Genomic DNA, 112,942 nt, shown 5'->3' with positions numbered 1-112,942 from the left:
CTTCGACACCCCGCAGAACGTCTCGGCGATCAAGCGGTACATCGACTTCATGGCCGCCGACAAGATCACCAACCCCAGCAACGCGGAGTACGCGCAGAACCAGTCGGTCTCCGACTTCGCCAACGGCAAGGCCGCCATGCTGCTGTGGCAGTCCGCCGGCTCGAACCTCAAGACGCAGAACATGGCCGCCGACGCGTACGGGGTGGCCCCGGTGCCGTTCCTGGCCAGCCCGCCGGCCGGCGGCAAGAAGGTCAACAGCATGGTCGCCGGCATCAACATGGCGGTCTTCAAGCACACCAAGAACAAGGACGGCGCGCTGAGCTTCGTCAAGTTCATGACCAGCGACGAGGAGCAGACGATCCTCAACAAGACGTACGGCTCGCTGCCGGCGGTCAAGACCGCGGGCTCCGACCCGGCGTTCAGCGCGACCGAGCAGAAGACCATCCAGGAGACCCTGGTCACCACCGCGGCCCCGCTGCCGCAGGTGCCCGAGGAGAGCACCTTCGAGACCCTGGTCGGCACCGCGATGAAGGAGCTGTTCGCGGACGCGGCAAGCGGCAAGCCGGTCACCGAGGCCTCGGTGAAGGCGAAGCTGACCGACGCGCAGCAGAAGATGCGCTGACCCAGGCGGCACCGGTGGCCGTGGTCAGGCGCTGAGCCTGGCCACGGCCACCGCCTCCGAGAGGACCCCGATGGCAACCAGCACCACCGCGCCGGACGCCGACCGGCGCGAACCCCGGGCCGGTTCACCGGCCCGGAAGCCGGCCCGCCGGCCCCGCGGCCCCCGCCGCTCCCTCCTGCCGTATCTGCTGCTCGCCCCGGCCATCGTGCTGGAACTCGCCATCCACGTCATCCCGATGGTGGTCGGGGTCTGGATGAGCCTGCTGGAGCTGACCCAGTTCCACATCCGCGACTGGTCCACCGCACCCTTCATCGGGTTCGAGAACTACCGGGCGACGCTCAACCTGAACAGCGCGGCCGGCAAGGAACTGCTGCACTCGTTCTGGATCACCCTGGCCTACAGCCTGCTCTCGGTCGGGTTCGCCTGGCTGCTCGGCATCGCGGCGGCTGTCGTGTTGCAGAAGCCGTTTCGCGGACGGGCGATCCTGCGCGCGCTCTTCCTCACCCCGTACGCCCTGCCGGTCTACGCCGCGGTGATCACCTGGAGCTTCCTGCTGCAACGCGACACCGGCCTGGTCAACCACGTCCTGGTCGACCAGCTCGGGCTGCTCAACGAGCGGCCGTTCTGGCTGATCGGTGACAACAGCTTCTGGTCGCTGCTCGTGGTGTCGGTGTGGCGCAACTGGCCGTTCGCGTTCCTCTGCCTGATGGCCGGCCTGCAGAACGTGCCCGGTGAGCTGTACGAGGCCGCCGCGATCGACGGCGCCGGGTTCTGGCGTCGGCTGCGCTCGGTCACCCTGCCGATGCTGCGGCCGGTGAACCTGGTGCTGCTGCTGGTGCTGTTCCTGTGGACCTTCAACGACTTCAACACCCCGTTCGTGCTCTTCGGCGGCTCCGCCCCCGAACAGGCCGACCTCATCTCCATCCACATCTACCGCAGTTCCTTCAAGACCTGGGACTTCGGCTCCGGCTCGGCCATGTCGGTGGCGCTGCTGCTGTTCCTGATGATCGTCTCGGCCGCGTACCTGCTGATCACCAACCGTCGGAGGGACGACCATGCGTGAGACCGCCGGTGAGCGCTGGGGCCGGCGCATCGTGCTGACCCTGCTCACCCTCTTCGTCGTCATCCCGCTCTACGTGATGGTCACCTCCGCGGCGAAGCCGTTGCAGGACGTGCAGAACGGCTTCACCTGGTGGCCCAGCCGGCCCACGCTGCAACCGTTCATCGACATGTGGAGCACCGTGCCGCTGGCCCGGTACCTGGTGAACAGCCTGGTGGTGTCCAGCATCGCGGCGATCTGCTCGGTGGTGGTGGCCATCTTCGCGGCGTTCGCGGTCAGCCGGTACCGCTTCCGCGGCCGGGGCGTCTTCACGGTGACGGTGCTGTCCACCCAGATGTTCCCCGGCATCCTGTTCCTGTTGCCGCTGTTCCTCATCTACGTGAACCTGGGCAACGCCACCGGCATCGAGTTGTACGCCAGCCGCACCGGCCTGGTGATCACGTACCTGACCTTCTCGCTGCCGTTCTCGATCTGGATGCTTGTCGGCTACTTCGACTCGATCCCGCGAGGGCTGGACGAGGCGGCGCAGGTCGACGGGGCCGGGCCGCTGCGCACCCTGTTCCAGGTGATCCTGCCGGCCGCCGTGCCCGGCGTCGTCGCGGTCACCGTGTACGCGTTCATGACCGCCTGGGGCGAGGTGCTCTTCGCGTCGGTGATGACCGACGAGGGCAGCCGCACCCTGGCCGTGGGCCTCCAGGGCTACTCCACCCAGTTCAACGTCTACTGGAACCAGATCATGGCCGCCTCGCTCGTGGTCAGCGTCCCGGTCGTCGTCGGGTTCCTGGCCCTGCAGCGGTACTTCGTCGCCGGCCTCACCGCCGGCGCGGTCAAGTGAGTACGTCAATCCCAGAGGAGACCCGTCCCGTGCCCGACCTGTCCAAGCTGCCACCCGACTTCCTCTGGGGTGTCGCCACGGCGGCGTACCAGATCGAGGGGGCCGTCGACGTCGACGGCCGGGCGCCGTCCATCTGGGACACCTTCTCGGCGATCCCCGGCAACGTCGACAACGGCGACACCGGCGCGGTGGCCTGCGACCACTACCACAGGTGGCCGGAGGACCTGGCGCTGCTGCGCCGGCTCGGCGTGGACGCGTACCGTTTCTCGGTGGCCTGGCCGCGGGTGATGCCGGACGGCGTCGGTCGGGTCAACCCCGCCGGGTTGGACTTCTACGACCGGCTCGTCGACACGTTGCTCGCCGACGGGATCCGGCCGTTCGTCACGCTCTACCACTGGGATCTGCCGCAGGCGTTGCAGGACGCCGGTGGTTGGCCGGAGCGCGCCACCGCCGAAGCGTTCGCCGCCTACGCGGCGGTGGTGGCCGCCCGCCTCGGTGACCGGGTCGCCGACTGGTGCACCGTCAACGAGCCGCTCTGCGTGTGCTGGATCGGGCACCTCGATGGCACCATGGCCCCCGGCGAGCGGGACCTCACCCGCGCGGTGCACGCCTCGCACCACGTGCTGCTCGGGCACGGGCTGGCCACCCAGGCGATCCGCGCCAACGCGGCCCGCCCGGCCTCGGTGGGTCTGGTGGTCAACCTCAGCCCGATCGAGGCGGCCACCGACCGACCCGAGGACGTGGCGGCGGCCCGCCGGGCGGACGGGCACGTCAACAGGTGGTGGCTGGACCCGATCCACGGGCGCGGCTATCCCGCCGACATGATCGCCACCTACGGCGTCGATCCACCGGTACGCGGTGACGACCTGACCGTGATCGCCACGCCCACCGACTTCCTCGGGGTCAACTACTACTTCCGTCAACTGGTTGTCGACGACCCGACCGGCCCGGCCCCGTACGCGCGGCAGGTGCCGGTGCCCGGCTCGGTCGAGACCGCGATGGGTTGGGAGATGTACCCGGCGGGCCTGGAGCGGCTGCTCGTCGACGTGCACGAGGAGTACCGGCCGGGCCGGATCATCGTCACCGAGAGTGGCTCGGCCTGGCCGGACGAGGTCACCGGGGACGGCACGGTGGAGGACAAGGAGCGCACCGACCACCTGGAGCAGCACCTGGCGGCGTGCGCGTCGGCGGTGGCCCGGGGGGTTCCGCTGGACGGCTACTTCGTCTGGTCGCTGCTCGACAACTTCGAGTGGGCGTACGGCTACGACAAGCGTTTCGGGCTGGTGCACGTCGACTACGCGACGCAAGCCCGGACGCTGAAGGCGAGCGGTCTGCGCTACGCCGAGCTGATCCGCGCCCACCAGCGTCTCGCCGGGGCCACCGGCACCGCGACACCGGTGGCCTGAGAACGGGGGTACGGCCGCCCGGGGGGTGTCGACACCCCGGGCGGCCGTTCGGCGCCGCTCAGCGGCCGGGCAGGTCGGCCGGGGTGTCCACGTCGACCGGGGAGCCGACGTCGTCACAGGGCACCTCGACCACCAGGTCCGGCCGCTCGCGCAGCAGGTCGCGGGCACCCCGGTCACCGACGGCGTACCCGCCCAGCAGCGGCCAGGTCCGCCGATCCAGCAGGATCGGGTGCCCGGGGCGGCTGGCGTAGGTGGCGACCGCGACGACCGCGCCGCCGGCGTACGCCGCGCGTACCCGGCGAACCGCCACCGGGCTGAGCAGCGGCTGGTCGACGAGGACCACGACGGCGGCCGGCACGTCGGCCGGTAGCGAGGCCAGGCCCCGCAGCAGCGACGAGCCCAGCCCGTCGGGCCAGCGGTCGTGCCGGACCGGCACCGCGCCGGGCAGGTCGGGCATCTGGTCGGCGCCCGCGCCGAGCACCACGTGCACCGGTGCGCAGCCGCCGTCGCCGAGCAGCCGGATCGCGCGCCGCACCAGCGGCTCGCCGTCCAGCTCGACAAGCGCCTTCGGCCGGCCGTAGCGCCGCCCGGCACCGGCGGCCAGCAGCAGTCCGGCGGTCACCGTCGTCACCTCCCGCACGAAGTGCTTTGCGTTATTCGCCCTGAGATATACCGACAAAGCTAGTCTGGGCCGGTGCAGGGCGGACCGGAGAACGCAACGACGATCAACGAGCGCCACTCCTCCCGGGTGACGGTCGAGATCAACGGCGCGTCCCACGAGGTGACCCTGGACAACCGCACCACCCTGCTCGACGCGCTGCGCGAGCACCTCGACCTGACCGGGGCGAAGAAGGGCTGCGACCACGGCCAGTGCGGCTCCTGCACGGTGCTGCTCGACGGCCGACGGGTGAAGAGCTGCCTGGTCTTCGCGGTCACCGTGGACGGCCGGTCGGTGGTGACCGTCGAAGGGCTGGCCGGGCCGGACGAGCTGTCCCCGTTGCAGGCCGCCTTCATCGCGCACGACGCGTTCCAGTGCGGCTACTGCACCCCCGGGCAGCTCTGCTCCGCCCGCGGCATGCTCGACGAGGTCGCCCGGGGTTGGCCCAGCGCGGTCACCGACGACCTGAACACGCCCGCCGAGCTGACCGACGCGGAGATCCGCGAGCGGATGGCCGGCAACCTGTGCCGCTGCGCCGCGTACCCGCACATCGTCGCGGCCGTGCGCGAGACGGCGACGTCGTCGTGAAGGCGTTCCGCTACCACCGCCCCGCCGACGTGGCCGACGCGGTCGCCGTGCTCGACGCCGAACCGCACGCCGCGTACCTGGGCGGCGGCACCAACCTGGTGGACCTGATGAAACTCGGGGTGCAGCGCCCCGACGTGCTGGTGGACGTGACCGGGCTCCCGTTGGACACCGTCGAGGAGCTGCCCGACGGTGGGCTGCGGATCGGCGCGACCGTCCGCAACAGCGACCTCGCGGCCCACCCGGTGGTCCGCCGGGACTACCCGGTGCTGGCCCGCGCCCTGCTCGCCGCCGCCTCCGGACAGCTGCGCAACATGGCCACCACCGGCGGCAACCTGTTGCAGCGCACCCGCTGCGTCTACTTCCAGGACACCGGCAAGGCGTGCAACAAGCGGGAGCCGGGCAGCGGTTGCGCCGCGCTGCACGGCCAGAACCGCGACCTGGCGGTGCTGGACTGGTCCGAGCAGTGCGTGGCCACCCACCCGTCCGACCTGGCCGTGGCGCTCACCGCACTCGACACGGTGGTGCAGGTGCACGAGACCGACGGCCCCCGCGACATCCCCATCGCCGCCCTGTACCGCTCCCCCGGCACGCACCCGGAACGGGAGACCACCCTGGCCCGGGGCGCGCTGATCACCGCCGTCCGGTTGCCACCGCTGCCGGCCGCGCGCCGCTCGACGTACCTCAAGGTGCGCGACCGGGCCTCGTTCGCCTTCGCCGCCGGCTCGGTGGCCGCGGTGCTGGACCTCGACGGCGACGTGGTCCGTGACGTCCGGCTGGCGTACGGGGCGGTGGCGCACCGACCGTGGCGGGCGTACCGGGCCGAGGAGGAGATGCGCGGTCGACAGTTCAGCCCGGAGCTGGCCGCGCGGGCCGCCGACGCGGAGCTGGCCGAGGCCCGCCCGTTGCGGCACAACGGCTTCAAGGTGCCGCTGACCCGGGCCATCACCGTGCGGGCGCTCAGCGAGCTGGCGTCGTCGTGACCACCGGCGCCGTCGGCCGCGCGTACCCCCGGCTGGAGGGCCGCGCAAAGGTCACCGGCGCGGCCCGGTACGCGGTGGAGTACCAGGTGGACGGGGTCACCTACGGCTGGGCGGTGCCGTCGGCCGTGGTCCGGGGCCGGATCACCCGGGTCGACACCACCGATGCGCTCGCGTCGCCCGGCGTGCTGGCCGTGCTGCACCACGGCAACGCGCCCCGCCTCGCGCCCGGCCCCCAGCCGGAGCTGTGGCTGTTGCAGGAGCCGGCGGTGCACTACCGGGGGCAGTACGTCGCCGTGGTGGTGGCCACCAGCCTGGAGGCGGCCCGGGAGGGCGCCCGGCTGGTCCGCATCGCCTACGACGCCGGCCCGCACAGCACCGTGCTCACCGACGAGCACCCCGGCCTGTACCGGCCGGACCACGTCAACCCCAGCTATCCGACCGACACCGCCGAGGGCGACTTCGACGCCGGGTACGCGGCCGCACCGGTGCGGGTGGACGCCACGTACCGCACCCCGGCGTACCACAACAACCCGATGGAGCCACACGCCACAACAGCACAGTGGCGCGACGGCCGACTGCTGGTGCACGACTCCACCCAGGGCGCGTCGCCGGTGCGGGCCACCCTCGCCGAGCTGTTCGGGCTGCCCCCGGAGTCGATCCGGGTGGTCGCCGAGCACGTCGGCGGCGGCTTCGGCAGCAAGGGGTACGCCAAGGCGTCGGTGGTGCTGGCCGCCCTCGCGGCCCGGCACGTGGACCGACCGGTGAAGCTGGCGCTGACCCGTCAGCAGATCTTCGGGCCGGTCGGTTACCGCACACCCACCATCCAGCGGGTCCGCCTCGCCGCGGACGCCGACGGGCGGCTCACCGCGATCTGCCACGACGCGATCAGCCAGACCTCGACCATCCGGGAGTTCGCCGAGCAGACCGCCGTCTACACCCGCAGCATGTACGCCGCGCCCCACCGCCGCACCACGCACCGGCTGGTCCGCCTCGACGTGCCCACGCCGTTCTGGATGCGCGCGCCCGGCGAGTGCCCCGGCGCGTACGCCCTGGAGTCGGCGATGGACGAGCTGGCCATCGCCGCCGGCATCGACCCGGTGGAGCTGCGCATCCGCAACGACACGGCGGTCGACCCGGACCAGGGGCGACCGTTCACCAGCCGCAACCTGGTGGCCTGCCTGCGCGAGGGCGCGCAGCGGTTCGGCTGGACCGACCGGGACCCGACGCCCCGCGCCCGGCACGACGGGCGCTGGCTGATCGGCACGGGGATGGCCGGGTCGAGCTACCCGGCTCGGGCCAGGCCGTCGTCGGCCACGGCCACCGCCCGGCCGGACGGGACCTTCGCGGTCCGGATCAACGCCACCGACATCGGCACCGGCGCCCGCACGGCGATCTGGCAGGTGGCCGCCGACGCCCTCGGGGTGTCGCCGGAGCGGGTGGAGATCCACATCGGTGACACCGCCCTGCCGAGCGCGCCGCTGGCCGGGGGCTCGATGGGCACCGCCAGTTGGAGCTGGGCGGTGATCCGGGCCGCGCAGGCGCTGCGCGAGAAGCTACGCGAGGGCGTACCGCCGACCGCCGAGGTGACCGCCGAGGCCGACACCGCCGACGAGGTGGGCGGGCAGCCCGCCCTGCCCCGCTACGCGTACGGGGCGCAGTTCGTCGAGGTGCGGGTGGACGCGGACACCGGCGAGGTACGGCTGAACCGGATGCTCGGGGTGTTCGCGGCCGGGCGGGTGGTGAACCCGACGACGGCCCGCAGCCAGCTCATCGGCGGCATGACGATGGGACTGTCGATGGCCCTGCACGAGGAGGGCCTGCTCGACGAGCGGTACGGCGACTGGGTCAACCACGATCTGGCGACCTACCACATCACCGGCTGCGCGGACGTGGAGTCCGTCGAGGCGTACTGGCTGGACGAGCGCGACGACGAGCTGAACCCCGCCGGGGTGAAGGGCATCGGCGAGATCGGCATCGTCGGCGCGGCGGCGGCGGTCGCCAACGCGGTGCACCACGCCACCGGCGTACGGATCCGGGACCTGCCGATCCGGCTGGACAAGCTGATTGGTTCATCACGCTTGGCTTAAATAAGCTACTGCTGATATAACTGTGTCGTGCACGCCTTCGACGTGCTGGGCGATCCGGTCCGGCGCCGCATCCTGGAGCTGCTCGCCACCGGCGAGCAGACCGCCGGCGCGGTCAGCGCGGTGATCCGCGACGAGTTCGGCATCTCCCAGCCCGCCGTGTCCCAGCACCTCAAGGTGTTACGGGACAACGGTTTCGCCACCGTGCGGCCGGAGGGCGCCCGGCGGCTGTACGCGGTCGACCCCCGGCCGCTGCGTGAGGTCGACGGCTGGCTGGAGCACTTCCGCCGTTTCTGGGCCCCACCCCTGGCGGCACTCGCCACCGAGCTGGCCCGGGGCCGACGCGAACGTCGGCTACGCGAGCCGGCCGACCCACCCGACGAGAGGACCACCTGATGTTCGACGCCACCGAGCAGATCAACGCCGTACGGCGCACGGTCGGCAGCCGCACCCTGGAGGCCGGCGAGGCCCGGGTGACCACGATCAGCCAGACCTACCAGGCGACGGCCGAGGATCTCTGGGACGCCTGCACCAACGCCGAGCGCATCCCCCGCTGGTTCCTGCCGATCTCCGGCGACCTGCGACTGCACGGCAAGTACGAGCTCCAGGGCAACGCCCACGGCGTCGTCGAGAGCTGCGACCCGCCGCACCGCTTCACCGCCACCTGGGAAATGGGCGGCGAGGTGAGCTGGATCGAGGTGCGGATCACCGGAGTCGACGACGAGCGGGCACGCCTAGACCTGGACCACATCGCGCACGTCGACCAGGACCGGTGGGCCCAGTTCGGGCCGGGCGCCGTCGGCGTCGGCTGGGACCTCGGGCTCCTCGGTCTCGCCGCCCACCTGGCCGGCGACGGCAGCGGGATCACCCCGGAGCAGGCCGCCGAGTGGAGCGCATCGCCCGAGGGCCGACGGGCCGTGGAGCTGAGCAGCCGACTGTGGGGTGCGGCGAGCATCGCCGCCGGCACCGATCCCGACGAGGCGAACGCCGCCGCCGCGCGTACCACCGCCTTCTACACCGGCGCCCCGGAAGCCTGAGCGACAGCAGCGCCGGGCACCCTGCCCGGCGAGGTGACGGCGGGCGGCCTGCGCGGCGATCGGAGTAACGTGCTGCGGCATGACCGGCATGCCGTACTCGCACTGTTCCTTCTGCGGCGCGGCCTACCCGGCGGCGGCCGGGTGGCCGCGCGTCTGCGCGGCGTGCGGCGAGACCGTCTGGCGTAACCCGCTGCCGGTGGCGGTCGCGGTGCTGCCGGTCCGCACGGCCCACGGCCTGGGCATCGTGGTGGTCCGCCGGGACATCGAGCCAGCCCGCGGGCTGCTCGCGCTGCCCGGCGGCTTCGTCGAGTACGGCGAGGAGTGGTCCGAAGCGCTCGTTCGTGAGCTGCGGGAGGAGACCGGCCTGGTCGCGGCCGTCGAGGACGTCCGCCTGTTCGCGGTGCACGGCGCCCCGGCGGGCGGCACGATGATGGTCTTCGGGGTGCTGCCCGAGCGCGTCGCCGAGGACCTGCCACCGTCCGCGCCGACGGAGGAGGCGACCGAGTGGTTGGTGCTCACCGACCCGGTCGAGCTGGCGTTCTCCACCCACACCCGGGTCCTCGCCGACTTCCTCACCCTCAGCTGGCCCACCTGACCTGAACCCGCCCCGCCCCGCCCGGCCCGGCCCGGCCCGGCCCGGCGATCTTGCACTTTCTGTCCCGACAAAAAGTGCATCCAGCGCATATCGGCGACCGAAAGTGCAAGATCGGCGCGGCGGACGCGCGGCGGACGCGCGGCGGACGCGGCGGACGCGCGGCGGACGCGGCGGACGCGCGGCGGACGCGGCGGACGCGCGGCGGACGCGGCGGACGCGGCGGACGCGCGTTCACTGAATCTCGTTGACGGGCACCTCCGGTGCGCCCTCCGTCATCGGCAACAGCACCCGGAACGTGGTCCGTCCGGGCTCGGTCTCCACCCGGATGTCGCCGTGGTGTTTGTGCACCACGATCCGGTAGGAGATGTCCAGCCCCAGACCGGTGCCCGCACCGACCGGTTTGGTGGTGAAGAACGGCTCGAAGATGCGCGGACGCACCTCGGGCGGGATACCCGGGCCGGTGTCGGTGACCTCCACCGCCAGCAGGTCACCGATCCGTCCGGTGTGGATGGTCAGCACCCCCTTTTCCCCCATCGCGCCCAACGCGTTGTCGATCAGGTTGGTCCACACCTGGTTCAGCTCGGCCGCGTACGCCGGCACTGGCGGGATGCCGCGGTCGTACTCGCGGACCAGCTTCACCTCGGCGGGGATCTTGCCCTTGAACATCACGAGCGTGGCGTCGAGCAGGTCGTGCACGTCCACCACCCGGTGCGGCGCGCGGTCCAGCTGCGAGTACTGCTTGGCGGCATCCACCAGACCGGAGATCCGGGTGACCGCGTCGCCGATCTCGCGCATCAGCAGCTCGGTGTCGACGGTGTAGGTGAGCCAGCGCACCGCCGCCTCCAGGTCCGCCGCGCCGACCGCGGCCTTCACCTGCGCCAACCAGGCCGCGTCGAGACCGCCACCCACCAGGATCGGCGCCAGGTCCCAGGCGCCGCCGACCCCGTGCTCCTCCAGCCAGTCGGTGAGGGTGTCCTCGGCGTCGGCGGTGGCCATCGGGGTCAACTTCGGCGCGGTGGCGACCCGGGCGACGGCCTCCTCCTGCAACGAGACGAGCCCGTGCAGCGCCCTGCCGTCGAGCCGGCCGTCGGCGACCATCGCGAGCTTGTGCCGCATCCCGGCGACCCGGTCCCGCAGCACCGAGGTCGCGCGCACCGCCGCCGCGGCCGGATTGTTCAGCTCGTGGGTCAGCCCCGCCGACAGCGAACCGAGCGCCAACAGCCGCTCCCGTTCGCCGACGATGACCTGACTGTTCCGCAGGCCGAGGAACAGCCCCTCCAACAGGTGCATGGGCATCGGGAACCAGGACCGCAGGGCGTACGCGAAGTCCTCCGCCGGCAGCACGAAGAAGTCCGAGTCGACCACCGCCCGCATGCTGTTGCGGTAGATCTGGTCGACCTGGTCACCCAGGTAAGCCTGGACCGCCCCGCCGTACACGCCGCGCTGGTCGGTACGGCTGACCTCGACGTCGTCGCCGCGCACCTGGCGACTGAGCGCCACCGCGCCGCGCACCAGCACGAAGAAGCAGGTCCCGGGCTCCCCCTCGGCGTACACGAGGGTTCCCCCGGCACGCTGCTCGACCCGGCCGCGTTCGGCCAGCCACTCGAGTTGCCCCTCGTCGAGGGACTCGAACAGGAACAGGGTGCGCAACTGCGCCGGCGTCAACCGGTCAGACTCGCTGGTCATTGGGCCTCCTTCGTTCGCGACTGCGGGGCTCGCAAACCCGGCTCGCTCCTCGCGCTCACTGGGCCTCCAGGTAGCGGTGCACGAGTGAGACGGCCATCGCGCCCTCGCCGACGGCCGAGGCGACCCGTTTGACCGACTCGGCCCGCACGTCACCGGCCGCGAACACCCCCGGCACGCTCGTCTCCAGGTGGTACGGGTCGCGGGACAGCGACCAGCCCGCCGGCCGACGCCCGCCGGCCAGCAGGTCCGGGCCGGTGACGATGAAGCCGCGCCCGTCCCGGACCAGCACACCGTCCAGCCAGTCGGTGCGGGGCTCCGCGCCGATGAAGATGAACAACCAGGACGTGTCGACCGAGCGGGCCTCCCCGGTACGGGTGTCGCAGAGGGTGAGCCGTTCCAGGTGATCGTCCCCGGTCCCGCCGACCACCGCCGTGTGCGGGTGCACGGTGATCCGGTCGATCCGCTCCAACTGGTCGATCAGGTAACGCGACATCGAGGCGGTCAGGTCCGCGCCCCGGATCAGCAGGTGCACCCTCGACGCGTACCGGGAGAAGTGCACCGCCGCCTGGCCGGCGGAGTTGGCCCCGCCGACGATGTAGACGTCCTGCTCGACGCAGCTCGGCGCCTCGGTGGCGGCGGCACCGTAGAACACCCCCCGACCGGTGAAGTCGGCCAGCCCGGGAGCGTCGAGCACCCGGTACGACACACCGGTGGCCAGCACCACCGTGTGCGCGGCGATCTCGGAGCCGTCGCCGAAGCGCAACAGCCGGGCGCCGCCGGCCTCACTGAGACCGACCACCTCCCGGGCGCTGAGCAGCTCGGCGCCGAACTTGACCGCCTGCCGGCGGGCCCGATCGGTCAACTGCGCGCCGGAGACGCCGTCGGGGAAGCCCAGGTAGTTCTCGATCCGGCTGCTCTGCCCGGCCTGCCCGCCGGTCGCCCGCCGCTCCACGAGCACGGTGCGCAGCCCCTCCGACGCGCCGTACACCGCCGAGCCGAGGCCGGCCGGGCCGCCGCCGATCACCACCAGGTCGTAGAAGTCACACGCCGGCACGACCGTCAGCCCGGCGAGCGCGGCCAACTCGGCCTCGCTCGGGGCGACCAGCGCCTTGCCGTCGGCGGTCACCACAAGCGGTACGTCCGCCTCGGTGGCCCCGGCCGCGTCGAGCAGGCGGATGCCCTCCGGGTCGTCGGAGAGCATCCACCGGTACGGCACCAGGTTGCGCGCCAGGAAGTCACGGACCTTGAACGACGGCGCCGACCAGCGGTGCCCGACGACGCGGATCTCCGCGCTCGCCGCGTCCGGGGTGACCGACCACGCCTCCAGCAGCCCGTCCACCACCGGGTACAGCTTCTCCTCCGGCGGATGCCAGGGCTTGAGCAGGTAGTGGTCCAGGTCGACGACGTTTATCGCCTCGATCGCGGCGTCGGTGTCGGCGTACGCGGTGAGCAGCACCCGGCGGGCGGCCGGGAAGATGTCCATCGCCGCTTCCAGGAACTCCACGCCCGTCATCTCCGGCATCCGGTGGTCGGCCAGCAGCAGCGCCACCTGTTCGCCGCGCAGTTTGACCTCCCGCAGCGCGTCCAGCGCCTCCGGTCCGGAGGAGGCCCGCAGCACCCGGTAGCGGTCGCCGTAGCGGCGGCGGATGTCCCGGGCCACCGCACGGGACACCACGGGGTCGTCGTCGACGGTCAGGATCACCGGGTTCGCCATGGCGCCATGAAACCACCTGTTGACGGTCGGCCGCACCATGGCCCGGGTGGCCGGCACGGTTGACCGGGTTCGGGATGGGTAAGCCGGGGAGCCGCGTGGGTGGTCGTACGTCGACGACGCTCGGCTGCCGCGCACACCTCGGGGGGCCCATGGCGGACGTGTCGCCGACCGGACCGACCACGTCGGGCGGGATCGTGGAACTGCGGGTGCACGGTGTCTCCGGCGCGGGAGCGGACCAGGTGCTGGACCGGCCGCACGTGCAGCAGGTCGCCGGGGACCGCAGCGGCGGGTTCTACCGACCGCGCCCCGGCTACCCGGACTCGACCGGGACGGACGGGGTGACGCTCGAGGCGTACCGGTGGAGTGACCTGCCGTCCGGCACGGCGGTCCGGACGCTGTCGTTGGTGTTCCTGTTGCCGTTCATGCTCTGCAACGTGGCGCTCTGGATGCGCCCGTCGAACACCGCTTCGAAGCTGGGCTTCATGGCGCTGTGCCGGGTGCTCGCCCTCACCCTCACCATGCTCTACGTGCTCTCCATCGTCGGCGTGGCGTTGGACCTGGTCGCCTGGCGCTGCATGGACACCCCGTCGTGCCTGGCCGGGCGGAGTTGGCTGTCCTGGCTCGGCGGACGTCCGCCCGGGCTGCGCCTGGGCGTGCTGGCGTTGGTGCCGGTCGCCGCCATCGGGCTGGTCTGGTGGCTGGGCGCCCGCCCGGGCCACTCGTTCGACGCGTTCCGCACCCCGTCGACCCGGACCTCGAAGCACCAACTGAGCGCGGTCGGCCAGTGGGACGGCGAGCCACTCGTGGGTCGGCTGCGCTCGGTCCACGTCGCGGCGGGATTCGCCACCCTCGACGGCAGCCTGCTGGCCGCCCGGGCCAGCCAGCACCGCTCGTGGGTGATGGTGATCCTGCTGGCGGCCACCGGGGCGGTGCTGCTGACCTGCCTGGTCCTGATCACGGTGGTGCCGAGCATCGACCGGACCGACCCGGCGCCGCGGGTGGACGCCCTCTTCCGAGGGCTGCGCACGATCGCCTGCGGCCTGACGATGCTGGTGATCGTGCACATCGTCATCAGTCCGGCCCCGTGGCCGCGCGGCGGCGCGCTGCCGGGCTACGGCGCGATGGTGGCCTGGCTGTTCGTCAGCCAGATGATGTTGGTGACCGCTCTCGCCGCGCTGGTGCTCTGGCGGCGGGGCGGCCGGCACCGTGGGGGGCCGCTGCGCGCGTTGGGGGCACCTGTCTTCGTCACGATCGCGGCCGGCCTCGCCGTGGCGTTCTCCGCCGAGTTGGTCTACCGGGTGGCGGACCTGCTCGATCGCCAGGGGACGACCGCGGACGGCCTGGAGACCAGCCCTCCGCTGCCGTACAAGTGGGCGATCTTCGGGTTTTTCCTGGCGGTGGTGACCGCCCTGCTGGTGGCCGCCGTGGTCACCAGGCTGACCCGGCGCGGGCGGCGGCGGGCCGCCCGGGCGATCGTGGCCGCCGACTTCCCGCACGCGCCACCGGCGGCGGCGGACCGGCTGCGCCGGGTCGAGCGGGCGATCGCCCGCGCCCGGTTCACCGAGCGACTGGAACCGCTCTCCGTGGTGTACGCCGGGCTGGCGGCGCTCGGCCTCTCCACAAGCGTGCTCGGCCTGCTCCAACTCCTGCCAGGCGAACTGGCGCAGCGCTACGTCGGAGTGCCGGACAGCTTGGTCAACTTCCTGATCGGGTCGGGCAGCTACGCGATCGCCGTGATCCTGCTCGGCCTGGTGGTGGGCGGCATCTTCGCTTACCGGACGGCACAGTTCCGTCGCTACGTGGGTGTGCTGTGGGACCTGGGCACGTTCTGGCCCCGGGCGGCACACCCGTTCGCGCCGCCCTGCTACGCCGAGCGGGCCGTGCCGGAGTTGGCCAAGCGGATCACCTACCTGGTGGAGCAGGGACAGGGCGTGCTGCTGGCCGGGCACAGTCACGGCTCGGTGCTGCTCGCCGCCACGGTGCTGCAACTGCCCACCCGGATCACCGACCGGGTCGCCCTGCTGACCTACGGATCGCCACTGGGCCGGTTGTACGCGCGGCTGTTCCCGGCCTACGCCGACGAGCCGGCGCTGCGGGAGATCGGCGAGCGGGTCGGCTGGCGCTGGATCAACCTGTGGCGCGACACCGACCCGATCGGCGGTTGGATCTTCTCCTCCCAGCGGCCCGGGGAGCCCGAGACGCTGACCGGGCCGGCGGCGACGGTGGACCGCCGGTTGGTCGATCCGCAGGATGTGGTGCCGGCGCCCAGCGACAGCGTCCCCCCACCGATCCTCGGGCACTGGCCGTGTGAGTCGCAGGATGAGTTCGCCGACGCGGTGCGGGAACTGGCCGGGCGGCTGAGCCCGGGGCGGCGGGCGACCGGCGGAGCCGGCCGGCCCGGCTGAGGCAGCGGCCGGATATCGTCGCGGGGTGAGCCCGTCCAAGCAGCCCGAACGCCGGTTGATCGCCTCGAACAAGAAGGCCCGGCACGAGTACACCGTGCTGCGCACGTACGAGGCGGGCATCGTGCTCGTCGGCACCGAGGTGAAGTCGCTGCGCGAGGGGCGGGCCTCGCTGGTGGACGCGTTCGCCCACGAACGCGACGGTGAGATCGTGCTGTACGGGCTGCACATCGCCGAGTACGCCTACGGCACCTGGACCAACCACGCCCCGCGCCGCAACCGCAAGCTGCTGCTGCACCGGGCCGAGATCGACCGGATCCTGGACAAGGTCCGCGAGGGCGGGGTGACCCTGGTCCCGCTGTCGATGTACTTCGAGAACGGCTACGCCAAGGTCGAGTTGGCGCTGGCCAAGGGCAAGCGTTCCTACGACAAGCGGCAGACGATGGCCGAGCGGGACGCCAACCGGGAGATCGCCCGCGAGCTGGGCCGGCACCTCAAGGGTCACCCCCGCAGGCCCTGACCTGCCTTGGTTCCGGATCGCAGTTCTTTCGCGCGGCGCGCCGTGGGTGGCGGCGCGGCGCGCCGGTGGGTCGTTGACGTCTCTCGGATGACGTGGTCTGCTCGGTCTACGCCGTTATTGAAAACGGTAATCATTAGCTGATGCGGAGGAGAACCATGTCGCTCACCGTCCCGCCCGCCCTGCTCGACGCCGCCGAACGCGGCCCGATCGACGACGAGGCCTTCATCGCCTGCGTCCGTGACTCACTCCCGTACGCCTGGGCCACCGTCAGCCGGGTGGTGGCCGAGTTGGAGGCCGGCGACGACGATTTGGCCGACAACGTCGTCCCGCCGCCCACCGACGCCGACCGGGGACAACTGCTGCGCGCGCTGGCCAGCGACGCCATCCGCGCCGGCCTGGAACGGCATTTCGGCGTACGCCTGGCCTTCCAGAACTGCCACCGCGTCGCCGCGTTCCGCCCGTCGGCCGTCGACGGGGAGCGCTACCGCCGCTTCGTGTCGACACGCGGCCAACTGCTCAACCAGTCACCGGAGCTGCGCAACTGCTGAGGGTGGGCTCGGGGCGGGCGGGCCCCGGCGGCCCGCCCTCCCCCTGGGGCCCTGCCGCCGACCCGCGCGCGGGCACGCCCCGCACGCAGCGCCACAACATCCCCGATGTTGCGCGGATCTTGACGACGGGCACCACGCTCGGCCAGGTGGCGCAACTACGGCCAGAGAACGCCACGGGAGTACGCAGACACGGCCCGATCCGGCCTTCCATGCCCGCAGGTGCGGCAGCTAGGGTGAGCCGGTGACGATGTTCCGGATCGGTGCGGCGGCCGACCTGCTCGGTGTCAGCAGCGACACGATTCGCCGCTGGGTCGATGCCGGGCGGCTGACGGCCGGGCGCGACGAGCACGGCCAGCGGGTGATCGACGGGGTCGACCTGGCCGCGTTCGCCCGCGCCCAGGCCGCCGACCCGGACGCGGGCGCGGAGTTCTCCTCGGCTCGCAACCGGCTGCGCGGCATCGTCGTGGACGTCCGCAAGGACACGGTGATGGCCCAGGTCGACATCCAGGCCGGCCCGTTCCGCGTCGTGTCGCTGATGAGCCGGGAGGCGGTCGACGAGCTGGATCTGCGAGTCGGGTCGATGGCCGTCGCGGTGATCAAGTCGACCACGGTGGTGGTGGAACGGGCCGCGCCCGCCCCGAGCCGGGGAAGGTCGGGCGGATGAGCGCGCGGGCGACGCGTACGGCGATGGCCGTCGTCCTGGCGCTGACGGTCGCCGGCTGCGGCGCGGGCGACGACCGGGCCTCGGACGACCGGGGCACCGGCGCGGTGACGGTGTTCGCGGCCGCCTCGCTTACCGAGACGTTCCGCCGGATCGGCAAGGACTTCGAGGCCGCCAACCCCGGCAGCACCGTGACCCTCAACCTCGCGGGCAGCTCAGCCCTGGCCAACCAGATCAACCAGGGTGCGCCGGCGGACGTGTTCGCCTCCGCCGCCCCGGCGAACATGGCCACTGTCACCGAGGCGGGCAACGCCGACGGCACACCGGGCGTCTTCGCCCGCAACCAGTTGGTCATCGCGGTGCCAAGGGGCAACCCGGCGGGCGTGACCGGCCTGGCCGACCTGAGCCGGTCCGGCGTGAAGGTGGCGCTCTGCGCGACTCAGGTGCCCTGCGGCGCGGCGGCCCGCACCGCCCTGGACGCGGCCGGCATCGCGCTGACGCCGGTCACCCTGGAGCAGGACGTCAAGGGCGCGCTCGCCAAGGTGAAGCTCGGTGAGGTCGACGCGGCCCTGGTCTACCGCACCGACGCGCGAGCGGCGAGCGGCGACGTGACCGCTGTGGAGTTTCCCGAGTCGGCGCGGGCAATCAACGACTACCCGATCGTCGCGCTGAAGGACGCGCCGAATCCGGCCGGAGCGCGGGCCTTCGTCGCGTACGTCCGCTCGGCGCCGGCGCAGGCGGTCCTCGCCGAGGCCGGTTTCCAGACCCCATGAGTCGGATCCTCGAGCACGCCGCGCCCCGACGGCGAGGGCGGGTGCCGGCGGCGCTGTTGATCCCCGCCGGGTTGGGGCTGCTCTTCCTCGTCCTGCCGTTGGCCGGGCTGGTGATCCGGGCGCCGTGGACCACGCTGCCGCAGCGGCTCACCGAGCCGGGCGCGCTGACCGCGCTGCGGCTGTCGGTGCAGACCGCGACCCTGGCCACCGTGCTCTGCCTGCTGCTCGGGGTGCCGCTCGCCTGGGTGCTGGCCCGGGTCGAGTTTCCCGGCCGCCGACTGGTGCGCGCGCTGGTCACCGTGCCACTGGTGCTGCCGCCGGTGGTCGGCGGGGTGGCGCTGTTGCTGGTCTTCGGCCGGCGTGGGCTGCTCGGCGGCTGGTTGGACGCCACGTTCGGTGTCACCCTGCCGTTCACCACCGCGGGTGTCGTGTTGGCCGAGTCGTTCGTGGCCATGCCGTTCCTGGTCATCGCCGTGGAGGGAGCGCTGCGCGCCGCGGACCACCGCTACGAGGAGGCCGCCGCCACGCTGGGCGCCGGCCGGTGGACCACCTTCACCCACGTCACGGTGCCGCTTGTGGCACCCGGGCTGGCCGCCGGGGCGGTGCTCTGCTGGGCGCGGGCGTTGGGCGAGTTCGGTGCCACCATCACCTTCGCCGGCAACTATCCCGGTCGGACACAGACCATGCCGCTCGCCGTCTACCTGGCCCTGGAGACCGACCTGGAGTCCGCGATCGTGCTCAGTCTCGTGCTGCTCGTCGTGTCGGTGGGCATCCTGGTGGCGCTGCGGGACCGCTGGATGACAAGCGCATGAGCGATGCGCTGCTGGACGCCCGGCTCGTCGTCGACCGGGGCGCCTTCCGGCTCGACGTGCCGCTGCGGGTGGCGCCCGGCGAGGTGGTCGCGCTGCTCGGGCCGAACGGCGCCGGCAAGACCACCGCGCTGCGCGCGCTGGCCGGGCTGCACCCGCTCACCGCCGGCCAGGTGACGCTCGACGACGTCGACCTGGACCGCCCGGCGACGCGCGGCTGGGTGCCCACCGAGCGTCGGCCGATAGGTGTGGTCTTCCAGGACTACCTGCTCTTTCCGCACCTCAACGCCCTGGACAACGTGGCCTTCGGGCCGCGCCGGCACGGCGTGGACCGGAAGACGGCCCGTGCCACGGCCCGGGAGTGGCTCGACCGGGTGGGGCTGGACGCCCAGGCGCACCGCCGCCCCCGGCAGCTCTCCGGTGGTCAGGCGCAGCGGGTGGCGTTGGCTCGCGCGCTGGCCGTCGCGCCGTCGCTGCTGCTGCTGGACGAGCCGCTCGCCGCGCTGGACGCCCGCACCCGACTGGACACCCGCGCGGAGCTGCACCGCCACCTGTCCGCGCACCCGGGCGCGACGGTCCTGGTCACCCACGACCCGCTGGACGCCCTCGCGCTCGCCGACCGGCTTGTCATCGTCGAGGGTGGCCGGGTGGTGCAGGAGGGTGACGGGCCGAGCGTCACCGCCCGCCCGCGCACCGACTACGTCGCCCGGCTGGTCGGGCTCAACCTCTATCGGGGCAGAGCCGAAGGGCATGGGGTACGCGTCGCGCCGGAGCTGACCCTCACCGTCGCCGACCGGTTGGACTGCGAGGCCTTCGTGGCGTTCCGTCCGGCGGCGGTGGCCCTGCACCCGTCGCGGCCGGAGGGCAGCCCGCGCAACACCTGGGCGGGGACGGTGGCCGGCGTCCAGCGGCACGGCGACAACCTCCGGGTGCAGGTGGACGGGCCGGTCGGGGTGGCCGCCGACGTCACGCCGACCGCCGCCGCCCAACTGCGACTGGTTCCCGGTCAGCGGGTCTGGGTGGCGGTCAAGGCGGCCGAGACGCACGCCTACCCGGCCACCGGCTGACCGCTGCGCCGCCGGCAACCCCGGTCGGCACCGGCTGCGTGCGGGCGGTCAGCCGGCGAGCAGGTCGTTGTGCGCCGCGCGCAGCCGGGCCACCGTGGGGTCGCTGCCCGGGACGACCCGGCGGTCCAGCTCGGCCCACGCCTCGGCCAGCGCGGAGCGGATCGCCGCCAGCTCGGCGGCGTGCCGCTGGGTGCTGCGTCGGTGTTGCTCGTCGAGGCGGCGGGCCCAGCCGGCGGTGACGGTGGAGAGCCGGTCGGCGTCGGCGCGGGCCTGGGCGCCACTGCGGGCGGCCGCGGCGGGGACGATCGCGGCGACCGGGCGGGGATCGCCGTCGCGGGTGACGACGGTGACCGTGTCGGTCAGCTCGGCGAGCGCGACAAGCTGACCGAACCGGGTGCGCGCCTCACGCAGCGGCACGGAACGCGGCGGGTCGGGGTGGGGGGTGAGCGCGGGGACGGCCATGGATGCATGGTGCCGCCGGGGTACGACAAAACACGCGGTCGTCAGTGGACGGTCGTCGGCGTCGTACCCGGTCCGGCCAGCCACTCGTCGGCCAGGACCGACCAGACCTCAAGGTCGATGCGGCCGTGCGGGCCCGGGCTGACCTGGCGGAGGGTGCCGTCGAGGCGCAGGCCGAGCCGTCGGGCGAGGGCCCTGCTGCGGGTGTTGTCGGCGGTGGTACGCCACTCGACCCGGTGGATGCCGCGCTCACGTACGGCCCAGTCGACGATCCGGCGGATCGCCGGGGCGACGAATCCCCTGCCCTGCGCGGCCGGCTCCACCCAGCAACCCGCCTCGCAGACGCCCCGGGTCACGTCGAACGACACGAACATGACGCCGCCGACGAGCGTGCCGCGCCACCACAGCCCCCAGATGCCGCCGGTGTCGCTGGCCCACCGGTCGGCGTACCGCTGCAACACCGCGCGGGCCGACGGCAGGTCGGTGGCGACGAACGACGGCGACACCCAGGGCTGGATGTGCTCCCGCGCCCGATCCAGGTGGGCGAGGAACTCCTCGGCCAGCCACGGGTTCAGCGGACGCAGCTCGACCTCCTCGGTCAGTGGCAGGGCGAACACCGGGCCTCCAGTCAGATGCGGGGAAACAGCCTCGCACAGGCCTGTCGTGTGCGCCCGCACCGGGCAACGGCCCCGTCAGATGATCATGTGGGTCCAGTAGGTGAGCCAGAGCACGAACAGCGTGCCCTGCGCGACGGCGAGCGTCGCGGTCAGCCACACGTCGACGCCGGCGTGGCGCGCCCACCGAGCCAGCACGAGGGCCACCGGGAACGCGGCCAGCAGATACCGCAGCAGGCTCCGGTACACCGCCGGGCCCATCGACAGCGGCACCACCACCATGAGTACGCCGTACACCAGGTAGGCCAGCTCCCGGCGGCGGAACCCGGCGACCAGCACGGCCAGCACGGCCACGGCGAAGAGGACCCGGCCGGCGTCGCGGGGCTCCCCGGCGAGCAGCACCGGCACCGGGTTCTGCACCTCGATGCCCCACCCGACCTGCTGGGCGTGCTGGTAGGCGAACCAGTCCCCGCCCCGCCACCGGCAGAACGCCATGAAGGTGAACCAGCCGGCGGGCAGCAGCAGCAACGGCCAGCCGATTCGTAGGTAGCCGAGCAGGGCGCGGGGGCCGAGCCGCCAGTCGTGCTGGCGCAGCAGGACCAGGGCCAGCGGCAGCGCGACGAGCAGACCAACGGAGCGGCTCATCGCCAGGAAGTAGCCGAGCACACCGACAAGCAGCCACTGGCGTCGCTCGGCGTGGTAGAACGCGGCCAACGCGAGACAGACGAAGAGCGACTCGGTCAACGCGGCCTGGAACAGGAACGCGGTGGGCAGCAGCACGAGGTACCTGGTGAAGCGGCGGGCCGCGGGCACGTCGCCGAGCAGCACCTCGGCCAGCCGGTAGCCGTACCAGAGCGCGAGCAGGAACGCGACGTTGCTGATCACCAGCAGGGCCAGCGCGTTGTCCCCGCCGAGCAGCGCGCCGACCGGCCGGGCCAGGAACGGGTAGAGCAGCGGGAAGCCGAAGTCCCGCCACGGCCCGGTCAGGGGCAGCTCGCTCAGCCGCAGGTAGAGCAGCCCGTCCCAGGCGAACCAGAAGGAGATCCACCGGTGCCCGGAGATTTCGCGCTGCTGCGCCCACATCAGCGCCTCGTCGGGCGGCGGCGCTCCGGGCACCCCGTCCCAGGCGTGCAGGACCAGCAGCCCGAGCAGGGTCAGCAGCAGCTTCGCGCCGAGGAACAGGCCGATGACGTACGGCCAGGGCGCCGGCACCCGACGGGCCACGCGCGCTCCGGCGCGGCCGGCCGCGTCCAGTCGGACGGCAAGCGCCGCCGCGCCGCTTCGCCACCGGTGCATCCGCCCCCGCCCCCCGGTTCGTCGGCCCACCCGCCGCACAGGAGTGTGGTCCAACCCGTTGTACGCCGCCAGACGCCACTCCGGAGTGGAATCGATCGTTGACCGGGAGTGACATTCGGCGTGGATCGGGTAGATCCGGCGCCTCCGACGATGGCGAAGAGCAGGACGATGGCGCAGAGCAGGGAGTGCGGCAGCATGGGCGAGCAGCACGGCACGGTGGTCATCGGCGCGGGGCCCGCGGGGCTCACGGCGGCGTACGAGCTGCTCCGGCACGGTCGGACCGTCCGGGTCTTCGAGGCCGACGAGGTGGTCGGGGGGATCAGCCGGACCGTGGAGCGCGACGGGTGGCGGTTCGACATCGGCGGGCACCGGTTCTTCACGAAAGTGCCTCGCGTGGAGGCGTTCTGGCACGAGATCCTGCCGGACGAGGACTTCCTGACGCGGCCCCGGATGAGCCGGATCTTCTACCGGGGAGCGCTGTTCAACTACCCGCTCAGCCCCGTCAACGCGTTGCGCAACCTGGGGTTGTCGGAGGCGGCCCGCTGCCTCGGCTCGTACGCCCACGCCCGGTTGCGGCCGCCACGGGACCAGACGCACTTCGAGGGCTGGGTGTCGGCCCGCTTCGGCTGGCGGCTTTATTCGATCTTCTTCAAGACGTACACCGAGAAGGTCTGGGGGATGCCCGCGGACCGGCTGCAGGCGGACTGGGCCGCGCAGCGGATCAAGAACCTGTCACTGGCCACGGCGATCCGCAACGCGCTGCTGCCCAAGCGGTACCGCACGGACGTGACAAGCCTGATCGAACAGTTCCAGTACCCGAAGTACGGGCCGGGGATGATGTGGGAACGCTGCGCTGAGCAGGTGTGCCGCCGGGGCGGGCAGGTGTCGACGGGCGCCTGGGTCACCGCGGTGCACCGCGACCCGACGCGGCGGCGGGCGATAAGCGTGACTGTCAACGGGGCGGGCGGGCAGCGTACCGAGCCGGCCGACCACGTGATCTCGTCGATGCCGATCTCGGAGCTGGTGTCCGTCCTGCGTCCGGCGGCGCCACCGGAGGTGCTGGCCTGCGCCGCCGACCTGCGCTACCGCGACTTCCTGACGGTGGCGCTCGTGGTGCCCGCGGAGTTCTCGTTCCCGGACAACTGGATCTACGTGCACGATCCGGGGGTACGGGTGGGCCGGATCCAGAACTTCGGCTCCTGGTCGCCGTACCTCGTCAAGGACGGCCGCACCTGCCTGGGCCTGGAGTACTTCGTCTTCGAGGACGACGAGATGTGGCGTACCCCGGATGCCGACCTCGTGGCCCTGGCCACCGCGGAGCTGGAGCGGCTGGGGTTGGCGCGGCCCGGTGTGGTGGAGGCCGGCCACGTCGTGCGGATGCCGAAGGCCTACCCGGTGTACGACGAGCGCTACCAGCACAACGTGGACGTGATCCGGGCGTGGCTGGCCGAGGCGGTGCCGAACGTGCACCCGGTGGGCCGCAACGGCATGCACCGCTACAACAACCAGGACCATTCGATGCTGACCGCGATGCTCACCGTCGAGAACATCGCCACCGGCAGTACGCACGACGTCTGGACGGTGAACGTCGAGCAGGACTACCACGAGCAGTCTGCCGGCGGCGACCGGCGCGGCACGGGCCGGGACGCGCCGGTGCTGCCCAGCCGGATCGTCGCCGCCCCGATCGCCGCTCCCGTCGGAGTCCACCCCGGGGGCGACGGCGACCGGGCCGCGCAGGTGCCGGCCCCGGTGGATTAGGAGACGCCGACTGCGTCCGCTATCCGCGCCCACCGCCGGCCCGTTGGCGTGCCGCCTCGTACAGGACGACGGATCCGGCGGTGGCGGCGTTCAGGGAGCTGGCGGCGCCCACCATGGGGATCCGGATCAGATGGTCGCAGGCATCGCGCCACGCCGAGCTGAGCCCGGACGTCTCGTTTCCGACCACCAGCAGGGTCGGCTGGGTGAAGTCGTACTCGGTCGCCTCGACCGCCCCGCTCTCGTCGGTGCCCACCACCTGCACCTCGACGCCGTCGGCGCGGACGGCCGCGACCCAGTCGAGCACCGGCCGGTGTCCGGGCACACGCACGACGGGCACCGAGAACAGCGAACCCGTACTGGCGCGTACCGCCTTGGGGTCGTAGACGTCGGCGGCATGGCCGGTGATGACGACGCCGCTCGCGCCGAAGGCGTCCGCCGACCGGATCAGCGTCCCGATGTTGCCGGGGCTGGTCGGCCGGTCGAAGACGACCGGGAGCAGGCCGGGGCCCGTCGGGATGCGACCGAGGTCGTCGTCGGGCAACGCCACCACGGCGAGCAGTTCCGGGGTGACGTCCCCCTTCCCGCCCAGCTCGACCATCAACTCACCGGCGACGGCAACCTGTGTCGCGCGGGTGGCGTCGAGGGTCTCGTGCGCCCAGGTCGACAGGCGTGCGTCCGCGTTGTACAGAAGCTGGCGGACCTGCCACCTGAGTTGGATCGCCAGCGTGATGGGTCGGACGCCCTGAACGAGGAACTCGCCGCTGCGCTGGCGCTTCGTGCGATTGCCCAACAGCGCCTCCCACTGTTGGAACCGTGCATTGCGAGTCGTCACCCGTAGGACCGCCACCAACCCCGCCTCCATCGCGTCTGCCCGTTCGCTGTTCGGCACGCCGTGCGGCCAGCCGCGACGCACCAAAACCTCCCGAGCTTACGTGGGTGGGCACCGCGCCCGGCGCGCGCTCCGCGACGAGTCGGCCCGGTGACGGTCCTGCCCAGCTCCCCCGACGGAGGCAGGGTGTTCCCCTTCGGCGGTGAGGAGGGGCCGGCCGGCGCCAGCGAGGATCGGTCCATGATCCGCTGGACAGAACGACCCCGGCGCACGACCGCCGACTGTAGACGGGTCCGCTGCGCGGCTGACCGTCAGCGCGACAGGTGCGTGCAGTACGCCACCGTGGCGTCGTCCGGGGGCTGCGCGTCGGGGCCGCCGCCGGCCTCGGCCTGCCGGACGCGGCGGACGACCTCGGACGGGCCGTGGGTGGCGAGCACGTCCCGCACGCCGGGCCAGTCGGTCAGACCGTACGGGCTGACGATGCGGCTGGCGCCGTTGCTGAGCAACGCGACGCCGTTCAGGTCGGCAAGGGATCGGCTGCCGGTCACCGCCTCCCACGCCGCGCGCGGATCGTCCTTGGCGATCCAGTAACCGCCCGGCCGGTTCCGCCGGGCACGCAGCACCCGGGCACAGGAGGCGCGCACACGGTCGTACTCAGGTGTGCCCCGGGCGACACCGGCAAGCGGAGCGGAGCAGTCGCGCCGGGCGGTCACCTCGCGCTCGTCGGTGATCACCCGCGGGCCACCGTGGGCTTGGTCGAGGACGAGGAAGGAGTCCGCGAGCAGCAGATAGTCCAGGCGACCCCGGTGGGCGCGGGCCAGCACGACTGTCGCCTGCGGGCTGCTGGGGTCCGCGATGTCGCAGGTGTCGCGGTGCGCGGCGGCGATTTCGTCGATGGCGGTGGCGAGGACGGCCGCGAGGTCCCGGCCGTCGTCGGCCGACAGGTGGCCGAGCAGCGCGCCACCGAGACGGTGGGTGTACCAGGCGACCCCGTGGCGGCACAGCGACTCCGCTCCCGGGATGCCAGCGCCGTCCAGTAGGACGACAGCACCGGGCACCGCACCGACGAAGTCCTCGTTGCGCCGGTCGGCCCTACCGACGCTGGTCACCAGGCTGACGTGCACTCTCGAACTCCTGACTTGCTGGGCAGCGCTCGAGGATCGGTGGCGTTGCGCCCGTCGGGGGTTGCCGAGGTGCGTGGTTCACCGGTCGTTGTCGAGTCACCGCCGTCGTGGCTCGTGGTCCGAGTTGCCGTCAGCACAGATGCAGCTGATCCCCACCACGCCGTTGCATCCGTCGCAAACCTGCGCCCAAAATACGGCGCGTGACTGGCCCGTGTCGCCCGCCGGTAACTCTCGGTCGGCAGACCAGCCGCACTCCCGGCAGACGGAGTGCCCGTGCGGCAACTGACTTCCACAGAGTCCACAATGATCCATGCCAGCGCCTCCTATCGATGGTGGTCGGCACCGGGTAGGAGAAGTCTGCTGAGCGCGACCTCGACCCACGGGGCCCGGCGCAGCGCCCGGACACGAACCAGTTGCACCGACACGATCCACAGCGCCTCGAAGACGAACGCCAACGCGGCGAGAGACGCCGCCGCCCAACGCCAACCACTCTGCATCGCACCGTCGCCACCGGCGGTCGGCAGGAGGACTACCAGTAAGGCGGCGAACATGGTCTGGAGCGCCATCCGGTAGAAGAGTTTGGAGCGCCGCGCCCAACCTTCGTACACGTGGCCGTAGGCAACCTGTTCGCGACGGACCTGCTCCTGGCGCGTCGTGCTGTCGAAGTCGTCAAACCATGCGGCGGCTTCGCCCCTCGACACGAGATATTGCCGCGCCCAGAACCCACACTGCAGGCACATGACGAAGAGAATCGCGGTGAGCAACAGCAACAACAGCGCGACTCCCGGCCAGCGGAAGTTCGCGGGCGCCTGCGCGACAACACCGAGAAGCGCGATGGAGAAGCCCGCGAGGACCGGAGCCGCGATTGTGCTGATCATGTCCACGGCGGCGGGCTCGCCGTACAGCGCGGGACGCCACCAGAATCGTCGCGGCACGGCCGGTCGACGCTCCTGGGCGCCCTGTTGGCGCCCCTCACCCCCAGTCGCAGCGGTCAACGCCGGTCCCCGCTCATACGATCAGCATGCCACCCCGGCCCAGTGAGTCGACAGTGCCAACACGGCGGCCCTCGCCTACGACGGGCGAGCGGCGACTTCACCATGCCGGCCGACAAACATGAGAGACGCTCCGGCACCAGGATCGACCGGGGGCGATATTGTTTGACGTCGACATGTGGTCTGCTGTCGATGACGGGTCGTGTGGTTGTCGACACTGCGGGAGGTGCGGGCGGTGGGCACATGGTTCAACCGCAGCCGTAAGCGCGATGACGAGCCGCCGCGCGAATCGAAACCGTCCGGCCCGATCGTCGAGATCACCGTCACCCAGGGCGGCCGCTCGACCACCAAGACGGTCGGTGGTCCGGTGGCCTTCGGGCTGCAATACCACGCCTACCACGAGCAGTACGGCGCGACCGACCCGCGGACGTTGGAGGCGGGGTCCCGCTACGCGCAGGAGTTGGTGCGCGGCCACGACATCGACGAAGCCGTGGCTGTCTATCAGGAGATCGTCGGGTTGCGCAGCTCCGCGCTGGGGCCGGAGCATCCGGACACCCTGCGCAGCAAGCACAGCCTGGCCTTCGCGCTCTGGCAGCGCGGCGTCCACGCCGAGGCCGAACGGGTGCAACGAGACGTCTACCAGGCGCGGCGTCGGGTGCTCGGCGACTCCGACGCCGAGACGTTGCGCAGCGGCAACAACCTGGGCTGGTTGCTGATCGAGCTGCGTCGGATGGACGAGGCCGAACCGCTGCTGCGGCAGGTCGCCGACGGCATGGCGCGGACGCTGGGCCGCGACGACGCGGACACCCTGACCTGCCAGATGAAGTTGGCCGGGCTCCAGCACCTGCAGGGCCGCAGCCAGCAGGCCGAGCGGGCCCTGCGGGACGTGGTCAAGCGGCTGAGCCGGACGGTGGGCCCCACCAACCCGGTGACGCTGCAGGCCCGCAGCAACCTGCTCGTCGTCCTGCTCGACAACGGCCGGGCGGCCGAGGCGGTCGACGCGGCCCGGTCGCTGGCGGAGGACGCCGGGCAAGCCCTGAGCAACACCGACGGTGTACGCCTGCACGCCCGGCACTCCCTGGCCAGAGCGCTGGCCGGGGTAAACCGGCGGGCCGAGGCGATCGGGTTGCTGGCCGACACGCTGCCGGACAGTGAACGGGGCCGAGGCGTCGACCATCCCGCGACCCTGGAGATGCGGACGCTCTTCGCCCAACTGCTGGTCGAGGCCGGTGACCGGCGGGCCGGCCAGGAGGCGCGGGCCGCGCTGGCCGGCTGCGAACGCGTGCACGGCCCGGGTCATCCCGATACGGAGAGGGCCCGGGCGCTGGTCCGGGTCACCCGCTGACACCGACCGGCGTTGGCCGGTCAGCCGCCGGTGTGGATGTGCGCTGCCCACAGCGTCGGTGCCAGCGGGTAGCGGTCCCGCAGCCCCCGCACGGCCGCGTGCAGCGCGTACGCCGCCGCCCCGGTCGCGTCGGCGTGCTCGTAGAAGGCGGTGGTCAGGGCGAGGGAGACCGCGTCGTCGACCTCCCACAGGGTGCCGATGACGTGCCGGAACCCGGCGAGCTGGAAGGCGCCGGTGATGTGCAGCGCCTCGTCGACAAGGGTCGGCGGGGCCTGGGCGGTCGCACAGGCCGACAGGAAGGCGAACTCCGCGTCCAGGTCGAGCCGGGACACGTCGGCCACGGTGAGCGGGCTGTCCTGGTGGTCGTGCACGAGCAGCCGGCCCTGCGCCGGGTCGTGCGGATCGGCCACCGCGTGGCACGCGAAGTGCGCGTAGGCCGAGTCGGCCAACCGCTCCAGGACCTGTTCCCGGGTGGCGCTCGCGTCCAGCCCGAGCCACGCTCCGGGCAGCGCCCGCGCCGCCGACACGGCCTCGCGTTCGGCGCTGGGCAGCGCTCCCGGGCCGCCGGGGGTGGCGCGCATCGCCACGACGCAGGACCGGGCGTCGGGCCGGGACGTGCGCGGCCCGGTGCGCTTGCGGGCGAGCGCGGTAACGGTCGGGGTGTAGGAGGAGACCACCCGGTCGAGGGCGGACCGGCCGGCGCCGTCCTGGGCGGCGTGCAGGGGAAAGAACGCCAGCGGGCCGACCGGGCACCACCAGACGCGCGGCAGGTCGCCGGTAGCCCCGGTCCCGTCGATCCGGTCCAGCACCGGCCCCACGAGGGCAGACCACAACCATTCCAGTACGCCGGTGAGCACCGACTGGGCACGCAGCCGGCTCCGCGCGTCCGCCGCCGGGTCGTACGCCGTGGTGGTGGCCTCCTGCAGCAGCCGCAGCCGCGTCACGGCGTCGGGCAGCGACAGATCCGGCAGCGGCAGCACCGTCACGCGGTGCTGCCGCAGGATGAGCGCGTCGCAGCGCAACTCGCTCGCGATCGGCACGATCACGGTCCCGTCGACCTGGTCGAGCACCTGCCCGGCGCTGGGCGGGCGCAGGAAGTCGCCCAGGCCGGGCAGCTCCCGGATCGTTGCCAGCAGCACGTTCCACTCGGTTTCCCGGTCCCGCCCGAAGGTGGTGGGTCGGGACGCTTCGGGGACGGGCGCTTCGAAGTCCCGGCGCATCCGCTGGAAGTCGGCGGCCAGGCGTCCGTCGGCGCGTTGGAGCGCCGCCCACTCGCCATCGGCGGTCAACCGCTGGTGCAGCAGCAGGCCCCGGCCACGCTCCAGCAGTTCCAGGGCCCGCTCGGGCTGCCCGGCGCCGATCGCGCAGGAGGCGGCCGTCGCCGCCAACCCGGCCGTCGAGCCGAGGCCGGCGTACTGGTCGTGTCGGGTACGTCCCCGGGAGGCCAGCCGTGGCAGCAGCGTGATGGCCTCGTCGAAGGCCTCCGTCGCCTCCTCCCACCGGCCCAGCGCGGTCAGCGTGTAGGCCGCCTTGTCGAAGGCCTGGATCCGGACCGGCACGGCGCCGGAGTCGATGCGGCCGGCGACGCGGGCCCGCTCGGCGGCCTCGGTGAGCAGGGCCGTCTCACCGGTACGCAGGTAGGTCGCCCGCAACGCCTGGGCGATGGACAACCCGGTTTCGACGCGCTGCGGATCACGCGCGGGCAGGGCGTCCAGCGCCTTCCGCAGCAGGACGAGCGCCTCCTCCAGGTAGGCGGGCTCCCCGGTGGCGTCGTAGAGCAACCGGAGGCTGTAGCCCAACTGGTCCAGGTACAACGCGTGGTTGGCCTCGCCGCGTACGGAGAGCGCGAGCGCCCGGCGCAGCAGGCCGATCGCCGTCTCCAGCGGGGAGATGTCGCCGGTCAGCTGGTGCGTCTTCATGCCGACGCCGGAGAGGCTGGCGAGCGCCGCCCGGTGGTCCGGATGCCGCTCGGAAACGGTGTTCAGCGCGGCCAGGAACTCCTCCCACGCCTGGCCGAGCAACTCGACGCGGCCGGTGCGGTCGACCAGGGTGAGCAACGTCTGCCCGGCCAGGAAACGCGGGGCGTTGCCCTGCGGGGTGTGTGCCCGCAGCAGCGCGACGGCCCGTTCGGCATCGGCGGTGTGGGTGGTCCCGGCGGCCCTGGCCAGCAGGCACCGGGCTCGCAGCATGACGATCTGGTCCTGGCTGGGCCCGGTCGTGTCCACCGAGGACACCAGCTCCAACGCCTCGTCGACGTAGTCTTCCACCCCGGTGAGCTGGTAGGCACGCAGCAGCGCCTCGGCGTGGATGCCGCGCAGCGTGGGCCGGTGCTCCTCGCTGATCCACCGCTCGGCCATCTCGGCCTGGAACGTCACCCGGTAGAGCGTGTCGACCGAGCCGTCGAAGGTGTGCCGGGCCCGATAGACCTGAGCGGTCTTGAGCATCAGCACCGCGCTGTTGCCGAGGTCGGCGGAGGAGTCCTCGGCGAACTGCAGATATTGCTCGGCGATGTCCAGCAGTTGCGGGTCACTCTCGACCTGGGCTCTGGCGAGCAGCACATCGGTGTACGTGGCCAACGCGCGGACACCGTGCGCGGTCCCCAACTCCTCGGCCAGAAAGGAGTCGGCCATCGTACGGATCGCGGCCTCCAGCACGACGGTGGCCTCGATCAGGTCCTCCCGCGCGTGGTCCTCCGCGTACCTGTCGAGCAGCGCGGCCCCCAGCTCCACCTGGGCCTGGGTCCACCGCCGGTCGCCGTGCGGCTGCCTGGCCGCGGCACGACGCCAGTGGTCGACGACGTCCCTCGCGTAGCGACCCACCGGCGCACCTCCCCGTCGCGGTTGCCCCCCAGCCTGCCAGCCGCGCGCCCACATCGACAGGAGATAATCAGCCGATGAGTCAATCGGCGCCGGACAGGCGACTCGACGACGACCGGGCGGCCCGGCTGGCCCGGATCTGCGCCGACATCGCGCAGGTGGGCGACCTGCTCGGGCCGGCACCGGCCCAGGCCCTGGCGCGGCTGCGGGACCCGTCGCTGTCCGACGAGGGCATGGACGCGGTGTTGGCCGAGGTGACCGAGTTGATGCGTCGCGGCGGGTTGGTCGGTGGTGACACGACGGTCCGAGGAGAGCGCTACCTGCCCCTGGCCGGCATCCACGGCCGCCGCCCGGAAGTCGTCCAGGTGTGCCCCGGTGACCTGTGCGACCGGGTGGAGATCCCCCGGCCGGACGCCGACCCGCCGCCGAGCTGCGCCGTGTGGGACTGCCCGCTGCCGGCGTTTCGGATGGACCGGTGAACGCGGTCATCGCCTCGCTCGGCGGGAAGCTGGCCGAGCGGTGGCTCGCCGGGCTGGCGCTGCCCGGTGTGGTGTTCGTGGCGGTGTGCGCCGCGGCGGTGCGGCTCGGCCACGCCCACTGGTGGGACCTGGGGCTGCTGCGGCAGGAGGTGGACCGGCTCGCCCTCGGGTCACCGGCCCGGAGCACCGGCTCCGCGCTGCTGATCGTCCTCGGTGTCGTGCTGGCCAGCGTCGTCGCCGCGACTGTCGCCCAGAGCCTGGAACGCCTGGTCGTGGCCCTCTGGACGCAGGGCTGGGGCCGGGCCGGCGAGGCCGTGACCCGTCGGCGGCGGCGTCGATGGCACGCCGCCGTGGACAGCTACGAGAACGCGCTGCGGGACAAGGCACGCCGGTTGCGGTCTCGCGACGGTGCCACCGGACCGCTGCCGGACACCCAGGCGCTCGCCCGCGCCTGCGACCGGATCGCGGTGACCGAGCCGGACCGGCCGACCTGGATCGGTGACCGCATGCTCGCCACCGCGGTACGGGTGCGGGACTGCTACGGCCTGGACCTGGCCGCGGCCTGGCCCCGACTGTGGTTGCTGCTGCCCGAGGAGACCCGGAATCCGCTCGCCCTCGCGCAGGCCGACTTCACCGCCGCCGCCCGGCGGGTGGGCTGGGGGCTGCTGTATCTGGCGCTCGGCCTGCTCTGGTGGCCCGCGGCGCTCATCGGCCTCGGGCTGTGCGTGGCGGGTTGGCGACACGGCCGCGCCACGGTGTCCGTGCTGGCCGACCTGGTGGAGGCGGTTGTCGATCTGCACGTACGCACCCTCGGCGCCACGCTGGGCCATCCCACCGACGGCACCTTCGGCACGGCCGACGGGCAGGCGGTGACCTCCCTGCTCCGCAAGGACCGGTGATCCTGAGTCGAAGCGCGCAGTGGTCACGCGACCCGGACGTCTTCGGCCGGCCGGACCGGCTCCGGGGCCGAGAGGTCTTCCCGCTTGGGCAGCAGCAGCGGGGTGGCGAGCAGGAGGACGCCGGAGACGGCGATCGCGGCGAGCGGGCTGGTGAGGGTGGCGAGCACACCCCAGATCACCATCAGGACGGCCTGGAGGAGTCTGCCGCTGGCAGTCCAGGTGCTGAGCACCCGGGCGGTGTACGACACCGGAGTCCGTCGCAGGCGTTCGGTCGCGTAGATCGGGTTGAAGACGCCCATGCAGGTGATCAGCAGGCCCTCGACGACGATCACGGTGACCAGCCCGGGGATGCCGGGCTGGACGAACGCGAGACCGAGTGGGAACACCGAGCGCAGCCAGCCGGAGACGACCATGACCCGGTACCGGCCGTGGCGGTGCACGAGACGCGCGGACAGGCGGGCGCCCACGAACCCGCCGAGCGCCGGGATGCCGAACGCGAGACCGTACTGCCAGGCCGGCATGTGGTACTCGCCCAGCAGGAGAACGGCCAGCAGCGGGGCGGTGGCCATGATGAGGCCGCCGACCGGCACCGAGTTGAGGAACAGAGCCCGCAGGACGCGGTCGCCGAGGATGAGTCGCCAGCCGTGCGGGAGGTCGGCCGGGCGCAGCCGGGTGACCCGGTCGCGGGGCGCCGCGACGTCGCCGCCCCGGATACGCCGGACCGCGAACGCGGACAGCAGGTAGCTGAGAGCGTCGGCCAGGACCGTGACGACCGGGCCGAGCAACCCGACAAGCGCGCCACCGAGGGGCGGGCCCGCCGCGACCGCCGTCCAGGTCGTGCCCTCGAACCGCCCGTTCGCCACCAGGAGATGCTCACCACGGACCAGATACTTCAGGTACGCGCCGGAGGCCGCGGTGAACGCGATGCTCGCCGTCGCGCAGACCACCGAGACAACCAACAGTTGGCCGTACGACAGCACGCCGAGAAGGTACGCGACCGGGACACTTGCCATCGCCGCGAACCGGACCAGGTCCATCGCGATCATCACCGGACGCTTGGCCCGGTGCTCGACCCACGGCCCGAGCGAGACGGCGACGATCGCCGCGACGGCGTGCCCCGCCGCCTCCAGCAGCGACACGGCGAATGTCGACGAGTCCAGCACTCGCACCGCGAGCAGTGGAAACGCGCCGAAGGCGAGCCACGTGCCGTACGCGCTGACGCCGTAGGCCGACCACAGCCAACCGACGTTCGGCCCCAACCGCGTACGCATGCGACCCCCCGTGACACCAGACGTTCCGGTCCGGGCATCCCATCGCACGGACCGCCGGGGAATCAAACAACCGGCTTCCGGGCGTGCCACAACCAACGGTTGTGGAAAGGCATAATTCGTCAGTGGATACCGAGGCGGTGCGATCGTTCGTCCGAGCGGCGGAGCTCGGCCAACTGCAACAGGCGGCCGACGAGCTCGGCGTGACGCAACAGGCCGTGTCGAAGCGGGTCGCGGCCCTCGAACGTGACCTCGATGTGCGGTTGTTCACCCGTACCGCCCGAGGGGTCGAGCTGACACTCGACGGCCAGGCTTTCCTCCCGCACGCCCGGGACGTCGTGGCCGGTGTCGACCGTGCCGTCGCCGCGATCAGGCCCGGCTCGCGGGCCCTGCGGATCGACGTGCTCGGCCTGCGAACCGCGCAGGCCGTGGTCCTGCACGACTACTGGCGGTCGCATCCGGAGACCAACCTCGACGTGGTGACCCTGCGGGTCGACGATCCGCGTACGGCGGTCGCCGCCGTCCAGGCCGGCGACGTCGACGCCTCGTTCCGCTCGGTCACCGACCCGACCACGCTGCCGCGCGACGTGCGGATGATCCACGCGTTCGACTCCCCGCTGGAACTCCTCGTCGGCCCGAGGCACCCGCTCGCCGGCGCCCGATCACTGACCCCGGCGCGGCTGCGCGGTCATCGGATCTGGGTGCCGGGCATCGCGGCACGCAGCGAGTGGGCGGACTTCTACGACCAGCTCGCGACCGACCTCGACCTGCGCACCGACGCGGCGGGACCGCACTTCGGCGACGAGGTGCTCCTGGACATCCTCGCGGACTCCGCCGACGTGGCAACCCTCGTGGGCTCGCGCGACAGGTACCTCTGGCCGGCGAACCACGACCTACGCCGCATCCCGATTGTGAATCCGACGCTCGCGTACCCGCTGTCGCTCCTGCTCCCCCGGGCGAACCCGCACCCCGGCCTACGGGCGGTCCTCGACCATCTCGCGAGCCTGGCTCCGCTCCCCACGCGGACCTGGCGCCCATCTTGGGCGCCGGCCACCTGACGGCGCAGTAGCCATCTCGGTTGCGCGGTCAACTCTCGGTCGGTGAGGATCGGGCCGTGTCAGTTCCCGCCCGGCAGATCCGCGCACGCTACTCGGCCGACACCGTCACCGTGTACCAGGCGTACCCTCCGCAGATCGCGCTGCCCGCGGTGGCAGCCGGCCGTCTCGTGGCCCCCTTCACGCGGGACCGGATGACGTGGATCAAGCCCTCGTTCCTGTGGATGATGTACCGCTGCGGCTGGGCCACCAAGCCAGGGCAGGAACGCGTGTTGTCCATCGACATCACGAGGGAGGGGTTCGAGTGGGCGCTGGCACGAGCCTGCCTGAGTCACTATGACCGAGACGTGCACGGTGACAGGGCGACCTGGGCCCGGCAACTGAAGACCAGCCCGGTACGTGTGCAGTGGGATCCGGAACGGTCACTGCACCTGAAGGCGCTGCCGTACCGGTCGCTGCAGGTCGGGTTGTCCCACGAGGCAGTCGACAGGTACGTCGACGAATGGACGGTTGCCGTCACGGACATCACCCCCACCGTTCACCGCGTCAGAGACCTGCTGCGTGACGGCGACGAAGCGGCCGCCGCGGCCCACCTTCCGACCGAGCAGGTCTATCCGCTTCCGGTGCAGCTCGCCGCAGGGCTGCTCATCGGCCCGCACGTCGCCGCCGCAGACGTGCCTGATCGGCAGTAAGGACCCTGCGGGGCCGCTGCGGTCCGACCAGCCGATCAGGAGGCGGCCGATCGGCGGCCACCGTGCGAGGCGACCAGGGCGTCGGCCACGATCGCGGCGTCCGCCTCGGCGATGTCGGCGGGATACTCCGGCAGCAGGTCGTCCCAGACGACCAGCCACGATCCGAAGAGCTGCGCCTGGCCCTCGGGCCGCGCGAAGAACCAGACGTGCAGGTGGGCGGCACCGTCACCGATGCGGTAGACGTGGGCTCGCGAGATGTGCGGCAGGGCCTGCACGTGGCGGACGATTCGCGTGGTCAGCAACCCCAACTCCGCGGCGAGATCGTCGGGAAGGTCTGCCATGTCGTAGTGGTCGCGCGGGTACAGCATCAGCGCCAACGGCACGCCCACGCCCGTGACCCGGGCCAGCCGCCAGTGATCGTTGAACCAGATTCCCTCGTCGCGCTCCTGGCAGTTGCGGCACTCGGCCGGGTCCTCGCCGTGTCGAGGGGGGTCGGGCACCACCGGGGGGCGCAGCGGCGCGACGCGTAACCCGTCCTGGTCGAACGGGCTGATGTCCCATCCGGTCATGTCTGCCAGCGGTAGCCGCCGCTCGCCGTCCGCGACGGCCATCGCGTGGTCGTAGAACTGGTCTGGTCGCAAAGCCATGGCGGGAAGACTAGTACAACCAAGATCCTTCTGGTGCCCGTCGCCATCACGACCGTTTCGCGGTCTGGGTCACTCCTTCCTGCCGCAGTTCCACGATGTCGGGCTGACCGTTGGCCGGCAGGAACCGGATCTCCAGATCGAGTCCCGGGTGGAGGTAGCGACCGTCGTGGTCTGCCCGCAGCACCACCGGTTGCTGGCCGCCGGCGGAGAAGGTCAGGTGACCGCCGGTGACCGTGATGTCGATCGGATAGTCGTCGCGCAGGAGGTAGCGGCCCGACACGTCACCAAGCGGCGCGGTGGTGACACGTGTGGCGTACCGACGGTCCGCCGCGGCGCGGATGCTGGCCAGCATCTCCCAGCCGTCCTCGGAGTTTGTCATCGCCGCGACCGCGAAGCCGCTGTCGGGCCACACGTACGAGAAGCAGGTATAGCCGACGTTCAACCCGGTGTGCCCGAAACGTCGACACCCGGCGCGGTCGCCGATCTCGGTGCCGAGCCCGTAGGAGCCGCCCGGGATCTGCGGCGTCCACATCTCGGTGGCCAGGTCGCGGCCGAGCAGCTCCGAGTGCCCCGAGACCGCTCGGGCGATCTCCAGATCGAGCCGCAGCAGGTCGGTCGGGGTGCTCCACAGTCCAGCCGCGGCCAACTCCGGTTGCGTACGCCACCCGCCGGGGATCGCGGTGCCGCCGAGGTGATGGCCCCGCGCCACCAGATGCGACCGCTGGTGCGGAAACCGCTTGTCGAAGCTGCTGTCGGCCATCGCCACCGGGTCCAGCACCGATGCGCGCATCAGGTCCTCGAACGGCGTACCTGTCGCATCCACAAGCAACTGCTGGAGCACGCAGTAGTGGCTGCCCGAGTATCGGAAACGGCTGCCCGGCAACAGGGTCGCCCGTACCGGTGCGGTGGTCGTCGGGCCGCTGCCGTCCAGGACCTGCGACAGCGAGGGGGCGTTGTCCGCGGGATAGCCCCGGTACCAGGTGTCGGACAGACCCGCCGTGTGCGCCAGGAGCTGTCGTACGGTGACCGCCGGTCGCCGGCCGGCGCGGTCGAGCAGTTGCCACGAGGTGAGGTACTCGCGGATGTCGGTGTCCAGATCCAGGACACCGTCCTGGACCAGTCGCAGTGCGCCGAACGCGGCCACGTGCTTGCTTATCGAACAGGCCGCGAACGTCGTGCGCTCGGTCACCGGCGTCGACGTCTCGCCACCCGTGACGCCGTACCCCGCCGCCCACACCTGCCCGCTCAGGTGCCCGACGGCGATGCCGACCCCCGGCACCTGGTAACTGCTCATCAGGTCGGGCAGCGCCGCCGTGTCCGGCGACAGCAGCCCGGACGACACCTGCCGGTCGAGGTTGCCCAACAAGCGGGCCCAGCCCTGCGAAAAGTCCCCGTCATCCACCGCGCCGATTCTCGACCAGACGCGCGGGTGGTTCAAGCGGTGGCTGTCACACACGCGTGTGAGGCTTCGGGGCATGGCGACTTTCGTTCTGATCCACGGCGGCGGCGGCAGCGCCTGGGACTGGCATCTCCTTGTTCCCGAGCTGACCAGCCGCGGCCACGACGTGGTGACACCAGCACTGCCGATCGAGGACAGGTCCGCCGGGTTCGCCGAGTTCGGCCAGACGGTCGTCGACGCGATCGGCGACCGGAGCGACCTCGTGGTCGTCGGGCACTCGTACGGTGCGTTCACCGCGCCGCTCATCGCCGACAAGCTGCCGGTGCGGCTGCTCGTCCTGCTCACACCGATGATCCCCAAGCCCGGTGAGAAACCCGGTGACTGGTGGGCCAACACCGGTTACCGCAGCGCCGAAGGGCTCAGTGCGGAGCAGCAGTTCTTCAACGGCGTCCCGGCCGAGGTCATCGCGGAGGCAGCGGCACACGGCCGGGACCAGGTCAGCGCGGAGGGGAACGAGCCGTGGCCCCTGGACTCCTGGCCTGATGTGCCGACGAGGGTGCTCCTCGCACGCGAGGACCAGTTCTTCCCGGTGGACTTCCAGCGCCGGGTGGCCGCCGACCGACTCGGCGTCGTCCCGGATGAAATTGACGGCGGGCACTGCGTGTCGCTCAGCCACCCGAAGCAACTCGCCGACCGCCTCACCGCGTACCCGCTGCGCTGAAGGCGGGGCCACGAGCTGCAACGCTGCCCTGGACGATCGGGACACCTTCCCGTCCACCCCAATCGGTCGATATCGCCACGAATCGCCCCACCGTTCGACCAGGCTCGGCCGAGGGTGCAGACAGGCGGGGCCTTCGGTCGCGTGGATCGTCGATCCCGATTCTGGACTTGCGGGTCCATTATCTGCGGATCACAGTCCGATACGGCGCCGAGCACTGGCCCGGCCGTTTCGGAAGCAACGGGGGAAGACGATGGATTTGCAGCTAGCCGGCAAGCGCGCTCTGGTGACCGGCGCGAGCAGCGGCCTTGGCGCGGAGATCGCGGCGGTCCTGGCAGCCGAGGGCGTTGCCGTGGTCGTTCACGGCCGAGACCGGACCCGTACCGAGCAGATCGCCCAGAAGGTAGGCGGTCAGGCCGTGATCGGAGACCTCGCCACTGATGGCGGCGCCGAGGCCGTGGCTACCCAGGCCGGAGAGGTGGACATCCTGGTCAACAACGCCGGCAGCTACGATCCCGAATCACTGTGGTCCGACCTGGACGCGGACGCGTGGGCCGACATGTACAACCTCAACGTGCTCAGCTCGGTCCGTCTCATCCGACACCTGGTCCCCGCGATGCGGGCCAAGGGATGGGGCCGTGTCATCCAGATCGGCAGTGTGACAGGTGAGACGCCGTCGGCGGGGCAGCCGCACTACGCGGCCAGCAACGCCGCCCGGCTCAACCTCGCCCGGTCGTTGTCCCGTGACCTCAAGCACACCGGAGTGACCTCCAACGCCATCGCGGCCGGGGCCATCCTGGTCCCCGCCACCCGCAAGCACCTCATGGAACTCGGCCGCGAGAACGGGTGGGGTGAGACGTGGGAGGAGGTCGAACGCAACGCCGCCCCGATTCGCGCTGGCACCGACGTCGGCCGCATCGGAAATCCCCGCGACTACGCCGATCTCGTCGCGTACCTCGCCAGCCCGGTCTCCGGCTACCTGACCGGCGCCACCCTCCGGATGGACGGTGGCAGGTACGACAGGTAGCCGCAGCTGGCGGAGCGACGGTGGGGCGGCGCACACCGGCACCGCCCCACCGTCTACTACCGGCTACTGCTCCCAGGCACTCTGCTGGGTGTAGACGAGGTTGCCGGGGATGGCGGTGCCGTTGGTGCTGTACTCGGTGTACGCCCAGAAGTCGCCAGCGGGCAGCGGCTTGTTCGGCTTCAGCGTGAACTGCTGCGACGAGCCACGCTCCACCGTCCGGGGAAGCGTCAGCGTGGCGCCCGTGTACTTCGCGTTGCGGCCGATGATGGCGTGACCGAACTGGAAGTCGACGACCGGGTTACCGGGGAACTGCGCGAACACGTACGCCGTGTAGCGCCCCGGCTCGGGCAGGAACTTGTACGCCTGCTCCGTGCTGGTCCAGTACCTGTCACTGCTGTAGATCAGTTTGTCGCCCTTGTACAGGTAGAGGTCCAGGTTCGTGTTCGGGTCGTCGGTGTTGGTCTCGACCATGATGCCCGCGGTGTTCGCCGGCACGGTGAGGTCGAACTTCTTCACGCCAGCGGCCTTCGGGTCGAACACGCCGCCGTAGACACCCGCCGGGATCGAGTACGACGCCCGCTGCATCGGCGTGTAGCCGGTGCTGCGACCGGCGAGCGGTCCGGTGAAGCCGGGCTGGACGAAGCCGAACGAGCCGCTGGTCATCCGGCCGAATTCCTCGCCGTCGTCAGCGTACGGACGGGGCATGATGCCCCACGGACGAGCGGTGACCGGGATCCGGGCGCTGTGGGCCTTGCCGCGCCAGCCGATCGACCCGGTCACGTACCGGTCCCAGGGCGCGCTGCCCCGGCGCAGCGTGATGGTCACCGTCGCGGACTTCCCCGGCGCCAGCGTCACCGACGCCGGTGTCACGGTGACCTTCATGCCGGCCAACCCGGACACCGACGAGCGGTAGGTCTCCCGCGCCTTGCCCACGTTGGTCAGGGTGCGGGTGAGTGTCACGGGGCGGGTCCCGTCGTACTCGCGCAACGAGATGGCCGGCAGGTTGAGTTCCTTGCCGTCCGGCGCGGCCGTCTCGCTGAAGGCGATCAGGTCCGCCGCGGTGGGCTCGATGACCAGTCCGGGGTCGGTGGCCCCGGCCAGGTTGACGAAGCCGCTGCCCTGGTCGAGGGGACTGCTGGTGCCGACCGTGTCGGTGGCGGTGGTCCGCAGGGCGGAGGCGACCCGGCTCGGCGACCAGGTCGGATGCGCGGCACGCAGCACCGCGGCCGCGCCGGCCACGTACGGTGAGGCCATCGAGGTGCCCGAGTACGCGTCGTACGCCCGCCCGAAGTTGCCCGCCGGCGAGACCGCGGCGATGATGTCCGATCCCGGCGCGACCAGGTCCGGCTTGAGGACGCCGACGGCCACACCGGACGGGCCGGTGGAGGAGAAGTCCGCGACGCTGGGCAGGCCCGGGACGCTGGAGCCGTCACCGCCGCTGCGCAGGGACGCCTTCGCGTCGGTCGGGTGGCGCATCAGGTAGTTGAACAGCGTGCCGGCCTGCTTCTCGGTCGGCAGGTAGACGACCGGGAAGTTGAAGATCGAGTTGATCCGGTAGTTGCCGACCGGGTCGAACACCACCATCGCCGCGCCGCCCTTGGCCTTGATCTCGGCAGCCGAGGCGAACATGTTGGACAGCGCGCAGGCGACCACCTTGCCCTTGATCTTGGCGGGGTCGAGGCTGCCCGGTTCGCAGTAGACCGCACCGAGATCGGGCGTACCGGCCTGGTCGCCGAAGACCATCGGCGCGTCGCCGGCGGGCAGCGCGTCCAGCGAGCCGCCCACGAGCTTCGTGCCGTCGCCCAGCTTGACGGTCGCCTCGTCGAGGTTGGTCACCGCCGCGCCGACAGTGGTCACCCACGGTGCCGCGTTGCTGATCGCCCCGCTCACGATGCCGGTGTTGCCGGCCGAGGCCGCCACGAAGACTCCGGCCAGCGTGGCGTTGAGGAAGGCGGTGCCGATGGGGGTGTTGGCCTCCCAGTCGCCGAGGTCGCTGCCGATGGAGAAGTTCAGGACCTGCACGCCGTCGGCGACGGCGGCGTCGATGCCGGCGATGATGTCGGCGTCGTAGCCCATGCCGTTCCAGAGCACCTTGTAGACGGCGATCTGGGCGTCCGGCGCCACCCCGGAGACGGGACCGAAGTGCCGACCGTCGATGGTGACGTCCGGGATCGGCAGACCGGCCGCCGTGGAGGCGGTGTGCGTGCCGTGCCCGTTCATGTCGCGGGGAGACAGCACCTCGCCCTCGGGCACCGAGCCGCCGTCCGCGAGCCACGAGTCGGCGAAGTACCGGGCGCCGACGATCTTGCCATTGCAGTGCTCGGCCACGAAGGCCACACCGGTTTGGCAGGTGCCGTGCCAGGTCGAGGGGGCCGGCATCTTCTTGGCGAACGACGCGCTCTCCGGCCAGATACCGGTGTCCAGAACGCCGATGACCATGCCCGCGCCCGTGCCGGGGCCGGGCTTGACCGGCTTGCCGGCGGGGCCTCCCGCCGGGGGTTGCGCCGGCGTGGCCGGGGCCGTGGCCGGCGGAGCGCCGGGGGCCGGGGTCGCCGGTGACGGCGCGGTGGGCGGCGGCGTCGGGGTGCCGAGGGCCCGCGAGGCGGTCACCGCACGGACGCGCTTGTCCGCCCGCAGGGTGGTCACCTGCTGGGCGGTCAGCTTGGCGGAGAACCCGTTGAAGGCGGCGGTGTACGCCGCGTCGACGGTGACCCCGGCGGCGGCGACGACGGCCCTACGCTGCGCGTCGAGGTGTCCCCGGTAGGCCCGAGAGGGTGCCGACGTCACGTCCAGTCGGCTGCCCGCCTCCGGACGGGTCCGCGCCAACCCGGACACACCTCCGGCGTACGCGGTCAGCGGGTCCTCGGCCAACTCGACGACGTACCTGCCCGAACCGGTCGCGTCCGTATTGGCTCGCTGGCTGGCCGCGTTCCGGCCGCCGGGTCGACGGTCGGCCCCGTCGGTCAGGGTGACCTTCTTGTCCTGCCCGGCGGTGAAGTAGCTGGTCGTGCCGCTGCCCGAGGCCCCTCCGGGGGCCGCCGACGCCGATCCCGCAACCCCGGTGGTGCCGGTGATCAGGGCGACGACAAGCGTCGGTATCGCTAGTCGTCGCAGCCTGTTTCCGCTCGTGCCTGTAGCCACGAGGCTCCTTTCGATGGCTCCCTTGTGGAGCTTTTCCTCGATCACGATCCGCTCATGGGAGCGCTCCCCCACCTAAGCCGCCGACGGTTAATCGTCGGTTTGCGCGGTGTTACGGATCGCCGGTGCGTATAAGATCACGTTCCGCCGGCCGCGCCTAGATCAAGTTTTCCCGATGCCGTCGGAGCAGGGTGAACACACCGGCAACGGGTGGCGAGACGATGATTCGCCCACTGCCGTCGCCGTACTAGGCTCCCGCCATGCTGATCATCGAAGGCGCGGGCCGGTGGACCGCACCCCCCGAGGCTGGCAACGACTGGGTCGAACAGCTGAGAGTGCCGGACCTGTCGGTGGGGACGTACTGCATCCCGGCCGGTGGTCGCGACGACCAGAGCCCACACACCGAGGGCGAGATCTACGTGGTCACAACGGGGCGGGCCCGGATCGTGACGCCGGACGGCGCGGCCGAGGTGGGTCCGGGTTCGGTGATCTTCGTGCCGGCCGGCGAGGAGCACCGCTTCGACGAGGTGACCGAGAACCTGGCGCTGCTCGTGGTGTTCGGCCCGGCGTACGGCTCGCGCGCTCCGGATCGGCGAGCCGAGTAGGGCGACCGAGGTCGCGTCCCGCCACGGGACGCCGGCCCGGATCGCAGCATGCCCGGCCCCTCCGGACAGAACAGCTATCCGGACAGGCCCGCCGGCACGGGCACCTTGAGGTGCGTCAGGAGGGCGGCGACCTCACTGTCGAGTTCCCGGCCCACCTCGTGGATCGCGTCCACTCCCAACGAGCCGAACGCGCGACTGGGTTGCTCGATGACGAACCGCGCTCCGCCGTCGGGTCTGTCGCTGATCAACGTGCGCAGTGGCGCGTACAGCATGACCGCCGGGTCGTGGCGGAACATCCGCTCAGCCGTGGTGTGGTTGCCCATCAGGTATTCGACGCAGTGCCTGGGGTCGCCCGCGAGATTCATCATCGGTCGCAGGTCACCGCTGCTCCAGTAGATGAGGAAGTCGTGCGGCGCCCGGTCACGCATGAGGGCGAGCACCTCGCCCCAGGGCGCGTCGCGGGTCACCAGCGCGTTGAACGCCGCCGCGTCGTAGGGCGGGACGGCCTGCTCGTGAGCTATTTACTGAAACCTAGCAGCAATAGTCCGAGATGCGAGCTTAGTAGCTGAGCACTGATGATCCGACCGGCGTTGGGGTGACGTGTGAACGGCGCAGAAGCACTGCTGCGGACGCTTGTCGACGGCGGGGTCGAGGTGCTCTTCACGAATCCCGGCACCACCGAACGCGGTGGCGTCCACCGCCGTTCGAGTGCCTCAGACAACGTGGTCCAGGTAGCCGGTGATCGCCGCGTCCAGCACCTCCGCGCCCGGTCGCGCCCACACCTCCGCGGAGAAGACCTCCACCTCGATCGGGCCGGTGTAACCGGCCGCGTCCACCGCCTCGCGCAGCCGCCGCAACTCGATGCAGCCGTCGCCGGGCAGCGCCCGACCGAGCAGCACCCCCGCCGGCAGCGGTGTCACCCAGTCGCAGACCTGGAACGCGGCGATCCGTGCGCCGGCCCGCTCGATCTGCGCGTACACCGTGTCGTCCCACCAGACGTGGTACGCGTCGACGACCACGCCGACCACCGTCGGCGCGAACCGCTCGGCGATGTCCAGCGCCTGGCCGAGGGTGGTGACCACGCAACGGTCGGCGGCGAACATCGGGTGCAGCGGCTCGATCGCCAGCCGTACGCCGGCGGCCGCCGCGTGCGGGGCCAGCTCACCGATCGCGTCGGCGACCCGACGTCGCGCGCCGTCGAGGTCCCGGCCGCCGGCCGGCAACCCGCCGGAGACCAGCACCAACTCGGGGGCGCCGAGGGTGGCCGCCTCCTCGATGGCCCGCAGGTTGTCCGTCCGCCAGTCGGCGGCGGCGAAGAAGCCGCCCCGGCACAGCGACGTGACGGCCAGACCGGCGTCGCGGACCAGCTTCGCCGAGCGGGCCAGCCCGTACTCCGCCACCGGCTCCCGCCACAGCCCGATGCCCGGCACCCCGGCGGCGACGCAGCCGGCCACCACGTCGGGCAGCGTCCAGCGCTGGGCGGTGGCCTGGTTGAACGAGAACCGCGCGAGGCTCACCGCACCACGCCCGCGACCGTGAAGAACGCGCGCGCCCGGGCGGCGGCCAGGTCGGCGTCCGGCAGCAGGCCGGCCCGGTCGGCCAGGACGAGCAGGGTCGCCAGGTGCGCGGCGGACCTGCCGGACTGCGCGCCACCGACCATCGTGAAGTGGTCCTGGTGCCCGGCCAGCCAGGCCAGGAACACGATCCCGGTCTTGTAGTGCCAGGTCGGCGTCGCGAACAGGTGCCGGGCCAGCGGCACCGTCGGCGCGAAGATCTCGGCGTACGCCGCCAGGTCCCCCCGGTCCAGCGCGGCCAGCGCGGCGGCGGCGGCCGGCGCGATGGCCGCGAACACCCCGAGCAGCGCGTCGGAGTGGCCCAGCTCGTCACCCCGGATCAGCTCCGGATAGTGGAAGTCGTCACCTGTGTAGAGGCGCACCCCGGCCGGCAACCTGCGGCGCAGCGCGACCTCCCGGCCGGCGTCCAGCAGTGACACCTTGATGCCGTCCACCTTGGACTCGTGTGCCGTGATCAGCTCGATGACCGTGTCGGCGGCCACGTCCAGGTCGACCGCACCCCAGTAACCGGTCAACGCCGGGTCGAACATCGGGCCCAGCCAGTGCAGCACCACCGGGCCGTCGGCGACGGTCAGCAGCTCGTCGTACACCCGGAGGTAGTCCTGGGGGCCGCGGGCGGCGGCGGCCAGGTGCCGGCTGCACATCAACACCGGCCGAACGCCGGCCGCGCGGACGTCGCCGAGCTGTTCGATGTACGCGGCGGTGACCGCCGCCAGGGTGGCCGGCCCGGGTGGCAGTTGATCCGTGCCGACGCCGGCGACGATCCGCCCGCCCACCGCGCGGGCCTCGGCGGCGCTGCGACGGATCAGCTCCCGGGTGGCCGGATAGTCCAGCCCCATCCCCCGCTGGGCGGTGTCCATCGCCTCGGCGACCCCCAGCCCGTACGACCAGAGGTGCCGCCGGAACGCGAGCGTGGTGTGCCAGTCCACGGTGGCCGGGGCGCCCGGCACGTTCTCCGCGAACGGGTCGGCGACCACGTGGGCGGCGGCGTACGCGATCCGGGTGCTCGCCGGCGCGTGCGGCCGGGCGAAGCCACTCCCCCCGGCCAGCCGGTGCCGTCGCCCGCCCGGCAGCGCCACCTCGACACTCACCGAGCCACCTTCCGCTCGCGACTGCGGGGCTCGCAAACCCGGCTCACTCCTCGCGCTCACCGAGCCACCGTCCGTTCGCGACCGCGGGACTCGCCAACCCGGCTCACTCCTCGCGCTCACCGCCGCAGCTCCGGGACCTCGACGCGGCGGCCCTCGCGGGCCGAGCGCAGCCCCAGCTCGGCGAGTTGGACGCCGCGCGCGCCGGCCCGGAAGTCCCACCGGAACGGCTCACCGGCCACGACGTGCCGCAGGTACGCCTCCCACTGCGCCTTGAACCCGTTGTCGAACTCCTCGTTGTCGGGCACCTCGGCCCACTGGGCCCGGAAGTCCTCGGTGGCCGGCAGGTCCGGGTTCCACACCGGCTTCGGCGTGACCGCCCGGTGCTGCACCCGGCAGGTGCGCAACCCGGCCACCGCGCTGCCCTCGGTGCCGTCGACCTGGAACTCCACCAGCTCGTCGCGGTACACCCGCACGCCCCAGGACGAGTTGATCTGAGCGATGATCCCGCCGTCGAGTTCGAAGACGGCGTACGCGGCGTCGTCGGCGGTGGCCTGGTACGCGCGGCCGGCCTCGTCGACGCGCTCGGGGACGTGGGTCGCGGTCACGCAGGTGACGGCGGCGACCCGACCGAACAGCTCCTCCAGCACGTAGTGCCAGTGCGGGAACATGTCGGAGGTGATGCCCCCGCCGTCCTCGGCCCGGTAGTTCCACGACGGACGCTGGGCTGGCTGCCAGTCACCCTCGAAGACCCAGTAGCCGAACTCGCCGCGCACCGAGAGGATCCGGCCGAAGAAGCCGCCGTCGACCAGGCGCTTGAGCTTGCGCAGACCGGGCAGGAAGAGCTTGTCCTGTACGACGCCGGTGCGGACACCGGCGGCGTCCGCGGCCCGCGCCAGGTCGAGTGCGGCAGCGGTGTCCTCGGCGAGGGGCTTCTCCGTGTAGATGTGCTTGCCGGCCTCGATGGCCTGCCTGATCGCCTTCTCCCGCTGCTGGGTGACCTGGGCGTCGAAGTAGATCTCGACGTCGTCGCGGGCCAGCGCCGAGGCCAGGTCGGTCGTCCAGTCGGTCAGCCCGTGCCGTGCGGCGAGGTCCCGGAGCTTCGTCTCGGTACGCCCGACCAGGATCGGTTCCGGCCAGATGGTCGTGCCGTCGGCCACCGGCACACCGCCGGACTCGCGGATGGCCAGCAGCGAGCGGACGAGGTGTTGTCGGTAGCCCATCCGGCCGGTGACGCCGTTGACGATGATGCCGATCGACCTGCGGGTCATGGAGTTCCTTCCGTCGTGCTGGCCGGGCCTCCCTGCGGGAAAGGGCTTTCTCTGCGGTACCGTGACGCTAGCCGGCACGGTGAAACGCCGTCAACAGACCGAGAGGGCGGGCCATGGCGACCCTGTCCGATGTGGCCCGCCGAGCGGGCGTCTCACCCGCCACCGCCTCCCGAGTGATCAACGGCAGCAGCAAGCCGGTGACCGACGAGCTACGCGAGCGGGTCCGCGCCGCCGTCGCCGAGTTGCAGTACGTGCCGAACGCCCACGCCCAACTGTTGGCCCGTTCGCACCGCAGCGCGGTGGGCGTGATCGTGCACGACGTCTCCGACCCGTACTTCGCCGAGATCACCCGGGGTCTGCAACGCGTCGCCTCGGACCAGGGCCGACTACTGATGATCTGCAACAGCTATCGGGACCCGGACCGCGAGTTGGAGTACGTGGAGCTGCTGCGCGGCCACCAGGTGGCGGCGCTGATCCTGGCCGGGTCCGGTTACCACGACGAGGCGTTCACCCGGCAGCTCAACGAGAAGCTCGCCGCGTACGAGGCCACCGGCGGGCGGGTGGCGGTGATCGGTCGCCACGAACACGCCGGCGACGCGGTGATGCCGGACAACCGGGCCGGCGGCTACCTCGCCGGACGGGAGCTGTGCGGGCTGGGGCACCGGGTGATCGGTGTGATCGCCGGCCCGCGCATCCTGACCACCACGACCGACCGCCTGGCCGGCCTGCGGCAGGCCCTCACCGAGCAGGGCCGGGACCTGCCGGAACGGCTCATCCGCTACGCCGAGTTCGACCGCGACGGCGGCGCCGAGGCGGCCGGGCGACTGCTCGACACCGACCCGGAGCTGACCGCGATCGTGGCCCTCAACGACTCGATGGCCATCGGGGCGCTCGCCACCCTGCGGGCCCGTGGGCTGGCCGTGCCGCAGCGGATCTCCGTGGTGGGGTTCGACGACATGCCGATCGCCCGGGACGTGACCCCGGCGCTGACCACGGTGCGGCTGCCGCTCGTCCACCTGGGAGTCCGGGCGATGTCCCTGGTGCTCGGCGCGGAGGTCCCCGTCGCGCGGGTCGAGCTGATCCCCGCCGAGCTGGTCCGCAGGGACACCGCCGGTCCCGTTCCGCCCACCGCCCGCCGGACCGCCGGCTCCGCGCCGCGCGCGCCGGGGTGACGCGGCCTCGTGACCGGCGTCAGCCCGACGCAGCGTCCGCTCACCGGCGACGACGTCGCGTACCTGGTCCGCGCGTCGTTCGGCCCGCACACCCGGGTCCGGGACGCCGGGCCGCTGGCCGGCGGCGGATACGCGACGGTCTGGTGGGCACGCCTCGACGACGACCGCCGGGTGGTGCTCAAACTCGCCCCGCCGGCCGGGACGCCGCTGCTGCGCTACGAACGCGGACTCTGTGCCGCCGAGGCGCGATACTTCCGCCTCGTCGCCGCACACGCCCCGCAGGTGCCCGTACCCCAGGTGTTGCGGCACGGCACCGACCCCGCGTACGGCGAGTGGTTGGTCACCACGATGCTGCCCGGCCGGTCCCTGTCCGACCTGGCCGGGGCCGGCGTCGGGGTCGACGACGGCCCGGCGCGCCACGACCTCGGCGTCGCCCTCGCCGCGTTGCACCGGGTCACCGGCGACCGGTTCGGGTACGACGGCGACCGGGCCGGCGGGCCGACCTGGCGGGTGGCGTTCACGGCGATGCTCGACGCGCTGCTCGACGACGCGACCGACTGGCACGTGCCGCTGCCGGTGACCCCGGATCGCCTGCACACGCTCGTGGAACGGCACGCCGACACGCTGGACGAGGTACGCCGACCGGCGCTGCTGCACTTCGACTGCTGGGACGGCAACGTGCTGGCCGCGCCCGGTCCGGAGGGTCGGCTTCGGCTGCGCGGCCTGGTCGACGGCGAACGGTTCCTCTACGGCGACCCGCTGCTGGACCTGGTCTCGCCGCTGCTCTTCCGGCGCGTCGAGGACGAGCCGGAGCATCCGCTGGTGCGCGGCTACCGCAGCGCCGTCGGCGCTCCCCTGGTGCTGGACGCCTCGGCACGCCGCCGGCTCGGCCTCTACCGACTGCACCTGTACCTGCTGATGACTGTGGAGATGCCCAGCCGTGGCATGACCCCGAGCAGCCACCCGCAGCGGCACGCCCGGCTCGCGGCGCTGCTGGACGCGGAACTCGGCGCGCTCGCGGCCTGACCCAATTTTCGTTGTCCGGACGGTTCGCCGGTCGTACCCTGCTCGGCGTGCGGATTCGGGAGTTCGTGGCGGAAGACTGGTCCCAGGTGTGGCCGATCGTCGAGGAGGTGATCCGGGCCCGGGAGACGTTCCCCTACGACCCGGCGATGACCGCCGAGCAGGCGTACGGCATGTGGGCGGAGGCGCCGCCGGGCCGGACCGTCGTCGCGGTCGACGGCGAGCGGGTGCTCGGCACCGCGAAGATGGGCGCGAACCGGCCCGGACCGGGCGCGCACGTGTCCACCGCGAGCTTCATGGTCGCCGCCGAGGCGCGGGGCCGGGGCGTGGGCACCGCGCTGTGCCGCGACGCCCTGCGGTGGGCCCGCCAGCGGGGTTACGCCGGCATGCAGTTCAACGCCGTGGTGGAGAGCAACAGCTCGGCGGTCGAGCTGTACCGGCGGGAGGGCTTCGCGGTGGTCGGCACGGTGCCCGGCGCGTTCCGCCACCCCACCCTCGGCCGGGTCGGTCTGCACGTCATGTACCAGGAGTTCTGACCGGCGGCGTCTCGCCGACGCCCGAACCGCGGCCGGCCGAGCACGGCACGCGACAAGCCACCGTACCCTTCAACTCACGCCGTCGAGGGATGCTCCGCCGGTGGCTGACCGGCCGTGCCCGGCACGACCGGGGGCAGCGGACGAGGTGCCTCGGAGCCGGCACGCCGGACCGGGGTGAAGACGCCAGCGATCGCGACCAGCAGGCAGCCCGCGCCCGCCACGAGTGTGACCGCCTGGACGCCGTACCGGCCGGCGGCCCAGGTCAGCGTGGCGGCGCCGATCGGCCCGAGGGCGTAGTGCGTGCTCCAGAACGCCGAGGTGACCCGGCCGAGCAGGTGATCGGGGGTGATCTCCTGACGCAGCGACATCGAGCAGATCCCGCCGACGCTCAGGCAGCACAGGTACACGGCGGTCAGCGCGGTGACCGCCGGCACGCTCGTCGCGAGGCCGACGCCCGCCACCGCGAAACCGCAGACCAAGTGCGCGCCGATCCAGGTCGCGCCGAAGCCACGGCGGCGGCGTAGCGGGGCCACCAGCAACGCACCGGCGACCGTGCCCAGCGCGGCCAGGCCGAGCACCGTGCCGACGGTGCCCTCGGAGCCGCCGAGGTCGTGGGTGATGTGGTAGACGAGCACGTCGGTGAAGCCGTAGGTCAGGAAGATGAACACCGCCAGCAGGACGGTAAGCGCGCGCAGCACGGGCTGCCGCCACAGGAACCGCGCACCGGCCAGAAATTCGGCGAGCGGCCGCTCCCGGGTCGCCGGCGCGGTGGCGTCGGCCCGCGCGGGTCGCAGCCGGATCAGCCACAGACCGGTTGCCGAGAGGGCGAAGCTCGCCGCGTTGACGGCGATGGCGAGCGCCGGTCCGAAGCGGGCCGACACCACGCCGGCGAGCAGCGGCCCGAGGACGGCCGCCGCCGCGTACGTCGCCTGCAACCGGCCGTTGGCCTCGGTGATCCGGTCGGCGTCGACGAGGTTGCGGACCGCGGTCACCGCGGCGACCTGGAACACCATGCCGGCCGCCTCGCAGATCGGCAGCACGACGAAGAGCAGCCAGACCTGTGGGCCGGCGAGCCAGGCCAGTGGCACCAGCCCGTAGAGCACCAACCGGGCCAGGTCGGCCACGATCATCAGGGTCCGGCGGTCGTACCTGTCGACAAGCACCCCGCCGAAGATCCCGGCGCCGACGGACGCCGCCCCCGCGACGGCGGTGAGCAGGCCCATCCGCGCCACCGACCCGGTCGCCTGGAGCACCAGCAGCGGCACCGCCAGGTAGGCGAACGAGTCACCGGCCGCGGAGAGCGACTGGGCGACCCAGTAGGTGCCGAAGGTGCGGTCCCGCCACAACGGAGGCCGGCTGGCGGCGGCAGATCGGCTCATCGCGACGAGGGTAGTGGGCGCGGCCACCCGGGGCTGACCGTGGCGGGCGTCACGTCGGCCCGATGTCACGAAGCGGCGGGCGCGGCGCATCTCGTGGGCGTCAATCCGAGCAGGGAGGCACACGATGAGCACAGCGCATTCCACCGGCCCGGCGGGCCCGCACCGCGTCCTGATCCTCGGCGCGGGCTACGCGGGCATGGCCGCGGCGACCCAACTCGCGGCCCGGACCAGAGAGGCCGACGTGCGGGTGACAGTGGTGAACGCGCAGGAGCGGTTCACCGAGCGCCTCCGGCTGCACCTGACGGCGACCGGGCAACGCGTCGCCGAATTGGACATCCCGACGCTGCTGGCGAACACCGGCGCACACTTCGTCCGCGGCTGGGTGACGGCGGTCGACGCCGACGCGAAGACCGTCCGGATCGACGACAGTCAGGTGCTGCGCTACGACACCCTGGTGTACGGGTTGGGCAGCGTGACCGACACGGCGGCGGTGCCGGGTGCCGAGGAGCACGCGTACACCCTGGACGGTGCGGGTGAGGCGACGACGCTGGCGGAGCGACTGGCGCGGCTCGGCGGCGGCACCGTCGTCGTGGTCGGCAGCGGGCTGACCGGCGTCGAGACGGCCGCGGAGATCGCCGAACGGCGCCCGGAGATCGACGTCGTGCTGGTGGGTCGGCAGGATCCCGGGGCGAGGATGACCGCGAAGGCCCGGTCACACCTGCGGGCGGCGCTCGCCCGCCTCGGCGTCCAGGTGATCAGTGGGACCACGGTCACGAAGGTGCTGCCCGACGGGGTCGAACTGGCCGGCGCGCGGACCGTGGCGGCCGACGTCGTCCTCTGGACGGCCGGTACGCGGGTGTCGCCGCTGGCCGCCGCCGCGGGGCTGACGGTGGACGAGCGCGGTCGCGTCGTCACCGACGCCACGTTGCGGTCGGTGTCGCACCCCGACGTGTACGCGATCGGGGACGCGGCGGCGATCCGGCAGGGCTACGGCGTGCTGCACGGGACCTGCCAGAGCGGCATGCCGACCGGAGTACACGCGGCGGTGTCGATCGCCCGCACGTTGCGGGGCAGGCAACCCAGGCCGTTCCGCTTCGGTTACTACCACACGCCCGTGAGTCTGGGCCGAAACGATGCGGTCGTGCAGTTCACCCGTCCCGACGACAGCCCCCGCCGCGGCTGCCTGACCGGGCGTCCGGCGGTCTGGTACAAGGAGACGGTGAGCGCCTCACCCTGGCCGACGTACCGCCGCATGACGACGATGCCCTCCTCCGGCGTCTTCTGGCCGCGCGGCGGCCGCCGCACCCGTCGGCGGGACGACGCGCGGTGACGCACCCGTCCGACCCGGACGAGCAGGTCTTCCATCGTCATCGCAACCTGCTGTTCTCGGTGGCCTACCGCATCCTCGGCACCGCGGCCGACGCCGAGGACGCGGTGCAGGACGCCTGGATCAGGTGGTCCTCGGCCGACCGCGCCCAGGTCGCCGACCCCAAGGCGTACCTGGCCCGCATCGTGGCGAACCTCGCGATGCACCGTCTGCGCTCGTCCCGATGGCAACGCGAGACCTATCCGGGACCGTGGTTGCCCGAACCCGTCCTGACCGGTGGGGACACCGCCGACGCCGTCACCGACGCCGAGTCGGTGTCGATGGCGATGCTCGTGGTGCTGGAGACGCTCAGCCCGCTCGAACGTGCGGTGTTCGTCCTGCGGGAGGTGTTCGAGTTCAGTCACGCGGAGATCGCGGTCGCGGTGGAGCGCTCCGAGGCCGCGGTCCGCCAGACCGCGCACCGGGCTCGCGAGCACGTGCGGGCCCAGCGGCCACGCTTCACTGTGGACCGCTCACAGCAGCGCGGTGTGACCGAGCGGTTCCTCGCCGCCGCGACCGGCGGCGACATCAACAGCCTGCTGGAGCTGTTGTCCCCGGACGTCACCCTGTGGACCGACGGCGGCGGTAGGGTCCGCCAGGCCCGGCGGCCCGTCCGGGGCGCGGCGTCGGTCGCCGCCTGGTTCGCGGCCATCGGCACCGTCACCTACCAGGGCGTCGAGCCGCACGACATGCACGCCGCCCTGGTCGCGATCAACGGAGGTCCGGGCCTGGTGTTCAGCGGTGGGGGCCGGGTGGTCGCCACCATCTGTCTCGACCTCGACGCCAGCGGACGCGTCGCCGCGATCCACAACGTGGCCAACCCCGACAAGCTCGGAGCGGTCGCCGACGGCACCACCCACCACCTTCGGACGAGCTGAGTCGACCCCGCCGGCAGGCGGCGGGCCTGACCGCCCGGGAGACGGACAGACGCAGACGGCCGCGGGAGGATCCCCGCGGCCGTCTGCGGACGTGCGCGAAACGGTCAGGCCTGGCGCAGCGGCGCGAGCGCGGTGCTCCACGCGACCACCTGGTCGAGGGTGGTGGTCAGCGCGTCCCGCTGGAACTCGTTGGGCTTGAAGACGCTGAAGTTCTCGAAGTCGGTGAAGAGCGACAGCGCGACCTGCGACCGCACGTCGGCCATCTGCAGCTCACCGGAGATCAACCGCAGGTGCTCCACGGCCCGCGCGCCGCCGACCGAGCCGTAGCTGACGAAGCCCACGGCCTTGTTGTTCCACTCGGCGTACAGGAAGTCGATCGCGTTCTTCAGGGCACCCGAGGTGGAGTGGTTGTACTCGGGGGTGACGATGATGAACCCGTCGTAGGAGGCGATCGTCTCGGCCCACCGCAGCGTGTGCGGCTGGGAGTACTGGCCCATCGACGGCGGGTACGCCTCGTCGAGGTGCGGCAGCTGGTAGTCGAGCAGGTCGATCAGCTCGTACTCCGCGTCGGAGCGCTGCTTGGCGATCTCGAGCACCCAGCGGGCAACGGCTTCACCGTTACGCCCCGGGCGGGTGCTGCCGAGAATGATCCCGATCCTGGTCATGGTGGCGCCTTTCCTCGGTACTTGCGCTGACGGCCCGACGCTAGCCGGTGATTGCTTGGTCAAGCAAATGTTGTCCCTATGGCCGCGATCACACGCTGAGTAAGCAATTGCTCAATCAAGCAAGTATGCTATGAGAATGTCCAACCCCGCCGCAGAACCTCCGCAACCCCTCAACCCCGACGAGGAGGCCCTGGTCCGTGCCCTGGGCCAGGTGATGCACGTGCTGCCCCGCGCGATCGACGCCGACATGGTCGGTGACCGTCAGCTACCGCTCACCGAATACACCGCCCTGATGAACCTATCCGAGGCACCGGGCCGGCGGATGCGGATGAACGAGCTCGCCTCGGCCTGCTACCTCTCACTGAGCGGCATGACCCGCACCATCATCCGGCTGGAGACGCAGGGCCTGGTCACGCGGGAGCGCTGCGAGGAGGACGCGCGCGGCTGGAACGCCGTCCTCACCGACGCCGGATTCGCCCGCCTGACGGAGTCCTGGCCCAGCCACCTGGCCGCCGTACGCCGCCGCTTCCTGCAGCACTTCGAGGGCTACGACCTCGCCCAGTTGGCCCGCGCGTTCCAGCGGGCCGGCACCGCCGAGAACACCGAGACGACCGACTGAGCCCGGGACCGGCCCGGCCGGTCACCCGGCGACTCAACCGGGCGGCCGCCCCGCCTCGACAAGCGCCCACGCCAGCAGCCCGAACGCGCCTGTCGACGCGACCGCGCGGACCACGTTGGCGGGTACCCAACTCGCCTCGAAGCGTTGCCGCAGCGCCGCGAGGTCGGTGTCGGTGTCGGTGTCACCGGCCCGGGCCAGCACGTTGTTGAGCGGCACGTTCACCGCGGCCGTCACACCGAGCACCACCAGGTGGAGCAGCAGCCCGGCCACGATCCACGGCAGCACCGCCCGGCGGTCAGACCGGTGGTCACCGTGGCGACGAACAGACTCGCGGTACTCAGGAATCCCTTGCGCCCCATTGCACCCGCTGGCGCGCCTCCTCACCAGACGCGGGGCCCCGGCACCGACCCAGGGCCTGCGTCAGAGCCCCAGGCCGGCCTGCGGCGGGCCCGGTACCCCGAGATACCGCTACCAACGCGAACCGGCCGCCGGTCGGGCTGCGCGAGGCACCCCGACCGACGGCCAGCCGCGCCGTCAGCGCAGGCCGAACGCCCGCGTGATGCGCTGGCTCACGGTGTTGCCGGCGGCGTCCCGCGCGGTGGTGCGCAGGCTCACGGAGCCGGCCTTCGCCGGTGCGGCGAGCGAGGTGCGCCAGCCGTCCCCGTGCCGGGTCAGCCGCTGCTTCTGCCAGGTCGCACCGTCGTCGTAGGACACCTCGACGGTCACCGCGCCGACCGTGCCCGAGACGCCGGGCAGGTGGGCGGCGACCACCGTCAGCGGCGCCCGCCGCGACGCCGTGCCGGCGGAGTCGAGGGCCACCCGGTAGTCCAGCTGGATCATCGGCAGCACCGCCGACGACTCCTCCCCGGTGGCGGCCGAGGTGAAGCCCCACTCGGTGCGGGTCTTGCGGGAGTACGGGTTGGTCCAGGCGGCCCTGTCGTTCTCCACCACCAGCCGGTACGGCAGACGCTGCGCGGCCAGACCGGAGACCTGGAGATACTCGGCGTTGCCCCAGTTCAGCTCCCGGTCACCCTGATACAGGGTGGTCCGGTTGACCATGTCGTAGTTGGCGCGCGCCTCACCGATGTGCCCACCCCCGTCGCCCCAGCCGGGCGCGGGCAGGTAGACGGTGTCCAGGTAGCGCACCGGCACGTAACCCCCACCCATCCGGGGTCGCTGGATCGGCCCGAACCACTCGACGGCGCTCGGCCGACCGGCCGGGTAGGTGGCCACCTCCATCAGGTGCTGGCCCGTCTCGCCGACGATGTACGCGTCGTCGATCCACCGCTCGCCAGCGGTCACCCAGTCGGTGCGCCGGCCCTGGGCCGGGACGGTCTCCTGGTTGCCCGAGGCCAGGCCCTTCCAGACGTCGGTGCGAAACTCCAGCGCCTTGCCCTGCCGGTAGTTGCGGAACTCCACGTCGACCCGGGCCAACTCCCGCTTGGCGGGCCGGTAGGTCGGGTCGGCCGGCACGGTGCCCGTCCAGTGGTGCGCCACGTCGTACAGGTAGGTGGTCTCCGGGTGCGACTCGGCGGTCAGCCGCACCGGGCCGTGACCCAGCGCCGCGATGAGCTGGTCGCCCTCGTCGGCGGTCAGCGTCGCCACGGTCACCGGCGCCGGGCTCTGCGGGCTCCACGGCGTCTCGTCCCACGGGTCGAGCCGACCGACACCGTCGTTGACCACCAGCAGCAGCGTCGCGCCGGCCGCCGCGACGGCCCGCGCCTGGGTGGCGATGTCCACGGTGTCGCTACGCCGCACCACCACCGCCCGGTCCCGGACCGGACGCTTGGCCAGCCCGGCCGCCGACGCGTCGGCGACGTAGACCGCGTCCACCTGGCGACGACCGGCCGGCAGCGCGGGGGTCGCCCGCTTCACCAGCAGATCGTCGTACGAGCGGCCAGCGGCGGAGATCGTCAACGCCGGCTGTTCGAGCCGCCACCGGGCGCCGAACTCGAACTCGCCGTCGGTGACCTTGCGGCTCGTCGGCAACGCCCACATGCTGTCGTACGAGTCGTTGGGCAGCACCTGACTCTCGGTGAGACCGTTCGCGGTGGACCGGTGGATGTCCATCCGCAGCGAGGTGGCGGTGACCTGCTGCGGCACCGTGGCCCGTACCTGCCGGGCGGCTCGCGCGTCCAGGGTGACGGTGCGGTCGCGGTCCAGGTTGACGTCGGTGAAGCTGAGCATCGCCATGCCCCGGGAGCGCGGGCCGTTCGCGCCGCGCACGTCCGCGGTGATCCAGCCGGTCCAACTCGCCACCGGCAGCCGCAGCGTGGCGGTGCCGCTCTCGGGCAGGTCCACGGCGGTGAACAGCCCGTCGGTGGTGAGGATGACCTTGCCGACGAGCGGTTTGCCGTCCCGGTCCTTGGCGACGAGCGTCAGGTTCTGCCGCTGCCCCTCCTTGCCGGCGCCGATCAGGGTCCGGCCACGGACCGTGCCAGCGTCGTCGGTGGCGACGATCATGCCGCTGACCTGCTTCTCCACCGGCAGCTTGTCGTACGCCGCGGTCAGCTTCACCGTGGCGGTGCCGCCTGCGGGCACGGTGACCGTGTCGGCGGAGAGAGCGAAGAGGCCGGCCGGCGCGGCGGTCGCGTCGAGGGCCAGCTTCAGCGTGACCGGGGCGCTGCCGAGGTTCGTGTAGGTGACCGTCCGGTCGACGCTCATCCCCGGCTGCTGCGGCCAGGCCTGGAAGCCGGAGTAGGCGCTCGGGGTGGCGAAGACGGTGGCCCGGGTGGCGGCGACCGCGTCGACCCGGCCGGCACCCGCCTGGTACGGGGTGTACCCGGGGGTGGCCTTGACCGTGCTGACAAGCGCCTCCTTGATGCGCTGACCGGTCCAGTCCGGGTGCGCGGCGGCGACAAGCGCCGCCGTGCCGGCCACGTGCGGGGTGGCCATCGAGGTGCCGCTCATCAGCGTGTAGTCCCCCGACCCACCGCGTACGTAGTGGGAGCGGGCCGCCAGGATGTCCACGCCCGGCGCGGTGATCTCGGGCTTGAGCCCACCGTCTCCGGCCCGGGGCCCCTGGCTGGAGAACTCGGCCAGGTGGTCGGTCGAGTCGACGGCGCCCACCGTGAGCGCGGAGTTCGCCGCACCGGGGCTGCCGATGCTGTTCGGCCCGCCGTTACCCGCGGCGATCACGAACAGGGCGCCGGTCTCGGCGCTGAGCCGCTCGACGGCCTGGCTCATCGGGTCACTGCCGTCGGTGGCCTCACCGCCCAGGCTCATGCTGACGACCCGGGCCTTCTGCTCGCGGGCCGCCCACTCCATGCCGGCGATGATCCAGGAGTCCTGCCCGCTGCCCTCGCTGTTGAGCACCTTGCCGATGTGCAGGCGGGCGCCGGGGGCGACGCCCCGTTCGACTCCGCCGGACGCGGCGCCGGTGCCGGCGATCGTCGAGGCGACGTGCGTCCCGTGGCCCTTGTAGTCGAGGATGTCCGGCTCCGTGGGCACGAAGCTGCTGGACTCGGCGATCTGACCGGCGAGGTCCGGGTGCTCGGCGTCGGCACCGGAGTCGAGGACCGCGACGTCGACACCGGCGGCGGTGTTGCCCCCGGCCCAGACGTCCGGGGCGCCGATCTGCGCGGTGGAGTCGGCCAGGTCGGCGCGCACCCGTCCGTCCAGCCAGACCTTGGCGATGCCGCTGGCGAGGGTCGGCGCGGCACCCGTACGCCGGGTCGCGCCGGCGGTGAGGGCGGTCCAGAACCGGTCGGCGGTGGCGCGCTGGCGAGTCAGCGCGGCGCCCCGCACGCTGTCGAGCGGGCGGACCAGCTCACCACCATCCACTGTGGGTCGGGTGCGGGCACGGGCCGCCGCGTCGGTCATGGTGACGATCAGCGGCAGCTTGTCCGTGTGGGCGTCGTCGTAGCCGTCGGCGATCAGCTCGGTGACGTTGAACAGTTGGCGGTCCAGCACGCCGCTTGTGACGTACGGCAGCGCGGCGTCCGGGTAGACGTACGTGTCGCCGTCGAGCACGGTGCGGTGGAAGGTCGGCGTACTGCCGTCCGGGCGGCGCACGGTCGACACGGTGCTGCCGTCCGCGGCGGTCGTCACCGTGACCGTGTCACCGGTGATCAACGTGACGGTGGACGCCCGTCCGGCAGCGGCCGGGGGAAGGCCGGTCGGGTGGTCGGGGGTGGTCGGCGGGGCGGCGGACGCCCCCGCGGCGGGTGGGGTGAACCCGGCCGCCAGGGTGAGGGCGGTGCCGAGGGCGATCAGCCCGGATCGGCGACGCCGGCGAGACAGAGCCAAGATGACCTCTTTGCGTCGAGAAGTGGTACGCAGCACAGCATCGACGCATCACCCACCCCCACCGCGCCCCGCACCCCGACGCACATACGCCATGTCGCAACCCCGCCACCAACCCACCCACACCCACGCCCGCCCGGCCCGGCGGGAGGGTTAGAGGGAGGGGCCGGTCAGCTTGGCGAGGGCGTCGAGTTGGGTGGGGTCGGAGAGGGCCGAGCCGACGGCCGCCACCCGTACGCCGGCCTGGAGGAACGCGCCGGCGTTGCTGGCGTCCAGGCCGCCGGTCGCGACGAAGCGCAACTGCGGCAGCGGGCCGGCCATCGCCTTGAACCACGCCGGCCCGAGTGTGATCGCGGGAAACGCCTTGAGCCAGGTGAGGCCGTGCCGCAGCGCCTGCTGGGCCTCGGTGGGCGTGGCCACGCCGGGCAGGTGCGGCAGGCCACGCGCGGCGGCCGCGTCGGCGATCGTGAGGTCGAGGCCGGGCGCCACGGTGAACCGGGCGCCCGCGTCGGCGGCCGCGGCGACCTGCTCGACGTCGAGCACGGTGCCCGCGCCGACGATCCGGCCCCGCTCGGCGCCCGCCTCGACGGCGGCGCGCAGCGACGGTACGGCGTCCGGGGTGGCCACCGGGACCTCCACCACGTCGATGCCGAGGTCCCAGGCGCGCTCGGCGAGCCGAACGGTCTCGGCGACCGGCAGGCCGCGCAGGATCGCCATCACCCGGGCGCCGCCGAAGATGTGCTCGAAATCCGCTGTGGTCATGGTGCACTCCATCCGAGATCGCGGTGAATCTGTTGCCTGCTGGCCCGGTCGTACGCCGACCAGGCCCGGTCGGGACCCGAGGGCGCGTCTCAGGCCGCCGCCAGCGCGCCGGTCAGGTCGAGCGGCGACCAGGCCTCGACGGGGGCGTCGATCAGCCGCTCGAACCAGGCCCACGGCGGGACCGGGGCGTTGTCGCCGCTGCTGGTCAACGCCTGCGCGGCGACGAGGTGCCCGAGGCGCAGGCGTCGCACGGGGTCGAGGCCGCGCAGCAGCCCCGCCAGGTAGCCGGCCGCGAAGGCGTCTCCGGCGCCGACCGGTTCCACGACCGTCACCAGGGGCGCGCGGACGAAGACCGGCTCGGCGTCTCGGCGCAGCGCGGTGGCACCCACCGCGCCGTCCTTGACCACCACCGTCTCCGGTCCGGGCAACAGCCGGCGTACGGCCGCCGGGTCGGCGGTGCCCCACAGCGTCTCCGCCTCGTCCTGACCGACGAAGACCAGGTCGCTGCGGTCGGCCAGGTCGCGCAGCACCCCAGCGGCCTGCTCGGCGGGCCACAACCGGCCCCGGTGGTTGACGTCGAAGCTGATCAGGGCACCGGCCAGTGGACGGTCCGCCACGGCGTGCTCGACAAGCGCCCGGCAGGAGGCGGAGAGCACCGGCGTGATCCCGGACAGGTGCAGCACACCGGCGCCGGCCAGACCCGGCGCGGCCAGCGTGCCGGGATCCATCCGGGAGGCCGCCGACCCCGCCCGGTAGTAGTGCACGGCGGTGCCCTCCGGGCCCGGGTCCTTGACGTAGAGGCCGGTGGGGGCGGTCGGGTCCACGCTGACGTGGTCGACGCGGACGCCTGTCGCGGCGACGTGCCGGACGACGGCCCGGCCGAAGGGGTCGTCGCCGACCCGGCTCACCCAGGCCGCCCGGTGCCCCAGCCGGGCCAGGTAGCCGGCCACGTTGGACTCGGCGCCGCCGACCGAGACGGCGACCTGTCCGGCGTGTTCCAACGGCTCACCGGGCGCGGGGCAGAGCACCACCATCGTCTCCCCGACCGCGGCCACCTCGATCGGCGCGGGGCCCGCCGGGACGGTCGCGTCGTCGGGTGGGGAGTCGGTCGGCATCGGGGCACACGTCCTCGCGGCGGGGATCCTGGGCGCCGCCGAGCCTAGGTGTTCGGGCGCGAGACGGGCAACCCGTCATACGTCACACCTCGACGATCAGGGCACCGTCAACCCGTACGCGGCCAGTACCTCCCCGATCGGCTGGTAGTAGGTGGTGCCGCCGGCGGTGCAGTTGCCGCTGCCACCGGAGAGGATGCCGAGAATGGTGCCTGTCGATGCCACGTAGAGCGGTCCGCCGCTGTCGCCCGGCTCGGCGCAGATGTTGGTGCGGATCAGGCCGTAGATCACGCCGGTGGCGTAGTTGACTGTCTGGTTGAGGCCGGTGACGGTGCCGCACCGCACGCCTGTGGTGACGCCGCTGCGACAGACCGCCTGCCCGACGTACGCGGTGCCGGGCCGTTGGATGGTCAGCAGACCGGGGTAGGTGTAGACCGCGCTGGGATGGGCGATCCGGCCGGTGTAGCGGATCAGCCCGTAGTCGTTCGTGGGATAGCTGGTGGCGGTCCGGGTGCCGAGCACCGTGGTCTGGGCGCTGTCGGCGTACCAGGTGGCGGCGGCGGTGGTGCAGTGCCCGGCGGTGATCACGTAGTAGGTGCTGCCACTGCGCGCGTTCGCGCCGAGCGAGCAGCGCGCCCCACCGCCGTAGATGCCCTGGCCGGCGGCGATCAGCGGGCGCAACGTTCCGGGTTCGCGGCGCAGCAGCACGCCGGCCCGGTCGGCGGTCGCCCGCAGCGTCGCCAACTCGGCGGGGGCCACGGTGTCGTCGACGGTGAGGGTCATCCGGCCGGTGGCGGGGTCGAGGCCCCAGGCGGTGCCCGCGGTGCGTACCCCGGCGAGCGTGGCCGCCGCGTCGGCGGCCCGGTCCGGGGCGGCGGCGCGCGCCGTGCTGGGCGCGACGAGCAGGAGGGTGGTCAGGACGAGGGCGACGAGCGGGGAGCGGCGCATCCGAACCTCCGCGAGGATCGAGCATGATGGATGCCCCTAAGCATCGCCCCGGGTCCGACGCCGTGGCAACCTCGGGCCGGTGCGGAATCGCCGATCCGCGGACGGGCCCCGCCGACGCCGCCGATAATCCTCGGAAACACGGCGGGAGGCCGGGCATGACCACCGGAGAAGATGCGGCGCTGGTACGCCGGATGGAGGGGTCGACCCGGGCCACGCTGCTGGAGTTGCTCTTCGACGTGGTCTTCGTGGCCGCCCTCGCGCTGCTGTCGACACTGTTGACCGAGGAGCACACCTGGTCCGGCAGCGCCAAGGTGCTGCTGATGCTGACGGCCATCTGGTGGACCTGGTCGCTCACCGCGACCACCACCGAGTTCTACAACCCGCGGCAGCGCCCGATCCAGGCCGTCCTGATGATCGCCATGGTCGGTCCGGTGGGGATGGCGGTAGCGCTGCCGATGGTCAGTGTCGCGCACCTGCTGCTCTTCGTGATCTCGTACGTCGGCACGCACGTGAGTCGCTGGTCGTTCACCATCCGACCGGGACGACACCTGTGCGGTGGCTCGTGTTGATCCTCGGCGGCCCGACGCTGTTCGCGCTCGGTCGCGTCCTGTTCGCCCTGCTGGTGTCCTGGGTCGTGCCGTGGCGGCGAGTGGCCTGGCAGCTCACGCCACTGCTGGTGCTGCCGTGGGCCGGCGGCTGGCCGCCGCTGCTGGTCGCCGCCGTCGTGGCGCTCGCGCTGGCCGGTCACATCTTCGTCCCCGCCGGCGACCGGGAGACCGCGCCCGGGTTGAACGTCCGGCGGACCGAGGACGGCTGACCTCGGGCGAGGTACGGGCCGGCCCAACACGCCGCCCTCCTCCCCGACCGGCGGGAATCGCCGATCCGGGGACGTCCGCGCCGGGGCCGCCGATAATTCTCCGAAGACACGGCGGGAGGCCGGGCATGACCACCGGAGGCACCGCGGCACTCGTACGCCGGCCGGACGGGTCGACCCGGGCCACGCTGCTGGAATTGCTGTTCGACGTGGTCTTCGTGGCCTCCCTCGCGCTGACCTCGACGCTGCTCGCGGGACGCCACACCTGGTCCGGCGCGGCGACGGTGCTGCTGATGCTGACGGCGATCTGGTGGACCTGGTCGGTCACCTCCACCACCACCGAGTTCTACGACCCGCAGCAGCGCCCGATCCAGGTCATCCTGATGGTCGCCATGGTCGGGGCGGTGGGGATGGGCGCGTCGCTGCCGAAGATCACCAGTGGGCACGCGCTGGTCTTCGCCATGGCGTACGTCGGCACGCACGTGATTCGCGGCATCATCCTGATCACGAGGTTGCACCAGCAGCGACACCGGTCGGCCATGATCCGCGCCACCCGGTTCCTGTTCTGGTTCCTGGTGTCCGGCGTCTTCTGGATCACCGGCGCGCTGTCCGGCACGGTGAACTGGACCCTCTGGGTCGTCGCCGTCACGATCGACCTGGTCGCCGCGGCGGCGCGCTATCCCACGCCCTGGCTGGGCCGGGTGCCCTTCGACCAGTACGAACGGACCACGGCGCACCTGGGCGAGCGGTATCAACAGTTCGTCATCCTGGCCCTCGGCGACATCATCCTGGTGCCCACCCTGCAGGTCAGCCGGGGCGAGTTCGCCGGACTCCGGGTCGCCGCGCTGTTCTGCGCGTTCGCCATCATGCTGCTGCTGTGGCAGGTCTACGTCTTCCGGGCCGGCGAGTTGCTGGAGGCCGGGGCGCGGGCGGGCCGTCCGGCGCGGGTAGCCCCGTACACCCATCTGGTGATGCTGGCCGGTGTGGTCGCCACGGCGGCCTCGTTCGACCTGGTCGTCACGCGGCCGACCGGCAGGACACCGGTGGGGTGGCTCCTTCTGATCCTGGGTGGCCCGGCGCTGTTCGTGCTCGGCCGCGTCCTGTTCACCCTGCTGGTGTCCATGGTCGTGCCGTGGCGGCGAATGCTCTGCCTCCCCCTGCCGCTGCTGACGCTGCCCTGGGCCGGCCGGTGGCCGCCGCTGCTTGTCACCACGGCCGTGGCGCTCGCGCTGGCCGCGCACATCCTGATACCGGGGGCGGCCCGGGAGACCACGCCGGGTCTGCGGGTACGGCAACCCGACGACTGAGGGTCAGCCGAAGCGCTGGCCGGCCCACTCGGCGAGGTCCCGGGCGCACGCGTCCACCGACTCCCGCCAGGTGCGCGCCGCGCCGTCCCCCGCCTCGTCGCTCACCTGCTTGACAAGTCGGCAGGGCACACCCGCCTGCGCGGCGGCCCACGCCACCGCGTACCCCTCCATGTCGACCAGGTCGGCGCGCTGCGCCAACCGGTCCCGCGCCGCGTCGTCGGCCACGAACGTGTCACCGGTGGCCAGCACCGCGCCCTCGGCGGCCAGGGTCAGCGGCGCCCCGTAGGTATCGCCGGTGAGCGTGCGCAGCAGGTCGGTGTCCAGATCGTGCTGGAGCACGGTGGCGACCTCGTGGATGCCGGCCCACCCGGGGCGCAACGCGCCCGCCGTACCCAGGTTGAGCAGCAGGGCGGGGCGCGGCCCGGCCGCCAGCACCGCGGCCACCGCGCTGGCGGCGTTCACCTTGCCCATGCCGGTCAGCAGCACCGGCAGCTCGGGAGGGAGGTAACGGGCCTCCTCCCCGACGGCGAGCACCACGAGCGGCCGATCGGCGCGGACCGTACCCCGAAGATTCACCGGAGCATCGTACGAGGTCAGCTCCGCACGGGTGGGTTCAGTCCTTGGTGAAGCGGTAGAGGACGAAGTCCTTCTCCGCGCCGCAGGCGATCACGTGGGTGTTCCACGAGCAGGACGCGCTGCGGACGTCCTTCAGCTCGCCCAACTCGTCGACCTCACCGGATTCGGTCCACACCCCGGCGAGCACACGGTTGTCCGCGAACGTGCTGGGCGCCTTGGCGAAGACCAGCAGGTTGCCCTCGTCCAGCCGGACCCCCACACCGCCCCGGGCCCGCAACACCGGCTCGCCGGCGGCGTCGAAGAGGGTGACCGCCGGCTCCGGGTACTCCCGCTGGGCGAGCAGTTGCTCCCCCACCGGCACCAGGTCGGTCACGCCCGGCGCGGGCCAGTGCGCCGCCTGTTCGCCCTCGGTGGCCGCCACCACCTCGGTGCGCTGGGCGTCGTTGTTCGGCACCTGCAACAGGCAGGCCCGCCGCTCGCCGCACGCCACGAGTGCCTTCGCGCGCTGCTCGTCGTTCCCGGAGCGGTAGAGCACCACAGGTTCCGCGTCGGACCCCAGGTCGTACGCCAGGAGCTGGTACCCACCCTCGCTGGCGGCCACGAACAGGCGGTCCTCGTGGGCGACCACCAGATCGTCGAGGTCGGCGACGTTGCCCCACTGGCGCAGCACGGCGCCGGATGCCAGGTCGAGCAGCCGCACGGACCGGTCCGCACCCACCTGGACGAGTCGTCGCCCCTTGCCCGTCCACGGGTTGCGGGGCATGCCGTCGAAGAAGGCCGGTCCGCCCGCCGCCTCGTCGCTGCCCACCGGCCGGACCACGGTGCGGCTGCCGTCGTACTGGTCGCGGGGGTTCGGCTTGGTCCACTTCTGGGCGCCGTTGCTCAGGCGCAGGCCGACCAGTTGGGCCGCGCCACGATCGACAAGCACCGCCGTGTCGTCGGCGACGTAGATGTCGTCGTCACCGCGGACCGTGCGCTGCCAGCGCTGGGCGCCCGAACGACCGTCCAGGACAGCCAGCGGGCGCGGCGTGCTGTCGCCGGGTGCGTCGGCGAGGACCACGACCGCCCCGGGGACGGCGATGATGGCCTCCCAGTCGTCGGCCCGCACGTCGGTCGCCCTGCGCCACAGCTCGTCGCCGGTGCCGGTGTCGACGGCCACCACCTCCAGCCGGTCGTCCGGCAACGGGAACCCGAGGTAGGCCCGGTCGCCGAGCACCGCCGTCCACATGCCGGCCGGTCGCTCGCCGCCGGCCTTCGGCCGGGACAGTTCGCGCAGCGCCGCGAACTCCAGATCGGGGTAGCGGTCCCGGGTCAGGTACAGCGTCGCGGCGGCGCCCACCCCGAGCAGGGCCAGCACCGCGCCCAGCACCACCCAGCGCGCCCGCCGCCAGCGCGTCGCGCCGAGTGGACCCGCCGGCGCGGCACCCGCCCAGCCCGGTGCGGGCGGACCCGCTGGCGGCGCGGGGGGACCCGCCCGCCCCGGAGCCTCCGGGGCGGGCGAGCCCGGCCAGGGCTGCGCCGGTACGGCCGGCCCGGCCCCCGGCGCGGGCGGACTCACCGGAGCCGGTGCGGGCGGGGCGAGCTGCGGCCCGGCGTACGCCGGCAGCGGCCGGCGCAGCGGGAGGTCGGTCAGCGCGCCCTCGGCCACCGGCAACTCGGGCTGGTCGAGCACCGTCGGCGCGACCCCCAGTTCGGTGTGCAGCATCCGGGCCACCAGGGGGATCCGCGACGAGCCACCGACGAGGAACAACCCGGCGAGTTGGTCGGGGCTGAGCCCGGCGGCGGCGATCACCTCCCGGGCCCGGTCCACCGCGCGGCGCAGCAGCGGCGTGGCCACCCGTTCGACGTCGGCCCGGGTGAGCTGGACGGCTTCGGCCACCCCCGGCACCGCGACGGGCGCCACCGTCGAGCGGGACAGCGTCTCCTTCGCACCTCGTACCTCGTCCCAGAGCCGCACCTGGTCGCGGCGCTGCGCCGGGTCCTCCGGCCGGATCAGCCGGGCCCACTGCGCGGCGTGCCGTTCCCCGAGCAGCTCGCCGACCCGCTGCACCAACGCGGCGTCGAGGTCCAGGCCGCCCAGGTCCGGCAGGCCACCGTCGGCGACCACGCTGAAGCCGGAGTCACCCCACGGGTCCGCGCCCTCGTTGCGCAGCACCGCCACGTCCAGCGTCCCGCCGCCGAAGTCGAACACCGCGATCGCGTCGCCGACCGGCACCGGACGATGCAGCACCTGCGTGTAGTAACGGGCGGCGGCCACCGGTTCGCGCAACAGCCGGGTGCCCGGCGGTGTCGGCCCGGCCAGGGTGTGCTCGGCTACCTGCGGCCAGCCCGCCAGCAGCAGGGCGTCGGCGAGCACCTGCCGCCGCGTCTCGTCCCAGGCGGCCGGGCAGGTCAGCACGGCCGGGGGCAGGAACCCCACGGCGCCCACCGCGGCCCGCGCGACCGCCGCCAGCACCGCGGCGAGCAGGTCGGCCGGCGGGTACGAGCGGTCGCCGAGCACAACTGTCGGCTCGTCCACCCGACGCTTCGGGTTCGCCTCGAACCGGGCCGGGTCCGTCTGTGCCAACCGCCGGGCGTCCCACCCGGTGTGCAGGGTGCCGTCCGGGTCGGCGTACACGGCGGAGGGGCTGAGCGGTTGACCGTCCATCAACAGCGGGCGGGTCCGCCCGTCGGGCCAGCGCAGCACCGCTACCGTGTTTGACGTACCGAGGTCGACGCCGAGGGCGAAACCCTCGTGCTGGCCTGCCATCTACCCGATACCTCCGCCGCGACGAGGGGAACTCGACCCCGCATCGTACGCAGGCCCCGCCGCCCCGCTGATCAGTCGGTCAGGTGCCGTACCCCGACGACCTCCCCGCCGCTGGTTTCCCCGGTGGGGCGGAAGTCGAGCTTGAGGTAGAACCGCTCCGGGCCGTCCGCCCCCGGTTCCCACGTCGTGAACACGCGGTCGTGCCCGCGTTCGCGCGCCTCGGCGCAGACGGCCCGCACCGCGAAGCGGCCGTACCCGCGACCCTGCTGCTCGGCGGCGATGTTCAGCCGCCACAGGCCCGAGCGCCTGTCGTCCGGACGGGCCGGGTCCCACACGATGTCGAAGAAGCCCATCAGGAAGCCGACGATCTCGTCACCCTCGACGATCAGCCGTGGCCACGCGATGTCGGGTTGCGCGTACGCCTCGGCGAGAGACCAGGCGACCGGAGACGAGAACCTCTCCTGGTCCGGTCGCACGCTCACCCGACAGGCGGCTTCCACGTTGTCCGGGGTGATCTGCACGAGTCGCGGCACGCCGGCCACCCTATCGGGCCGGGCCGGACAGCAGGCCGTCGAGCAGCCGGCGCAGGCCGAACTGGAACCAGGTGTCGAGGGCCGTGTCGGGGCTGCTCTGTCCGGCCGCGACCAGCCAGGGTCGCCGCTGCGTGCGGCCGGTCCGCTCCAGCCTGATGCGGGTCGCCGACCACCAGGCGGGGTATGTGGTGTCGGTCGGATCTCGCCGGATGAGCAGGGCCATGCCCTGGATGTAACCGCTGAGCACCAGGTAGGAGCGGAACGCCTCGGCGGGGTCGTAGCCGGCGCTTGTGAACGCCGCCACGAAACTGTCGACCATGGCCAGGACGGCCGGGCCGGTCGGTGGCCGGTCGGTGGCGAGGACGGCGAGCAGCCAGGGATGACGCCGGTACATCGTCCACTCGTCCCGGGCCAGCTGTTCGAGCTGGTGGCGCGGGTCGTCGTGCGATGGCGCGTCGCCGGGCATCCGCGCGGCGGTGATGCGCTCGGCCATCGCGGCGAGCAGTTCGCCCCGGTTGCGGACGTGCCGGTACAGGGAGTGGACGGGCATCGCGGCGCGCTGGCCGAGCACCCGCATGGACACCGCGTCGAGGCCCCCGGAGTCGGCCAGCTCGACGGCGAGGCCGACCAGCCGGTCGCGGGGATCGCCGCCGCTGGGGGCGGGCAACTCGGGGACGCGACGCGAGAGCGCGGCGGGACCGTGGTCGCGACGCCTGCGGTACGCGCGGGCCTGGCAGCCGCGCGAGCAGTAGCGGCGGGGGCGCCCCCGGCCGGAGCCGCCGGGCAGGTCGGCCTCGCACTCGACACACTGGCCGGTGAGCACGGCCACCCCCAGTTTCGTCACGGCATACGGTGTGACGAAAGTACTGCCCGCCGTCCACCCCGGACCTCAGGATCATCGGCATGAACCAGCCCAGTCGCAGGGATCTGCTCCGCGCCGGCGCGGTCGCGTCCGCGGCCGTCCTCTATCCGTCCCCGGCCTCCGCCGCCCCGCCGCCGGATTGTCCGCCCCCACTCGGCCCGGTCCGGGTGCTGCCGGACGACCCTCGGTACGCGGACCTCGTCCGTCGCGGCAATCGACGGTTCGTGGGCACACCTGACGAGGTGCGCGTGGTCGGCGCCACCGACCAGGTCGTCGCCGCCGTGCAGGACGCGGTCCGCACCGGCCGACGGGTGGCGGTACGCGGCGGCGGACACGGCTTCGAGGGGTTCGTGGACGACCCGGCGGTCCGGATGGTGATCGACATGTCGGGCCTGACCGAGGTCTATCACGACCCGCGGCGGTACGGCTTCGCCGTCGAGGCGGGCGCCACGCTCGGCGAGGCGTACCGCAGGCTCTTCCTTGGTTGGGGAGTGACCATCCCGGGTGGCTCGTGCCCGGGTGTGGGCGTCGGTGGCCACGTCGCGGGCGGCGGCTACGGTCGTCTCTCCCGCCTGCACGGGCTCGCGGCCGACCACCTGTACGCGATCGAGGTGGTCGTCGTGGACCGCGGCGGCACCGCGCGTGCGGTGGTCGCCACCCGGGAGCCGACGGATCCGCACCGCGACCTGTGGTGGGCGCACACCGGCGCTGGCGGAGGTACCTTCGGCGTCGTCACGCGGTACTGGTTCCGGTCGCTACCCACGCCGCCCGCGCGGGTGGTGGACTTCACCGTCACCTGGCCGTGGGACGGCATGGACGAGGCGGGCTTCTGCCGGCTCGCCGGCAACTTCGGCAGGTGGTGCGCCCGCAACAGCGCGCCCGACTCGCGGGGACGACACCTCTACGGCGAGCTGATCCTGTTTCGCCCGCAGGCCGGTGGTCACACCCTCACCGGCCAGGTCCCGCACGGCAGCCGACACCTGCTCGACGAGCTTGTGGCGGCGCTCGGCGACGGCGTCGGCGTCACCCCGACGGTCTCCGCGCAGACGCTCCCGTGGCTGGCCGCGACGCTGCACGCCGACGACGACGGCAAGGGTTGGCGGTTGAAGGTCAAGTCCGCCTTCCATCGCGCTCCCCTGACCGACCGGCAGTTGCACGTCGCCTACCGCCACCTCACCCGCGCCGACACCGACCTCCTGACCGGCTCGCTGAGCCTCAACACCTACGGCGGGGCGATAAACGCCGTGCCGTCGACAGCCACCGCCGCCGCCCACCGCGACGCGTCGATGTTGCTGTTCTACCTCGCGGGCTGGTCCGACCCGGCCGCCGATGCCCGGGGCATGGCCTGGATCCGTGAGTTCTACCGGGACATGTACGCCGACACCGGCGGCGTGCCCCCGGGCGGCGCGTACATCAACTACCCCGACGTCGACCTCCGCGCCGAGACCCGGGCCTGGCCCGACCTGTATTACGGCCCCAACTACCCCCGACTGCAACAGGTCAAGGCGCGGTGGGACCCCCGCAACGTCTTCCACCACGACCTGTCGGTACGCCCACCCCGCCAGTAGGCGGACTACTGCCAGCTCGGCCGGCTGGCGAGGACGCGGTCCCAGTCGACGGTCCGGGCCCACTCGGCGTAGCGGTGCCAGGTCACCTCCGGGTACCTGGCGCGCAGCCCGTCGATGTCGACGAAGTCGGTGTTCTCCTCGAACCGCTGGAACATGTCGGCGATCTCGTCGCCGGCCCACTGCCGGACCTGGTCCAACGGCATCTGCTGGTACGGGATCTCGCGGCCGAGCACGTCGCCGAAGATGCGGGCGGCCTCGTCGCCGGTGACCCGGTCGGAGGCGACGTCGATCCGTTCGCCGACGAACAGGTCCGGGTGCTCGATGGCGTGTACCGCGAGGCCGGCGATGTCGCGGACGGTCACCTGGTCCAGCGGCTTGCCGGCGGTGAGCGGGTTGGCCAGGACACCGTCGGTCAGGCGGCTGAACCCGACGTTCAGCGCGTTCTCCATGAAGTACACCGGCCCGAGGACCGTCGCACGGACCTGCTGGTCCCGCAGGTACGCCTCGACGAGCTGCTTGCTGTCGGCGTGGTCGAGGTCGGTAGGCGTCGACCGGCCGGCGCCGCGTACGGACGAGTAGACGAGGTGCGCGTCGGCGCGGGCCGCGACATCGACCAGGTGGCGGCCCTGGGCGACCTCCTCGTCCCTACCGCCGGCCCCGAACGGTACGGACAGGCCGAAGATCGCGTCGACGCCCTTGGCGGCCTCGGCCAGGCCGTCGGGGTGGGCCAGGTCGCCGGTGACCAGCCGGACTCCGACGGTGGACAGCGCCACCGCGGCGGGCGACTCGGGCGACCGCACGCAGGCGACGACGTCGTGGCCGTGCTCGAGCAGCAGGTCGGCGACGGCACCGCCCTGTTTGCCGGTGGCGCCGATGACGAGAACGTGTGCCATGAGGGTGCTCCCTGCTTCGCGGTTCTGGACGCCGCCGATTCTCTGGCCTCAACCTCGATTGAGGTCAAGCCCTAGGCTTGGTCCCATGCCCAGGGCTCGCACCACCTTTCACGAACTCACCGTCGGCCAGGTCGCCGACCGCAGCGGCGTCGCGATCTCCGCGCTGCACTTCTACGAGCGCAAGGGCCTGATCCGCAGCAGTCGGACGGCGAGCAACCAGCGCAGGTACAGCCGCGACACGTTGCGCCGGGTGGCGTTCATCCGGGCCTCCCAACACGTCGGCATCTCGCTCACGGTGATCCGGGAGGCCCTCGACCGGCTGCCGAGCGAGCGCACCCCGACCCGCGACGACTGGGCTCGCCTGTCCGCCGACTGGCGCGGCGTCCTCGACGCCAGGATCGCGCACCTGCGGGCACTACGGGACGACCTCAGCGCGTGCATCGGATGCGGCTGCCTCTCCCTGCGGGCCTGCCACCTGACAAACCCCCGCGACGTGTTGGGCCGCGAGGGCCCCGGCGCCCGCCGCCTGCCGACGCCACAACCGCCGGCGATCATGGGGTTGGCGGGTTCTCCAGAGATCGAATGACCCGTCCACCTCATGATCAACCAAGACGGTGGGTGTCAGCCTTCGGTGCAGCGGTCGGACAGGGCGTAGCGCAGCAGCACCACGTCGCCGATCTGGCGGGCCTCGGCCAGCCGGGCGCGCCGGCCCGGGTGCCAGGGGAAGCGCCCCTCGCCGACGAACCGGGGCGCCCGGCCGTCGCCGACGAAGAACGGGGCGACCACCAGGTGCAGCTCGTCGGCGAGACCGGCGGCGAGGAACTGGGCGTGCACCGTCCCGCCGCCCTCCACCATCAGCCGCCGTACGCCCCGCGCGTACAGGTCGGTCAGCAGCCAGGCCGGGTCGACCGGCTCCCCCGCGTCCACCACCGTGGCCAGTCGACCGATGCGTTCCTCGGTCTTCTCCAGCACGCTCGTGGCGCAGTAGACGAGCCGGGTGGGGTCACCGGCGGTGAAGAAACGGGCGGTCGGGTCGAGGTCACCGCGGGCGGTCAGGGTGACCTTCGTGGGCGAGGCGGGCCGCCCGCACGCCACCCGGTCGGCCCGACGGCTCGCGGAACGCACCAGCAGCCGGGGATCGTCGCGGCGGACGGTGCCGGCGCCGACCAGTATCGCGTCGCAGCTGGCCCGCACCGCGTCGACCCGGTCCAGGTCGTCGTCGTTGGACAGCAGCAACCGCTTGTCGGACGCGTCGTCGATGTACCCGTCGATCGAGGTGGCGCAGCTGAGCAGCACGTACGGCCGCGTCGGCGCCGGTGTGCGACTCACTTGTCGACGGGCAGGTCGGGCGCGACCGAGACGACCTCCGCCGCCTTGGCGGCCTTGGCAGCCAGGTAGTCGGCGTTGGCCGGCGACAGGAAGACGCTCGTGGGCACCTGTTCGGTGACGTCCACCCCGAGGCGGGCAAGCTGCACGGCCTTGTCCGGGTTGCTGCTCAGCAGTCGGATCCGCGGCACCCCCAGCGTGCTCAGCATCTGCGCGGCGGCGGTGTAGTCCCGCTCGTCCTCACCCCGGCCCAGCGCGACGTTCGCCTGATAGGTGTCCAGCCCGGCGTCCTGCAACGCGTACGCGTCGAGCTTGGCGTACAGGCCGATGCCCCGCCCCTCCTGCCGCAGGTAGAGCAGGAAACCACCGGCCTCGGCGATCCGCTGCACCGCCTCGCGCAGCTGCGGCCCGCAGTCGCAGCGTTGGCTGCCGAACACGTCGCCGGTCAGGCACTCGCTGTGCGGGCGGACCAGCGGCGGCTCTCCCCCGGCGGCGAGCCGGTCCAGCGCGCCCGCCCAGTCGCCCAGGCCGAGCGCGAGGTGCTCCCGGCCGTCCACCAGGCCCTTGAACGAGAACACCCGGACCGTCGTGGCGTAGCCATCGGGAAACGTCAACGGCACCGTGACCTGCGTACGGATCGTGGCTACCGGCAATGATTCGGGCATGGGGCTCCTCTGTCCGGCGCCACCGACGGGCGGCGACGCGTGTTTCTCACCACCGACTCAACAGCCGCCGACGGGGGCGGCTTCCCGGGCGGCGACCGGGTGTCGGTTCCGTCGCACCAGCAGCACCGCGGCTCCGGGCAGGCTGGCGACCAGGATCAGCGCACCGTAGACGGTGGCGGTGGCGACGCCCTCGGCCGCGCTGAGGCCGGCCGCGCCGAACACCCAGGCGGCCACCCCCTCCCGGGGGCCGAAGCCGGCGACGTTCAGCGGCAGGCCCATGGCGAGCAGGGCGAGCAGCGTCAGCGGCAGCAGCCGCGACAGCGGGGCGTCGGAGCCGGCGGTGCGGGCCGCCACCAGGAAGGTGGCCAGGTGACCGGCGACCATCACCGCGGAGGCGATCAGCACGCCGAGCCAGGTGCGCCGGGACAGCAGCCCGGATCGCACGTCCGCTCCCGCGGTTCGCAGCGCCCGCGCCCAGCGTGAGGGGCCGGTGTTCGGCACGGCCCGGGCCAGCAGCACGGCGACCAGCCCGGCCGCGACCAGCAGCGCGGCGGCGACCGGCAGATACGACCGCACCGGGGACGGGAAGGCGGCGAGCACCACGAGCGCGACGCCGACAAGCACCACCTGCCCGGCGGTACGTTCCCAGACCACCGCGCGGATGCCCCGGCTGACGTCACCGGCGTCCCGGCCGTGGCGGACCGCCCGGTGCACGTCGCCGAGCACCCCGCCGGGCAGGGTGGCGTTGAGGAAGACCGCCCGGTAGCAGTGCGCCACCGCGGTCGCCAGCGGCAGCCGTACGCCCAGGCCACCGGCGACCAGGCTCCACCGCCACGCCGCGCAGACCGTGGTGAGCACCCCGATGACAAGCGCGGCAGCCAACGCCGGCACGTCGATCAGCCGCACCCCGGCGAGGAACGGGCCGCTGCCCACCTGCCACAGCAGGACGGCGAGCAGACCCACCCCGCCGACCACTCGTGCCCAGGCCCAGAACATCGACGCCGGCCCTCCCCTTGAAGATCGTTCATTTGTTCTAGTCCACGTACCCAGGGTCTGAACGGTTCATCCACCCGCGAGGAGGTCGGTGTGTTCGACCAGGACGGTGAGCCGGCCGGCCGCCGCGTCGGCCAGCCGACGCCGGGCGTACTCCTCGGTCGGGCCGGCCAGGTCGGGACGTTGCGCGCGGGCCGCGCCCAGCCAACCCCGGAACCACTCGGCGGCCAGGTCGGCCTGCTCCGGGCCGAGGCGCCACGGGCTGGGCCGTTCCCGCACGTCCACGCCGCGTCGGGCGAACGCGGCGGCGGTGGCGGCGACGGCGTCCGGGCCGAGCAGTCGTCGGCCGTCGACGGTACGCCGTTGGTGGTCGTTGAACGCGGCCTCGACCGCCGCGTCCAGCGGATCGGCCGGGGTGAGTCGAACCCGCCCGGTCACCGAGACGGCGAACAGGGTGGGTCGGCCGACACAGGCGGCCACCACGCGTTCGATCTCCTCGGCGGTCAGCATGTCCAGCAGCGCGGACGCGGTGACCAGGGAACCGTCGGCCAGATCGGCGGCGCCGAGCCGGGTGAGGTCGCCGCACCGGGTGCGTACGGTGACCGGCGCGCCGTCGGCGGCGACCACCCCGGTCATGCCCTCGGCGGCGCGGGCCAGCAGGTCGGCGTCGCGGTCGTGCAGCACCCAGTGCTGCGGGCCGGGCAGCCGGGTGGCCAGCCAGCGACTCATCGAACCGGTGCCGCTGCCCAGGTCGTGGATGACCGTCGGCGGGGCACCTGTCAGTCGGGGGCGAACGACGTCCAGCAGGTCCTCGGCCCGCGCCGCCGCGTCGGCCGGCTCCCGCAGGCGCAACCAGTCGGCGAACGTCAGGGTCTCCTCGACGGTCATCCCGCCACCTCCTCCAGCACGGCGGCCAGCGACGCGGTCGTCACCGTCCAGTCGGTCAGGGTGTGCCGCCGGCCGAGAGCCGCCAACCGCAGCCGGGCCCGCAGCATGTCGTCGCCCAACCACCAGCTCAGCGCGCCGGCCAGGGCGGCCGGATCGTCAGGTGGCACCAACAGCCCCGGCACGTCACCGTCGGCGGTCCGGCCGAGCGCCTCGGGCAGGCCACCCACCCGGGTGGTCAGCACCGGCAGGCCCCGGGCCAGCGCCTCGGTGACGACCATGCCGTACGTCTCGCCCCGGGAGGGCAGCACCAGCAGGTCGGCGGCGGCGTACGCGGCGTCGAGCGCGGCGCCGGTCAGCGGCCCGGCGAACCGCACCCGGTCGGCGAGGCCCGCGCCGACGAGCCGGTCACGCAGCCGGCGCACCAGCTCGGGTTCCCGGGTCAGCGTGCCGGCGCAGACAAGCGTCCAGGTCGACTCGGCCCGCACGGTCAACGCGTCGACGAGCACGTCGTGGCCCTTGTGGTGGGTGACCGCGGCCACGCAGAGCAGCCGGTTTCCGGCGGCCGAGCCGGGGGGCGCCAGCGGAGCGGGCGTCACGCCCGGCGGCGCGACCCGGATCCGGTCGCGGCGCAGCGGGTGGCGCAGCAGCAGGCGGCCGCGGGTCCACTCGCTGGTGGTGACGACGGCCCGCGCGGCGGCCAGCGCCCGGCCCTCCGCCTCGTCGTCGAACGGCATGTGCACGAGGACGACCAGGCGCAACCGGTCGGCGTGCGGGGCGAGCAGGTCCGGCACGGTCGAGGCGATCAAACCGTCGAGCAGCACCACGGCGTCGTCCGGGGCGGCGGTGAGCACCGCGGCCAGTGCCGCCCGGTCGGCCGGCCCGGGGCTCGGCCAGGCCCCGGGCACCGCGTGCTCGTGCACCGCCCAGCCTCGGTCGGTGAGCCCCGCGCAGACGCGCCTGTCGTAGGTGTTGCCGCCACTGGGCGCGGCCGGGTCGTCGATGTCGCCGGGCAGGACGACGTGCACCGTACGGCCGGTGCTACCCGAGCCGGTGGCGGGCGCCGTCCGGCCCGCGTCGGTCACAGTGACCGCTCGTAGCTGGCCCAGGCGACGTGCGACTCGTGCAGGGTGACGGTGATGCCCGCCAGTTCGCGTGCGCCGGCGCCCAGTTGGCCGGCGTGCACCCGCTCGGCCAGCCGATCCGCGACCGTCCGGGCCAGCACCTCGGTGGTGGTGTTCACCCCCGCGAAGGCCGGCTCGTCGTCGAGGTTGCGGTAGGTCAACTCGCCGAGTACGGCCCGCAGCTGCTCGGTGGCCAGGCCGATGTCGACCACGATGCCGTCGGCGTCCAGGTCGGCACGGCGGAACGTCGCGTCCACCACGAACGTCGCCCCGTGCAGGCGTTGGGCGGGACCGAACACCTCGCCCTGGAAACTGTGGGCGATCATCATGTGATCCCGAACGGTCACGCTGAACACGGTCACTCCCCGTCGTCGTAGGTGATGAGGTGGCAGAGCGCGGGCAGGTCGCCCGCGCTCAGTCTGGCGAGCACGTCGGGCAACTCCGCGAACCGGGACGCGCCGGTAATCAGCGCGTCGAAGGCCGGATCGTCGAGCAGGTCCAGGGCGAGCGCCAGCCGGTCGGCGTAACTGCGCCGTCCCCGCCGGGCGGGAGCGACCATGCCGACCTGACTGCTGCGTACGGTGAGCCGACCGGAGTGGAACGACCCGCCCAGCGACACCTGCACCGGGCGGTCGCCGTACCAGCTCAGCTCGATGACAGTGCCCTCCGGCGCGAGCAGGTCCAGGGCCTGTTGCAGGCCGGCGCCGGTGGCGCTGGCGTGCACGACCAGGTCCCGGTCGCCGCTCGCGTCGGCCGGTTGGGCGAACTCGACGCCGAGCGCGCCGGCCACCCCGGCCCGGCGGGCATCGGTGTCGACGAGTTCGACCTGCACACCGGGAAACCGGGCGAGCAGGGCGGCGACGCAGCAGCCCACCATGCCCGCGCCGATCACGGTAACCCGGTCGCCGACCAGGGGCGCGGCGTCCCACAGCGCGTTTATCGCGGTCTCCACCGTGCCGGCGAGCACCGCGCGGGCGGGTGGCACCCCGTCCGGTACGGGCACCACCGCGGTGGCCGGCACGACGTACGCGCTCTGGTGCGGGTGCAGGCAGAACACCGTGCGGCCGAGCAGTTCCGGCGGGCCGTGTTCGACCTCGCCGACGCTGAGGTAGCCGTACTTCACCGGGCCGGGGAAGTCACCCTCCTGAAAGGGCGCGCGCATCGCGGCGTACTGGTCGGTGGGCACCCGGCCGGCGAAGACAAGCGTCTCGGTGCCCCGGCTGACCCCGGAGTAGCGGGCCCGGACCAGCACCTCGTCGGGGCCCGGCGTCGGTAGCGACACCGGCCGGATCTCCGCCGTGCCGGGCTCGCGCACCCAGCAGGCGTACGCCTCGCGGATCACCGTCGCGCACCTCACCTCTTGCTCCCGGCCGAACAGCGCGGCCGTCCCCGGTCGGGGTCGTCGATCATAAACACGGAGCTACCGCGTCCACAGTTCGACGTTCTCCGGGTGATCGGCCGAGGACCCTGCTCGCCGTGCTGGTGACGCGTCACTGGTCTCGCGCCTCGACCGTGCTCGGAAGTCCGATCCCGCCCGGGGTGCCATGGCCTGTCCCGATGCGTCGATCATGGATCAAGGACCGTTGGCTTTAGGGCATTCGCCGCCCTATGGTGGGGGCATGCCGTGGGTGACCTTCCACTCGCCAGCCGTCACTGACCTGACGGCTGGCGGTGCTGCCCGCGTCATGACGGCTCCGCGCGGCAAGGCGTGCATGCGGGTGCCGGTTGTCGGCGCCCTGTACATCGTGCCCACGCGCGGGATGTCGAGCCCGGCGCGCACCGGCCGAGGCCCTCCCGCGGAATCGTTGCATCCCAGAACGACCGCAGGGCGAAGCTACTCAGGCTTCGGCCCTTTTTCTTTTTCTCGTTCTTTCTGAAGGGCAGACCATGAGCATCGATCAACGCGCTGTCGAGCACGGTTGGCTGGCTGATCTACGAGCGTCCCTGGCGGACGAGTTCGCGACGCAGACGGCTCGGCTACGGGAGCTGACCGAACTCAACGCGGACACCGGCGACCCGGGCGAGGCCCACAACCAGGCCGCTCTGCTGGTGGCCACCCGCCGCCACCTCGAGCAGATCACCGGCGCGCTGGGCCGGATCGCGGATGGTACCTACGGCGCCTGCGAGAGGTGCCGCAAGAGCATCCCGGCCGAGCGCCTCGAAGTCCTCCCGCATGTCCGCTTCTGCGTGCCGTGCCAGGAGAAGCACAAGGGGTGACACCTGGACTGGTGCGAACGCGCGCGGGCCGGACCGGAGGGGATCCGATCCGGCCCGTGCGGCCTGGTCTCGGCTGCGGCCAGCCGACCCGCTAAACGGACAAAAGCCCATCAAATGCTCTTTTGCCCCTATACGCTCCCCTAGCACATTCGAACCAACGGGGGCGTGATGAGGATTTCGTGGTGGGGTAAGCGCAGGTCTCAGGCGGCGGCCATGGTCGCCGTGGCGGGCGTGCTCGCGGTCAACGGTCTGCTGGCCCCGGCACCGGCCGAACCCCCGCCGAACCAGCGACTGGTCGCGGCCGAGGCCATCGGGCCGGTCAACCCGGTCGCCGAGGCGCTGAGCTTCGGGGTGATGACCGAGGGCGACGCCGGAGTGTTCAGCGACGAGAACGAGGGCACCCTCGCCGTCGGCGGCGACCTCACCTTCGGCAACTACCAGCTGGCCGGCGCGACCGCCGGCTCGTTCGTCGTACCCGGTGACGCCAACCCGACCGCTCTTGTCGTGGGTGGACGGGTGAACTTCGCCGGCAGCGTCGGCGGCAGCCGCCTTCAGGTGCTCAACAGCGGATACGCCAAGGTCGGCGACCTGACCGGCACGTTCGTCCGCGACACCGACAACAACGGCGCCCAGGTCAACACCCGGATCCTGCCGTCGGACAACTACGACGCCGCGCCGCGGGTCGAGTTGGTCACCCGGCAGCCGGTCGCCAGTGTCGGGCCCGCCGCACCGATCAACTTCGTCGGCGCCTTCGCGAGCTTCCGCGACACCACCGCCGGGCTGGCCACCTGCGACAACACGGTGGTGCTGCGGACACCGAACGGTGACGTGCTGCCCCGGCCGATCCCGGCGGGCAGCAACGCCGTGGTCACCCTGACCCCCGGCGTGACGAACGTGCTCAACCTCGGCGCGAGCGACCTGAACAACATCCAGACGCTTACCTTCGCCAGCCAGCCCACCGCCGACACCCCGCTGCTGGTCAACGTGGACACCAGCGGCGTCGGCAACGACTTCGCCTGGACCGCACCGAACTTCGCCGGCATCGGCGGCCCGCAGGCGCGCTACATCCTGTTCAACTTCCCGACCGCCACCGCGCTCACCCTCACCCCGGGTGCGGCCACGGTCGAGGGCACCATCTACGCCCCCAATGCCAGCCTCACCGACCTCTCGGCCAGCAACACCGAGGGCAGCGTCATCACCCGTACGCTGGACCACCGCGGCGGCGAGATCCACTACTTCCCGTTCAGCACCACGCTCTCCTGCGCGGGCGGCACCCCGGCGGGCATCGAGCTGATCAAGTCGTCGACCACCACGGTAATCACCACCGTCGGTCAGCAGGTCCCGTACTCGTTCCACGTGGTCAACACCGGTGGCGTCCCGCTCACCACCATCTCGGTCACCGACACGCAGACCCCGCCGTCGTCGAACGGCAACCTGGGGCCGATCACCTGCGCCGCCACCACCCTGGCCCCCGGCGTGCGGACCGCGTGCACGGCCACCTACACCGTCACCCAGGCCGACCTGGACAACGGTGGTGTCACAAACACGGCCACCGCCCAGGGCACCCCGCCCAGTGGTCCCCCGGTGGTCTCCGAACCGGAGACCCTGACCATCCCGGCGCCCGCGCCCGCCGCCGTCTCCATCGCCGTGGTGAAGTCGTCCACCACCACGTCGATCACCACGGTCGGGCAGCAGGTGCCCTACCGGTACCTGGTCCTCAACACCGGCGGCGTGACCCTGACCAACATCGCCATCACCGACGTGCAGGCGCCGCCGTCGTCGAACGCCAACCTCGGCCCGATCACCTGCCCGCTCACCACGCTGACGCCCGGCCAGACCACCACCTGCACCGCGACCTACACCGTCACCCAGGCCGACCTCGACAACAACGGGGTCACCGACACCGCCACCGCCCGGGGTACGCCGCCCAGTGGCCCGACAGCCACCTCACCACCCTCGACACTCACCATTCCCGAGGCGGGGCTGACCCCGTCGATCACGGTGACGAAGACCTCCACCACCGCGTCGATCACCACCGTCGGACAGCAGGTGCCGTACTCGTTCCACGTGGTCAACACCGGCGGACTCACGTTGACAAACATCAACGTCACAGACGTGCAGGCGCCGCCGTCGTCGAACGCGAACCTCGGGCCGATCACCTGCCCCGTCACCACCCTCGCCCCCGGGGCGCGGACCGGGTGCACGGCCACCTACACCGTCACCCAGGCCGACCTCGACAACGACCGGGTCACCAACACCGCCGTCGCCCACGGCACCCCGCCCGGTGGAGGCACGCCGGTGGACTCGCCGCCCTCGACGCTGACCCTGCCGGAGACCGGCCTGGTCGCCTCGATCGCGGTGCTGAAGACGTCCACCACCACCACGATCACCACCATCGGGCAGCAGGTGCCGTACTCGTTCCACGTGGTCAACACCGGCGGGCTCACCCTGACCAACGTCGGCGTCACCGACGTGCAGACCCCGCCGTCGTCGAACGCCAACCTCGGCCCGATCACCTGCGCCGCCACCACCCTCGCCCCCGGAGCGCGGACCGCGTGCACCGCCACGTACCTGGTCACCCAGGCCGACCTCGACAACGGCTCGGTACGCGACACCGCCACCGCGCACGGCACCCCGCCCAGCGGCCCACCCGTGCAGTCGCCGCCGTCGACGCTGATCATTCCGACCGGTGAGGTGGCCCCGGCCATCGCGCTCGTGAAGTTCTCCACCACCGCGGCGATCAGCTCGGTGGGTCAGCAGGTGCTCTACCAGTTCCTCGTGGCGAACAGCGGCGGCCTGACCCTGAACAACGTCAACGTCACAGACGTGCAGGATCCCCCGTCGTCGAACGCGAACCTCGGGCCGATCACCTGCCCGCAGACCACACTCGGCCCCGGCCAGACCACGACGTGCACCGCCACCTACACCGTCACCCAGGCCGACCTCGACCACGACGAGGTGACCGACATCGCCACCGCGCACGGCACCCCGACCGGCACCGAGGAGCCGGTCGACTCGGACCAGTCGGTGCTGACCATTCCGGCGGCCGACGTCACCCCGTCCATCGCGGTGGTCAAGTCGTCCACCACCACGTCGATCACGACGGTCGGGCAGCAGGTGCCCTACCAGTTCCTCGTGATCAACAACGGGGGCGTCACGCTGACCTCCGTCACCGTCACCGACGCGCAGACCCCACCCTCGTCGAACGCGAACCTCGGGCCGATCACCTGCCCGCAGACCACGCTCGCACCCGGTGCGGTGACCGCCTGCACCGCCACCTACACCGTCACCCAGGCCGACCTGGACAACAACGCCGTCGTCGACGTCGCCACCGCGCACGGCAACCCGCCGGGCAGTGACACTCCCACCGACTCGCCGCCGTCCACGCTGACCATCCCGGAGACCGGACTGACCGCGGCGATCTCGGTGGTCAAGGTCTCCGAGACCGTCACGATCGGCGCGGTCGGGCAGCAGGTGCCCTACCGGTTCCACGTGGTCAACACCGGCGGGCTCACCCTGACCACCGTCAACGTCACCGACGTCCAGGCACCGCCGTCGTCGAACGCCAACCTCGGGCCGATCACCTGCGCGACAACCACGCTCGCGCCGGGCGAGGCAACCGGCTGCGCCGCCACGTACACCGTCACGCAGGCCGACCTCGACAACGGCGGCGTCACCGACACCGCCACCGCACATGGGACGCCACCCGGGGCGACACCGGTGAACTCGCCGCCCTCGACGCTGACCATCCCGGAGGCGGGGCTCGTCGCCGACATCGAGGTGATCAAGTCCTCGACGACGGTGGCGATCACCGCGCCGGGGCAGGAGGTGCCGTTCACCTTCCTGGTGGTCAACACCGGTGGCCTCACGCTCACCGACGTGACCGTCAATGACACCGTGCTGCCGCCGTCCGGGCGCGCTGCGCTCGGGCCGATCACCTGCGGTCCGCAGAACATCCCGAACGGCGAGGTGACCCTGGCGCCGGGCGCTGACATCCAGTGTCGGGCGACCTACACGGTGACCGCGCAGGACTTCGCCGGCACGGCGCTGATCAACGTCGCCACCGCCACCGGCACACCACCGGTCGGGCCGCCGCCGGTCTCCCCGCCGTCGTCGCTGGACATTCCGATCCCGCACCCGGAAATCGCCATCACCAAGGCGGTCACGCCCAGCGTGGTGTCCGCGGCCGGTGACACGGTCACGTACCAGTTCGTGGTGACCAACACCGGCAACACCTCGCTCAGCGCGGTGACGGTCGACGAGACCGAGTTCTCCGGCACCGGCACACCCGGGACGATCACCTGCGGCACGCCGCCGGTGGCCAACGGCGACGTCACCCTGCCGGCCGGAGGCAGCACCACCTGCACGTCGACCTACACCGTGACCGCGGCCGACATCGAGGCCGGCAGGATCACCAACACCGCCGTCGCCGCCGGCACGCCGCCGACCATCCCCGGGCAACAACCGCCGACCCCGGTACGCTCCGGGCCGGCCACCGCCGAGGTGACGGCCACTCGGGGTGCGGCGATCACGGTGGTGAAGTCGAGCAGCACCGACAAGATCAGCCGGCCGGGCCAGCACGTGCCGTTCCGGTTCGTGGTGACAAACACCGGCCAGGTGGCGCTGACCGGTGTGACGATCAGCGACACGCTGACCGCCCCGGCCTCGGCGGCCAACCTCGGGCCGATCACCTGCGGTCCGGAACGGACCCCGAACGGTTCCGTCACGCTGGCCGCCGGAGCTGCCGTGACCTGCGCGGCGACGTACACGGTCAGCAAGGCCGACTACCACCACGGCTCGCTGCGCAACACCGCGACGGCCACCGGCACCCCGCCGGACGGTCCGGCGCCGGTCTCCCCCGAGTCCACCATCACCATCCCGGTGAAGGGCAAGCTCCCGGTGACCGGCGCGTCGTTCCCGATCGGGGGCTGGATGACCGCCGGCGTGCTGGCGGTGCTCCTCGGCGCCACGTTGCTGCTGATCGTCCGGCAGCGTAGGACCCGCGCCTAGCGCGGAACGATCGCGAGGGTCGGACCGGAGGGGAACCGGTCCGGCCCTCGCGCCGCGTCACCACCACCATCGCCCGCCGCGGTATGGCCCGGCGGACACGAACGTCAGACGGTGCTGTCGTCCCGCAACCAGTCGACGAAGGCGCCCATTCGCTCGGCGCTCCAGCGTCTCCGGGCCGAGTACCCGTACCAACGACCTTCGGCCAGCTCGAAGCGCAACCGTGTGATGAGCCCGGGTCGATAGGCGGGGAGGCTGATGCCCAACTGCCTCACGAAACCCTCCGCGCCGCTGATCAGACGATCGAGATGGCCGGGCTTTAGCTCGAGATCGCGCACGGCGGTCATGACCACCGCCAACTCCGCGATGCCCGGATGCGCGGGTGGGACGTCGTCATCCGGCGCCTCTCCCATCTCCCGGAGGATGAGTTGCGACACCTCATCCGCGGGCACGCCGTACGTCGCGTAGGTGTACCTGGTCACCCGCTCGGCGAACTCGCGAATCTCGGCAGGGTTGCGCGGGTCGGGGTCGAGCCATTCGAGCCCGACCCGGAACATCCCCCATAACACACCCCCCAAGGCTTTTCGGTCCGGAAACGCCCCCGGTTGCAGGCGACGCGCCAGCGAGCGATTTCCGAGCAGGACCGCGTGCCAGTAGTAGCCCTGCACCGAACTCAGCCCGCTCGCCCGCCCCGTGGTCATGCCCGGAGGGTACGAACGATGTGCCAGCGGCCAGGGCCGTGAGTGATCAACACGAGGTCGCTGAGGTCGGGGTGTCCAGGGGGCCTGGATGCCCCGATGTCACTGATCCGGTGTTGATCCGGCCGGTCGGGCCCGGACGTGCAGCCGCTCGCCCTGGGGGCCGAAGAGGCTGAGGGCCTCGGCGACACCGGGCCCGGGGTTGAGCACGAGGTGCGGGATGCGCGTGTCGAACTCCGCCACCTCGCCCGGGGCCAGGGTCAGATCGCGGTCGCCGAGCAGCAGGCGCAGCCGGCCGGAGAGCACGTAGAGCCACTCGTACCCCTCGTGGGTCTGCGGGGTCCGCTCCCCGGCCGTCGGATCCGGCGGGAAGATCTGTTTGAACGCCCGCAGGCCACCCGGTCGGCGGGTCAGTGGCAGGAACGTGATGCCGTGGATGACGATCGGCTTGGGGCGGACCCGGGGGTCGCCGGTGGCGGGCGCGTCCACCAGCTCGTCCAACGCCACCTGGTAGGCACGGGCCAGCGGGAGCAGCAGCTCCAGGGTGGGCCGGCGACTGCCGGATTCCAGCCGGGACAGGGTGCTCACGGAGATGCCGGTCAGGTCGGCGAGCTGGGTCAGCGTGGTCCCGCGCTGGTGGCGCAGGGCGCGCAGCCGTGGGCCGACGGCCGCCAGCGCGGCAGTGTCCTCGTTTGCCATAACGGCAAGAATAGTTGCCGGCTTTCCGGTGACGACGGATGGTGGGCTCAGCCGACAAGGTAAGAGGGGGAACCGGTGGACGAGACATACGACGTGGTGGTGGTGGGCGGCGGCGCCGCGGGGCTCAGCGGAGCCCTGGCGCTGAGCCGGGCGCGACGGTCGGTGCTGGTGGTCGACGCCGGCGAGCCGCGCAACGCGCCGGCCGGCCATGTGCACAACTACCTGGGACGGGAGGGGACGCCGCCGGGCGAGCTGCTCGCGGTCGGGCGGGCCGAGGTCGCCGGGTACGGCGGGCAGTTCCGCGCCGGACGGGTGGAGGCCGCGATCCGCGAGGACGACGGGTTCCGGCTCGACCTCGACGACGGGAGTGCGGTGCGGGCCCGTCGGCTGCTGGTGACCACCGGGCTGACCGACGAGCTGCCCGACGTGCCCGGCCTGGCCCAGCGGTGGGGGCGCGACGTGCTGCACTGCCCGTACTGCCATGGCTGGGAGGTCCGGGACCGGCGCATCGGCGTGCTGGCGACCGGGCCGCTGGCCGTGCACCAGGCCGAGATGTGGCGACAGTGGAGCCCCAGCGTCCTGCTCCTGCTGCACGACGCCCCGGCGCCGGATGCGGAGGCAGCCGAGCGGCTCGCCGCCCGGAGCATCGCTGTGGTGCCGGGTCCGGTCGCCGCGCTGGAGGTGACCGACGACGCGCTGACCGGCGTACGGCTGGCCGACGGCCGGGTGGTGGCACTGGACGCGGTGGTGGTCGCGACGCGGCTGACTCCCCGCGCCGGCCTGCTGGTGGGGCTGGGCCTCGCCCCGGAAGAGGTGACGATGGGTGAGCACGTGATCGGCGCCCAGGTCCCGGCCGATCCCACCGGCGCGACGAGCGTCCCGGGCGTTTGGGTGGCCGGCAACGTGGCCGACATCCGTGGTCAGGTGATCACGTCCGCCGCGGCCGGCCTCACCGCCGCGGCGGCGATCAACGCCGACCTCATCGGCGAGGACACCCGCGTGGCGGTGGCGGAGTACCGGCAGGTGGTGGCCACGGCGTTCGAGGAGCCGGCGTGGGAGGAGCGCTACCGGTCCCGGCCCTCGGTGTGGAGCGGCCGACCGAACCCGCAACTGGTCGCCGAGGCCGCGGACCTGGCCCCGGGGCACGCGCTGGACGTGGGCAGCGGCGAAGGCGCCGACGCGGTGTGGCTGGCCGAACGGGGCTGGCGAGTGACGGCTGTGGACATCTCCACCACCGCGCTGAGTCGGGCCGCCGCGCACGCCGACACCGTCGGCGTCGGCGACCGGATCGAGTTCACCCACGCCGACCTGCGCGACAAGCCGCCCGCCGAGCAGGCGTACGACCTGGTGTCCGCGCAGTTCATGCACCTGCCTCCGGTGCAGCGGCGGGAGTTGTTCGCCCGGCTGGCCGAGGCGGTGGCGCCCGGCGGCGTCCTGCTGATCGTCGGGCACCACCCGTCGGATCTCTGGACGTCGGCGCGCCGCATGCACATGCCGGACATGATGTTCACCGCGGAGGACGTGGCCACCACCCTGGACAAGTCCCAGTGGGAGGTGCTGACCGCCGAGGCCCGCCCCCGCCCGGCCACCGATCCCGACGGCCAGCCCCTGACCCTGCACGACGCAGTCCTCCTGGCCCGCCGCCGCTAGGCCAACCCAACCCCCGTCGATCATGCAGTTGTGGTGCCGGAATGATGGTGGTCCACGACCTATGTCAGCCGCCACAACTCCATGGTCGACGCGGAAGGAGGGCGGGAGGGGCGCGGGAGTGGGGCGAGGGCGGGGCGGCGGGGTGGGACGTGGTGGGGCGGGACTTCGCATGCGGTCGGCTCGGCGGTAGCGTTGCGCCACACTGACGGCCCGCGGGGCAGGCGACCGCCGACCCTCACGCCCCCGATCGTACGGAGGATGGCGCATGTCCATCGGCGCTGAGCCGCACGCAACACGCGACGATGCGGCCTCACGGCCGAGCTTCGAGCTCGCCCTGCGCGGCTATGACAAACGCCAGGTGGACCGGCACCTGGAGCAGCTCGACGGTCAGATCACGATGCTCAGCGGCGAGCACGGCCGCTCCGCGGTCCGGGTCCGGGAGCTGACCGCCGAGGTGCAGCGGTTGCGCACCGAGCTGGCCGAGATGCGGGAGCAACCGGTGCAGGTGGACCGCGCCTCGATCCACGATCTGGGCCCGATGGTCGCCGAGATCATGACCCTCGCCGACAAGCAGGCCGCGATGATCATCGAGTCGGCCACCGACCGGGCCAACGAGCTGCGCAGCGAGTCGGAGCGGATCCTCACCGACACCCGGGAGCGGGCCGCGCAGGCACGGCAGGACCTGTCCGAGGAGTTGGCGACCCGGCGTTCCGAACAGGAGCAGGCGCACGAGGAGCGGCGCACCCTGGCCGAGGCCGAGTTGACCGCGATCCGCGAGCACGCCGAGCAGTTGCGCGCCGACGGGGAGGCCGCCCACGAGCGCGCCCAGCACGAGGCGAAGCGAATCACCGAGCAGAGCGCCCAGCAGCTCAACCAGACCCGGGTCGCCGCCGACGCGCTGATGAAGTCGGCCCGCACCCAGATCCAGCAGGAACTCCAGTCGGCCCGCGCCAAGAACCAGCAGGAGATGGCCCAGTGGCAGGCCAACGTGGAGCGAGAGGTCAACGAGCGGCGTACCGCCGCCGAGCAGGACATCGCCGAGCAGCAGGCCACCGCCGAGCAGGAGCTCGCCGAGCAGCGCGACGCGACCGAGCAGCAGATCGCCGCCCTGCTGGCCGAGGCCCAGCAGCACGTGACCGAGCTGCGTAACCGGGCCGACGAGCAGGCGGCCAGTCACCAGGAGCAACTCACCGCCCTCCAGCAGGAGATCGCGGAGCGCCGGCAGGAGGCCGAGGAGCTGCACACCGAGCTGGACACCGCCCGCCAGCAGCTCGCCGAGATCCAGCAGGAGGGCGAGACGCTGGAGAACGAGCTGTCGCGCATGCAGCAGCGGCTCGGCGAGGTTCGCCGGGACCTCACCGCCGAGAACGCCCGGCTGGAGGAGGCCCGTCGGGCCGGAGACTCCGCCGAGCGGCACGCCAAGGAGGTACGCGCCCGGGTGCAGCGTGAGGCGAAGCGGGTCGCCGACCTCGCCGCCGCCGCGGTCATGGCGGCGGCAGCCGGTGGTCCGGAGACCGCCGAGTACCCGATGGTGGGCAATCGGTCCCACCTCGACCGGCCGAGCGTCGACCGGCCCTACGTCGAGCGGGCCGGCGCCGGGCGGGCCGAGGGCGAGCAACCCGGCGACGACCAGTCCGTTACTGATCAGTCAAGGGCCGACCAATCCGGCGCCGACCCGACCGACGGCGAGCGCTCCGACGGGCCGACCACAGTGGATGAGCCGGTAACCGCGTCCGCCGAACGGACGGCCGGCCCCGGCGCGCACATCCAGGAGCCCGAGCGCATCTTCACCCGACCGGACGCCCCGACGCCCGTGCCGTTCCTCGCCTTCGGGCAGCCGATCAGCGAGAACGGCGCCGCCCGGCATTGACCCCGACCACTGTCGTCCCGGGCCCGGGGCGCACTCGCACGGGCCCGGACGGTCCGGTCGTCGTGGTCGGCGTCGTGGCTACTGCCGCTCCCACTGCTCCTTGGTGATCTCGTACCGTACGCCTCCATGCTCGGAGCCCTCGATCATCTCCATGTCGGAGGGAGTAGGGATGGCGTCCACGAGCGTCATTTCGAGCTTCTTCATGATGTTGCGCGATCCGTGGTTCACGGACATCGTCTCAGCCCAGACCATGCGCACACCGAGCTCCGTGAACGCCTTGCCCAGCAAGGCACGCGAGCCCTCGGTGGCATAACCGTTGCCCCAAGCCGCCTGCCGCAGACGGTAGCCGAGTTCGACTTCGTCCAGCGGGCCCTCCGGCTCGGGACGCAGGATGAACCAGCCGATGAACGCGCCGCCGTCCTTCTCGTGCGCGGCGAATAGTCCGAGGTCGCCGTCCCACTTCTCGTACCCGGCGAGGATGTTCGGGAGGTAGCGCTCACGGACGAGTTCCGGCGCGGTCGGGTTGCCGCCGGTCAGGTAGCGCATCACCGCCGGGTCGCTGTCGAGCTCGATCAGCAGGTCCGCGTCATCGGCTGTGAAACGGCGCAGGGCCAGGCGCTCGGTCTCCAGGTAGGTGTCCACGGGTCGATCATGTCTGAAGCAAGTCGGGGTAGCCCAACGGTTTTGCTCGGCAACTCGGGGGCGTTGCCATGACGTCCGCCGTCCCCGTCGTGCTGACTGCCTCCGAGCGCTACCGGCTGAAGAAGATGGCCTACGGCCACAAGACCCCGCATCAGGCCCGGCAGCAGGCAACTCTCGTGCTGCAGACAGCTCAGGAAGAAGGTCGGGGCGACCGGGCGAGATAGCTCTCCAACTCGGCTACCTCAACGTCACTGAGGACCGGAGTGAAGTCGAGACACTCACCCGGATAGATGGCGGTGCCGAAGCCGGCCACGGTGACGAACCAGGCGCCCTCGTGGCTGTACCAGTGCGCCTGCCCCGCCACCCCGTGGTTCGGGTCCTTCGACAAGCACCGCGTAGGAGCGGTCCGGCTCGTGGCGGACCCGTGCCCGGAACCGAAGCGGGACATCAGCCATCCAACGATGATCCCTCACCCACCACCGTCCCTCGGCACCGGTCGTCCTGGGGCGATTCTGCGCGGAACGGGGCCGCCGACCTCCTCGGAACTGGCAGGCTGGGCTGGCCGCCGCGCACCAGCGGTGGCCGCCGGCCCGCCCGGCGACCGAGAGGAGCGCCCGGTGACCGACCAACCGGAGGAGTTCGACCTGCTCGTCGTGGGCGGTGGCAAGGCCGGGAAGACGTTGAGCATGGACGTCGCCCGCTCCGGGCAACGGGTCGCCATGGTCGAACGCGGCATGATCGGCGGCAGTTGCATAAACGTCGCGTGCATCCCGACGAAGGCCCTGGTGACCAGCGCGCGGGCGGCACGTCACCTGCGGGACGCGTCCGCGCTCGGCCTGGCGGTCGAGGGCGGCCGGGTCGACGTGGACCTGTTGCGGGCGCACAAGCAGGACGTCGTCGAGGGGATGGTGGCGGCCAACCGGCAGCAGTTCCTCGACTCTGGTCTGCACCTGGTGATCGGCGAGGCCCGTTTCGTCGGCCCCCGGACCGTACGGGTGTCCCTCGCCGACGGCGGTGAGCGGCTGCTGCGCGGCGACGACATGGTGATCAACACGGGTACGCGTCCGCATCTGCCCTCGGTACCCGGGATGGCCGAGGCCGGGGTGCTGACGAGCGACGAGCTGCTGCGCCTGGATCGGCTGCCGGCCCGGCTGGTGGTGCTCGGCGGCGGCACCGTCGGGGTGGAGTTCGCGCAGATGTTCGCGTCGTTCGGCAGCGCGGTGACGCTCGTCGAGGGCGGCCCGCGGCTGCTCCCCCGGGAGGATCCCGACATGAGTGACGCGGTGCTGCGCGTCTTCCTCGACGACGGCATCGACGTGCGCGTCGGTGTCGCGGTCGCCCGCGTCGACCGGGACGTCAGCGGCACGCTCCGGGTGACGCTCGACGACGGCAGCCTGGTGACCGGGGATGACGTGCTGGTGGCGGCCGGCCGAGAACCCGTCACCGACGGGCTCGGCCTGGACGCGGCCGGCGTACGCCTCAACGAGCGGGGCTTCGTGCGTGTCGACGAGTACCTGCGCACCAGCGCCGAGCGGACCTGGGCGGCCGGCGACGTCGCCGGCAGCCCGCAGTTCACCCACGTCTCGCTGGACGACTACCGGATCATCCGCGCCAACCTCGCGGGCGGGGAACGCAGCACCGCCGACCGGTTGATCCCGTACACCGTCTTCACCACCCCGGAGCTGGCCCGGGTCGGGCTCACCGAGACCGAGGCGCGCCGCGCCGGGTACGACATCCAGGTCGCCCACCTGCCGGTCGCCGCGATCCCCCGGGCACGCACCCTGCGCCAGACCGAGGGCATGTGGAAGGCGGTCATCGACACCAGCACCGACCGGATCCTCGGCGCTGCGCTGCTCGGGGCCGAGTCCGGTGAGGTGATCACCTCGGTGCAGTTGGCCATGCTCGCCGGAATGCCGTGGACCGCCCTGCGCGACGCGATCATCACCCACCCGACCATGACCGAGGGCCTCAACCTGCTCTTCGCCTCGCTCAAGTCCCGCCCGGTCCGCTGAGGGCCGCGCCTGTCGTCGAGGCTCACACAGCTTGCCTATCCGGTGGCTTGCCCTTTCGAACCCAGCCCACGAAACGGTCGAACAACTCGCGCGGGCTGGGTCCGTTCGACGGGTCCAGATGGTGGATGTCCTGGGCGGCCTCGCAGAACATGCTGGCCAGATAGATGGTCAACCCCGACGGGTTGCCGTCGAACTCGGCCGTGAGCCGCAGCCGTGCCTCGCGGCAGGGCCAGTGTTGTCCGTCTGCCCGGCAAGACCACAGAGGGCGCAGCGGAGTGTGCGGTGTTTCGTCGTCCGCCGCCGGACCATCGGGCTGCCGACCGGACGGGGGTACGAGTCGAGCGCTCAACACCCTCAGGCAGCACCGCAAGGCTGCCGGTTGGTCGCTACGGAAGTTCGCCGAGCTGACGGCGTACGACTTCGGCTACCTCGGGCAGATCGAACTCGGCGACCGACCCACAAATGCCCTGGTGGTGGCCGCCTACGACCGCGTACGGCGAGCTGATTGAGCGGGTACGCGGCTAGCATCCGGGCATGGCCCTGACCTACACGACAAGCCACGGCCACGACGCGGCACGCTTCTTCGGACCGCTTGTCGACCTGTACGCGAGTGTCTACGCCGAGCCGCCGTACGAGGAGGGCCCCGACCAGGTGTCCCGTTTCCGCGACAGGCTGCCCGGCGAGGCCGTCCGGCCCGGTTTCACCCTCGTCACCGTCGCCGAGGGCTCCTCCCTGGTCGGCGCGACCTACGGATGGACCATGTCGGCCGGGAAGTGGTGGTCGCGAGCCGACGCCGAACCGCCCGCGCGGATCCGGTCGGCGTCGAAGCTGGCGGTCATGGAGTGGATCGTCCACCCACTGCGCCGTGGCGAGGGCATCGGCGCGGAGCTGATGCGGCGGTTGCTCGTCGACCGGCCGGAGCGGTACGCCGCCCTCGCCTCCGACCCCCGCTCCCGGGCACGGGAGATCTACGCGCGCAACGGGTGGCGGCAGGTCGGTACGTCGGTCCTGCCGTGGGGGCCGCCCATGGATCTGCTGGTCCCCGATCTCGGCCCGGAGCCGATCCGCTGACCGCTGCCGGCCCGTGCCTACGTGGCGGCGATCTCGTCGCGTACCCGTTGTTGGAAGGCGCGGGCCTGCGCGCCTGTGGGTGGCGGCCCGCCGTGCCGGGCGGTGATCGCCTGGCGGATCACCTCGGCCGGGTCGTCGGCGTCGATCAGCCGCTGGCCGGCCGCGACCTTGGCCAGCCAGACGCCGTCGCGGTGGCGCACCAGCGACCGGCACGCGCCGAGCACCGCGTCCTCCGTGCCGGGTGCGGGCTTGTCGTCCGGCGGTGTCGGCAGGGCCAGCCACCAGGACAGCGCGTCGACGAGCAGGCGGCGCAGGTCCGCGGGGGCGAGGTCGGCGAAGACCTCCTTCGCCGGCGGGCCGAGCAGCGGCAGTCCGCTCTGGTGCAGGATGCTGCGGTCCAGCCCGTACCAGAAGCGGCCGTCGGCGGCCGGCCGGTCGGCGGGGTCGAGGGTGCACCGGAACGGCATGGCGGGGCCGGAGTTCAGCTCGACCTCGAAGCCCGGCTCGGGGGTTCCGGAGGCGGCCACCGCACGCCGGTAGGCGACCAGTTCCAGCCCGCGCGCCGGGCAGGGCAGTGCCTCGTGCCGCAGCCGGGCCACAAGCGTCCGTTTGGCGGCGTCGGTGAGCGGCCCGGCGCTGACCAGCGCCACGTCCACGTCGCTGCGGCCGGCCTGGTACGCGCCGAGCCCCACCGAGCCGGCCGCGTACGTGCCGACCAGGTCGGCTCCGAGCACGTCGCGGGCGGCGGTGACCAGGTCGTCGAGGTAGTGCCGAAGAGCGGAGTCCACGGGCCATCATGGCGCACGGGGCGGCGCCGGGCCTGGCTACCCCGCGTAGAGCATCAGCAGACCCGCGATGGTGTACGCGACCATCAGCGCCAGCAGCGGGAGTTGCCCGGCCACCGCCCGAGCCCGGGGGAACAGATACAGGGCCCGGTCGTGGGCGAGCAGTGTGCCGACCAGGTGTCCCAGGATGATGACGGTGATCTGGAGGGTGGCCACCCCGGAGGGCGTGACCAGCCCGGTGTGCGGCTCCCAGCCGGCGGTGCCGAGCCAGTTGGCGCCGGTGCCCAGCGGATCGGAGAGCAGCGCGACGGTGCGTTGGCCTTCCAGGATCAGCAGCGAGTAGTAGTGCGCCACCACGTAGCCCACCGCGATCGGCACGATCGAGTGGGCGATCTCGCCGGGCACCGCTCGGGCGTCGGCCGGGTCGGCCCGGCCGATGCGGGCCGCGGCCGCGGTGGCGAGCAGGTACGCCACCGCGACGGCGGCGCTGACCAGGACCAGTCCACCGGTGCCGGTGACCGCCGGGTGCAGGCCGTTCTCCTGGCTGAAGCGCAGCCAGCCCGGCGCGTTGGAGAGGCTGTCGTACATTGTCGAGCCGAGCAGCACGACCACCACGGCGACAAGTCCGGGCCGGGGCCGCAGCCCGGCGATCCCGTCGAGCGGGTTGCGCCAGACCAGCACGCCGTCCGCGGCACGGCCGATCGGGGCGAGCTGACCGACCAGGGCGCCGTACGCCTCGAACGGGTCGGCGCGGTCGAACCAGCCGGCCCCGAACAGCGCCGCCCCGACCAGCATGACCGCCGCGTACGTGGCGAGCCAGGCGGTGATGACCGGCAGGGTGGCCCGGTCGGGTGCGGCGAGCTCCAGCCAGACGAACCCGAACAGCGTGGCGGCGGCCGGCCACAGGCCCACACCCGGCGGCAGCTCACGAACCCCACGCTCCGGGTCGCGGCGCAGCGCCCGCGCGGCGAGGAGGTGCACGGTACGCAGCGGGTTGAGCGCCCGCCAGACCGGGCCGAGCAGCAGTGACAGGGGCGTCAGCCCCACCCAGAGCAGCACGTAGAGCGCGCCGGCCGTCGGGTTGTCCGGGGTGTCCGGCCCGCCCAGCAGACCCAGGCAGAACCAGGCGGCGGCGAGCAGGCCGAGCCCGCGCAGCGTCCACCGGAACGTGGGCGCGTCGATGAGTCGGGCGAGCCAGCGGGGCAGCGGGCGTCCACCTGTCGCGTCCCGGTCGAGTCGGGGTTCGCGCCAGAGCAGGCCCAGCGCGAGGAACGTGACGACGAGGGTCAGAGCGGCGGCGACGACAAGCTGCGGCAGTGTGATCGGCAGGTCCTGGCGGCCACCGACGCCGTGCGCCAGCACCGTTGCGGGGGTTGCCATCTCGCTCAGCGGACGACGAGTTGGAACAGCACCAGCTCGGTCTCGTGCGTCTCCACCTCGAACAGACCGGTCTTGTCGGCCCGGAACTCCACCGAGCCGGGCGTGCCGGCCGGCAGTCGAGCGCCCAGGTCGTAGCCGTGCACGTGCAGCTCGTCCGACACGTCCGAGGTGACCGTGATCCGGACCAGCTGTCCCTTGGCCACGGTGACCCGTCCGGTGGGCGGACTGATCCGCCGCTTCGCGATCGTCACGACGATCTCGCGGTCCGCCGCCGGTGGGCTGGGGGTGGGGCTGGCCGTCGGGCTCGGCGCGGTGGTGGCGGCGCTCGGCGGGGCGGCGGACGTGGCTGGCGCGGAGGGGGTGGTCACGGAGGGGTCGTCGTCGTGCCCACAACCAGCGGCGAGCAGGGCGGTGAGGACGCTTGCGGCGAGGGCGACAGCGGTGCGGGTGGCGGGGGTACGGAGGAACACGGGTGGACTCCGAACGACGCGAGGGGACGGGTGTCGAGGTGATCGTCGGGGAGGAGAACTCTACGTCTTGTTCGGCGGCGGGGAAATGACCATGATGAACGGATGCGATCGAGGTTTGTCACTGCGCGTAACGCCCTGAGCCGTACGACGGCGGCGTTGGCCGCGGTGCTTGCGGTGTCGCTGTTGCTGCCCGCCGCTCCGGCGTCCGCGCACGGGCAGTTGGCGACCTCCACCCCGTTGACCGGCACCGTCGTGCGCGAGCCCCTGACCCGGTTGGCCCTGTACTTCACCGAGAAGCCGGCCGCCAACGCGCACTTCGCCGTCAGCGGGCCGAACGGCTCGCGCGTGGACAACGGCTGGTCCTTCGGTGAGCCCAAGCGACTGGACAAGCCGGTCACCGAATACTTCATGGTCAACGGTGTGTTCGAGCCCCGGCTCTACCACGAGGGTTTCCCGGCCATGGTGACCGTCGCGCACTGGCCGGCGAAGGGCCGCTACACCGCGAGCTACCTGTCCGTCGCCTCGGACGGTGAGGCGGTGCGGGGCACCGTCACCTTCGACTACCAGGGCCCGAGTACGCCGGCGCCGGCCGGTTGGGTGGCGCCCACGGCGGGGCCGGACGCGGCACTGCTCGCCCAGGCCGAGGGCAAGGGGTCGGCGAGCCCCGGGGCGACCGGCGGCCCGACGGATGCCACCCCGGCGAGCGATCCGGCCGGCGCCGCCGACGAGCAACGGGACGGCGGGTTCCCGTCCTGGCTGGTCCCGGCGCTGATCGTCGTCGTGGTCTCCGCGATCGTGCTGGTGGCGGCCCGCCGTCGACCCGCCACACGCGGTGCCACCACGCCGAGACGTCGGCCCGCCGGCACGGGCGGCACCCCGACCCGCAAGCCCGCCACCCCGACCCGCGGGCCCAGCAATCGGTCCGGCGGCCCGGCCCGACGCGGACGGCGGTAGGCCAGCCGGCCAGTGGCGGGTGGTCTGGGGCGCGGGTCAGGCCGGCTGTGGACCGGCGGCGGGGTCGTGTCCGGATTGAGTCTTCTGCCAGTGCTCGGGACGGCCGCCTGCCCCGCCCAGCCACGTCGACAGCGGCCTCTGATCCCGTCCCACGGATCTGCGCATGGCATTGACCAGGGCCAGTTGCGCCTCGGCCGGCGCCACCATCGCCTGCTCGAACTGATCCTGCGACAGGGGCGCGGTCGTCGTGTCCACCCCCGCGGTGACGTCCAGGAGTCGCCGCACCGCCTGGCCGAACGTGTCGATCTCGGCGATGACCGTGCTCGGCGCGACGAGGCTGGCTGACATCAGTGCCGAGCTCCAGGCTCCCCAGTCATAGTCCCAGCCCGTGCGATCCAGGTGGGCGCGCCGCAGGATCATCGAGAACGTGGCGTACTCACGCAGCAGGTCCTGGTAGGCCATGAGCTGCCGGTCCCGTAGCCAGTGTCGGTCCTGCGCACGGCGGGTGAGCACCCCGCCGACGAAGACCCCGACGGTCGCCGAGAGCCCGCCGCCCAGCGTCGTGACAGCGATATCCAGCAACGCCATGAAACCTCCCCGATCACCGCCGGGCACGAGCATCAACGATCGCGAGCCTCGTCGTCAATGCGGCGCGAGCGGCGTTCCCCGACGTTGCGAGAGCGGCGGACCGCCTCGCCGAAGGCCGATGGCCTGCCTTGCCGAAGGCCGGTGGCCCGCCCGCCGACGCCGCCCCTGACGCCCGGCGTATCCGACATTCATCGCGTAACAGCGCGAACTTTCGCACGGACATGAGGAACTTTTGATGTATCGACGCGAAGCCATGGACAGCTCCATCGAAGCGCCTTAATGTCTCGACCCATCAACCCGGTGTTTCCGCAATGTCACTCGTCGGCGTCGAGGACGTTACGGAGCCGGGCCCGACGGCCATCCTCACCGCTGCCTCGCACCGGCCGTCGGACACTCCACTGCCTCCTGGAGGAACGATGGGCCTACGCCCGCAACGCCGACTCCCCCATCCTGTCCTGGGTGCGCTCGCACTCGTCCTCACCACCGGCCTCTGGGCCGCTCCGGCCAGCGCCGCCCCCGCGCAGGAACCGGGTGTCACGCTGCGCGTCTTCGACGTGCAGGTGCCGCTCTCCGAACTCTGCACCCTCAAGCCGGCGCAGACCCCCAACGTGGACAAACTCATGTCCACGATCAACTGGACCTCGGCGTCCGACTTCGGCTTCGAGGACAACTTCGTCTCGCAGGTGCTCGGCAACATCACCACCACCCAGGCCGGCAGCTACACGTTCCGGCTCAGCAGCGACGACGGATCCAAGCTGGCCATCGACAACACCGTCGTGATCAACCATGACGGCCTGCACGGCGCGACCCCGCCGAAGGAGGGCACCGTCAGCCTCACCGCCGGCCTGCACCCGCTGCGCATCGACCACTTCGAGCGTGGGGGCGGGCAGCAGATCACCCTGGAATGGAAGACACCCGGCTCGTCGTCCTTCGTGGTCGTACCCAACTCGGCCCTGAGCACCGACGCCGGCGTGGTCCGGGTGACCGCGCCGGGCCGCAAGGAGTGCGAGGGCATCGCCGACACCCCCGGCGACGGCCTGCCGCTGACCGGTGTGCACCCCGGCTACACGCTCACCAACCTGCGGCCCAGCGGCTTCCAGCCGAAGGTCACCGGGATGGACTGGCTGGCCGACGGCCGGCTGGTCATCTCGACCTGGGGCGGCAGCGACCAGTCCGGCGCCTCCCAGGACGGTGAGGTCTGGATCCTCGGCAACACCGGCGGCGCGACCACTTCGGGCGCTGTGACCACCAAGAGGATCGCCAGCGGACTGAAGGAGCCGCAGGGTCTCAAGGTCGTCGACGGGGTGGTCTACGTCTCGGAGAAGCAGCGGCTGACCCGGCTGGTCAACACCGGCGGCGACGAGGTGGCCGAGCGCCTGGACACCGTCGCCACCTGGCCGTACGGCGGCAACTTCCACGAGTTCGCGTTCGGGCTGCTCTATCAGGACGGGTTCTTCTACCTGAACCTGTCGGTGTCGATCAACTCCGGCGGTGCCACCACGAACCCGCAGCCCGCCGTCAACCGGGGCACCACCCTCAAGGTCAACAAGGACACCGGCGCGGTCAGCTACGTCGCCGGCGGCCTGCGTACGCCGCACGGCATCGGGTGGGGCCCGGAGGGCGGCATCTTCGTCACCGACAACCAGGGCGGCTGGCTGCCCTCGTCGAAGCTGCTGCACGTCAAGCAGGGACGATTCTTCAACCACTACACGAACCCGGCCGGCCCCTTCGACACCGCCCAGGTGACCTCTCCGGTGCTCTGGATGCCGCAGAACGAGATCGCCAACTCGCCCAGCACGCCGTTCTACCTGACCAGCGGCCGCTACGCCGGCCAGTTCGTCATCGGCGACGTGACCTACGGCGGCCTTCAGCGGGCCAATGTGGAGAAGGTCAACGGCGAGTACCAGGGCGCGTTGTTCCGGCTCACCCAGGGCCTGGAGGCGGGCGTCTCGGAGGTCAACGTCGGACCGGACGGCGCGATCTACGTCGGCGGGCTCGGCGCGGGCGGCAACTGGGGTCAGACCGGCAAGCTGTCGTACGGCCTGCAGAAGCTCACCCCGACCAGCACCACCACGTTCGAGATGCTCGCCATGCGGGCCACCACGACCGGTTTCGAGGTGGAGTACACCCAGCCCGTCTCGACGGAGACCGCCGCCGAGCTGGCCGCACGTTACAAGATCAAGCAGTGGCGGTACGTGGCGACGTCGAACTACGGCGGGCCGAAGATCGACGAGGAGACGCTCACCGTCACCTCGGCCACCCTCTCCTCGGAGGGAAAGAAGGTGAGCCTCACGGTGCCCGGTCGCAAGGCCGGCCGGGTGGTGCACCTGCGCTCGCCGCGCCCGTTCACCTCCACCAGCGGCCAGTCACTGTGGAGCACCGAGGCGTGGTACACGCTCAACTCCATCCCGGGTAGTCCTCCGCCGCCGACCGGCGGCACCATCACCGGCGCCGGCGGCAAGTGCCTGGACGTCGACAACTCCGGCCTGGCCGACGGCACCAAGATCCAGCTCTACACCTGCAACGGCACCGCGGCGCAGTCCTGGATACGTGTCGACGACACGTACCGCGTGCTCGGCAAGTGCCTGGACGTGGACAACGCCGGCACCGCGAACGGAACGAAGGTCCAGCTCTGGACCTGCAACGGCACCGGTGCGCAGGTCTGGCAGCCGCAGTCCGACGGGTCGATCCGCAATCCGCAGTCGGGCAAGATCCTGGAGGCCGCCGGCGGCAGCACCGCCAACGGCACCCAGATCCAGCTCGGCACGTACTCGGGCGGCGCACATCAGAAGTGGGTCGTCGGTAGCGGGGTAACCGGCTGACCTCGGCGAGGGCGTGGCCCGACCGGCGGGTCGGGTCACGCCCCTGACGCCCCCGCCCGGGACCGGACCGACGCTCAGCGGAACAGCACCGGCCGGTTCACCCGGGCGCCGACCAACTGGCCCCGGACGTTGATGTCCTCGATCACGTCGGTCTCCAGCACGCCCCGCGTGGTCAGGTCGGTCATCACCCCGTCGCGCCAGAGGAACGGGTGCCACTGCACGGTGGTGGTGCTCTGGCCCACCACGTCGCCCCGGTCGTTGACCGCGATGGCCCGGCTCCAGTAGCCGCCGAGCGTACCCAGGTCGGTGAGTGTGCCGTTCTGCCAGCGGAAGGCCCGCCCGTTGGCCGCGCCCACCACCTGGCCCCGGTTGTTGATCCCGATCGCCTCGCTGCCGATCTGGGTGAGCACACCCCGGTGCAACAAGCCGCCGACGCAGGTGCACGGATAGTCCCGCGGCGGCACGTTCCACCCGCCCACCACGTCACCGGCGTTGTTGACGTCGGCGGTGTACTCGTAGAAGTACTGCAGACCCAGGTCGGTGACGGAGCCGTTGCGCCACAGGACCCGGTGCGACATCTCGCCTGCGGGATCGCTGGTGCCGAGCACCTGTCCCCGGTCGTTGACGCCGATCGCCACGCTGTTCTCCCCGCCCAGGGTGCCCAGGTCGACGAGGTGACCGTTGCGCCAGAGCACGGCGCGGGTCAGGTAGTCGGCGCCGAACGAGGTGATCGCCACGTCGCCGAACTCGTTGACGTCCACGGCCTCGGAATCCGTGTCACCCGGCAGGACGCCCAGGTCGGTGATGACGCCGTGTCGCCAGAGCACGGCGTGCCGGGCGCCGCTGGCGACGGTGCTCCAGCCGACGATGTCGCCGCGGTCGTTCATCGCGGTCGCGGCGCCGTCGCCTCCGCTCAGGGTGCCGAGGTCGACGACCCGGTAGGTGCGCGGGGAGGCGGCGGCGGGAGCGGGGGCGACGGTGGTCAGGGCGACGACTGCCGTCGTCGCGATGGTCAACAGGGAACGCGGGGACACCACGGACGTCAAGGAAACGCTCCTCGGATCGGAGCAGCGCATGACCGGCGCGATGACCGGGCAACACCACTGCGCGTTCGATTGGTCACGCACAGTAGAGCTGGCGTCGCGCCCGGCACGCCAGGGACCGAACGGTCATCGATACCTGGGCGTCCGGCGGTACCCGCGTCGGTCAGGGGCCGTGCGGCAGTGGCTGCGCCAACGCCCGCAGCTCCGACGGGAGTTGGGCCAGGGCATCCTCGAACTCCCGGTGCCCGACCACCCGGTGCATCGTCTGCAGGACGGCGCGGGTACCCCGCTCGGCGGCGGGCCTGTCGATCCCGGCGCGGTCGGCCACCCGGCGCAGGAACTCGTCGGAGCCGAACGCCTCCGGCGGCTCCGCGGCCTTGACCAGCAGCGGGCTCAACTCCTCGGCCAGGTGCGGGGCCAACGCGCCCGCCTCACCGCCGCTGAGGCGCTCGGTGAGGGTCCGCAGAACAGCCTCGGTCAGCGCGTACGCCTGCTCCGGCGGAATGCCCGCCCGCGCCGCGACCTTGTCGACGAACCTCAGCTCGGCCATGCCCCCGCCCTTCGCTCCGGAAAGGCGTGCCTACCCGGGCACACCGGTAGCAAACCCACCCACCGGGCCGGACGGCCACCACGGGGCGCGCTCCGGTCGCGCGCCCGGTCGTTCTGTTCGTTGCTCCGCGCGGCGCCGTCCGCTTCTCGTACGGTGAGGTCGGACCGGGAACCCGACGGCTGCCCGACGGCGGCCCGTGTCGCAGGAGGAGCAGATGGCGGTGGACCTGCCCGACGTGATCGACAGGTACTTCCGGGCCGTCAACGACCGGGACCTCGATGCCTTCGTCGCCTGCTTCGCGGACACCGCGAGCGTCGCCGACGAGGACCGGCTCTACGACGGTCGAGCCTCGATCCGCGCCTGGCGGCAGAAGACGATGGATGCCTACTCGTACACGGCCGAGCCGGTGGGTGTCACCCCGCAGGCCGGCGACTCGTACCTGATCCGCACCCGGGTGTCCGGCGACTTCCCCGGCAGCCCGATCGAACTGCGCTACCGGTTCACCCTGCGCGACGACCTGGTCGGCGCGCTGGACATCCGCCCCTAGCAACCGCCCACCCGCCCGGAGGAGACCACGTGCCGCGAGTCTGGCTCATCACCGGTTGTTCCCGGGGTCTCGGTCGGGCGCTCGCCGAGGCCGTACTGGCCGACGGCGACCACCTGGTCGCCACCGCCCGCAACCCGGCCCAGCTCGACGCCCTGAGCGACAGGTACGGCGAGCGGGTCCGGACGGTGGCCCTCGACGTCACCGACCCGGCCGCCGCCCACACCGTCGCCCGCACCACCGTGGACACGTTCGGCAGCCTCGACATCCTGGTCAACAACGCCGGGTACGCCGACGTCGCCGCGATCGAGGACATGCCGGAGGACAACCTCCGGGCCCAGATCGAGGCCAACTTCTACGGGGTGGTCAATCTCTCCCGCGCGGCCCTGCCTGCGATGCGCGCCCAGGGGCGCGGGCACATCCTCCAGATCTCCAGCGTCGGCAGCCGGGTCGCCAGTACCGGGCTGGGCGCGTACCAGTCGGCCAAGTGGGCGGTCAGCGGCTTCTCCGGGGTGCTCGCCAAGGAGGTCGAAGGTTTCGGGATCCGGGTCACAAGCGTCGAGCCGGGCGCGTTGCGGACCGACTGGGCCGGCTCGTCGATGAGCATGCTGCCGATCAGCGACCCGTACCGGCCGGTCATCGATCCGGCCGTGCAGCGGCTGCGCCAGGCCAGCGGCAACCAGCCGGGCGACCCGGCCCGCGCCGCCCAGGCGATCATCCAGATCACCCGGGTCGACGACCCGCCCCTGCGGCTGCTGCTCGGCGCCGATGCGGTGGCGGGCGCCTCGGCCGCCGCCGAGGCCCTGGCCGCATCCGACGCGCGCTGGCGCGAGCTGAGCGAGTCCATCGCCTTCGACCCGGCCCCCTGACCGACCCGGCACCTGACCGACGTGGCTCCCCCGGCCGACCGACCCGGCCTCCCGACCGACCCGGCACCAGCCGACGCGGCCATCGGGCGGCGGTGTGGCCGGCATGACCGCGCGTCGCCGGATCGGCCGCCGAACGGGTGGCACAGCCAGCGGGCCAACAGGTGACATGATGTGCCGACAACCAGCTGTCGCTAGGAGAAGGGTTGCTGCTGCCCGATGGCGCACTTCGCGGCTCGCACGTTCCCCACACCCGGGCCTGTCGTGGTGACGCTCGCCGACAACGCGCGGATGGCGGGCTGATGCCGGCCGAGCGACCGGAGGCCGTGGCCGACCAGAGCATCCCCGCCCATCTCGCGGACACCATGTCGTACCAGGTCGCGACCGACGTACGAGCGCTGCGCGCGTTCGTCAGCGTCGGGGCGCTGACCCGGGGCCTGCCACCCGATCGGGTGGAGCTGCTGACCCTCGCGGTCAGCGAGCTGGCCACCAACACGTTGCAGCACACCACCGGCGGCGGCCGGGTCCGGCTCTGGGCCGAGTCGGGTCAGCTGTTCTGCGACGTCGTCGACCGGGGGCCGACCCGGGCGTTGGGCCGGCGCATGCCGGCCGCCGACGCGATGCGGGGTCGGGGGCTGGCGATCGTGGAGCAGATCTGCGACGAGGTCGCCGTGCTCACCAGCCCCGGCGAGACAGTCGTACGGATTCGCCTGAGCCTGTGACCGCCACTGGCGATCCACCCGCCGCGTGCTCCCGCCGGCTGCCACAATGCGGACAGCCCGGGCCGACGGTCACACCGGGCCGACACCGATCGGGAGGACGCCACCATGCCGGACAGCGCACGCGAGGCAGAGCTGCTCGATGCCGAGCGGACCCTGCAGGCCGCCCAGCGGGCCGGCGACGTGACCGCCCTCGACCAACTACTCGTCGACCAGCTCATCGCCATCGGCCCGGACGGTCGGGCGTACACCAAGCAGGATGACCTGACCGCCCACCGGGACCGCCGTTCGGTGGTGGAGGAGTTGGTCGAGGAGGAGTTGGACCTGCTCGTCGTCGGCAAGACCGGGGTGACGTTCTTCCTGGGCCGGGTGGCCGGGGTGTACGAGGGGGCGGCGTTCGCGACGCGCCTGCGCTACACCCGGACCTGGGTCCACGACGACCCGCACGGCTGGCGGGTCCTCGCCGCACACATCAGCCCGGTCTGACCCGGCTCAGGTGTCGTCGTCGGTGTCGAGCAGGCCCTGCTCGTCGAGGAACGCGAACCACCTGTCGTCGCCGGGGGTCAGCTCGGCGTAACCCGGGCCGAGCAGGTAGTAGTCCACGAAGGAGCCGAGGTCGGGAGCGAGTTCCTCGAACGCGTCGGCCATGAACCACTCGGTGCCGTTGGGTGGGAAGTACCAGATGGCGCCCGTGCCGCGGTCCATGAAGATCGGCTCGTCGCTGCGGGTGCCGATCACCAGCCAGCCCGCCCGGTCCTCGGGGATCGACGAGAAGTCCGGCGCGTAGTCGAGGTGGTACTGGATCCCCGTGAGGGTCGCCGTGGACGCCAGCTCGACCCGACCGGCGCGCAGCCCGTCGGCGACCAGCAGCAGGTCCCGCAGGTCGTCCGGCACACCCACCGGGACGGCGTCGATGGCGGCGCCCTCGCCGAACTCGGCGAACGCCACGCTCGCCGGCTGGTCGGCCAGGTCCACCCGCAGCTCCTCGATGAGCTGCCGCAGCTCGGGGATCAATCCACCACCTCTGTTCGCCTCAGGTCCGTCCGGTCGGCCCGGATCTGCCCTCAGCTCCGCGAACCGGTGCGCGTGTTGGTTCTACCACGCATCGGCGTACGGCGACGTCACCTCGCCGGATCGGCCAGCCTGGCCGCCACCACGAGGTCGTTGAGCGCAGCCGCCCCGGCGGGCTGCACGGGCAGCCGGGTGTCGTGGTGCGCCTGGTCGAGCCGTGCCGTCAGCTCGGCGAGGTCACGATCCAGGACGGCGCCGGCGACAAGGTCGCCCAGTCCGCCGTGCTCGGCGGTCCGCTTCGCCGCGATCAGGTCGGCCAGGTACGCCGGCGCCGTCTCGGCGTCGAGCAGGCTCGGCAGGTGCGCCACCACCCGACCGGTACGCATCAGGTGGACGCCGGTGAGCAGCGCCCGGAAGGCGTACAGCAGTGGTTTGAGCTCACCGGTCGTGCCGAACAATCGTCGCTGGGTGGCGGCGAAGCCACGGTAGTGGTGGGCGTGGTGCCGGGTCAGTACCAGCGGCGCCAGCTCGACCAACGCCGCGTGCACAGTGGTGGTCCGCACCACGGCGGGGACAGCAGCTGTTCGAGCACGTAGCCGTTGCGACCCAGCATCAGCCGCACGAACTTGCGCAGGTCGTGCGTGACCAGGTCCAGGTCGACGTCCGAGTCGGTGGACGGGAAGCCGTACAGGTGGGCGCCGGAGATGGTGGCGAACACCAGCGGGTACGGCTGCTCGTCGACGATCGCCGTCAGGTCGATGCCGGCCGGCAGACCCGCGGACCCCCAGGTGCTCACGCGGGGCACCGCACGGAGCGGTCCCGGACCGAGATCAACCACTGCTCCACCCTCACCTCGTCCGGCAGCTCGGGCAGCGGGCTGGTGGCCAGGTCCGCCGTCATCCGGCGCACCAGCCGGTCCCGCCAGGCCACGATCTCGTCCCAGGGCACCGCACCGGCCTTGACCGCCAGCAGACGGTCCCGATCGGTGCCCACGTCTAACACCAGGCGGCCGGTGCGGACCAGGTCACCCCCGGCGGTCAGCAGGCGGATCAGGTGCATCACGTGCCGCCACACCGGCGTGCCGGAGCGGGCGACCCCGCGCTCGGCCTTGCCGAACTGAGCGGTGGCGTACCGCAGGTAGGTGTCGGCCACCCGGCGGGACAGGAAGGCCGGCGTGAGCGCCCGCAGCTCCGCGCCCAGCGGGGTGCACGTCTCGACGAGCGGAGAGTGCAGCACCTCCAGGACCGTGGGGTTGGCCGCCAGCCCCAGCGCGCAGACCCGCTCCACCTCCCACCGCATCTGCTCCGGGAGCGGCCCCTCGTGGTGCGAGGCGGGCTTCCGCAGCCCCCAGAACGCCGAGGCGGGCAGCGCGTACACCCCGCGCCGATCGGTGTCCGAAGCCGCACCGGCCAGGCCGAACGCCCGGGACCCCACCACCACCTGGAGGATCGTCCCGTCCTCGACCTGTTGATCCGTCACCGATTGCCGCATTGCCGCTTCCCCCGGGCGCTGGTCGGCCGCCCCGACCGGGCGGTGTCCGGTGCACACCATGCCGGTCCGGGGGCGCTGACGTCGAATCGTTTCCTCAGCTCACCACGGCGTCGATCGGCCCGACGCGCAGGGTCCCGTCGGTGAGTGGCGTGCAGCGGACGCCACCGGTGGTGCGTAACGCCTTCCAGGCCCCCGGGCCGATGGTGACGTCCATCCAGGCACACGGCCGGGCCGCCCGGTTGACCCGCAGGCTGACCGGGCCGTCGCCGGAGTCCAGGACCAGCACCCTGCCGATCAGCTCGTCCACCGCGATCCCGGTGGTGAGGATGTTGCGCCGCACCTCGGCCAGGCCGATGCCGACCGGCAGTGACTCCTGGGCGATGACCGTGACGCTGGCGTCGCGGTGCGCCTGCTGGCCGAAGTAGCGGTCGCCGACGATGCCGAGGTGGGCCCGGATCCGGACGGCGTCGACAAGCTCACCGGGTGGGGCCGGCGCCGGGCCGTCGGCGGGCCGGCCCAGGAAGCGGTGCACGGGCGAGGCCAGCAACTCGATGATCTCCGGCATGGCACGGATTCTACGAAGCCGAGGGCACTCTCCGGGCCAGGTCGGCGGAGCGCGCCGCGAGGCTCAGACCGCCAGGGCCGCCCGGACCTCCCGTTCCGCCGTGACACCCCCGTCGCCGTGCGAGGTGACTCGGCCGGACTCCAGCACGTGATAGCGGTTCGCCACCCGCAACGCGAAGCCCAGGTGCTGCTCGACGAGCAGCACGCTGAACCCGGACTGCCGGGTCAACTCGACGATCCGTTCCTGGATCTCGGCGACCACCGACGGCTGGATGCCCTCGGTCGGCTCGTCGAGCATCAGCAACCTCGGCCGGGTGATCAACGCCCGGGCGATGGCCAGTTGCTGGCGCTGACCGCCGGAGAGCAACCCGGCGCGCCGCCGCAGCAACGGGCGCAACGCCGGAAAGAGGTCCAACACCTCGGCGGTGGCCACCGCACCGTCGCGCCGACCGTCGGCGACGAGCCGCAGATTCTCCGCGGCGGTCAGGTGCGGAAAGCTCTGCTGGCCCTGCGGGACGTACGCCATGCCCCGCGCCACCCGCTCGTGCGGCCCGAGACGGGTGACGTCCTCGCCGTCCAACTCGACGGTGCCGGCACTCGGGCGCAGCAGCCCGGCCGCGACCCGCAGCAGGGTGCTCTTGCCGGCGCCGTTGTGCCCGAGCACGGCGGCCACCCCGTCGGGCGGGACGGCGAGGTCCACCCCGTGCAGCACCCGCGAGCGCCCGTACCCGGCGTGCACCCCACGCAGCGTCAGCATCATGCCTCCCGAACGGTGGAGCCTGCCCCGGCCTCGACCGGGTGGCCAAGGTAGACCTCCTGGACGCGCGGGTCCGCCTGGACCTGCGCCACGGTGCCCTCGCTGAGCACCCGACCGGCGTGCAACACGGTGACGGTGCGCGCGAACCGGCGCAGGAAGTCCATGTCGTGCTCGATCACCACCACCGTGCGGTCCCGGCTCACCGTCTCCAGCAGGGCGCCGGTGGCGTCGCGTTCCTCGTGGCTCATCCCGGCGACCGGCTCGTCGAGCAACAGCAGCCGGACGTCCTGCACCAGCAGCATGCCGATCTCCAGCCACTGCTTCTGGCCGTGCGCGAGCGTCCCGGCGAGGTGCCCGGCGCGCCCGGTCAGCCCGATGGTCTCCAGGGCCGCGGCCACCTCGTCGGGAATGACGCGCCGACGACGGGCCAGGGTCGCCCAGCCGCGACGGGCGCCCGCCGCGATGTCGAGGTTCTGCAACACCGACAGCTCCTCGAAGACCGTCGAGGTCTGGAACGTGCGCCCGATGCCCAACCGGCTGATCCGGTGCACCGGGCGGCCCAGCAGCTCGTGCTCACCGAACCGGACCGAACCGGTGGCCCGGACCAGGCCGGTGATCGCGTCGACAAGTGTGGTCTTGCCGGCGCCGTTCGGCCCGATCAGGAACCGGATGTCACCGGCGGGCACCTCCAACGAGACACCGTCGACGGCGGTGAACCCGTCGAAGCTGACCCGCACGTCACGGACGGACAACCCGTCCAGCCGCTCCTCGCTCATGCCGCCGGCACCTCCGCCCGCTCGGCGCGTCGCCGAGTCGTTGGTAACCACCCACGCCGACGCGCTGCCACGCCGTCCTCCCGGCGGCGGGCCAGCGCCCACAGCGACGCCAGGCCGCCGGGAAGGAACGCCACCACCACCACGAAGAGCAGACCCTGCAGGTACGTCCAGGTGCCGGGAAAACGCTCCGACAGGGCGGTACGCGCCCAGGCCACCGCCACCGCGCCGAGCACCGGGCCGAGCAGGGTGGCCCGGCCGCCCACCGCGACCCCGATGACGAACTCGATCGACGGGACGATGCCGATCAACGCGGGCGAGATGATGCCCACCGCCGGCACGAACAGCGCCCCGGCCAGCCCCGCCATGCCCGCCGCCACGACGTACGCGACGAGCTTGACCGACGCCGGGTCGTAGCCGAGGAAACGGACCCGCTCCTCGCCGTCACGGACCGCCACCAGCAGCTCCCCGTAGCGACTCTGGATGAGTTGGCGGGTCAGCGCGAGCAACGCCAGCAGCGTGGCGGCGATGATGAAGTAGACCATCCGCTGGTTGACCGGGTCGTCCAGGTCGTAGCCGAAGAAGCCCTTGATGTCGGTCAGCCCGTTGGTGCCTCCGGTGGTGCCCTGCTGCCCGATCAGCAGGATCACCATGGCCGCCGCGAGCGCCTGGCTGAGGATGGCGAAGTACGCGCCCCGGACGCGGCGACGGAACACCAGCGAGCCGAGCCCGAAGGCGACAGCCATCGGCAGCAGCACCGTCGCGGGCAGCGCGAACCACGGGCTGGCGAACGGCCGCCACCACAGTGGCAGTTCGTCGAGCTGCCCGTACAGCTGCATGAAGTCGGGCATCCCACCGGGACCCGCGTCGGCGAGCTTGAGGTGCATGGCCATCGCGTAGCCGCCGAGGCCGAAGAAGACGCCCTGGCCGAGGGTCAGCATCCCGCCCCGGCCCCAGGCGATCCCGATGCCGACCGCCACCATGGCGACGCAGAGATACTTGGCGAGCAGCGCCAGCCGGAAGTCCGACAGCGCCAGCGGCGCCACGGCGAACAGCAGTGCCGCGCCGAACGCGAAGCCGGCGGCGGTCCGGAGCCGGGTACGACCGCCGGTCCGAGCCGGAGGTGCGGGGCTGGTGGGCGCCGGTCCGGTGGTGGCGCCGGGGGGCGCGGGGGTGACGGCGGTCATGCGAGGCTCCTGGTCCGCAGGGTGAACAGGCCCTGTGGCCGCCACTGGAGGAACGCGACGATCGCCACGAACACGATCACCTTGGCGACGCTGAGGGTGGTCAGGTACTCCCCGGTGGCCTGGAGCACACCGAGGGCGAAGGCGACGATCACGCTGCCCTTGAGCTGGCCGATCCCGCCGACCACGACGACCAGGAAGGCGTCGATGATCAGGTTGGTGCCCATGGTCGGGCCGATCGGGCCGAGCAGGGTCAGCGCCACCCCGGCCAACCCGGCCAGGCCGGAGCCGACGAAGAAGGTGGTCCGGTCGACCCGGGCGGTCGGGATGCCGGACACCGCGGCGAGGTCGCGGTTCTGCACCACCGCGCGAATCCGGCGCCCCAGCGGGGTGAGCCGCAGCGCCAGGGTGAGCGCCGCGACGGCGGCCAACGCGAGGGCCAGGATGAACAGCCGGTTGTTGGCGATGGTCAGCCCGCCCGGCAGCGCCACGTTGCCGGTCAGTAGTTCCGGGGCGCGGGTCTGCACGTTCGGGCTGCCGAACACGTCGCGGGCCAGCTGTTGCAGCATCAGCGACACCCCCCAGGTGACCAGCAGGGTGTCCAACGGTCGGGCGTAGAGCCGGCGGATGAGCAGCATCTCCAGCAGGACGCCCATCGTGCCGGCGACCACGAACGCCACCGGCAGCGCGACCACGAGCGACAGGCCGGCCCCGGTGATGCTCTGTTGCAGGACGTATGTGGTGTACGCGCCGGCCATGATGAACTCACCGTGCGCCATGTTGATCACGTTCATCTGGCCGAAGGTCAGCGCGAGGCCGAGAGCGATGAGCAGCAGCACCGCGCCGATGCTGATGCCGGTGAAGAGTTGACCGAAGAGGACTGTCACGGTGGGTACTCCGTACTGCTGGTCGGGGGGCCCGGGCAGGCCGCGCGGCAACGCGCCCCGCCCGGGCCGGCATCGTCAGCTCAGGCCACTCGCCCAGGGGTAGGTCTTGAGGTACGGGTCCGGCTGCACCGGCTTGCCGGAGTTCCACACCTCGCTGATCAGGCCGTCCGCGCCGATCTTGCCGATTCGGGCGGTCTTGGCGATGTGCTGGGTCGGGCCGTCGACAGTGACCATGCCCTCCGGCGCGTCGAGAGTGATCCCCCCGGAGGCGGCGCGGACCTTCTCCACGTCGAAGGCGCCGGCCTTCTCGACCATCGCCTTCCACAGGTGCACCGCCACGTACGCGGCCTCCATCGGGTCGCTCGTCGGCTTGTCGGCCCCGAACTTGGCCTTGTACGCGGCCACGAACTTCGAGTTCGCCGCCCCGGGCGTGGTCTGGTAGTAGTTCCAGGCGGTCAGCTGGCCCTCCAGGTACTGGGTGCCGATTCCCTTGACCTCCTCCTCGGCGATCGACACCGACACCACGGGCATCGCCGCGGCGGTCAGCCCGGCCGACTTGTACTCCTTGAAGAAGGCCACATTGCTGTCACCGTTGAGGGTGTTGAACACGGCGTCGGCCCCGGCCGACTTGACCTTGTTGACGATCGTGCCGAACTCGGTGGACCCGAGCGGCGCGTAGTCCTCGCCGGACACGGTCATCCCGTTGGCGGCCGCGTACGCCTTGATGATTTTGTTGGCGGTGCGGGGAAAGACGTAGTCGCTGCCGACCAGATAGACCGACTTCGCGCCCTGCGCCTTGAGATAGTCGAGCCCGGGAACGATCTGCTGGTTTGTCGTCGCGCCGGTGTAGAAGATGTAGGGCGACTGTTCCAGACCCTCGTACTGCACGGGATAGAACAGCAGCGCCTTGTTCTTCTCGAACACCGGCTTGACCGCCTTGCGGCTGGCCGACGTCCAGCAGCCGAAGACGGCCGCGACCCGGTCCTCGGAGATGAGCTTCTCCGCCTTCTCGGCGAAGGTGGGCCAGTCCGAGGCGCCGTCCTCGCCGACGGGCTGGATCTTCTTACCGAGGACGCCGCCGGCCGCGTTGATCTCCTCGACGGCGAGCATGATGGAGTCGCGGACGGTGACCTCGCTGATCGCCATGGTGCCGGAGAGCGAGTTGAGCAGGCCGACCTTGACGGTGTCGCCGGAGACGTCGGCGGCGACGCCTGCCGCGCTGCCCTTGTCGGTGGTCTTGCTGCCGCACGCGGTCAACGCTGCCGCGGCGACCAGGGTCATGGCACCCGCCAGGATGCGGCGGCCCCGGAATAATGACATCAATTCTCCCCTGCGGTGCACTCACGTGGCGAATGGACGGTCGGTGCGGTCCGGTGGATCTCAGGTGGGCGATGCCGGGGTCGACGGGTGGACGTCACCGGGGCACCGCAGCGGATGCGGGCAGGGAAAGCGTCGACCGGCATCATTGCGATCGTGTTTCCCGGCCCTTAATTGAGTGTTTCCCGCCAACCGCGCGGCACGGTCGCCAAAAAGACGGCCGACACCGTCGGGGAAAGACGGTGTCGGCCGCTGGAATGCTCGAAAAAAATGCCATCACAATGGTCGGCGAATGATGTCGCCGATCGTGGACACACATTGGTGGCAGCCGCCCGTAGAGGGCAGATCCTTCACGCAGGAAGTATCTTAGGGCCGCGTCGGGTACGGCTGTCAAGGGTTGCGTCGACCCGGTCGCCGGTCAGAGCTGGGCAAGCACCGTGAAGTCGAGCCCGTCGGCCTCGGCGAGGTAGATGCGCTGACGCACGTGCCGCCGCCGCAACCGCAACCGCCCGCGCGGACCGTGGTACGCGACGGTGTCGGCGGCCGTCTCGATGGCTCGCACGTCGAGGGTGCGGGCCTGGCCGATCAGCGCGGCCAGCAGCATCACACCCTCGTAACAGGACTCCCCCAGGCTGCCCAGTGGCGGCGCCTCGATCCCGAACCGACGGGCGAACTCGCCGTGGAAGTCGAGGTTCTCCTGGGTCACCAGCCCGGCGAAGAAGCCCGCGGTGCTGTACAGCCGGCGGGTCGCGCCGGCGCCGCTGGCCAGCAGCATGTTCTCGTCCATCAGGGTGCTCAGCCGCAGACAGCGCTGGTCCAGCCCGGAGCGGGCGAACGCCCGGTTGAATCGCACCGCGTCCGCGCCCACGAGCAGCATCAGCACCGCGTCGGCGTCGCTGTGCTCGATGCGGCGCAGCACCTCGTCGAACTGGTGCGCGTCCAACGGCAGGAAGTGCTGGCCCACCACCTGTCCACCGCTGCGTAGCGCGTACGACTGGGCGGCTCGCGCGGTCCGCCGCGGCCACACGTAGTCGTTGCCGACCACGAACCAGCGCCGCGCCCCCTGCTCTCCGGCGAGCAGCCGCATCGCGGGCCACAGTTGGGCGTCCGGCGTCTCGCTGGTCAGGAAGACCCCTTCGGTACGCTCACCGCCCTCGTAGAGTGCGGTGTAGACGTACGGCACCCGGTGCGCGACGCGGGGTGCCAGCGCCTGGCGCACCGAGGAGATGTGCCACCCCGTCACACCCTGCACGGCCCCCACCGACACCAACGCCTCGACCTCGGCAGCAACCTCGGCCGGCGGTGCGCCACCGTCGACGAACACCAGCCGCACTTCCCGACCCAGCACCCCGCCAGACCTGTTGATCTCCTCGACCGCGAGTTGCGCACACAGCTCGCAGGTGGGGCCGAACATGCCGGCCGGCCCGCGCATCGGATAGACCAGGGCGATGCTGACCACGGCACGGTCGACGGTCAGCCACGGCGGTGCCGGCGCGGACATGTGCACATGATTGCCCGGTCCACGACGGAAGACCAGAGCTCACCACGGACCGGGACGACTCGGTAGCATGACAGGGCCACCGGACCAGGGAGTTTCATGTCAGACGTGCCCGGGGCGCCAGCGGACCTGCTGCGCTCGCTCACCCGCGCCGAGCGGCTGCTCTCCCGCCGACTGGGCGCCGTCCTGGCCGACGACGCGCTGACCATCGAGGCATGGCGGGTGCTGTGCCTGCTCGCCGACGGCCAGGGCCACCCGATGACCGAGGTTGCCGCCGAGGCGTCACTGCCTCCCGGCACCCTCACCAAGCTTGTCGACCAGCTTGTCGACCGTAACCTCGTCTTCCGCCGGATCGATCCGATCGACCGCCGGCGGATCCGCGCCTACCTCACGGCCCGCGGCCGACGCGAGCACGACCGCCTCGACCAGCGGGTCCGCGCCAGCCTCGCCGAGCTGGGCATCACCCAGGCCGGCGACCCGGGTGGGGCGCCGGCCGGCGACCTGGTCGGCGCGCTCGACGACCTGATCAGCCGTCTCGACCCGGCCCGCCACCGCGACCACGCCAACGCCGGCCCGGCCGGCAGCCCGCACCGCTGACCCTCCCCGTCCAGCTCTCGGCAGTTGGCACCGCCCAGCAGTTGGCACCGCCCGGCCGCCGGCACCGCCCGGCCGCCGGCACCGCCCGGCCGCCGGCACCGCCCGGCCGCCGGCACCGCCCGGCCGCCGGCACCGCCG

The 112,942-nt window shown here is 72.2% G+C and carries 108 protein-coding genes and 2 pseudogenes (1 of these 110 cut by a window edge); 52 read left to right on the top strand and 58 right to left on the bottom strand.

What is annotated here, in order from left to right; all coding sequences use genetic code 11:
* The 4 genes from ACLQ29_RS20315 to ACLQ29_RS20300 form a co-directional block, all read left to right on the top strand.
* Positions 1–622 carry the end of a sugar ABC transporter substrate-binding protein gene (locus tag ACLQ29_RS20315; RefSeq protein WP_425759131.1) on the top strand. 677 nt of this gene lie to the left of the window's left edge, so only the last 622 of its 1,299 coding nucleotides appear in the window; the start codon falls outside the window, past its left edge; the stop codon is at positions 620–622.
* A 70-nt stretch (positions 623–692) separates the two neighbouring features.
* Positions 693–1,685: a carbohydrate ABC transporter permease gene (locus tag ACLQ29_RS20310; RefSeq protein ID WP_425773065.1), complete on the top strand. Its 993-nt coding sequence runs from the start codon at positions 693–695 to the stop codon at positions 1,683–1,685.
* On the top strand, positions 1,678–2,517 hold the full coding sequence (locus tag ACLQ29_RS20305; RefSeq protein ID WP_357255623.1) for a carbohydrate ABC transporter permease: 840 nt from the start codon (positions 1,678–1,680) through the stop codon (positions 2,515–2,517). The genes ACLQ29_RS20310 and ACLQ29_RS20305 overlap by 8 nt, the downstream gene beginning before the upstream one ends.
* Before the next feature lie 29 nt (positions 2,518–2,546).
* The gene (locus tag ACLQ29_RS20300; RefSeq protein ID WP_425773064.1) at positions 2,547–3,923 is read left to right on the top strand and encodes a GH1 family beta-glucosidase; all 1,377 of its coding nucleotides are present in this window, start codon (positions 2,547–2,549) and stop codon (positions 3,921–3,923) included.
* A gap of 58 nt (positions 3,924–3,981) precedes the next feature.
* Here ACLQ29_RS20300 and ACLQ29_RS20295 read toward each other — a convergent pair whose 3' ends face one another.
* Entirely contained in the window at positions 3,982–4,545 is a 564-nt protein-coding gene (locus ACLQ29_RS20295) for a nucleotidyltransferase family protein (RefSeq protein ID WP_425773063.1), read from the bottom strand.
* Between the two features lie 126 nt (positions 4,546–4,671).
* On the opposite strand from ACLQ29_RS20295, the gene ACLQ29_RS20290 reads away from it, so the two are divergent.
* The 6 genes from ACLQ29_RS20290 (at position 4,672) to ACLQ29_RS20265 (ending at position 9,865) form a co-directional block, all read left to right on the top strand.
* Complete coding sequence (locus ACLQ29_RS20290; protein WP_425773101.1) at positions 4,672–5,169, top strand: 2Fe-2S iron-sulfur cluster-binding protein; 498 nt, start codon at positions 4,672–4,674, stop codon at positions 5,167–5,169.
* Positions 5,166–6,149: an FAD binding domain-containing protein gene (locus ACLQ29_RS20285; RefSeq protein WP_425773062.1), complete on the top strand. Its 984-nt coding sequence runs from the start codon at positions 5,166–5,168 to the stop codon at positions 6,147–6,149. The genes ACLQ29_RS20290 and ACLQ29_RS20285 overlap by 4 nt, the downstream gene beginning before the upstream one ends.
* Positions 6,146–8,236, top strand: a complete 2,091-nt coding sequence (locus tag ACLQ29_RS20280; protein WP_425773061.1) for a xanthine dehydrogenase family protein molybdopterin-binding subunit — start codon at positions 6,146–6,148, stop codon at positions 8,234–8,236. Before ACLQ29_RS20285 ends, ACLQ29_RS20280 begins: the two co-directional genes overlap by 4 nt.
* A 27-nt stretch (positions 8,237–8,263) precedes the next feature.
* Entirely contained in the window at positions 8,264–8,629 is a 366-nt protein-coding gene (locus tag ACLQ29_RS20275; protein ID WP_425773060.1) for an ArsR/SmtB family transcription factor, read from the top strand.
* Entirely contained in the window at positions 8,629–9,270 is a 642-nt protein-coding gene (locus tag ACLQ29_RS20270; RefSeq protein WP_425773059.1) for an SRPBCC domain-containing protein, read from the top strand. The genes ACLQ29_RS20275 and ACLQ29_RS20270 overlap by 1 nt, the downstream gene beginning before the upstream one ends.
* 79 nt (positions 9,271–9,349) lie before the next feature.
* Positions 9,350–9,865 carry an NUDIX domain-containing protein gene (locus tag ACLQ29_RS20265; RefSeq protein WP_425773058.1) on the top strand — a complete coding sequence of 172 codons (516 nt, stop codon included), beginning with the start codon at positions 9,350–9,352 and terminating at the stop codon, positions 9,863–9,865.
* A gap of 231 nt (positions 9,866–10,096) precedes the next feature.
* On the opposite strand, the gene ACLQ29_RS20260 is transcribed toward ACLQ29_RS20265, so the two are convergent.
* Positions 10,097–11,551, bottom strand: coding sequence for an ATP-binding protein (locus ACLQ29_RS20260; protein WP_425773057.1), 1,455 nt, complete (start codon positions 11,549–11,551; stop codon positions 10,097–10,099).
* Positions 11,552–11,606: 55 nt separating this feature from the next.
* A complete protein-coding gene (locus ACLQ29_RS20255) occupies positions 11,607–13,265 on the bottom strand; it encodes an FAD-dependent oxidoreductase (RefSeq protein WP_425773056.1) in 1,659 nt (552 codons plus the stop codon).
* A 149-nt stretch (positions 13,266–13,414) separates the two neighbouring features.
* On the opposite strand from ACLQ29_RS20255, the gene ACLQ29_RS20250 reads away from it, so the two are divergent.
* From ACLQ29_RS20250 to ACLQ29_RS20220, 7 genes are all read left to right on the top strand, one after another.
* Entirely contained in the window at positions 13,415–15,670 is a 2,256-nt protein-coding gene (locus ACLQ29_RS20250) for a hypothetical protein (protein WP_425773055.1), read from the top strand.
* A gap of 25 nt (positions 15,671–15,695) precedes the next feature.
* Positions 15,696–16,187: an SsrA-binding protein SmpB gene (gene smpB, locus ACLQ29_RS20245; protein ID WP_393371047.1), complete on the top strand. Its 492-nt coding sequence runs from the start codon at positions 15,696–15,698 to the stop codon at positions 16,185–16,187.
* A gap of 155 nt (positions 16,188–16,342) precedes the next feature.
* Positions 16,343–16,735 (top strand): SCO5389 family protein, encoded by a 393-nt coding sequence (locus tag ACLQ29_RS20240; RefSeq protein ID WP_179783419.1) that lies wholly within the window; start codon positions 16,343–16,345, stop codon positions 16,733–16,735.
* A 241-nt stretch (positions 16,736–16,976) separates the two neighbouring features.
* Entirely contained in the window at positions 16,977–17,399 is a 423-nt protein-coding gene (locus ACLQ29_RS20235) for a TOBE domain-containing protein (RefSeq protein ID WP_425773054.1), read from the top strand.
* Positions 17,396–18,169: a molybdate ABC transporter substrate-binding protein gene (gene modA, locus ACLQ29_RS20230; protein WP_425773053.1), complete on the top strand. Its 774-nt coding sequence runs from the start codon at positions 17,396–17,398 to the stop codon at positions 18,167–18,169. The genes ACLQ29_RS20235 and modA overlap by 4 nt, the downstream gene beginning before the upstream one ends.
* Entirely contained in the window at positions 18,166–18,981 is an 816-nt protein-coding gene (locus ACLQ29_RS20225) for an ABC transporter permease (protein ID WP_425773052.1), read from the top strand. The genes modA and ACLQ29_RS20225 overlap by 4 nt, the downstream gene beginning before the upstream one ends.
* Complete coding sequence (locus tag ACLQ29_RS20220; RefSeq protein WP_425773051.1) at positions 18,978–20,045, top strand: ABC transporter ATP-binding protein; 1,068 nt, start codon at positions 18,978–18,980, stop codon at positions 20,043–20,045. Before ACLQ29_RS20225 ends, ACLQ29_RS20220 begins: the two co-directional genes overlap by 4 nt.
* Before the next feature lie 48 nt (positions 20,046–20,093).
* On the opposite strand, the gene ACLQ29_RS20215 is transcribed toward ACLQ29_RS20220, so the two are convergent.
* The 3 genes from ACLQ29_RS20215 to ACLQ29_RS20205 form a co-directional block, all read right to left on the bottom strand.
* Positions 20,094–20,507, bottom strand: coding sequence for a type II toxin-antitoxin system Phd/YefM family antitoxin (locus ACLQ29_RS20215; RefSeq protein ID WP_425773050.1), 414 nt, complete (start codon positions 20,505–20,507; stop codon positions 20,094–20,096).
* Positions 20,508–20,548: 41 nt separating this feature from the next.
* Entirely contained in the window at positions 20,549–21,121 is a 573-nt protein-coding gene (locus tag ACLQ29_RS20210; protein ID WP_425773049.1) for a GNAT family N-acetyltransferase, read from the bottom strand.
* A 75-nt stretch (positions 21,122–21,196) separates the two neighbouring features.
* Positions 21,197–22,414, bottom strand: coding sequence for a hypothetical protein (locus tag ACLQ29_RS20205; protein WP_425773048.1), 1,218 nt, complete (start codon positions 22,412–22,414; stop codon positions 21,197–21,199).
* A gap of 195 nt (positions 22,415–22,609) precedes the next feature.
* Between ACLQ29_RS20205 and ACLQ29_RS20200 the strand changes: the two genes are divergently transcribed.
* Entirely contained in the window at positions 22,610–24,172 is a 1,563-nt protein-coding gene (locus ACLQ29_RS20200; protein WP_425773100.1) for an NAD(P)/FAD-dependent oxidoreductase, read from the top strand.
* Between the two features lie 19 nt (positions 24,173–24,191).
* Here ACLQ29_RS20200 and ACLQ29_RS20195 read toward each other — a convergent pair whose 3' ends face one another.
* The 3 genes from ACLQ29_RS20195 to ACLQ29_RS20185 all read right to left on the bottom strand — a co-directional run bounded on the left by ACLQ29_RS20195 (position 24,192) and on the right by ACLQ29_RS20185 (position 27,120).
* On the bottom strand, positions 24,192–25,022 hold the full coding sequence (locus tag ACLQ29_RS20195) for an RNA methyltransferase (protein ID WP_425773099.1): 831 nt from the start codon (positions 25,020–25,022) through the stop codon (positions 24,192–24,194).
* 290 nt (positions 25,023–25,312) lie between these two features.
* Positions 25,313–26,125 (bottom strand): hypothetical protein, encoded by an 813-nt coding sequence (locus ACLQ29_RS20190; RefSeq protein WP_425773047.1) that lies wholly within the window; start codon positions 26,123–26,125, stop codon positions 25,313–25,315.
* Between the two features lie 323 nt (positions 26,126–26,448).
* Positions 26,449–27,120 (bottom strand): hypothetical protein, encoded by a 672-nt coding sequence (locus tag ACLQ29_RS20185; protein WP_425773046.1) that lies wholly within the window; start codon positions 27,118–27,120, stop codon positions 26,449–26,451.
* A 232-nt stretch (positions 27,121–27,352) separates the two neighbouring features.
* Here ACLQ29_RS20185 and ACLQ29_RS20180 point away from each other — a divergent pair, with 232 nt between their 5' ends.
* Complete coding sequence (locus ACLQ29_RS20180) at positions 27,353–28,462, top strand: tetratricopeptide repeat protein (RefSeq protein ID WP_425773045.1); 1,110 nt, start codon at positions 27,353–27,355, stop codon at positions 28,460–28,462.
* Between the two features lie 20 nt (positions 28,463–28,482).
* On the opposite strand, the gene ACLQ29_RS20175 is transcribed toward ACLQ29_RS20180, so the two are convergent.
* Positions 28,483–31,281: a CHAT domain-containing protein gene (locus ACLQ29_RS20175; protein ID WP_425773044.1), complete on the bottom strand. Its 2,799-nt coding sequence runs from the start codon at positions 31,279–31,281 to the stop codon at positions 28,483–28,485.
* Positions 31,282–31,355: 74 nt separating this feature from the next.
* Between ACLQ29_RS20175 and ACLQ29_RS20170 the strand changes: the two genes are divergently transcribed.
* The gene (locus ACLQ29_RS20170; protein ID WP_425773043.1) at positions 31,356–31,757 is read left to right on the top strand and encodes a hypothetical protein; all 402 of its coding nucleotides are present in this window, start codon (positions 31,356–31,358) and stop codon (positions 31,755–31,757) included.
* Entirely contained in the window at positions 31,754–32,656 is a 903-nt protein-coding gene (locus ACLQ29_RS20165; RefSeq protein ID WP_425773042.1) for a hypothetical protein, read from the top strand. Before ACLQ29_RS20170 ends, ACLQ29_RS20165 begins: the two co-directional genes overlap by 4 nt.
* 23 nt (positions 32,657–32,679) lie before the next feature.
* Here ACLQ29_RS20165 and ACLQ29_RS20160 read toward each other — a convergent pair whose 3' ends face one another.
* A complete protein-coding gene (locus ACLQ29_RS20160) occupies positions 32,680–33,927 on the bottom strand; it encodes an MFS transporter (protein ID WP_425773041.1) in 1,248 nt (415 codons plus the stop codon).
* A 122-nt stretch (positions 33,928–34,049) separates the two neighbouring features.
* On the opposite strand from ACLQ29_RS20160, the gene ACLQ29_RS20155 reads away from it, so the two are divergent.
* Positions 34,050–34,982, top strand: coding sequence for a LysR family transcriptional regulator (locus ACLQ29_RS20155; protein WP_425773040.1), 933 nt, complete (start codon positions 34,050–34,052; stop codon positions 34,980–34,982).
* A 56-nt stretch (positions 34,983–35,038) separates the two neighbouring features.
* Entirely contained in the window at positions 35,039–35,671 is a 633-nt protein-coding gene (locus ACLQ29_RS20150) for a DUF4291 domain-containing protein (RefSeq protein ID WP_425773039.1), read from the top strand.
* A 35-nt stretch (positions 35,672–35,706) separates the two neighbouring features.
* On the opposite strand, the gene ACLQ29_RS20145 is transcribed toward ACLQ29_RS20150, so the two are convergent.
* Entirely contained in the window at positions 35,707–36,318 is a 612-nt protein-coding gene (locus ACLQ29_RS20145) for a hypothetical protein (protein WP_425773038.1), read from the bottom strand.
* Positions 36,319–36,364: 46 nt separating this feature from the next.
* Positions 36,365–37,720: a serine hydrolase domain-containing protein gene (locus ACLQ29_RS20140; protein ID WP_425773037.1), complete on the bottom strand. Its 1,356-nt coding sequence runs from the start codon at positions 37,718–37,720 to the stop codon at positions 36,365–36,367.
* 73 nt (positions 37,721–37,793) lie between these two features.
* Between ACLQ29_RS20140 and ACLQ29_RS20135 the strand changes: the two genes are divergently transcribed.
* Both ACLQ29_RS20135 and ACLQ29_RS20130 read left to right on the top strand, forming a co-directional pair.
* Complete coding sequence (locus ACLQ29_RS20135; RefSeq protein WP_425773036.1) at positions 37,794–38,438, top strand: alpha/beta fold hydrolase; 645 nt, start codon at positions 37,794–37,796, stop codon at positions 38,436–38,438.
* A gap of 250 nt (positions 38,439–38,688) precedes the next feature.
* The gene (locus ACLQ29_RS20130) at positions 38,689–39,462 is read left to right on the top strand and encodes an SDR family NAD(P)-dependent oxidoreductase (RefSeq protein WP_425773035.1); all 774 of its coding nucleotides are present in this window, start codon (positions 38,689–38,691) and stop codon (positions 39,460–39,462) included.
* Positions 39,463–39,525: 63 nt separating this feature from the next.
* On the opposite strand, the gene ACLQ29_RS20125 is transcribed toward ACLQ29_RS20130, so the two are convergent.
* Positions 39,526–42,603, bottom strand: coding sequence for a S8 family serine peptidase (locus tag ACLQ29_RS20125; RefSeq protein WP_425773034.1), 3,078 nt, complete (start codon positions 42,601–42,603; stop codon positions 39,526–39,528).
* A gap of 257 nt (positions 42,604–42,860) precedes the next feature.
* On the opposite strand from ACLQ29_RS20125, the gene ACLQ29_RS20120 reads away from it, so the two are divergent.
* Positions 42,861–43,205, top strand: coding sequence for a cupin domain-containing protein (locus ACLQ29_RS20120; RefSeq protein WP_425773033.1), 345 nt, complete (start codon positions 42,861–42,863; stop codon positions 43,203–43,205).
* Between the two features lie 74 nt (positions 43,206–43,279).
* Here the strand turns inward: ACLQ29_RS20120 and ACLQ29_RS20115 are convergent, their stop codons facing one another.
* From ACLQ29_RS20115 to ACLQ29_RS20100, 4 genes are all read right to left on the bottom strand, one after another.
* Positions 43,280–43,672 (bottom strand): hypothetical protein, encoded by a 393-nt coding sequence (locus ACLQ29_RS20115; RefSeq protein WP_425773032.1) that lies wholly within the window; start codon positions 43,670–43,672, stop codon positions 43,280–43,282.
* 246 nt (positions 43,673–43,918) lie between these two features.
* On the bottom strand, positions 43,919–44,722 hold the full coding sequence (locus tag ACLQ29_RS20110; RefSeq protein ID WP_425773031.1) for a sugar phosphate isomerase/epimerase family protein: 804 nt from the start codon (positions 44,720–44,722) through the stop codon (positions 43,919–43,921).
* Complete coding sequence (locus ACLQ29_RS20105; protein WP_425773030.1) at positions 44,719–45,870, bottom strand: dihydrodipicolinate synthase family protein; 1,152 nt, start codon at positions 45,868–45,870, stop codon at positions 44,719–44,721. Before ACLQ29_RS20105 ends, ACLQ29_RS20110 begins: the two co-directional genes overlap by 4 nt.
* 116 nt (positions 45,871–45,986) lie before the next feature.
* A complete protein-coding gene (locus tag ACLQ29_RS20100; RefSeq protein WP_425773029.1) occupies positions 45,987–47,138 on the bottom strand; it encodes a Gfo/Idh/MocA family protein in 1,152 nt (383 codons plus the stop codon).
* 113 nt (positions 47,139–47,251) lie between these two features.
* Between ACLQ29_RS20100 and ACLQ29_RS20095 the strand changes: the two genes are divergently transcribed.
* From ACLQ29_RS20095 to ACLQ29_RS20085, 3 genes are read left to right on the top strand one after another with little or no spacing between them, the layout of a single operon-like run.
* Entirely contained in the window at positions 47,252–48,310 is a 1,059-nt protein-coding gene (locus ACLQ29_RS20095; protein ID WP_425773028.1) for a LacI family DNA-binding transcriptional regulator, read from the top strand.
* Between the two features lie 9 nt (positions 48,311–48,319).
* Positions 48,320–49,336, top strand: coding sequence for a phosphotransferase family protein (locus tag ACLQ29_RS20090; RefSeq protein ID WP_425773027.1), 1,017 nt, complete (start codon positions 48,320–48,322; stop codon positions 49,334–49,336).
* Positions 49,337–49,383: 47 nt separating this feature from the next.
* A complete protein-coding gene (locus ACLQ29_RS20085; RefSeq protein WP_425773026.1) occupies positions 49,384–49,869 on the top strand; it encodes a GNAT family N-acetyltransferase in 486 nt (161 codons plus the stop codon).
* Positions 49,870–49,943: 74 nt separating this feature from the next.
* Here ACLQ29_RS20085 and ACLQ29_RS20080 read toward each other — a convergent pair whose 3' ends face one another.
* A complete protein-coding gene (locus ACLQ29_RS20080; protein ID WP_425773025.1) occupies positions 49,944–51,248 on the bottom strand; it encodes an MFS transporter in 1,305 nt (434 codons plus the stop codon).
* A 124-nt stretch (positions 51,249–51,372) separates the two neighbouring features.
* On the opposite strand from ACLQ29_RS20080, the gene ACLQ29_RS20075 reads away from it, so the two are divergent.
* Both ACLQ29_RS20075 and ACLQ29_RS20070 read left to right on the top strand, forming a co-directional pair.
* On the top strand, positions 51,373–52,578 hold the full coding sequence (locus ACLQ29_RS20075) for an NAD(P)/FAD-dependent oxidoreductase (protein WP_425773024.1): 1,206 nt from the start codon (positions 51,373–51,375) through the stop codon (positions 52,576–52,578).
* Positions 52,575–53,492: an RNA polymerase sigma-70 factor gene (locus ACLQ29_RS20070; RefSeq protein WP_425773023.1), complete on the top strand. Its 918-nt coding sequence runs from the start codon at positions 52,575–52,577 to the stop codon at positions 53,490–53,492. The genes ACLQ29_RS20075 and ACLQ29_RS20070 overlap by 4 nt, the downstream gene beginning before the upstream one ends.
* A 104-nt stretch (positions 53,493–53,596) precedes the next feature.
* On the opposite strand, the gene ACLQ29_RS20065 is transcribed toward ACLQ29_RS20070, so the two are convergent.
* On the bottom strand, positions 53,597–54,157 hold the full coding sequence (locus ACLQ29_RS20065; RefSeq protein WP_387196631.1) for an NADPH-dependent FMN reductase: 561 nt from the start codon (positions 54,155–54,157) through the stop codon (positions 53,597–53,599).
* A 136-nt stretch (positions 54,158–54,293) separates the two neighbouring features.
* Between ACLQ29_RS20065 and ACLQ29_RS20060 the strand changes: the two genes are divergently transcribed.
* Positions 54,294–54,776, top strand: coding sequence for a MarR family winged helix-turn-helix transcriptional regulator (locus tag ACLQ29_RS20060; RefSeq protein ID WP_425773022.1), 483 nt, complete (start codon positions 54,294–54,296; stop codon positions 54,774–54,776).
* 33 nt (positions 54,777–54,809) lie between these two features.
* Here the strand turns inward: ACLQ29_RS20060 and ACLQ29_RS20055 are convergent, their stop codons facing one another.
* The 5 genes from ACLQ29_RS20055 to ACLQ29_RS20035 all read right to left on the bottom strand — a co-directional run bounded on the left by ACLQ29_RS20055 (position 54,810) and on the right by ACLQ29_RS20035 (position 61,843).
* The gene (locus ACLQ29_RS20055; protein ID WP_425773021.1) at positions 54,810–55,160 is read right to left on the bottom strand and encodes an anthrone oxygenase family protein; all 351 of its coding nucleotides are present in this window, start codon (positions 55,158–55,160) and stop codon (positions 54,810–54,812) included.
* 150 nt (positions 55,161–55,310) lie between these two features.
* On the bottom strand, positions 55,311–59,024 hold the full coding sequence (locus tag ACLQ29_RS20050) for a S8 family serine peptidase (protein ID WP_425773020.1): 3,714 nt from the start codon (positions 59,022–59,024) through the stop codon (positions 55,311–55,313).
* 150 nt (positions 59,025–59,174) lie between these two features.
* Complete coding sequence (locus ACLQ29_RS20045) at positions 59,175–59,783, bottom strand: bifunctional 4-hydroxy-2-oxoglutarate aldolase/2-dehydro-3-deoxy-phosphogluconate aldolase (protein ID WP_425773019.1); 609 nt, start codon at positions 59,781–59,783, stop codon at positions 59,175–59,177.
* An 89-nt stretch (positions 59,784–59,872) separates the two neighbouring features.
* Positions 59,873–60,898, bottom strand: a complete 1,026-nt coding sequence (locus ACLQ29_RS20040) for a sugar kinase (protein ID WP_425773018.1) — start codon at positions 60,896–60,898, stop codon at positions 59,873–59,875.
* Positions 60,899–60,994: 96 nt separating this feature from the next.
* Positions 60,995–61,843 (bottom strand): S1 family peptidase, encoded by an 849-nt coding sequence (locus ACLQ29_RS20035; RefSeq protein WP_393371176.1) that lies wholly within the window; start codon positions 61,841–61,843, stop codon positions 60,995–60,997.
* 155 nt (positions 61,844–61,998) lie between these two features.
* Between ACLQ29_RS20035 and ACLQ29_RS20030 the strand changes: the two genes are divergently transcribed.
* The 3 genes from ACLQ29_RS20030 to ACLQ29_RS20020 all read left to right on the top strand — a co-directional run bounded on the left by ACLQ29_RS20030 (position 61,999) and on the right by ACLQ29_RS20020 (position 63,964).
* Positions 61,999–62,412, top strand: coding sequence for a low temperature requirement protein A (locus ACLQ29_RS20030; RefSeq protein ID WP_425773017.1), 414 nt, complete (start codon positions 61,999–62,001; stop codon positions 62,410–62,412).
* A complete protein-coding gene (locus ACLQ29_RS20025; RefSeq protein WP_425773016.1) occupies positions 62,394–62,660 on the top strand; it encodes a hypothetical protein in 267 nt (88 codons plus the stop codon). The genes ACLQ29_RS20030 and ACLQ29_RS20025 overlap by 19 nt, the downstream gene beginning before the upstream one ends.
* Positions 62,661–62,785: 125 nt before the next feature.
* Positions 62,786–63,964, top strand: coding sequence for a low temperature requirement protein A (locus ACLQ29_RS20020; protein ID WP_425773015.1), 1,179 nt, complete (start codon positions 62,786–62,788; stop codon positions 63,962–63,964).
* A 3-nt stretch (positions 63,965–63,967) separates the two neighbouring features.
* Here the strand turns inward: ACLQ29_RS20020 and ACLQ29_RS20015 are convergent, their stop codons facing one another.
* The 4 genes from ACLQ29_RS20015 to ACLQ29_RS20000 all read right to left on the bottom strand — a co-directional run bounded on the left by ACLQ29_RS20015 (position 63,968) and on the right by ACLQ29_RS20000 (position 68,666).
* Entirely contained in the window at positions 63,968–64,540 is a 573-nt protein-coding gene (locus ACLQ29_RS20015) for a nucleosidase (protein ID WP_425773014.1), read from the bottom strand.
* 37 nt (positions 64,541–64,577) lie between these two features.
* Positions 64,578–67,289 carry an Hsp70 family protein gene (locus tag ACLQ29_RS20010; protein WP_425773013.1) on the bottom strand — a complete coding sequence of 904 codons (2,712 nt, stop codon included), beginning with the start codon at positions 67,287–67,289 and terminating at the stop codon, positions 64,578–64,580.
* Positions 67,290–67,360: 71 nt separating this feature from the next.
* Entirely contained in the window at positions 67,361–67,822 is a 462-nt protein-coding gene (locus ACLQ29_RS20005; protein WP_425773012.1) for a GNAT family N-acetyltransferase, read from the bottom strand.
* 10 nt (positions 67,823–67,832) lie between these two features.
* The gene (locus ACLQ29_RS20000; protein WP_425773011.1) at positions 67,833–68,666 is read right to left on the bottom strand and encodes a TetR/AcrR family transcriptional regulator; all 834 of its coding nucleotides are present in this window, start codon (positions 68,664–68,666) and stop codon (positions 67,833–67,835) included.
* A 59-nt stretch (positions 68,667–68,725) separates the two neighbouring features.
* Between ACLQ29_RS20000 and ACLQ29_RS19995 the strand changes: the two genes are divergently transcribed.
* Positions 68,726–70,252, top strand: coding sequence for an FAD-binding oxidoreductase (locus ACLQ29_RS19995; protein WP_425773010.1), 1,527 nt, complete (start codon positions 68,726–68,728; stop codon positions 70,250–70,252).
* 5 nt (positions 70,253–70,257) lie between these two features.
* Here the strand turns inward: ACLQ29_RS19995 and ACLQ29_RS19990 are convergent, their stop codons facing one another.
* Positions 70,258–71,145, bottom strand: a complete 888-nt coding sequence (locus tag ACLQ29_RS19990) for an NmrA/HSCARG family protein (protein ID WP_425773009.1) — start codon at positions 71,143–71,145, stop codon at positions 70,258–70,260.
* Between the two features lie 85 nt (positions 71,146–71,230).
* Between ACLQ29_RS19990 and soxR the strand changes: the two genes are divergently transcribed.
* Positions 71,231–71,731, top strand: coding sequence for a redox-sensitive transcriptional activator SoxR (gene soxR, locus ACLQ29_RS19985; protein ID WP_425773008.1), 501 nt, complete (start codon positions 71,231–71,233; stop codon positions 71,729–71,731).
* A 35-nt stretch (positions 71,732–71,766) separates the two neighbouring features.
* Here the strand turns inward: soxR and ACLQ29_RS19980 are convergent, their stop codons facing one another.
* The 7 genes from ACLQ29_RS19980 to ACLQ29_RS19950 all read right to left on the bottom strand — a co-directional run bounded on the left by ACLQ29_RS19980 (position 71,767) and on the right by ACLQ29_RS19950 (position 77,480).
* A complete protein-coding gene (locus tag ACLQ29_RS19980; protein ID WP_425773007.1) occupies positions 71,767–72,474 on the bottom strand; it encodes a RibD family protein in 708 nt (235 codons plus the stop codon).
* Positions 72,471–73,136 (bottom strand): GTP cyclohydrolase II, encoded by a 666-nt coding sequence (locus ACLQ29_RS19975; RefSeq protein WP_425773006.1) that lies wholly within the window; start codon positions 73,134–73,136, stop codon positions 72,471–72,473. Before ACLQ29_RS19975 ends, ACLQ29_RS19980 begins: the two co-directional genes overlap by 4 nt.
* A 57-nt stretch (positions 73,137–73,193) precedes the next feature.
* Positions 73,194–74,132, bottom strand: coding sequence for a lysylphosphatidylglycerol synthase transmembrane domain-containing protein (locus tag ACLQ29_RS19970; protein ID WP_425773005.1), 939 nt, complete (start codon positions 74,130–74,132; stop codon positions 73,194–73,196).
* 66 nt (positions 74,133–74,198) lie between these two features.
* The gene (locus ACLQ29_RS19965; protein WP_425773004.1) at positions 74,199–75,017 is read right to left on the bottom strand and encodes a class I SAM-dependent methyltransferase; all 819 of its coding nucleotides are present in this window, start codon (positions 75,015–75,017) and stop codon (positions 74,199–74,201) included.
* Complete coding sequence (locus tag ACLQ29_RS19960; protein ID WP_425773003.1) at positions 75,014–76,099, bottom strand: glycosyltransferase family 4 protein; 1,086 nt, start codon at positions 76,097–76,099, stop codon at positions 75,014–75,016. Before ACLQ29_RS19960 ends, ACLQ29_RS19965 begins: the two co-directional genes overlap by 4 nt.
* Positions 76,096–76,494 (bottom strand): 6-pyruvoyl trahydropterin synthase family protein, encoded by a 399-nt coding sequence (locus tag ACLQ29_RS19955; RefSeq protein ID WP_355029810.1) that lies wholly within the window; start codon positions 76,492–76,494, stop codon positions 76,096–76,098. Before ACLQ29_RS19955 ends, ACLQ29_RS19960 begins: the two co-directional genes overlap by 4 nt.
* A 2-nt stretch (positions 76,495–76,496) precedes the next feature.
* Positions 76,497–77,480 (bottom strand): dehydrogenase, encoded by a 984-nt coding sequence (locus ACLQ29_RS19950; protein WP_425773098.1) that lies wholly within the window; start codon positions 77,478–77,480, stop codon positions 76,497–76,499.
* A gap of 545 nt (positions 77,481–78,025) precedes the next feature.
* Here ACLQ29_RS19950 and ACLQ29_RS19945 point away from each other — a divergent pair.
* From ACLQ29_RS19945 to ACLQ29_RS19935, 3 genes and pseudogenes are all read left to right on the top strand, one after another.
* On the top strand, positions 78,026–78,355 hold the full coding sequence (locus ACLQ29_RS19945) for a TraR/DksA family transcriptional regulator (protein ID WP_393371216.1): 330 nt from the start codon (positions 78,026–78,028) through the stop codon (positions 78,353–78,355).
* Between the two features lie 168 nt (positions 78,356–78,523).
* Positions 78,524–79,894: pseudogene (locus tag ACLQ29_RS19940) on the top strand (collagen-binding domain-containing protein); the annotation flags it as partial.
* A gap of 45 nt (positions 79,895–79,939) precedes the next feature.
* Positions 79,940–83,365, top strand: coding sequence for a DUF7507 domain-containing protein (locus ACLQ29_RS19935; RefSeq protein WP_425773097.1), 3,426 nt, complete (start codon positions 79,940–79,942; stop codon positions 83,363–83,365).
* Positions 83,366–83,469: 104 nt separating this feature from the next.
* Here ACLQ29_RS19935 and ACLQ29_RS19930 read toward each other — a convergent pair whose 3' ends face one another.
* Positions 83,470–84,063: a hypothetical protein gene (locus tag ACLQ29_RS19930; RefSeq protein WP_425773002.1), complete on the bottom strand. Its 594-nt coding sequence runs from the start codon at positions 84,061–84,063 to the stop codon at positions 83,470–83,472.
* 99 nt (positions 84,064–84,162) lie between these two features.
* Positions 84,163–84,759 carry a helix-turn-helix domain-containing protein gene (locus ACLQ29_RS19925; RefSeq protein WP_425773001.1) on the bottom strand — a complete coding sequence of 199 codons (597 nt, stop codon included), beginning with the start codon at positions 84,757–84,759 and terminating at the stop codon, positions 84,163–84,165.
* A gap of 75 nt (positions 84,760–84,834) precedes the next feature.
* Here ACLQ29_RS19925 and ACLQ29_RS19920 point away from each other — a divergent pair, with 75 nt between their 5' ends.
* On the top strand, positions 84,835–86,409 hold the full coding sequence (locus tag ACLQ29_RS19920; RefSeq protein WP_425773000.1) for an FAD-dependent oxidoreductase: 1,575 nt from the start codon (positions 84,835–84,837) through the stop codon (positions 86,407–86,409).
* Positions 86,410–86,674: 265 nt separating this feature from the next.
* Entirely contained in the window at positions 86,675–88,279 is a 1,605-nt protein-coding gene (locus tag ACLQ29_RS19915; RefSeq protein WP_425772999.1) for a DivIVA domain-containing protein, read from the top strand.
* Between the two features lie 78 nt (positions 88,280–88,357).
* On the opposite strand, the gene ACLQ29_RS19910 is transcribed toward ACLQ29_RS19915, so the two are convergent.
* Together ACLQ29_RS19910 and ACLQ29_RS19905 are read right to left on the bottom strand one after the other, a co-directional pair.
* On the bottom strand, positions 88,358–88,921 hold the full coding sequence (locus tag ACLQ29_RS19910) for a GNAT family N-acetyltransferase (RefSeq protein WP_425772998.1): 564 nt from the start codon (positions 88,919–88,921) through the stop codon (positions 88,358–88,360).
* 190 nt (positions 88,922–89,111) lie between these two features.
* A complete protein-coding gene (locus tag ACLQ29_RS19905; protein WP_425772997.1) occupies positions 89,112–89,309 on the bottom strand; it encodes a hypothetical protein in 198 nt (65 codons plus the stop codon).
* Positions 89,310–89,538: 229 nt separating this feature from the next.
* Between ACLQ29_RS19905 and ACLQ29_RS19900 the strand changes: the two genes are divergently transcribed.
* Entirely contained in the window at positions 89,539–90,933 is a 1,395-nt protein-coding gene (locus ACLQ29_RS19900) for a dihydrolipoyl dehydrogenase family protein (RefSeq protein WP_425772996.1), read from the top strand.
* Positions 90,934–90,955: 22 nt separating this feature from the next.
* Here the strand turns inward: ACLQ29_RS19900 and ACLQ29_RS19895 are convergent, their stop codons facing one another.
* On the bottom strand, positions 90,956–91,282 hold the full coding sequence (locus tag ACLQ29_RS19895) for a hypothetical protein (protein WP_425772995.1): 327 nt from the start codon (positions 91,280–91,282) through the stop codon (positions 90,956–90,958).
* Between ACLQ29_RS19895 and ACLQ29_RS19890 the strand changes: the two genes are divergently transcribed.
* Positions 91,209–91,442, top strand: coding sequence for a helix-turn-helix domain-containing protein (locus ACLQ29_RS19890; RefSeq protein ID WP_425773103.1), 234 nt, complete (start codon positions 91,209–91,211; stop codon positions 91,440–91,442). The two genes, ACLQ29_RS19895 and ACLQ29_RS19890, sit on opposite strands and share 74 nt — an antisense overlap.
* 25 nt (positions 91,443–91,467) lie before the next feature.
* Entirely contained in the window at positions 91,468–92,004 is a 537-nt protein-coding gene (locus ACLQ29_RS19885) for a GNAT family N-acetyltransferase (protein WP_425772994.1), read from the top strand.
* Between the two features lie 17 nt (positions 92,005–92,021).
* On the opposite strand, the gene ACLQ29_RS19880 is transcribed toward ACLQ29_RS19885, so the two are convergent.
* Genes ACLQ29_RS19880 through ACLQ29_RS19870 form a run of 3 tightly spaced genes read right to left on the bottom strand, consistent with a single transcriptional unit; the run spans position 92,022 to position 94,639 of the window.
* Entirely contained in the window at positions 92,022–92,792 is a 771-nt protein-coding gene (locus ACLQ29_RS19880) for a nucleotidyltransferase domain-containing protein (RefSeq protein WP_425772993.1), read from the bottom strand.
* Between the two features lie 36 nt (positions 92,793–92,828).
* Positions 92,829–94,169, bottom strand: a complete 1,341-nt coding sequence (locus ACLQ29_RS19875; protein ID WP_425772992.1) for a hypothetical protein — start codon at positions 94,167–94,169, stop codon at positions 92,829–92,831.
* A 5-nt stretch (positions 94,170–94,174) separates the two neighbouring features.
* Entirely contained in the window at positions 94,175–94,639 is a 465-nt protein-coding gene (locus ACLQ29_RS19870; protein ID WP_425772991.1) for a hypothetical protein, read from the bottom strand.
* Between the two features lie 102 nt (positions 94,640–94,741).
* On the opposite strand from ACLQ29_RS19870, the gene ACLQ29_RS19865 reads away from it, so the two are divergent.
* On the top strand, positions 94,742–95,593 hold the full coding sequence (locus ACLQ29_RS19865; protein ID WP_425772990.1) for a copper resistance CopC family protein: 852 nt from the start codon (positions 94,742–94,744) through the stop codon (positions 95,591–95,593).
* A gap of 36 nt (positions 95,594–95,629) precedes the next feature.
* On the opposite strand, the gene ACLQ29_RS19860 is transcribed toward ACLQ29_RS19865, so the two are convergent.
* Positions 95,630–96,214: a hypothetical protein gene (locus ACLQ29_RS19860; protein ID WP_425773096.1), complete on the bottom strand. Its 585-nt coding sequence runs from the start codon at positions 96,212–96,214 to the stop codon at positions 95,630–95,632.
* Positions 96,215–96,597: 383 nt separating this feature from the next.
* On the opposite strand from ACLQ29_RS19860, the gene ACLQ29_RS19855 reads away from it, so the two are divergent.
* Positions 96,598–99,003: a ricin-type beta-trefoil lectin domain protein gene (locus tag ACLQ29_RS19855; protein WP_425772989.1), complete on the top strand. Its 2,406-nt coding sequence runs from the start codon at positions 96,598–96,600 to the stop codon at positions 99,001–99,003.
* Positions 99,004–99,077: 74 nt separating this feature from the next.
* On the opposite strand, the gene ACLQ29_RS19850 is transcribed toward ACLQ29_RS19855, so the two are convergent.
* Together ACLQ29_RS19850 and ACLQ29_RS19845 are read right to left on the bottom strand one after the other, a co-directional pair.
* Entirely contained in the window at positions 99,078–100,040 is a 963-nt protein-coding gene (locus ACLQ29_RS19850) for a hypothetical protein (RefSeq protein WP_425773095.1), read from the bottom strand.
* 169 nt (positions 100,041–100,209) lie between these two features.
* A complete protein-coding gene (locus ACLQ29_RS19845; RefSeq protein WP_425759208.1) occupies positions 100,210–100,596 on the bottom strand; it encodes a DUF2267 domain-containing protein in 387 nt (128 codons plus the stop codon).
* 214 nt (positions 100,597–100,810) lie between these two features.
* Between ACLQ29_RS19845 and ACLQ29_RS19840 the strand changes: the two genes are divergently transcribed.
* The 4 genes from ACLQ29_RS19840 (at position 100,811) to ACLQ29_RS19825 (ending at position 103,211) form a co-directional block, all read left to right on the top strand.
* Positions 100,811–101,143 (top strand): nuclear transport factor 2 family protein, encoded by a 333-nt coding sequence (locus ACLQ29_RS19840; RefSeq protein WP_425772988.1) that lies wholly within the window; start codon positions 100,811–100,813, stop codon positions 101,141–101,143.
* Between the two features lie 29 nt (positions 101,144–101,172).
* Complete coding sequence (locus tag ACLQ29_RS19835; RefSeq protein WP_393371266.1) at positions 101,173–102,009, top strand: oxidoreductase; 837 nt, start codon at positions 101,173–101,175, stop codon at positions 102,007–102,009.
* Positions 102,010–102,308: 299 nt separating this feature from the next.
* Entirely contained in the window at positions 102,309–102,728 is a 420-nt protein-coding gene (locus ACLQ29_RS19830; RefSeq protein ID WP_425772987.1) for an ATP-binding protein, read from the top strand.
* Positions 102,729–102,833: 105 nt separating this feature from the next.
* Complete coding sequence (locus ACLQ29_RS19825) at positions 102,834–103,211, top strand: nuclear transport factor 2 family protein (protein WP_425772986.1); 378 nt, start codon at positions 102,834–102,836, stop codon at positions 103,209–103,211.
* A 6-nt stretch (positions 103,212–103,217) separates the two neighbouring features.
* Here ACLQ29_RS19825 and ACLQ29_RS19820 read toward each other — a convergent pair whose 3' ends face one another.
* From ACLQ29_RS19820 to ACLQ29_RS19775, 10 genes and pseudogenes are all read right to left on the bottom strand, one after another.
* The gene (locus tag ACLQ29_RS19820) at positions 103,218–103,739 is read right to left on the bottom strand and encodes an SUKH-4 family immunity protein (RefSeq protein WP_425772985.1); all 522 of its coding nucleotides are present in this window, start codon (positions 103,737–103,739) and stop codon (positions 103,218–103,220) included.
* A gap of 107 nt (positions 103,740–103,846) precedes the next feature.
* A pseudogene (locus tag ACLQ29_RS19815) lies at positions 103,847–104,508 on the bottom strand (nucleotidyltransferase domain-containing protein).
* A 20-nt stretch (positions 104,509–104,528) separates the two neighbouring features.
* On the bottom strand, positions 104,529–105,227 hold the full coding sequence (locus ACLQ29_RS19810; protein WP_425772984.1) for a nucleotidyltransferase domain-containing protein: 699 nt from the start codon (positions 105,225–105,227) through the stop codon (positions 104,529–104,531).
* A gap of 94 nt (positions 105,228–105,321) precedes the next feature.
* Positions 105,322–105,792, bottom strand: a complete 471-nt coding sequence (locus ACLQ29_RS19805) for a molybdenum cofactor biosysynthesis protein (protein WP_425772983.1) — start codon at positions 105,790–105,792, stop codon at positions 105,322–105,324.
* Between the two features lie 63 nt (positions 105,793–105,855).
* Positions 105,856–106,548: an urea ABC transporter ATP-binding subunit UrtE gene (gene urtE, locus ACLQ29_RS19800; RefSeq protein WP_357813753.1), complete on the bottom strand. Its 693-nt coding sequence runs from the start codon at positions 106,546–106,548 to the stop codon at positions 105,856–105,858.
* Complete coding sequence (gene urtD, locus ACLQ29_RS19795; RefSeq protein ID WP_425772982.1) at positions 106,548–107,324, bottom strand: urea ABC transporter ATP-binding protein UrtD; 777 nt, start codon at positions 107,322–107,324, stop codon at positions 106,548–106,550. Before urtD ends, urtE begins: the two co-directional genes overlap by 1 nt.
* Complete coding sequence (gene urtC / locus ACLQ29_RS19790; RefSeq protein WP_425772981.1) at positions 107,321–108,508, bottom strand: urea ABC transporter permease subunit UrtC; 1,188 nt, start codon at positions 108,506–108,508, stop codon at positions 107,321–107,323. Before urtC ends, urtD begins: the two co-directional genes overlap by 4 nt.
* A complete protein-coding gene (gene urtB, locus ACLQ29_RS19785) occupies positions 108,505–109,392 on the bottom strand; it encodes an urea ABC transporter permease subunit UrtB (protein WP_357253273.1) in 888 nt (295 codons plus the stop codon). Before urtB ends, urtC begins: the two co-directional genes overlap by 4 nt.
* Positions 109,393–109,467: 75 nt before the next feature.
* Entirely contained in the window at positions 109,468–110,712 is a 1,245-nt protein-coding gene (gene urtA / locus ACLQ29_RS19780; RefSeq protein WP_425772980.1) for an urea ABC transporter substrate-binding protein, read from the bottom strand.
* Between the two features lie 415 nt (positions 110,713–111,127).
* A complete protein-coding gene (locus tag ACLQ29_RS19775) occupies positions 111,128–112,210 on the bottom strand; it encodes a substrate-binding domain-containing protein (protein WP_425772979.1) in 1,083 nt (360 codons plus the stop codon).
* 96 nt (positions 112,211–112,306) lie between these two features.
* Between ACLQ29_RS19775 and ACLQ29_RS19770 the strand changes: the two genes are divergently transcribed.
* The gene (locus ACLQ29_RS19770) at positions 112,307–112,804 is read left to right on the top strand and encodes a MarR family winged helix-turn-helix transcriptional regulator (RefSeq protein WP_425772978.1); all 498 of its coding nucleotides are present in this window, start codon (positions 112,307–112,309) and stop codon (positions 112,802–112,804) included.
* Positions 112,805–112,942 lie beyond the last annotated feature (138 nt).

The sequence above is a fragment of the Micromonospora sp. DT228 genome, assembly GCF_049841595.1.
Classification (GTDB): domain Bacteria; phylum Actinomycetota; class Actinomycetes; order Mycobacteriales; family Micromonosporaceae; genus Micromonospora.
This window is presented reverse-complemented; position numbering and strand designations above follow the sequence as displayed.

What these genes read in the sequence shown, in the direction of transcription:
- ACLQ29_RS19860 (WP_425773096.1), bottom strand. Translation starts at nt 96,214, where the DNA reads ATGCTCGTGCCCGGCGGTGATCGGGGAGGTTTCATGGCGTTGCTGGAT.
- urtA (WP_425772980.1), bottom strand. Translation starts at nt 110,712, where the DNA reads ATGTCATTATTCCGGGGCCGCCGCATCCTGGCGGGTGCCATGACCCTG.
- ACLQ29_RS19855 (WP_425772989.1), top strand. Translation starts at nt 96,598, where the DNA reads ATGGGCCTACGCCCGCAACGCCGACTCCCCCATCCTGTCCTGGGTGCG.
- ACLQ29_RS20040 (WP_425773018.1), bottom strand. Translation starts at nt 60,898, where the DNA reads ATGCCGACCGACTCCCCACCCGACGACGCGACCGTCCCGGCGGGCCCC.
- ACLQ29_RS20170 (WP_425773043.1), top strand. Translation starts at nt 31,356, where the DNA reads ATGAGTCAATCGGCGCCGGACAGGCGACTCGACGACGACCGGGCGGCC.
- ACLQ29_RS20060 (WP_425773022.1), top strand. Translation starts at nt 54,294, where the DNA reads ATGTCCAACCCCGCCGCAGAACCTCCGCAACCCCTCAACCCCGACGAG.
- ACLQ29_RS19770 (WP_425772978.1), top strand. Translation starts at nt 112,307, where the DNA reads ATGTCAGACGTGCCCGGGGCGCCAGCGGACCTGCTGCGCTCGCTCACC.
- ACLQ29_RS19915 (WP_425772999.1), top strand. Translation starts at nt 86,675, where the DNA reads ATGTCCATCGGCGCTGAGCCGCACGCAACACGCGACGATGCGGCCTCA.
- ACLQ29_RS20310 (WP_425773065.1), top strand. Translation starts at nt 693, where the DNA reads ATGGCAACCAGCACCACCGCGCCGGACGCCGACCGGCGCGAACCCCGG.
- ACLQ29_RS20205 (WP_425773048.1), bottom strand. Translation starts at nt 22,414, where the DNA reads ATGCACCGGTGGCGAAGCGGCGCGGCGGCGCTTGCCGTCCGACTGGAC.
- ACLQ29_RS20030 (WP_425773017.1), top strand. Translation starts at nt 61,999, where the DNA reads ATGACCACCGGAGAAGATGCGGCGCTGGTACGCCGGATGGAGGGGTCG.
- urtE (WP_357813753.1), bottom strand. Translation starts at nt 106,548, where the DNA reads ATGCTGACGCTGCGTGGGGTGCACGCCGGGTACGGGCGCTCGCGGGTG.
- ACLQ29_RS20035 (WP_393371176.1), bottom strand. Translation starts at nt 61,843, where the DNA reads ATGCGCCGCTCCCCGCTCGTCGCCCTCGTCCTGACCACCCTCCTGCTC.
- ACLQ29_RS20250 (WP_425773055.1), top strand. Translation starts at nt 13,415, where the DNA reads ATGGCGGACGTGTCGCCGACCGGACCGACCACGTCGGGCGGGATCGTG.
- ACLQ29_RS20020 (WP_425773015.1), top strand. Translation starts at nt 62,786, where the DNA reads ATGACCACCGGAGGCACCGCGGCACTCGTACGCCGGCCGGACGGGTCG.
- ACLQ29_RS19970 (WP_425773005.1), bottom strand. Translation starts at nt 74,132, where the DNA reads ATGTTCTGGGCCTGGGCACGAGTGGTCGGCGGGGTGGGTCTGCTCGCC.
- ACLQ29_RS20010 (WP_425773013.1), bottom strand. Translation starts at nt 67,289, where the DNA reads ATGGCAGGCCAGCACGAGGGTTTCGCCCTCGGCGTCGACCTCGGTACG.
- ACLQ29_RS20080 (WP_425773025.1), bottom strand. Translation starts at nt 51,248, where the DNA reads ATGAGCCGATCTGCCGCCGCCAGCCGGCCTCCGTTGTGGCGGGACCGC.
- soxR (WP_425773008.1), top strand. Translation starts at nt 71,231, where the DNA reads ATGCCCAGGGCTCGCACCACCTTTCACGAACTCACCGTCGGCCAGGTC.
- ACLQ29_RS19840 (WP_425772988.1), top strand. Translation starts at nt 100,811, where the DNA reads ATGGCGGTGGACCTGCCCGACGTGATCGACAGGTACTTCCGGGCCGTC.
- modA (WP_425773053.1), top strand. Translation starts at nt 17,396, where the DNA reads ATGAGCGCGCGGGCGACGCGTACGGCGATGGCCGTCGTCCTGGCGCTG.
- ACLQ29_RS20215 (WP_425773050.1), bottom strand. Translation starts at nt 20,507, where the DNA reads ATGGCCGTCCCCGCGCTCACCCCCCACCCCGACCCGCCGCGTTCCGTG.
- ACLQ29_RS20065 (WP_387196631.1), bottom strand. Translation starts at nt 54,157, where the DNA reads ATGACCAGGATCGGGATCATTCTCGGCAGCACCCGCCCGGGGCGTAAC.
- ACLQ29_RS20270 (WP_425773059.1), top strand. Translation starts at nt 8,629, where the DNA reads ATGTTCGACGCCACCGAGCAGATCAACGCCGTACGGCGCACGGTCGGC.
- ACLQ29_RS20135 (WP_425773036.1), top strand. Translation starts at nt 37,794, where the DNA reads ATGGCGACTTTCGTTCTGATCCACGGCGGCGGCGGCAGCGCCTGGGAC.
- ACLQ29_RS19990 (WP_425773009.1), bottom strand. Translation starts at nt 71,145, where the DNA reads ATGGCACACGTTCTCGTCATCGGCGCCACCGGCAAACAGGGCGGTGCC.
- ACLQ29_RS19875 (WP_425772992.1), bottom strand. Translation starts at nt 94,169, where the DNA reads ATGGCAACCCCCGCAACGGTGCTGGCGCACGGCGTCGGTGGCCGCCAG.
- ACLQ29_RS20260 (WP_425773057.1), bottom strand. Translation starts at nt 11,551, where the DNA reads ATGACCAGCGAGTCTGACCGGTTGACGCCGGCGCAGTTGCGCACCCTG.
- ACLQ29_RS19775 (WP_425772979.1), bottom strand. Translation starts at nt 112,210, where the DNA reads ATGTCCGCGCCGGCACCGCCGTGGCTGACCGTCGACCGTGCCGTGGTC.
- ACLQ29_RS19965 (WP_425773004.1), bottom strand. Translation starts at nt 75,017, where the DNA reads ATGACCGTCGAGGAGACCCTGACGTTCGCCGACTGGTTGCGCCTGCGG.
- ACLQ29_RS20045 (WP_425773019.1), bottom strand. Translation starts at nt 59,783, where the DNA reads ATGACCACAGCGGATTTCGAGCACATCTTCGGCGGCGCCCGGGTGATG.
- ACLQ29_RS19810 (WP_425772984.1), bottom strand. Translation starts at nt 105,227, where the DNA reads ATGCGGCAATCGGTGACGGATCAACAGGTCGAGGACGGGACGATCCTC.
- ACLQ29_RS20095 (WP_425773028.1), top strand. Translation starts at nt 47,252, where the DNA reads ATGGCGACCCTGTCCGATGTGGCCCGCCGAGCGGGCGTCTCACCCGCC.
- ACLQ29_RS19830 (WP_425772987.1), top strand. Translation starts at nt 102,309, where the DNA reads ATGCCGGCCGAGCGACCGGAGGCCGTGGCCGACCAGAGCATCCCCGCC.
- urtD (WP_425772982.1), bottom strand. Translation starts at nt 107,324, where the DNA reads ATGAGCGAGGAGCGGCTGGACGGGTTGTCCGTCCGTGACGTGCGGGTC.
- ACLQ29_RS19975 (WP_425773006.1), bottom strand. Translation starts at nt 73,136, where the DNA reads ATGCCCGAATCATTGCCGGTAGCCACGATCCGTACGCAGGTCACGGTG.
- ACLQ29_RS20225 (WP_425773052.1), top strand. Translation starts at nt 18,166, where the DNA reads ATGAGTCGGATCCTCGAGCACGCCGCGCCCCGACGGCGAGGGCGGGTG.
- ACLQ29_RS20130 (WP_425773035.1), top strand. Translation starts at nt 38,689, where the DNA reads ATGGATTTGCAGCTAGCCGGCAAGCGCGCTCTGGTGACCGGCGCGAGC.
- ACLQ29_RS19945 (WP_393371216.1), top strand. Translation starts at nt 78,026, where the DNA reads ATGAGCATCGATCAACGCGCTGTCGAGCACGGTTGGCTGGCTGATCTA.
- ACLQ29_RS20305 (WP_357255623.1), top strand. Translation starts at nt 1,678, where the DNA reads ATGCGTGAGACCGCCGGTGAGCGCTGGGGCCGGCGCATCGTGCTGACC.
- ACLQ29_RS19995 (WP_425773010.1), top strand. Translation starts at nt 68,726, where the DNA reads ATGAACCAGCCCAGTCGCAGGGATCTGCTCCGCGCCGGCGCGGTCGCG.
- ACLQ29_RS20160 (WP_425773041.1), bottom strand. Translation starts at nt 33,927, where the DNA reads ATGCGTACGCGGTTGGGGCCGAACGTCGGTTGGCTGTGGTCGGCCTAC.
- ACLQ29_RS19805 (WP_425772983.1), bottom strand. Translation starts at nt 105,792, where the DNA reads ATGCCGGAGATCATCGAGTTGCTGGCCTCGCCCGTGCACCGCTTCCTG.
- ACLQ29_RS20075 (WP_425773024.1), top strand. Translation starts at nt 51,373, where the DNA reads ATGAGCACAGCGCATTCCACCGGCCCGGCGGGCCCGCACCGCGTCCTG.
- ACLQ29_RS20265 (WP_425773058.1), top strand. Translation starts at nt 9,350, where the DNA reads ATGACCGGCATGCCGTACTCGCACTGTTCCTTCTGCGGCGCGGCCTAC.
- ACLQ29_RS19930 (WP_425773002.1), bottom strand. Translation starts at nt 84,063, where the DNA reads ATGACCACGGGGCGGGCGAGCGGGCTGAGTTCGGTGCAGGGCTACTAC.
- ACLQ29_RS20240 (WP_179783419.1), top strand. Translation starts at nt 16,343, where the DNA reads ATGTCGCTCACCGTCCCGCCCGCCCTGCTCGACGCCGCCGAACGCGGC.
- ACLQ29_RS20220 (WP_425773051.1), top strand. Translation starts at nt 18,978, where the DNA reads ATGAGCGATGCGCTGCTGGACGCCCGGCTCGTCGTCGACCGGGGCGCC.
- ACLQ29_RS20255 (WP_425773056.1), bottom strand. Translation starts at nt 13,265, where the DNA reads ATGGCGAACCCGGTGATCCTGACCGTCGACGACGACCCCGTGGTGTCC.
- ACLQ29_RS19845 (WP_425759208.1), bottom strand. Translation starts at nt 100,596, where the DNA reads ATGGCCGAGCTGAGGTTCGTCGACAAGGTCGCGGCGCGGGCGGGCATT.
- urtC (WP_425772981.1), bottom strand. Translation starts at nt 108,508, where the DNA reads ATGACCGCCGTCACCCCCGCGCCCCCCGGCGCCACCACCGGACCGGCG.
- ACLQ29_RS20145 (WP_425773038.1), bottom strand. Translation starts at nt 36,318, where the DNA reads ATGGCTTTGCGACCAGACCAGTTCTACGACCACGCGATGGCCGTCGCG.
- ACLQ29_RS19885 (WP_425772994.1), top strand. Translation starts at nt 91,468, where the DNA reads ATGGCCCTGACCTACACGACAAGCCACGGCCACGACGCGGCACGCTTC.
- ACLQ29_RS19925 (WP_425773001.1), bottom strand. Translation starts at nt 84,759, where the DNA reads ATGGCAAACGAGGACACTGCCGCGCTGGCGGCCGTCGGCCCACGGCTG.
- ACLQ29_RS20200 (WP_425773100.1), top strand. Translation starts at nt 22,610, where the DNA reads ATGGGCGAGCAGCACGGCACGGTGGTCATCGGCGCGGGGCCCGCGGGG.
- ACLQ29_RS19865 (WP_425772990.1), top strand. Translation starts at nt 94,742, where the DNA reads ATGCGATCGAGGTTTGTCACTGCGCGTAACGCCCTGAGCCGTACGACG.
- ACLQ29_RS20120 (WP_425773033.1), top strand. Translation starts at nt 42,861, where the DNA reads ATGCTGATCATCGAAGGCGCGGGCCGGTGGACCGCACCCCCCGAGGCT.
- ACLQ29_RS20100 (WP_425773029.1), bottom strand. Translation starts at nt 47,138, where the DNA reads ATGACCCGCAGGTCGATCGGCATCATCGTCAACGGCGTCACCGGCCGG.
- ACLQ29_RS19825 (WP_425772986.1), top strand. Translation starts at nt 102,834, where the DNA reads ATGCCGGACAGCGCACGCGAGGCAGAGCTGCTCGATGCCGAGCGGACC.